112 protein-coding genes (2 of these 112 running past the window's edge) are annotated in these 109,746 nt (G+C 65.0%); 56 read left to right on the top strand and 56 right to left on the bottom strand.

All coding sequences use genetic code 11. From position 1 onward, the window contains the following. Both rdgB and hemW read left to right on the top strand, forming a co-directional pair. Nucleotides 1-181: the final stretch of an RdgB/HAM1 family non-canonical purine NTP pyrophosphatase gene (rdgB, locus tag AC13C7_RS17005; protein WP_482868176.1), read on the top strand. The gene continues 428 nt to the left of window position 1, outside the view; 181 of the gene's 609 nt are visible here — the last part of the coding sequence; the start codon falls outside the window, past its left edge; the stop codon is at nt 179-181. Nucleotide 182: 1 nt separating this feature from the next. Beyond that, a complete protein-coding gene (hemW, locus tag AC13C7_RS17000; RefSeq protein WP_482868443.1) occupies nt 183-1,331 on the top strand; it encodes a radical SAM family heme chaperone HemW in 1,149 nt (382 codons plus the stop codon). Here the strand turns inward: hemW and AC13C7_RS16995 are convergent. From AC13C7_RS16995 to hemJ, 7 genes are all read right to left on the bottom strand, one after another. Then, a complete protein-coding gene (locus AC13C7_RS16995) occupies nt 1,328-2,221 on the bottom strand; it encodes a ParB/RepB/Spo0J family partition protein (protein ID WP_482868175.1) in 894 nt (297 codons plus the stop codon). The genes hemW and AC13C7_RS16995 overlap by 4 nt on opposite strands. Nucleotides 2,222-2,233: 12 nt before the next feature. Next, nucleotides 2,234-3,013 carry a ParA family protein gene (locus tag AC13C7_RS16990; RefSeq protein WP_482868174.1) on the bottom strand — a complete coding sequence of 260 codons (780 nt, stop codon included), beginning with the start codon at nt 3,011-3,013 and terminating at the stop codon, nt 2,234-2,236. A gap of 4 nt (nt 3,014-3,017) precedes the next feature. Continuing rightward, nucleotides 3,018-3,635 carry a 16S rRNA (guanine(527)-N(7))-methyltransferase RsmG gene (gene rsmG / locus AC13C7_RS16985; protein WP_482868173.1) on the bottom strand — a complete coding sequence of 206 codons (618 nt, stop codon included), beginning with the start codon at nt 3,633-3,635 and terminating at the stop codon, nt 3,018-3,020. Next, nucleotides 3,632-5,506 carry a tRNA uridine-5-carboxymethylaminomethyl(34) synthesis enzyme MnmG gene (gene mnmG / locus AC13C7_RS16980; RefSeq protein ID WP_482868172.1) on the bottom strand — a complete coding sequence of 625 codons (1,875 nt, stop codon included), beginning with the start codon at nt 5,504-5,506 and terminating at the stop codon, nt 3,632-3,634. The genes rsmG and mnmG overlap by 4 nt, the downstream gene beginning before the upstream one ends. 1 nt (nt 5,507) lies before the next feature. Next, nucleotides 5,508-6,797, bottom strand: coding sequence for a tRNA uridine-5-carboxymethylaminomethyl(34) synthesis GTPase MnmE (mnmE, locus tag AC13C7_RS16975; RefSeq protein ID WP_172318330.1), 1,290 nt, complete (start codon nt 6,795-6,797; stop codon nt 5,508-5,510). Between the two features lie 23 nt (nt 6,798-6,820). Then, the gene (gene rho, locus AC13C7_RS16970; protein WP_172318332.1) at nt 6,821-8,110 is read right to left on the bottom strand and encodes a transcription termination factor Rho; all 1,290 of its coding nucleotides are present in this window, start codon (nt 8,108-8,110) and stop codon (nt 6,821-6,823) included. A gap of 136 nt (nt 8,111-8,246) precedes the next feature. Beyond that, nucleotides 8,247-8,705 carry a protoporphyrinogen oxidase HemJ gene (gene hemJ / locus AC13C7_RS16965; RefSeq protein ID WP_482868171.1) on the bottom strand — a complete coding sequence of 153 codons (459 nt, stop codon included), beginning with the start codon at nt 8,703-8,705 and terminating at the stop codon, nt 8,247-8,249. 416 nt (nt 8,706-9,121) lie between these two features. Here hemJ and AC13C7_RS16960 point away from each other — a divergent pair, with 416 nt between their 5' ends. Genes AC13C7_RS16960 through dnaQ form a run of 4 tightly spaced genes read left to right on the top strand, consistent with a single transcriptional unit; the run spans nt 9,122 to nt 11,824 of the window. Further along, nucleotides 9,122-9,718, top strand: coding sequence for a Maf family nucleotide pyrophosphatase (locus tag AC13C7_RS16960; RefSeq protein ID WP_482868170.1), 597 nt, complete (start codon nt 9,122-9,124; stop codon nt 9,716-9,718). After that, complete coding sequence (locus AC13C7_RS16955) at nt 9,715-10,551, top strand: shikimate dehydrogenase (protein WP_482868169.1); 837 nt, start codon at nt 9,715-9,717, stop codon at nt 10,549-10,551. Before AC13C7_RS16960 ends, AC13C7_RS16955 begins: the two co-directional genes overlap by 4 nt. Next, nucleotides 10,548-11,135 (top strand): dephospho-CoA kinase, encoded by a 588-nt coding sequence (gene coaE / locus AC13C7_RS16950; RefSeq protein ID WP_172318340.1) that lies wholly within the window; start codon nt 10,548-10,550, stop codon nt 11,133-11,135. The genes AC13C7_RS16955 and coaE overlap by 4 nt, the downstream gene beginning before the upstream one ends. Further along, nucleotides 11,135-11,824 carry a DNA polymerase III subunit epsilon gene (gene dnaQ, locus AC13C7_RS16945; protein ID WP_172318342.1) on the top strand — a complete coding sequence of 230 codons (690 nt, stop codon included), beginning with the start codon at nt 11,135-11,137 and terminating at the stop codon, nt 11,822-11,824. The genes coaE and dnaQ overlap by 1 nt, the downstream gene beginning before the upstream one ends. 52 nt (nt 11,825-11,876) lie before the next feature. Here the strand turns inward: dnaQ and secB are convergent, their stop codons facing one another. Both secB and AC13C7_RS16935 read right to left on the bottom strand, forming a co-directional pair. Continuing rightward, nucleotides 11,877-12,386 carry a protein-export chaperone SecB gene (gene secB, locus AC13C7_RS16940; protein ID WP_482868168.1) on the bottom strand — a complete coding sequence of 170 codons (510 nt, stop codon included), beginning with the start codon at nt 12,384-12,386 and terminating at the stop codon, nt 11,877-11,879. A 54-nt stretch (nt 12,387-12,440) separates the two neighbouring features. After that, nucleotides 12,441-12,908 (bottom strand): FxsA family protein, encoded by a 468-nt coding sequence (locus tag AC13C7_RS16935; protein WP_482868167.1) that lies wholly within the window; start codon nt 12,906-12,908, stop codon nt 12,441-12,443. Between the two features lie 131 nt (nt 12,909-13,039). Between AC13C7_RS16935 and AC13C7_RS16930 the strand changes: the two genes are divergently transcribed. The 3 genes from AC13C7_RS16930 to AC13C7_RS16920 are packed head-to-tail and all read left to right on the top strand — an operon-like array spanning nt 13,040 to nt 15,340. Further along, a complete protein-coding gene (locus tag AC13C7_RS16930; protein WP_446122284.1) occupies nt 13,040-13,702 on the top strand; it encodes a Tim44/TimA family putative adaptor protein in 663 nt (220 codons plus the stop codon). 3 nt (nt 13,703-13,705) lie between these two features. Then, complete coding sequence (gene mltA, locus AC13C7_RS16925) at nt 13,706-14,731, top strand: murein transglycosylase A (RefSeq protein WP_446122283.1); 1,026 nt, start codon at nt 13,706-13,708, stop codon at nt 14,729-14,731. 3 nt (nt 14,732-14,734) lie between these two features. Continuing rightward, nucleotides 14,735-15,340, top strand: a complete 606-nt coding sequence (locus AC13C7_RS16920) for a Smr/MutS family protein (RefSeq protein WP_482868166.1) — start codon at nt 14,735-14,737, stop codon at nt 15,338-15,340. Here AC13C7_RS16920 and AC13C7_RS16915 read toward each other — a convergent pair. The 5 genes from AC13C7_RS16915 to hslV are packed head-to-tail and all read right to left on the bottom strand — an operon-like array spanning nt 15,323 to nt 20,617. Beyond that, nucleotides 15,323-16,549: an MFS transporter gene (locus tag AC13C7_RS16915; protein ID WP_482868165.1), complete on the bottom strand. Its 1,227-nt coding sequence runs from the start codon at nt 16,547-16,549 to the stop codon at nt 15,323-15,325. The two genes, AC13C7_RS16920 and AC13C7_RS16915, sit on opposite strands and share 18 nt — an antisense overlap. After that, nucleotides 16,546-17,634 (bottom strand): alpha/beta hydrolase, encoded by a 1,089-nt coding sequence (locus AC13C7_RS16910; protein ID WP_482868164.1) that lies wholly within the window; start codon nt 17,632-17,634, stop codon nt 16,546-16,548. The genes AC13C7_RS16915 and AC13C7_RS16910 overlap by 4 nt, the downstream gene beginning before the upstream one ends. 39 nt (nt 17,635-17,673) lie before the next feature. After that, a complete protein-coding gene (gene hslU / locus AC13C7_RS16905) occupies nt 17,674-18,981 on the bottom strand; it encodes an ATP-dependent protease ATPase subunit HslU (RefSeq protein WP_482868163.1) in 1,308 nt (435 codons plus the stop codon). Then, entirely contained in the window at nt 18,978-20,063 is a 1,086-nt protein-coding gene (locus tag AC13C7_RS16900; protein WP_482868162.1) for a hypothetical protein, read from the bottom strand. The genes hslU and AC13C7_RS16900 overlap by 4 nt, the downstream gene beginning before the upstream one ends. Further along, the gene (hslV, locus tag AC13C7_RS16895; protein WP_172318364.1) at nt 20,060-20,617 is read right to left on the bottom strand and encodes an ATP-dependent protease subunit HslV; all 558 of its coding nucleotides are present in this window, start codon (nt 20,615-20,617) and stop codon (nt 20,060-20,062) included. The genes AC13C7_RS16900 and hslV overlap by 4 nt, the downstream gene beginning before the upstream one ends. A 185-nt stretch (nt 20,618-20,802) precedes the next feature. Here hslV and AC13C7_RS16890 point away from each other — a divergent pair, with 185 nt between their 5' ends. Then, nucleotides 20,803-21,300: a c-type cytochrome gene (locus AC13C7_RS16890; RefSeq protein ID WP_446122277.1), complete on the top strand. Its 498-nt coding sequence runs from the start codon at nt 20,803-20,805 to the stop codon at nt 21,298-21,300. Between the two features lie 78 nt (nt 21,301-21,378). Here the strand turns inward: AC13C7_RS16890 and infB are convergent, their stop codons facing one another. The 8 genes from infB to AC13C7_RS16850 form a co-directional block, all read right to left on the bottom strand. After that, a complete protein-coding gene (gene infB, locus AC13C7_RS16885; protein ID WP_482868161.1) occupies nt 21,379-23,856 on the bottom strand; it encodes a translation initiation factor IF-2 in 2,478 nt (825 codons plus the stop codon). Further along, nucleotides 23,853-24,482, bottom strand: coding sequence for an RNA-binding protein (locus AC13C7_RS16880; RefSeq protein ID WP_482868160.1), 630 nt, complete (start codon nt 24,480-24,482; stop codon nt 23,853-23,855). The genes infB and AC13C7_RS16880 overlap by 4 nt, the downstream gene beginning before the upstream one ends. Nucleotides 24,483-24,507: 25 nt before the next feature. Further along, nucleotides 24,508-26,130, bottom strand: coding sequence for a transcription termination factor NusA (nusA, locus tag AC13C7_RS16875; protein ID WP_482868159.1), 1,623 nt, complete (start codon nt 26,128-26,130; stop codon nt 24,508-24,510). A gap of 5 nt (nt 26,131-26,135) precedes the next feature. Next, the gene (gene rimP, locus AC13C7_RS16870) at nt 26,136-26,723 is read right to left on the bottom strand and encodes a ribosome maturation factor RimP (protein ID WP_172318374.1); all 588 of its coding nucleotides are present in this window, start codon (nt 26,721-26,723) and stop codon (nt 26,136-26,138) included. A 119-nt stretch (nt 26,724-26,842) separates the two neighbouring features. Continuing rightward, complete coding sequence (locus AC13C7_RS16865; protein ID WP_482868158.1) at nt 26,843-27,301, bottom strand: hypothetical protein; 459 nt, start codon at nt 27,299-27,301, stop codon at nt 26,843-26,845. A 21-nt stretch (nt 27,302-27,322) separates the two neighbouring features. Further along, on the bottom strand, nt 27,323-27,613 hold the full coding sequence (locus AC13C7_RS16860; protein ID WP_482868157.1) for a hypothetical protein: 291 nt from the start codon (nt 27,611-27,613) through the stop codon (nt 27,323-27,325). A gap of 27 nt (nt 27,614-27,640) precedes the next feature. Continuing rightward, complete coding sequence (locus tag AC13C7_RS16855) at nt 27,641-27,970, bottom strand: I78 family peptidase inhibitor (RefSeq protein WP_482868156.1); 330 nt, start codon at nt 27,968-27,970, stop codon at nt 27,641-27,643. A 20-nt stretch (nt 27,971-27,990) separates the two neighbouring features. Next, nucleotides 27,991-28,344: an I78 family peptidase inhibitor gene (locus AC13C7_RS16850; RefSeq protein ID WP_482868155.1), complete on the bottom strand. Its 354-nt coding sequence runs from the start codon at nt 28,342-28,344 to the stop codon at nt 27,991-27,993. A 134-nt stretch (nt 28,345-28,478) separates the two neighbouring features. Between AC13C7_RS16850 and AC13C7_RS16845 the strand changes: the two genes are divergently transcribed. Together AC13C7_RS16845 and AC13C7_RS16840 are read left to right on the top strand one after the other, a co-directional pair. Next, complete coding sequence (locus AC13C7_RS16845; protein WP_172318382.1) at nt 28,479-29,591, top strand: S-(hydroxymethyl)glutathione dehydrogenase/class III alcohol dehydrogenase; 1,113 nt, start codon at nt 28,479-28,481, stop codon at nt 29,589-29,591. Between the two features lie 61 nt (nt 29,592-29,652). Beyond that, nucleotides 29,653-30,045, top strand: coding sequence for a hypothetical protein (locus AC13C7_RS16840; protein ID WP_172318384.1), 393 nt, complete (start codon nt 29,653-29,655; stop codon nt 30,043-30,045). Here AC13C7_RS16840 and AC13C7_RS16835 read toward each other — a convergent pair whose 3' ends face one another. Then, entirely contained in the window at nt 30,046-30,660 is a 615-nt protein-coding gene (locus AC13C7_RS16835; RefSeq protein WP_446118130.1) for a TetR/AcrR family transcriptional regulator, read from the bottom strand. Nucleotides 30,661-30,769: 109 nt separating this feature from the next. Here AC13C7_RS16835 and AC13C7_RS16830 point away from each other — a divergent pair, with 109 nt between their 5' ends. From AC13C7_RS16830 to AC13C7_RS16795, 8 genes are all read left to right on the top strand, one after another. After that, entirely contained in the window at nt 30,770-31,702 is a 933-nt protein-coding gene (locus AC13C7_RS16830) for an AEC family transporter (RefSeq protein ID WP_482868154.1), read from the top strand. Between the two features lie 66 nt (nt 31,703-31,768). After that, on the top strand, nt 31,769-32,608 hold the full coding sequence (gene fghA / locus AC13C7_RS16825; protein ID WP_482868153.1) for an S-formylglutathione hydrolase: 840 nt from the start codon (nt 31,769-31,771) through the stop codon (nt 32,606-32,608). Further along, on the top strand, nt 32,605-33,228 hold the full coding sequence (locus tag AC13C7_RS16820) for an HAD family hydrolase (RefSeq protein ID WP_482868152.1): 624 nt from the start codon (nt 32,605-32,607) through the stop codon (nt 33,226-33,228). Before fghA ends, AC13C7_RS16820 begins: the two co-directional genes overlap by 4 nt. Next, complete coding sequence (locus AC13C7_RS16815; RefSeq protein WP_482868151.1) at nt 33,225-34,145, top strand: alpha/beta fold hydrolase; 921 nt, start codon at nt 33,225-33,227, stop codon at nt 34,143-34,145. The genes AC13C7_RS16820 and AC13C7_RS16815 overlap by 4 nt, the downstream gene beginning before the upstream one ends. Before the next feature lie 45 nt (nt 34,146-34,190). Further along, complete coding sequence (gene zapE, locus AC13C7_RS16810; RefSeq protein WP_482868150.1) at nt 34,191-35,279, top strand: cell division protein ZapE; 1,089 nt, start codon at nt 34,191-34,193, stop codon at nt 35,277-35,279. A gap of 191 nt (nt 35,280-35,470) precedes the next feature. Next, a complete protein-coding gene (locus tag AC13C7_RS16805) occupies nt 35,471-36,130 on the top strand; it encodes an ABC transporter ATP-binding protein (protein WP_482868149.1) in 660 nt (219 codons plus the stop codon). Nucleotide 36,131: 1 nt separating this feature from the next. Then, complete coding sequence (locus AC13C7_RS16800) at nt 36,132-38,528, top strand: FtsX-like permease family protein (protein WP_482868148.1); 2,397 nt, start codon at nt 36,132-36,134, stop codon at nt 38,526-38,528. Further along, nucleotides 38,518-39,558 (top strand): lipocalin-like domain-containing protein, encoded by a 1,041-nt coding sequence (locus AC13C7_RS16795; RefSeq protein WP_482868147.1) that lies wholly within the window; start codon nt 38,518-38,520, stop codon nt 39,556-39,558. Before AC13C7_RS16800 ends, AC13C7_RS16795 begins: the two co-directional genes overlap by 11 nt. A 211-nt stretch (nt 39,559-39,769) precedes the next feature. On the opposite strand, the gene AC13C7_RS16790 is transcribed toward AC13C7_RS16795, so the two are convergent. The 5 genes from AC13C7_RS16790 to AC13C7_RS16770 all read right to left on the bottom strand — a co-directional run bounded on the left by AC13C7_RS16790 (nt 39,770) and on the right by AC13C7_RS16770 (nt 45,022). Continuing rightward, nucleotides 39,770-41,008 (bottom strand): MFS transporter, encoded by a 1,239-nt coding sequence (locus AC13C7_RS16790; protein ID WP_172318404.1) that lies wholly within the window; start codon nt 41,006-41,008, stop codon nt 39,770-39,772. After that, the gene (locus AC13C7_RS16785; protein WP_482868146.1) at nt 41,005-41,673 is read right to left on the bottom strand and encodes an urease accessory protein UreH domain-containing protein; all 669 of its coding nucleotides are present in this window, start codon (nt 41,671-41,673) and stop codon (nt 41,005-41,007) included. The genes AC13C7_RS16790 and AC13C7_RS16785 overlap by 4 nt, the downstream gene beginning before the upstream one ends. A 182-nt stretch (nt 41,674-41,855) precedes the next feature. After that, the gene (locus tag AC13C7_RS16780) at nt 41,856-43,100 is read right to left on the bottom strand and encodes a bifunctional folylpolyglutamate synthase/dihydrofolate synthase (RefSeq protein ID WP_446122094.1); all 1,245 of its coding nucleotides are present in this window, start codon (nt 43,098-43,100) and stop codon (nt 41,856-41,858) included. 32 nt (nt 43,101-43,132) lie between these two features. Further along, nucleotides 43,133-44,065, bottom strand: coding sequence for an acetyl-CoA carboxylase, carboxyltransferase subunit beta (gene accD, locus AC13C7_RS16775; RefSeq protein ID WP_446122083.1), 933 nt, complete (start codon nt 44,063-44,065; stop codon nt 43,133-43,135). Nucleotides 44,066-44,134: 69 nt separating this feature from the next. Continuing rightward, nucleotides 44,135-45,022, bottom strand: coding sequence for a CPBP family intramembrane glutamic endopeptidase (locus AC13C7_RS16770; RefSeq protein ID WP_482868145.1), 888 nt, complete (start codon nt 45,020-45,022; stop codon nt 44,135-44,137). A 231-nt stretch (nt 45,023-45,253) separates the two neighbouring features. Between AC13C7_RS16770 and ilvD the strand changes: the two genes are divergently transcribed. The 4 genes from ilvD to AC13C7_RS16750 all read left to right on the top strand — a co-directional run bounded on the left by ilvD (nt 45,254) and on the right by AC13C7_RS16750 (nt 49,149). Next, the gene (gene ilvD / locus AC13C7_RS16765) at nt 45,254-47,017 is read left to right on the top strand and encodes a dihydroxy-acid dehydratase (protein WP_482868144.1); all 1,764 of its coding nucleotides are present in this window, start codon (nt 45,254-45,256) and stop codon (nt 47,015-47,017) included. 193 nt (nt 47,018-47,210) lie between these two features. Further along, nucleotides 47,211-47,945, top strand: coding sequence for a hypothetical protein (locus AC13C7_RS16760; protein WP_172318416.1), 735 nt, complete (start codon nt 47,211-47,213; stop codon nt 47,943-47,945). Between the two features lie 57 nt (nt 47,946-48,002). Continuing rightward, nucleotides 48,003-48,758, top strand: a complete 756-nt coding sequence (locus tag AC13C7_RS16755) for a DUF6478 family protein (RefSeq protein WP_172318418.1) — start codon at nt 48,003-48,005, stop codon at nt 48,756-48,758. A 13-nt stretch (nt 48,759-48,771) separates the two neighbouring features. Then, nucleotides 48,772-49,149 (top strand): hypothetical protein, encoded by a 378-nt coding sequence (locus AC13C7_RS16750; protein ID WP_172318420.1) that lies wholly within the window; start codon nt 48,772-48,774, stop codon nt 49,147-49,149. Between the two features lie 97 nt (nt 49,150-49,246). Here AC13C7_RS16750 and AC13C7_RS16745 read toward each other — a convergent pair whose 3' ends face one another. After that, entirely contained in the window at nt 49,247-50,164 is a 918-nt protein-coding gene (locus tag AC13C7_RS16745; RefSeq protein WP_172318422.1) for a LysR family transcriptional regulator, read from the bottom strand. A gap of 150 nt (nt 50,165-50,314) precedes the next feature. On the opposite strand from AC13C7_RS16745, the gene AC13C7_RS16740 reads away from it, so the two are divergent. The 3 genes from AC13C7_RS16740 to AC13C7_RS16730 all read left to right on the top strand — a co-directional run bounded on the left by AC13C7_RS16740 (nt 50,315) and on the right by AC13C7_RS16730 (nt 54,083). Continuing rightward, the gene (locus AC13C7_RS16740) at nt 50,315-50,590 is read left to right on the top strand and encodes a DUF4242 domain-containing protein (RefSeq protein WP_172318424.1); all 276 of its coding nucleotides are present in this window, start codon (nt 50,315-50,317) and stop codon (nt 50,588-50,590) included. 261 nt (nt 50,591-50,851) lie between these two features. After that, a complete protein-coding gene (locus AC13C7_RS16735; RefSeq protein WP_482868143.1) occupies nt 50,852-52,885 on the top strand; it encodes an FAD-dependent oxidoreductase in 2,034 nt (677 codons plus the stop codon). Nucleotides 52,886-53,177: 292 nt separating this feature from the next. Next, the gene (locus AC13C7_RS16730; protein WP_172318428.1) at nt 53,178-54,083 is read left to right on the top strand and encodes a LysR family transcriptional regulator; all 906 of its coding nucleotides are present in this window, start codon (nt 53,178-53,180) and stop codon (nt 54,081-54,083) included. Nucleotides 54,084-54,184: 101 nt separating this feature from the next. Here the strand turns inward: AC13C7_RS16730 and AC13C7_RS16725 are convergent, their stop codons facing one another. From AC13C7_RS16725 to AC13C7_RS16710, 4 genes are read right to left on the bottom strand one after another with little or no spacing between them, the layout of a single operon-like run. Further along, nucleotides 54,185-55,105: an OmpA family protein gene (locus AC13C7_RS16725; protein WP_482868142.1), complete on the bottom strand. Its 921-nt coding sequence runs from the start codon at nt 55,103-55,105 to the stop codon at nt 54,185-54,187. Beyond that, nucleotides 55,102-55,674, bottom strand: a complete 573-nt coding sequence (locus AC13C7_RS16720) for a peroxidase-related enzyme (RefSeq protein ID WP_172318432.1) — start codon at nt 55,672-55,674, stop codon at nt 55,102-55,104. The genes AC13C7_RS16725 and AC13C7_RS16720 overlap by 4 nt, the downstream gene beginning before the upstream one ends. A 1-nt stretch (nt 55,675) precedes the next feature. Continuing rightward, entirely contained in the window at nt 55,676-56,401 is a 726-nt protein-coding gene (locus AC13C7_RS16715; protein WP_482868141.1) for a GNAT family N-acetyltransferase, read from the bottom strand. Further along, nucleotides 56,398-57,126, bottom strand: a complete 729-nt coding sequence (locus tag AC13C7_RS16710; protein ID WP_172318435.1) for a competence/damage-inducible protein A — start codon at nt 57,124-57,126, stop codon at nt 56,398-56,400. Before AC13C7_RS16710 ends, AC13C7_RS16715 begins: the two co-directional genes overlap by 4 nt. Nucleotides 57,127-57,263: 137 nt before the next feature. Between AC13C7_RS16710 and map the strand changes: the two genes are divergently transcribed. The 3 genes from map to radC are packed head-to-tail and all read left to right on the top strand — an operon-like array spanning nt 57,264 to nt 59,554. Beyond that, nucleotides 57,264-58,076 (top strand): type I methionyl aminopeptidase, encoded by an 813-nt coding sequence (gene map, locus AC13C7_RS16705; RefSeq protein WP_172318437.1) that lies wholly within the window; start codon nt 57,264-57,266, stop codon nt 58,074-58,076. A 1-nt stretch (nt 58,077) separates the two neighbouring features. Next, a complete protein-coding gene (locus AC13C7_RS16700; RefSeq protein WP_482868140.1) occupies nt 58,078-58,749 on the top strand; it encodes a hypothetical protein in 672 nt (223 codons plus the stop codon). A gap of 34 nt (nt 58,750-58,783) precedes the next feature. Then, nucleotides 58,784-59,554, top strand: a complete 771-nt coding sequence (gene radC, locus AC13C7_RS16695; protein WP_482868139.1) for a RadC family protein — start codon at nt 58,784-58,786, stop codon at nt 59,552-59,554. Nucleotides 59,555-59,638: 84 nt separating this feature from the next. Here radC and AC13C7_RS16690 read toward each other — a convergent pair whose 3' ends face one another. The 3 genes from AC13C7_RS16690 to secA all read right to left on the bottom strand — a co-directional run bounded on the left by AC13C7_RS16690 (nt 59,639) and on the right by secA (nt 65,075). Beyond that, nucleotides 59,639-61,171: a phosphate ABC transporter substrate-binding/OmpA family protein gene (locus tag AC13C7_RS16690; protein ID WP_482868138.1), complete on the bottom strand. Its 1,533-nt coding sequence runs from the start codon at nt 61,169-61,171 to the stop codon at nt 59,639-59,641. A 51-nt stretch (nt 61,172-61,222) separates the two neighbouring features. Continuing rightward, on the bottom strand, nt 61,223-62,245 hold the full coding sequence (locus AC13C7_RS16685) for a hypothetical protein (protein ID WP_172318445.1): 1,023 nt from the start codon (nt 62,243-62,245) through the stop codon (nt 61,223-61,225). A gap of 130 nt (nt 62,246-62,375) precedes the next feature. Further along, entirely contained in the window at nt 62,376-65,075 is a 2,700-nt protein-coding gene (gene secA / locus AC13C7_RS16680) for a preprotein translocase subunit SecA (protein ID WP_482868137.1), read from the bottom strand. A 217-nt stretch (nt 65,076-65,292) separates the two neighbouring features. Between secA and AC13C7_RS16675 the strand changes: the two genes are divergently transcribed. From AC13C7_RS16675 to mutT, 3 genes are read left to right on the top strand one after another with little or no spacing between them, the layout of a single operon-like run. Beyond that, nucleotides 65,293-66,126: a peptidylprolyl isomerase gene (locus AC13C7_RS16675; RefSeq protein WP_482868136.1), complete on the top strand. Its 834-nt coding sequence runs from the start codon at nt 65,293-65,295 to the stop codon at nt 66,124-66,126. 22 nt (nt 66,127-66,148) lie between these two features. Continuing rightward, the gene (gene argJ, locus AC13C7_RS16670; RefSeq protein WP_482868135.1) at nt 66,149-67,507 is read left to right on the top strand and encodes a bifunctional glutamate N-acetyltransferase/amino-acid acetyltransferase ArgJ; all 1,359 of its coding nucleotides are present in this window, start codon (nt 66,149-66,151) and stop codon (nt 67,505-67,507) included. Further along, nucleotides 67,504-67,902 carry an 8-oxo-dGTP diphosphatase MutT gene (mutT, locus tag AC13C7_RS16665; RefSeq protein WP_172318453.1) on the top strand — a complete coding sequence of 133 codons (399 nt, stop codon included), beginning with the start codon at nt 67,504-67,506 and terminating at the stop codon, nt 67,900-67,902. Before argJ ends, mutT begins: the two co-directional genes overlap by 4 nt. Nucleotides 67,903-68,129: 227 nt before the next feature. Here the strand turns inward: mutT and hemH are convergent, their stop codons facing one another. Both hemH and AC13C7_RS16655 read right to left on the bottom strand, forming a co-directional pair. After that, nucleotides 68,130-69,167, bottom strand: a complete 1,038-nt coding sequence (hemH, locus tag AC13C7_RS16660; RefSeq protein ID WP_482868134.1) for a ferrochelatase — start codon at nt 69,165-69,167, stop codon at nt 68,130-68,132. Next, nucleotides 69,164-70,030, bottom strand: a complete 867-nt coding sequence (locus AC13C7_RS16655; RefSeq protein WP_172318457.1) for a methyltransferase domain-containing protein — start codon at nt 70,028-70,030, stop codon at nt 69,164-69,166. The genes hemH and AC13C7_RS16655 overlap by 4 nt, the downstream gene beginning before the upstream one ends. A 24-nt stretch (nt 70,031-70,054) precedes the next feature. Between AC13C7_RS16655 and AC13C7_RS16650 the strand changes: the two genes are divergently transcribed. From AC13C7_RS16650 to AC13C7_RS16635, 4 genes are read left to right on the top strand one after another with little or no spacing between them, the layout of a single operon-like run. Next, a complete protein-coding gene (locus AC13C7_RS16650; RefSeq protein WP_172318459.1) occupies nt 70,055-70,777 on the top strand; it encodes a ComF family protein in 723 nt (240 codons plus the stop codon). A gap of 39 nt (nt 70,778-70,816) precedes the next feature. Further along, nucleotides 70,817-71,074, top strand: coding sequence for a glutaredoxin 3 (gene grxC / locus AC13C7_RS16645; protein WP_172318461.1), 258 nt, complete (start codon nt 70,817-70,819; stop codon nt 71,072-71,074). A gap of 4 nt (nt 71,075-71,078) precedes the next feature. Continuing rightward, the gene (locus AC13C7_RS16640; protein WP_172318463.1) at nt 71,079-71,912 is read left to right on the top strand and encodes a carbon-nitrogen hydrolase family protein; all 834 of its coding nucleotides are present in this window, start codon (nt 71,079-71,081) and stop codon (nt 71,910-71,912) included. Then, nucleotides 71,909-72,358 (top strand): MarR family winged helix-turn-helix transcriptional regulator, encoded by a 450-nt coding sequence (locus tag AC13C7_RS16635; protein ID WP_172318465.1) that lies wholly within the window; start codon nt 71,909-71,911, stop codon nt 72,356-72,358. Before AC13C7_RS16640 ends, AC13C7_RS16635 begins: the two co-directional genes overlap by 4 nt. Before the next feature lie 3 nt (nt 72,359-72,361). Here AC13C7_RS16635 and ubiG read toward each other — a convergent pair whose 3' ends face one another. Further along, nucleotides 72,362-73,105, bottom strand: coding sequence for a bifunctional 2-polyprenyl-6-hydroxyphenol methylase/3-demethylubiquinol 3-O-methyltransferase UbiG (gene ubiG / locus AC13C7_RS16630; protein ID WP_482868133.1), 744 nt, complete (start codon nt 73,103-73,105; stop codon nt 72,362-72,364). A 71-nt stretch (nt 73,106-73,176) separates the two neighbouring features. On the opposite strand from ubiG, the gene pip reads away from it, so the two are divergent. Further along, complete coding sequence (pip, locus tag AC13C7_RS16625; RefSeq protein WP_482868132.1) at nt 73,177-74,163, top strand: prolyl aminopeptidase; 987 nt, start codon at nt 73,177-73,179, stop codon at nt 74,161-74,163. 20 nt (nt 74,164-74,183) lie between these two features. On the opposite strand, the gene AC13C7_RS16620 is transcribed toward pip, so the two are convergent. From AC13C7_RS16620 to AC13C7_RS16605, 4 genes are all read right to left on the bottom strand, one after another. Further along, nucleotides 74,184-74,549: a cupin domain-containing protein gene (locus AC13C7_RS16620; protein ID WP_482868131.1), complete on the bottom strand. Its 366-nt coding sequence runs from the start codon at nt 74,547-74,549 to the stop codon at nt 74,184-74,186. A 68-nt stretch (nt 74,550-74,617) separates the two neighbouring features. Beyond that, entirely contained in the window at nt 74,618-74,992 is a 375-nt protein-coding gene (locus tag AC13C7_RS16615; RefSeq protein WP_446119330.1) for a hypothetical protein, read from the bottom strand. A gap of 55 nt (nt 74,993-75,047) precedes the next feature. Beyond that, complete coding sequence (smc, locus tag AC13C7_RS16610; RefSeq protein ID WP_482868130.1) at nt 75,048-78,503, bottom strand: chromosome segregation protein SMC; 3,456 nt, start codon at nt 78,501-78,503, stop codon at nt 75,048-75,050. Between the two features lie 119 nt (nt 78,504-78,622). After that, the gene (locus AC13C7_RS16605) at nt 78,623-78,910 is read right to left on the bottom strand and encodes a hypothetical protein (RefSeq protein WP_172318479.1); all 288 of its coding nucleotides are present in this window, start codon (nt 78,908-78,910) and stop codon (nt 78,623-78,625) included. Nucleotides 78,911-79,142: 232 nt separating this feature from the next. On the opposite strand from AC13C7_RS16605, the gene rsfS reads away from it, so the two are divergent. The 9 genes from rsfS (at nt 79,143) to AC13C7_RS16560 (ending at nt 87,178) form a co-directional block, all read left to right on the top strand. Then, nucleotides 79,143-79,493 (top strand): ribosome silencing factor, encoded by a 351-nt coding sequence (rsfS, locus tag AC13C7_RS16600; RefSeq protein WP_474888348.1) that lies wholly within the window; start codon nt 79,143-79,145, stop codon nt 79,491-79,493. Between the two features lie 8 nt (nt 79,494-79,501). Further along, nucleotides 79,502-79,972 carry a 23S rRNA (pseudouridine(1915)-N(3))-methyltransferase RlmH gene (gene rlmH / locus AC13C7_RS16595; RefSeq protein WP_482868129.1) on the top strand — a complete coding sequence of 157 codons (471 nt, stop codon included), beginning with the start codon at nt 79,502-79,504 and terminating at the stop codon, nt 79,970-79,972. A gap of 95 nt (nt 79,973-80,067) precedes the next feature. Further along, nucleotides 80,068-80,997: an IS1595 family transposase gene (locus AC13C7_RS16590; protein ID WP_482868128.1), complete on the top strand. Its 930-nt coding sequence runs from the start codon at nt 80,068-80,070 to the stop codon at nt 80,995-80,997. Next, on the top strand, nt 80,990-81,991 hold the full coding sequence (locus AC13C7_RS16585; RefSeq protein WP_482868127.1) for a P63C domain-containing protein: 1,002 nt from the start codon (nt 80,990-80,992) through the stop codon (nt 81,989-81,991). Before AC13C7_RS16590 ends, AC13C7_RS16585 begins: the two co-directional genes overlap by 8 nt. Before the next feature lie 207 nt (nt 81,992-82,198). After that, on the top strand, nt 82,199-83,716 hold the full coding sequence (gene gpmI / locus AC13C7_RS16580; RefSeq protein ID WP_482868126.1) for a 2,3-bisphosphoglycerate-independent phosphoglycerate mutase: 1,518 nt from the start codon (nt 82,199-82,201) through the stop codon (nt 83,714-83,716). After that, the gene (locus AC13C7_RS16575) at nt 83,713-84,852 is read left to right on the top strand and encodes a murein hydrolase activator EnvC family protein (RefSeq protein ID WP_172318487.1); all 1,140 of its coding nucleotides are present in this window, start codon (nt 83,713-83,715) and stop codon (nt 84,850-84,852) included. Before gpmI ends, AC13C7_RS16575 begins: the two co-directional genes overlap by 4 nt. 13 nt (nt 84,853-84,865) lie before the next feature. Then, entirely contained in the window at nt 84,866-86,185 is a 1,320-nt protein-coding gene (locus AC13C7_RS16570) for a S41 family peptidase (protein WP_482868125.1), read from the top strand. A 1-nt stretch (nt 86,186) separates the two neighbouring features. Further along, nucleotides 86,187-86,651, top strand: a complete 465-nt coding sequence (locus tag AC13C7_RS16565) for an RNA pyrophosphohydrolase (RefSeq protein ID WP_172318491.1) — start codon at nt 86,187-86,189, stop codon at nt 86,649-86,651. 56 nt (nt 86,652-86,707) lie between these two features. Continuing rightward, complete coding sequence (locus AC13C7_RS16560; protein WP_172318493.1) at nt 86,708-87,178, top strand: hypothetical protein; 471 nt, start codon at nt 86,708-86,710, stop codon at nt 87,176-87,178. Here the strand turns inward: AC13C7_RS16560 and AC13C7_RS16555 are convergent. From AC13C7_RS16555 to AC13C7_RS16535, 5 genes are all read right to left on the bottom strand, one after another. Next, nucleotides 87,175-88,347, bottom strand: a complete 1,173-nt coding sequence (locus tag AC13C7_RS16555; RefSeq protein WP_172318495.1) for a lytic murein transglycosylase — start codon at nt 88,345-88,347, stop codon at nt 87,175-87,177. The genes AC13C7_RS16560 and AC13C7_RS16555 overlap by 4 nt on opposite strands. A 46-nt stretch (nt 88,348-88,393) precedes the next feature. Continuing rightward, nucleotides 88,394-89,299 (bottom strand): adenosylcobinamide-phosphate synthase CbiB, encoded by a 906-nt coding sequence (cbiB, locus tag AC13C7_RS16550; RefSeq protein WP_482868124.1) that lies wholly within the window; start codon nt 89,297-89,299, stop codon nt 88,394-88,396. Further along, nucleotides 89,296-90,231, bottom strand: a complete 936-nt coding sequence (locus AC13C7_RS16545) for a threonine-phosphate decarboxylase (protein ID WP_482868123.1) — start codon at nt 90,229-90,231, stop codon at nt 89,296-89,298. Before AC13C7_RS16545 ends, cbiB begins: the two co-directional genes overlap by 4 nt. Before the next feature lie 37 nt (nt 90,232-90,268). Further along, a complete protein-coding gene (locus AC13C7_RS16540) occupies nt 90,269-91,258 on the bottom strand; it encodes a glutathione S-transferase family protein (RefSeq protein WP_482868122.1) in 990 nt (329 codons plus the stop codon). 96 nt (nt 91,259-91,354) lie between these two features. Then, on the bottom strand, nt 91,355-91,915 hold the full coding sequence (locus AC13C7_RS16535) for a CGNR zinc finger domain-containing protein (protein WP_482868121.1): 561 nt from the start codon (nt 91,913-91,915) through the stop codon (nt 91,355-91,357). A 224-nt stretch (nt 91,916-92,139) separates the two neighbouring features. Between AC13C7_RS16535 and AC13C7_RS16530 the strand changes: the two genes are divergently transcribed. The 4 genes from AC13C7_RS16530 (at nt 92,140) to AC13C7_RS16515 (ending at nt 95,716) form a co-directional block, all read left to right on the top strand. Beyond that, the gene (locus AC13C7_RS16530) at nt 92,140-92,499 is read left to right on the top strand and encodes a hypothetical protein (RefSeq protein ID WP_172318503.1); all 360 of its coding nucleotides are present in this window, start codon (nt 92,140-92,142) and stop codon (nt 92,497-92,499) included. Nucleotides 92,500-92,596: 97 nt separating this feature from the next. Continuing rightward, nucleotides 92,597-93,598, top strand: coding sequence for an N-acetyltransferase DgcN (dgcN, locus tag AC13C7_RS16525; protein ID WP_482868120.1), 1,002 nt, complete (start codon nt 92,597-92,599; stop codon nt 93,596-93,598). After that, nucleotides 93,595-94,557 carry an N-acetyl-D-Glu racemase DgcA gene (gene dgcA / locus AC13C7_RS16520; protein ID WP_482868119.1) on the top strand — a complete coding sequence of 321 codons (963 nt, stop codon included), beginning with the start codon at nt 93,595-93,597 and terminating at the stop codon, nt 94,555-94,557. The genes dgcN and dgcA overlap by 4 nt, the downstream gene beginning before the upstream one ends. 295 nt (nt 94,558-94,852) lie before the next feature. Then, entirely contained in the window at nt 94,853-95,716 is an 864-nt protein-coding gene (locus AC13C7_RS16515; RefSeq protein WP_482868118.1) for a D-amino-acid transaminase, read from the top strand. Nucleotides 95,717-95,737: 21 nt separating this feature from the next. On the opposite strand, the gene AC13C7_RS16510 is transcribed toward AC13C7_RS16515, so the two are convergent. The 3 genes from AC13C7_RS16510 to AC13C7_RS16500 form a co-directional block, all read right to left on the bottom strand. Further along, nucleotides 95,738-97,246 carry a calcium-binding protein gene (locus AC13C7_RS16510; protein WP_482868117.1) on the bottom strand — a complete coding sequence of 503 codons (1,509 nt, stop codon included), beginning with the start codon at nt 97,244-97,246 and terminating at the stop codon, nt 95,738-95,740. Nucleotides 97,247-97,416: 170 nt separating this feature from the next. Then, nucleotides 97,417-98,676: a DEAD/DEAH box helicase gene (locus tag AC13C7_RS16505; protein WP_172318513.1), complete on the bottom strand. Its 1,260-nt coding sequence runs from the start codon at nt 98,674-98,676 to the stop codon at nt 97,417-97,419. A gap of 271 nt (nt 98,677-98,947) precedes the next feature. Continuing rightward, entirely contained in the window at nt 98,948-100,855 is a 1,908-nt protein-coding gene (locus AC13C7_RS16500) for a calcium-binding protein (protein WP_482868116.1), read from the bottom strand. A 213-nt stretch (nt 100,856-101,068) separates the two neighbouring features. On the opposite strand from AC13C7_RS16500, the gene AC13C7_RS16495 reads away from it, so the two are divergent. Together AC13C7_RS16495 and AC13C7_RS16490 are read left to right on the top strand one after the other, a co-directional pair. Then, nucleotides 101,069-102,091, top strand: a complete 1,023-nt coding sequence (locus AC13C7_RS16495) for an aspartate-semialdehyde dehydrogenase (protein WP_482868115.1) — start codon at nt 101,069-101,071, stop codon at nt 102,089-102,091. Nucleotides 102,092-102,264: 173 nt separating this feature from the next. Then, complete coding sequence (locus AC13C7_RS16490) at nt 102,265-103,938, top strand: DUF4139 domain-containing protein (protein WP_482868114.1); 1,674 nt, start codon at nt 102,265-102,267, stop codon at nt 103,936-103,938. A 13-nt stretch (nt 103,939-103,951) separates the two neighbouring features. Here AC13C7_RS16490 and AC13C7_RS16485 read toward each other — a convergent pair whose 3' ends face one another. The 5 genes from AC13C7_RS16485 to AC13C7_RS16465 all read right to left on the bottom strand — a co-directional run bounded on the left by AC13C7_RS16485 (nt 103,952) and on the right by AC13C7_RS16465 (nt 107,115). Further along, nucleotides 103,952-104,497, bottom strand: a complete 546-nt coding sequence (locus tag AC13C7_RS16485) for an SRPBCC family protein (protein WP_482868113.1) — start codon at nt 104,495-104,497, stop codon at nt 103,952-103,954. Nucleotides 104,498-104,569: 72 nt separating this feature from the next. Then, nucleotides 104,570-105,067 (bottom strand): hypothetical protein, encoded by a 498-nt coding sequence (locus tag AC13C7_RS16480; RefSeq protein ID WP_482868112.1) that lies wholly within the window; start codon nt 105,065-105,067, stop codon nt 104,570-104,572. A gap of 36 nt (nt 105,068-105,103) precedes the next feature. Beyond that, nucleotides 105,104-105,415, bottom strand: a complete 312-nt coding sequence (locus AC13C7_RS16475; protein ID WP_446170823.1) for a DUF3240 family protein — start codon at nt 105,413-105,415, stop codon at nt 105,104-105,106. 4 nt (nt 105,416-105,419) lie between these two features. Further along, nucleotides 105,420-106,397, bottom strand: a complete 978-nt coding sequence (locus AC13C7_RS16470; protein ID WP_482868111.1) for a sodium-dependent bicarbonate transport family permease — start codon at nt 106,395-106,397, stop codon at nt 105,420-105,422. A gap of 67 nt (nt 106,398-106,464) precedes the next feature. Continuing rightward, nucleotides 106,465-107,115: a carbonic anhydrase gene (locus AC13C7_RS16465; RefSeq protein ID WP_172318533.1), complete on the bottom strand. Its 651-nt coding sequence runs from the start codon at nt 107,113-107,115 to the stop codon at nt 106,465-106,467. A 107-nt stretch (nt 107,116-107,222) separates the two neighbouring features. Between AC13C7_RS16465 and AC13C7_RS16460 the strand changes: the two genes are divergently transcribed. The 3 genes from AC13C7_RS16460 to AC13C7_RS16450 all read left to right on the top strand — a co-directional run. Beyond that, the gene (locus AC13C7_RS16460) at nt 107,223-107,645 is read left to right on the top strand and encodes a hypothetical protein (protein WP_172318535.1); all 423 of its coding nucleotides are present in this window, start codon (nt 107,223-107,225) and stop codon (nt 107,643-107,645) included. A gap of 114 nt (nt 107,646-107,759) precedes the next feature. Then, on the top strand, nt 107,760-109,145 hold the full coding sequence (locus AC13C7_RS16455; RefSeq protein ID WP_482868110.1) for a leucyl aminopeptidase family protein: 1,386 nt from the start codon (nt 107,760-107,762) through the stop codon (nt 109,143-109,145). After that, nucleotides 109,142-109,746 carry the 5' portion of a C40 family peptidase gene (locus AC13C7_RS16450; RefSeq protein WP_172318539.1) on the top strand. It continues 229 nt past the right edge of the window, so only the first 605 of its 834 coding nucleotides appear in the window; the start codon lies at nt 109,142-109,144; the stop codon falls past the right edge of the window. The genes AC13C7_RS16455 and AC13C7_RS16450 overlap by 4 nt, the downstream gene beginning before the upstream one ends.

The following is a 109,746-nucleotide window of genomic DNA, read 5'->3' as shown; positions in this document are numbered from 1 at the left end:
CGGCGTGATGAAGGGCGAACTGGTCTGGCCCATGCGCGGCGATCAGGGTCATGGGTATGACCCGATTTTCCAACCAGAAGGCTATGTTACGACTTTCGGCGAGATGGACCGGGACGAGAAGAACCGGATCAGCCACCGCGCCGATGCCTTCCACAAACTGGTGGCGGCACTTGACCGCTGAAATGCAGCCCGAGGGCGGGTTCGGCCTCTACCTGCATTGGCCATTCTGCCAGTCGAAATGCCCCTATTGCGATTTCAACAGCCATGTCTCGGCCCATATAGACCAGGATCGGTGGCAACGCGCCTACCTGTCCGAAATCCGCCGCTATGGAGAGATCACCAGGGGCCGCCATCTCGATACGGTTTTTTTTGGAGGCGGCACCCCTTCCCTGATGAATCCCGATCTGGTTCACGCGATTTTTGAAGAGATTCGGCTAACCTGGCCCGTATCCAACAGTTTCGAGGTCACGCTTGAGGCCAATCCCGGGTCGGTCGAGGCAGGACGCTTTGCCGGGTATCGCGACGCGGGCGTCAATCGTATCTCGATGGGTATTCAGGCGCTGAACGATCCGGACCTCAAGCGGCTCGGTCGGCTGCACAGCGTGGCCGAGGCGCTGGCCGCCTATGACACCGCCCGTAACCTCTTTGACAGGGTCAGTTTTGACCTGATCTATGCCCGTCAGGATCAGGGGATCGAGGATTGGCGGCGGGAGTTGAAACAGGCTCTCGATATGGCGATAGATCACCTGTCGCTCTACCAGCTGACCATCGAGGACGGCACAGCCTTCGGGGATCGACACGCGCGCGGGGGGTTGCGCGGCCTGCCGCCCGATGATGATGCCGCGGCAATGTATTTCGCCACGCAGGAGCTGTGCGAGGCCGCCGGGATGCCGGGCTACGAAATCTCGAACCACGCCCGCGACATGGCCGAAAGCCGCCACAATCTGATCTATTGGCGCGGTGGAGATTACATCGGGATTGGTCCAGGCGCGCATGGGCGGCTCACGGATGCAAGCGGTCGTCTCGCCACCGAAACCGCCCTCGCCCCATTGACCTGGCTCATCCAGGTGGAGACGACCGGCACCGGAACGGCGTCAACAGAGGTGATTACACCCGCCGATCAGGCGGTCGAATACCTGATGATGAGCCTGCGCCTGCGCGAAGGCAGCTCCCGCAGCCGATTCGAGGCACTGAACGGCGCGGGATTGCCTGAGGGTGCGCTGGCCTGGCTTCATGAGGATGGCTTCCTGACCGTCACGAAGGATCGGATTGCGGCCACGGATAAGGGCCGCCCCGTATTGAACGCGATCTTGCGGGAACTTCTGGCCTAGCCGCGGTTCAGGATCTGGATGATATCGTCCAGCTGCGCCAGATCCATGTAGCGGATCCTCACATGACCGCTGCCGCTCTCCGCGTCATGGTCGATGGTCACGGGCTTGCCAATGGCGGCACTCAGATCGCTCTCCAACGCGACGGTATCGGCATCCTTTTCGGGCCGCGCACCAGACCGGCCACCACCGGTATCGGCTTTCTTCTTCTTGCGCGTCAAGGTCTCGACATCGCGAACCGACAGGCCCTTGCGCACAATCTCGCGCGCCAGGTCAACCGCATCTTCTCGACCGATCAAGGCCCGCGCATGGCCCGCCGAAAGCTGGCTGTTGCGCAGCATCGTCTGCACCTCGTCGGGCAGCGACAGGAGCCGCATCAGGTTGGCGATATGCGACCGGCTTTTGCCCATCGCGTTGGCCAGGTGTTCCTGGGTCTGGTCAAACCGCTCCATCAACTGGCGATAGCCCGTCGCTTCCTCGATCGGGTTCAGGTCGGCGCGCTGGATGTTCTCGATAATCGCGACTTCCAGGACTTCCGTATCGTCGAACTCCCGCACGATCACCGGGATTTCGTGCAGTTGCGCCATCTGGGCCGCCCGCCAGCGGCGTTCGCCCGCAACAATCTGGAAATGCCCCTCGGCGTCAGGATCGGGGCGCACGATCAGCGGTTGGATGATCCCCTTCTCGCGCACTGACGCGGCCAATTCCTCCAAGGCTTCCTGTGTGAAAGCGCGGCGCGGCTGATCGGGGTTCGGGCGCACGCGTTCGATCGGCACCTGCATATCCGCGCGACGCGGTGCATCCGGGGTCGGCGCTTCACTATCGCCCTGCGGAATATCCGCCATCAGCGCCGACAATCCCCGCCCAAGCCCGCGTCTGTCTCGATTTGCCATGGTCTTCTCCTGTCAGGCGGGTTGCAACTGCCGCGAAAGAACCTCTCGCGCCAGGTTTATGTAGGCTTCGCTGCCGCGCGAATTTGGATCGTATTGCAGGATCGGCATTGCGTAGGACGGCGCTTCGCTGAGCCGGACATTGCGCGGAATCCGCGTCTCGTAGACCAGCTCCCCCAGGTTTGCGCGCGCGTCTTCTTCGACCTGACGGCAGAGATTGTTGCGCATGTCGAACATGGTCAGCACGACGCCCTCGATGCGCAGCCGGGGATTGGCCGATTGCCGCACCTCGCGGATGGTCATCATCAGTTGCGACAGGCCTTCCAGCGCAAAGAACTCGGTCTGCAACGGAACCAGAACCGCATCGGCGGCGGCCATTGCGTTGACGGTGAGAAGGTTCAGCGACGGCGGGCAATCCATCAGGACGATGTCGAATCCGTGCAGGAACTCGGGTGCAAGCGCGTCCTTCAGCAGGAATACCCTGTTTTCATTGGCCACAAGCTCTACATCGGCGGAACTCAGATCGGTCGTCGCAGGCGCGATCCAGAGGTCTTCTACCTCGGTCGGCAGCACGATTTCCTGCAGGGCCATGCCCTCGATCAGCAGGTCATAGGTGGTATAGTTTCGCTGATCCGCGTCGATTCCCAAACCCGTGGAAGCGTTGCCCTGCGGGTCCAGGTCGATGATCAACACGCGCTGGCCTTCGGCAGCAAGGGCAGCGCCCAGGTTGATGGCTGTGGTCGTCTTGCCCACCCCGCCCTTCTGGTTGGCGATGGCAATGCAGCGCGGGCGCATGGGTTCAGGCACGGCTGATCTCTCCGATTTTCAGAATCACGGCCCCATCGGCCGTCCGACTGGGAAGACTGTCCATCTTCATCGTCCAGGCCTCAAGTGCTTCCTCGATTTCCTTCGCATGTGTTGCCCCCTTTAGGAAGAGCGCAACTCCGTCAGGGGCAAGATGTCGCTCCGCGAAGGCGCAAAGCCCGCTCAATGAGGTCAGGGCACGGGCGCTGAGGATGTCGGCGTTCTGTGGCGCGGCGTCTTCGATCCGTTGCGAGAGAACCCTTATCTTCACCCCCATCTTCGCCGCGGTGCTGTTCAGGAAGCTGCCCTTGCGCAGGTCGGATTCGATGAAGGTGAAGTGCATCTCGGGGCCTGCCATTGCGGCACAGACCAGGCCGGGGAAGCCGGCACCGGACCCGATATCGACCCAATGACCCGTTTTCCCATCGGCAAGGGCGAAAATCTGCGCCGAATCCAGGAAATGGCGCGTCCAGAGATCGGGCAAGGTGCTGGCTGAGACGAGATTGATCGCCTTTTGCCATTTCATCAACTCCTCGGCGTAGATCTGCAGGCGCTCCAGTGTTTCACGTGAAACATGGGCCGCGAACCACGCCTTCGCCGCGTCATCCGTCATGCGCGCCTGCGCTCCGCCTGGCGCAGTTTCATCAGCAACAAGGTCAGCGCCGCGGGGGTCATCCCGTCGATCCGCCCCGCCTGCCCCAGCGTTTGCGGTTGAATCCGTGCAAGTTTACCGCGCAATTCATTCGACAGCCCGTCAATCCCGTCATAAACGAACCCCTCCGGAATCCGGTGCGCCTCATCCCGCTTCAAGGCGGCGACATCGGATTTCTGGCGTTCGATATAACTGGCGTAGAGGGCCTCCCGCGAAAGCTGTGCCTTGGTTTCCACATCCAGCGCGTCCACCTCGGGCCAGATCGCCGCAAGGTCATCCATCTTGATATCCGGGAAGCCCAACAACTCCAATGCCGTGCGCCTCTGTCCATCCTGATTGACGTTCAGCCCGTGTTTGCGGGCCTCTGACGGCGTGACGCGCTGCCCGCGCATCACGTCATAGCCCTTGGCCAGCCGATCCATCTTGTCCTCGAACCGCGTAATTCGCTCCGGGCTGGCGAGCCCAAGTGCCATGGCCAGGGGCGTCAGACGCTGATCCGCATTGTCCGCGCGCAAGGTCAGACGAAATTCGGCGCGGGAAGTAAACATGCGGTAGGGTTCGGAAACCCCCCGCGTCACGAGATCGTCGATCATCACGCCAATATAACTTTCCGCGCGGCTGAACTGCACCGGGTCGCGCCCGAGCGCCTCGTGCGCGGCGTTCAAGCCCGCGACCAACCCCTGCGCGGCGGCCTCCTCATATCCGGTTGTCCCGTTGATTTGCCCCGCAAGATAGAGACCCGGCACATCCTTGACCTGCAATTCAGGCGTCAGGGCGCGGGGATCGACGTAATCGTATTCAATCGCATAACCCGGTTGCAGGATCTCGGCCGCTTCCAGACCAGTGATCGAGCGAACATAGGCCTCCTGAACATCAACGGGCAGCGACGTGGATATTCCGTTCGGATAGATCGTGTCATCATCCAGCCCTTCCGGTTCCAAGAAAATCTGGTGGGAATCCTTGTCGGCGAACCGCACGATCTTATCCTCGATCGAGGGGCAATAGCGCGGGCCGACACCGTCGATATGCCCACCATACATGGCCGAGCGCGCGAGGTTATCGCGGATGATCTCATGTGTTTGCGCGTTCGTGTGGGTGATGCCGCAGGCGATCTGGCGAACCTGCGGTCCGTTGGACAGGAACGAGAACATCACCGGATCATCATCGGCCGGCTGGCTGTCCAGCACGTCCCAGTTGATGCTGCGCCCGTTCAGTCGTGGCGGCGTCCCCGTTTTCAAACGCCCAAGCGGCAGGTCAAAACTGTCGATCCGCTCGGCCAGCAGGACCGAGGGCTTGTCGCCCATCCGGCCACCGGGCCGTTGTTCATCGCCGATATGGATGACACCGCGCAGGAAAGTCCCGGTGGTCAGAACCACGGCACCGGACCAAATTTCCGAGCCGTCGGCAAGCCGAACACCGCGAACGCGGTCCCCATCCATCAGGAAATCGGCGGCCTCTCCTTCGATCACCGTCAGGCCGTCGAGACCGGAAAGCTCGGCTTGCATCGCCTGTTTATAAAGCTTGCGATCCGATTGCGTCCGTGGCCCCTGCACTGCCGGACCCTTGCGACGATTGAGCAGCCGGAACTGGATACCAGACGCATCCGCCACCCGTCCCATGGCGCCGCCAAGCGCGTCAATCTCACGCACCAGATGGCCTTTGCCCAAGCCGCCAATGGCCGGATTGCAGGACATGACGCCAATCGCATCGGCGCGCAGCGTCAGCAAAGCAACCCGCGCACCGGCCCGCGCAGCAACATGCGCCGCGTCTGCACCGGCATGGCCGCCGCCGATCACCACAACATCGAAATCCGAATGTTTCACGTGAAACACCTCATTTCCCGAGACAGAAGCGCGAGAAGATCTCGCCCAACACCGTCTCAACATCCATTCGCCCGATCAGGGCATCCAGGCGCCGCACCGCGTGTCGTAACTGCTCCGCCGCCAACTCTGTCCGCTCCGACCCGGCCTGAACTTCAGCCTGCGCCGCCTCCAACGCAGTAACCGCCCCAATCATTGCCTGGGCATGGCGCAGGTGGGTCGCGGTTGCCGCACGCGCCGTCCGCGCCTCAAGTCTCGCCGCGAGCGTGTCGATCAGCCGGTCCACCCCCGCGCCTGTCAAACCGGAGATTCCATCCCCCAGATCGGGGTATTTATCAGCTTTGCCTTGCAGAACCAAATCCTCTTTCCGCAAGGGAATTGGCGGCACTTCATCTCGCTCGGACTTCAGGAAAACGCGGAGATCGGCCGCTTCGGCCCGGGCGCGGGCACGCTCGATCCCGATCCGTTCAACCACGTCGCTCGACTCGCGCAATCCGGCGGTATCCAGAAACGTCACGGGCAGGCCGCGCAAATCCATGCGCACCTCAATCACATCGCGCGTGGTGCCCGCGACATCCGAGGTAATGGCCGCCTCACGACCAGCTAACATATTGAGAAGTGTGGATTTTCCAGCGTTCGGTGCGCCAAGGATCGCAACCTCGAACCCATCTCTAATGCGCTCTGCCACCTCGACGCCTGCAATCTCGCGATGCAGTGACGCACCCACCCTGCCGATCAGTTCCAGCACCTCAGGGGCCACGTCGACCGGCACCTCTTCATCCGCGAAATCAATCGTCACTTCCAGCAAAGCCACCGCCTGCAGAAGGTCGGCGCGCCAGTCTTCTACAAGATCGCCCAAGGCCCCGGAGAGCACGCGCAAGGATTGCACCCGCTGCGCCTCGGTCTCGGCATCCAGCAGATCGGCGAGTCCCTCGACCTGCGCCAGGTCCATCCGGTCGTTCTCAAGCGCGCGACGGGTGAACTCTCCCGGTTCCGCCAGTCGCGCCAGACCCGTCGCCTCAATCGCTCCAAGAACCGCCTTGATCGTCGCCGGGCTGCCATGGGTCTGGAACTCGACCACATCCTCGCCAGTGAAGCTGTTCGGGGCCGCGAAGCGGATCACAAGCGCATCGTCCAGATGCCCGCCTGCCCCGTCCCGCAAGACGCGCAGCCGCGCGGCCCCGATGGCGCGCAGCGACCCGGCCAGGGCCTGCCCGATCCGGGTCGCCTGTTCACCTGAAATCCTGATCACCCCGACGCCAGCTTTGCCCGGCGCGGTGGCCAGGGCATAGATCGTGTCCATTGCGGGGGCCTCCGACCGTTCGGTCAGCTGTTCATCGAATCGAAGAAATCCGAGTTTGTCTTGGTCTGTTTGAGCTTCGAGATCAGGAACTCGATTGCATCCGTGGTGCCCATCGGGTTCAGGATACGGCGCAGCAGGAAGGTCTTTTGCAGGTCAGCCTTATCGACCAGCAGATCCTCTTTCCGCGTGCCGGATTTGAGAATGTCCATGGCCGGGAAAACACGCTTGTCGGCGACCTTGCGATCCAGCACGATCTCGCTGTTGCCGGTGCCCTTGAACTCTTCAAAGATCACCTCGTCCATGCGGCTGCCGGTATCAATGAGCGCGGTGGCGATGATGGTCAGCGATCCGCCCTCCTCGATATTCCGCGCGGCGCCGAAGAACCGCTTGGGCCGTTGCAACGCGTTGGCATCGACACCACCGGTCAAAACCTTGCCCGAGGACGGAACGACCGTGTTGAAGGCGCGCCCCAGGCGGGTGATCGAATCGAGCAGGATCACAACGTCGCGTTTGTGTTCGACCAGGCGTTTCGCCTTTTCGATCACCATCTCGGCCACGGCCACGTGGCGGGTCGCGGGCTCATCGAAGGTGGAAGAAACGACTTCACCCTTCACCGAGCGCTGCATGTCGGTGACTTCCTCGGGCCGTTCGTCGATCAGCAACACGATCAGGTAGCATTCCGGATGGTTCTGCTCAATCGAATGGGCGATGTTCTGCAACAGCACCGTCTTGCCCGTCCGCGGCGGCGCCACGATCAGGCAGCGCTGGCCCTTGCCGATGGGCGCGACCAAGTCGATGATCCGGGCCGAACGGTCCTTGGTGGTGGGGTCCGCCGTTTCCATCTGCAACCGCTCATCGGGGTAAAGCGGTGTCAGGTTGTCGAAGTTGATCTTGTGGCGCGCCTGCTCGGGATCCTGGAAGTTGATCTTGGTGGCCTTCACAAGCCCGAAATAGCGCTCATTCTCGCGCGGGGCGTTGATGACGCCATCAACCGTGTCACCGGTGCGCAAGCTGTGTTTGCGGATCATCTCGGGCGAGACATAGATGTCATCGGGACCGGGCAGGTAGTTCGCTTCTGGCGAGCGCAGGAAGCCGAACCCATCCTGCAAAACCTCAAGCACACCATCGCCCGAGATTTCCCAGCCATCCTCGGCCCGCTCCTTGAGGATCGAGAACATCATGTCGCCCTTGCGCATGGTCGAGGCGTTCTCGATCTCCAGCTCTTCGGCCATCGCCAGAAGATCCTTGGGAGACTTGGCTTTCAGGTCAGCCAGATTCAGTTGTTCGATGGGCTCAAGCTCGTCAATTGTCATGCGGATAATCTCGTCCCTCGCATGGCTCAGCCGGGTATCGGCGCGCCAATGGAGCAGGTTTCAATGGGAAACAACATGGGCCGGACGGCCCCGTTGACCCGCGAGTTAAGGCCGCTTGGGCGTAAAGTCAACCGTCTCAGGAGAAAGGCCGCGCGATGACCGAGACAACGATGACGATCAGCAACACGGTCGGCACCTCGTTCCAGATCCGGTAGCTGCGCCCGGAACGGGTGTTTTCCCCCTTGGCGAAGTCCTTGCGGCGCCAAGCCAGCCAATGGTGGAACCAGGTCATCACCAACACCGCCGCCGCCTTGGTCCAGGGCCAGACATCGCCCCAGTAGACAACACCGGGCGTGAAGACCAGGCCGAGGCCAAACACCCAGGTGGCGATCATCGCCGGGTTCATGATCGCGCGCAGCAGGCGGTATTCCATGGTCTGAAAGAGAGCGTCGGTTTCCGTGCCGGTCCCGACCTTCTCCGCATGATAGACGAAAAGACGCGGCAGGTAGAACAACCCGGCCATCCAGGCGATGACCGAGATGACATGCAAGCTCTTGGTCCAGGGGTAGGCCGCGGCCAGATATTCACCGATCATGTCACACTCCTTCACTGTCCCTCTTCAATAATAAATATTTAAGAAAGAAAAGATGTTGTTGTTGTTGGGCCTCTGGATAACAGGGATAACTCGGTTTGGCCGTATCGCTGCACAGACCTGTCCACAGGGCATCCGAGATCCAGGCAAATCTGATCAATCTTGGATCAATTCACTTATATGACTGATAACAATAAGAAATATCCAAGAACCATACCGGATCAATCTGTGGAAATCCTGTGGCCGACTCACGCGGGGCCCCGGTTTCTTCACCGGTTCCGGTGCGGCGATTGCCCCCAAGGGTAACTCCCGCGCAAAAGCGGCATAACCCGGCCAACTTCCGTGGATTTCGCTGAATCGCGCAGTTATACAGATCCCATCCAAGCGGTTTTCCCGTGACTTGTTCAGAGAGTTATCCAATGCCTGCGCTCATCCTCGCCACGGCGTCCGAGGTCCGTCAGTCGCTGCTCAAGCAATCGGGGATCCGGTTCAGGACGCAGGCCGCCCGGATCGACGAGGCGGCGATCAAGTCCTCGATGCTGCAAGACGGGGCCACGCCGCATGACATCGCCGATGCCCTGGCCGAATACAAAGCCCGCAAGGTCTCACAGAAACACGCCGACGCGATGGTGATCGGCTGCGATCAGGTGCTGGAATTTCGTGGCAAACTGCTTTCGAAACCCAAGAACGTGGAAGGCGCGATTTCGCAACTGATCGAGCTGCGCGGCCATAGCCACAAGCTGCACTCCGCCGTTGTGATCTACGAGAACGAACAACCTGTCTGGCGGCATGTCGGCCAGGTCCGGCTGGAAATGCGCAACCTCAGCGACGACTACATCGCCCAATACATGAGCCGCAACTGGCCCGGCATTGCCGATTCCGTCGGGGCCTACAAGCTGGAGCAGGAGGGCGTGCGCCTCTTCTCGCGGGTCGAGGGCGACTATTTCACCGTTCTGGGTTTGCCATTGCTGGAGCTGATCGGTTACCTGACCCAGAGGGGGGTGATCGAGGGATGAGTGACAAATTGCTGCTTGCCGGTGTGATCGGCGATCCGATCGCGCATAGCCGCTCGCCCCGGTTGCATGGCCATTGGCTGGATCGCTATGGCATAGACGGGCATTACGTGCCGCTGCATGTGACGCGCGACAATCTGCATGAAACGCTGCGCCTGTTGCCGGAACTTGGGTTTTCCGGCGTCAACGTCACCATCCCGCACAAGGAAACCGTGTTGCAGATCGCCGATGGCGTGACCGACCGCGCGGCGCTGATCGGGGCGGCGAACACGCTGACCTTCACGGCGAACGGGCGTTTGCAGGCGGATAATACCGACGGCGCGGGTTTTATCGAGAACGTGAAACAATACACCCCCGGCTGGCGCGCCGATGAGGGGGCCGCGCTGGTCCTGGGTGCCGGCGGCGCGGCGCGGGCGATTGTTTGCACCCTGCTGGCCGAGGGATGCCCGCATATCTTCCTGGTCAACCGCACCCGCAGCCGCGCCGACGCGCTGCACCAGCATTTCGGCGCGCGGGTGCAGGTCACGGACTGGACCCGCATTCCCGATGTGTTGCCCGACACGGCGTTTCTTGTGAATACCACCTCGCTTGGCATGGCGGGCGGCCAGCCGCTGCATTTCAACCTCGACAATCTCTACCCGCGCACGGTCGTGGCCGATATTGTCTATAACCCGCTGGAAACCGACCTCCTGCGCGATGCGGCCGCGATCGGCTGCCATGTTGTCGATGGCCTGGGAATGCTGCTGCATCAGGCGGCTCCCGGTTTCGAGCGCTGGTTCGGCAAGAAGCCCGAGGTTGACGACGAATTGCGCGCGGTGATGTTGGGGCAGGAATGAGCTTTGTCCTGGGTCTCACCGGCTCCATCGGGATGGGCAAGACGACCACGGCCAATTTCTTTCGCCGCGCCGGTGTGCCGGTCTGGGATGCCGACGCGGCGGTGCATCGCCTCTATCAGGCGGGTGGCGCGGCGGGTCCCGAAATCGCCGAAATCTGCCCCCAGGCGGTGACGGACGGTGCCGTGGATCGCGGGGCGCTCAAGGATTGGATGGCGCGCGACGACACGGCCCTGAAACAGATCGAGGCCATCGTGCATCCCCTCGTCGCGCAGGACCGCGCCGATTTCCTGGCGGCGCATTCCGATGCCCCGCTGGTGGTCCTCGATATCCCCTTGCTCTATGAAACCGGCGCGGCGGATGCGATGGACGCGGTTCTTGTGGTCTCGGTCGATGCCACGGAACAGCGCCGCCGCGTGCTGGAGCGGCCCGGCATGACCGAAAAGACATTCGCTTCGATCCTTGCGCGCCAGGTGCCGGATCGTGAAAAAAGGCAACGGGCAGACTATGTTATCGAAACCTACGACCGTGACGTGACGCGGCAGAAGGTGGATGCGTTGATCGACAACCTGACGAAAGGCATGTGATGCGGCAGATCGTTCTGGATACCGAAACCACGGGGTTCGAACCGGCGGAAGGCGACCGGATCGTCGAGATCGGGGGGGTTGAGTTGCTCAACCACATGCCCACGGGCCGGGTCTATCACCAATATATCAACCCCGAACGCGCGATGCCGGAATCGGCCTTCGCGGTCCATGGCTTGGGCGATGAATTCCTGCGCGATAAACCTGTCTTCCGCGCCATCGCGCAGGAGTTTCTGGATTTCGTCGGCGACGCGCAGCTGGTCATTCACAATGCGGGCTTCGACATGAAGTTCCTGAACGCCGAGCTGGAATGGGCGAAACTGCGCAAGCTGCCCGACACCCAGGCGCTGGACACGCTGGCCATCGCGCGCAAGAAATTCCCCGGCTCGCCCGCATCCCTCGATGCGCTCTGCCGTCGCTTCGGGATCGACAATTCCGCGCGTGAGAAGCACGGCGCACTGCTCGATTCCGAGATCCTGGCCGAGGTCTATCTGGAACTGATCGGCGGTCGGCAACCGGGTTTGGTGCTGAACACACGCAGCCGCGATCAGGGGCTAGGACAGGATACCGAGAGCTGGCGCCCCCGGCCCCGTCCGACCCCGCTGCCATCCCGTCTTACAGAAGAAGAAGCCGCCGCCCATGCCGCCTTTGTAGACGAGTTGGGCGACGGCGCTGTCTGGAACCGGTCTTAGAGTCGCATGTCCGAGAAGCTCAAAACCGGTTCCCACTTTTGAGCGACATGCTTCAGGCGTCGGCGTGCGGCTTGGCCTGCGCGCGGCGGGCCAGATCGTTGCGGTAAACCTGGATGAAATCGACATTGTCGAGGTTCAGCGCCGGGAAACCGCCATCGCGGGTCACGTCGGACACGATGCGCCGGACGTAAGGAAACAGCATCCGCGGACATTCGATATGCAGGAACGGGTGCAACTGCTCCTGCTTGATGTTCTCGATCTGGAAGATCCCGGCGTATTCCATCTCGATCAGGAAAATCTGCTGGTTGTCTTCCTTGGTCTTGCTGTCGATCTTCAGCTTGATCATCACGTCATACTGGTTCTCGGTCTGACGCTTGCGCCCCTCGACGCCGATCTGCATCTGCACCTCGGGCTGCGTATTGCCCTGCACGCCTTTCTGCGCGGCGATATTCTCGAAGGACAGATCGCGGACGAACTGGCCCAGGATCTGCATCTTCGGCATCACCGGCGCATCCTGCCCGGCGGTGGTTTCCGGGCTTTCGGCCCCGTTTTCTTCAGCCATCAGGCTCTCCCATCAAATGTTCATGGCGCGGTTTACCAGACCCGTCTGGGGGCCTCAATGCCTGGTCAGGTCCGTGGGGCTGCGCCGCTCGCTCCCCTCGACCTCGTAGTCGCCGTCGATCACATCGTCGTCGGGCCGCGCGCGCCAGCGCTCCTGCCCTGACACGACCGAGCGGACCTCGATCCGCTTGCCGATCTGGCGCATCACGAAACGGCGCACGCCCGGAAACAGCAGTGCAAAGCCAAGCGCATCGGTGAAAAACCCCGGCGTCAGCAGCAGAGCGCCGGAAAACAGGATCATCGCGCCATGGGCCAGCGGCTCGGTCGGGTCGGTCAGGTCATTGAAACTGCGCTGCAATTTCGCCAATGCCTGTGCGCCCTGCGACTTCACCATCATCGTGCCTGCAATCGCCGTGGCGACCACGATGGCCAGCGTCGGCCACAGGCCAAGCCAGCCGCCGACCTGGATGAACAGGGCGATCTCGAGGATCGGCACACCGACGAAAAGAAAAAACAGCCACATATGCGTTCCTTTCTGGCCAAAAGGGCGGAAACTCGCGGCTCTGCCACATGGACTTGCCCGGCCCCCGTGCCTACATATGTGTGATTGGTCCGAATATGTAAGGCCACAACCGAGACAAGAGGTGTCCCGCGATGAATTCTTCGCTTCTGCAATTGCTGGTGCTGGCCGGGATCGCGATATTCCTGATCCTCAAGCTGCGCAGCGTGTTGGGCACGCGGGAAGGCCACGAATCGGAGCCGATGCGCCCGGTGGAGCGCAGCCGCCCCGACCGTCGCCGCGATTTCGAGGTGATCGAGGGTGGCCCCGACCGCGACATCACCGACCATGTCGAGGATGGCAGCAATTCGGCCAAGGCGCTGGCCGCGATGAAGATGGCCGAACCCGGCTTCAGCGTCTCGGAATTCCTCGGCGGTGCGCGCGGCGCCTATGAGATGATCCTGATGGCGTTCGAGAATGGCGATGTCGATGGGCTGCGCCCCTTCCTGGCCGATGACGTGATGGAGACGTTCGAATCCGTCATCTCCGAGCGCGAGGCGCAGGGCCTGACAATCGACGCCAATTTCGTCGGTGTGCGCGAATTGACCCTGCAGGAGGCCGAATTTGACCGCGCCACCAGCGAGGCGCAGATCACCATCCGCTTCGTCGGCGAACTGACCTCGGTCGTGCGCAACGCCGAGGGCGAGATTGTCGAAGGCGACCCCAACGCCATCAAGCGGCAGCGCGATATCTGGACCTTTGCCCGCGAGATGGGCAGCGACAATCCGAACTGGGTCCTGGTTGCCACTGGCGGATGACCCATGCGCGGCGGGCTGATAGCACTGCTGGTATCGCTTTTCGCCAGCATCGGAACGCCCGCCATGCCCCAGGTTAGTGCCGAGATCCTCCGTTTCGACGATCTCGATGGTTGGGCCGAGGATGATCACGAGGCCGCGCTCGACGTGTTCCTGAACACCTGCCCCGACATGACGGATGGCGAGTGGCTCCGCCTCTGTGCACTTGCCCAACAACGCCCCGCCGCCCGCACGTTTTTCGAGCTGTTCTTCCGCCCCGTGATGTTCGGCGGCGAAGGTGACGCGCTCTTTACCGGCTATTTCGAGCCTGAGCTTGACGGCTCGCGCGTGCGCACGGGGCGCTTTCGCTACCCGGTCTATCGCCTGCCCCCCGAGGTCACCGGCCTCTGGCGAACGCGGCAGGAGATCGAGGAGAGCGGCGTGCTGGAGGGTCGCGGGCTGGAGATCGCCTGGGTCGACGATTCGGTCGAGCTGTTCTTTCTGCAAGTCCAGGGGTCGGGCCGCATCCGCCTGCGCGACGGATCGGTGATCCGGGTCGGCTATGGCGGGCGCAACGGGCATGAATACCGCTCGGTCGGGCAGGAACTGGTCCGGCGTGGCATCTACCAGCCGCATCAGGTCTCGGCGCAGGTGATCCGTAACTGGGTGCGGCGCAATCCCGTCGAGGGGCGCGCCCTGCTGTATCACAACCCCTCCTACGTCTTCTTCCGCGTCATCCGCACCCGCAGCCCGGAGGATGGCCCGCTTGGTGCGATGAACCGCTCCATCACCACCATGCGCAGCATTGCGGTCGATCCCGATTTCACGCCGCTCGGCGCGCCGGTCTGGATCGAGAAGGATGGCGAAGCCCCCCTGCGCCGCTTGATGATCGCGCAGGACACCGGGTCCGCCATTCAGGGGCCGCAACGCGCCGACATCTTCTACGGCACTGGCGACGCGGCGGGGCGCGAGGCGGGCCGCATCCGCGACCCTGGCCGGATGATCGTTCTCTTGCCGATCGAACTTGCCAATCTGGCCGTGCCGGAGGCTTGAGCCATGGCCCGACGCCCGCCCAGGACGCTCAGCAATGAGGACAGGAAACTGTGGTCCGCCGTCGCCAAGACCGTGACGCGCAATGCGCAGCCCAAGAAACCCGTTCTTGACCAATCGCGTCCAAGACCGAAACCGACACCGGCCAGGACGCCGGAGCCGGATTTCAAGGTGCAGGATTTCCGCATCGGCGAGACCGCCCCGCCCGCCCTGCCCGGCCACCGCCTGTCGCCGTCGATCTCGGACCGTCTGGCCGCAGCGCCCGTCCGCATGGATCACGCCACCCACAAGAAGATGAAACGCGGCAAGCTGAGCCCCGAGGGCCGGATCGACCTGCACGGCATGACGCTGGATCAGGCGCATCCCGCGCTGATCGGTTTCATCCAGCGCGCGCAGGCGCAGGGCAAGCGGTTGGTCCTGGTGATCACCGGCAAAGGCAAACATCGCGATGATCCCGGCCCGATCCCCGCGCGCCGCGGCGTGTTGAAACACCAGGTTCCCGCCTGGCTGCGTGCGGGCCCCCTGTCGGGGCTGGTCCTGGAAATCCGCGAGGCGCATCTGCGCCATGGTGGCTCTGGCGCCTATTACGTCTATCTACGCCGCTCGCGCTAGACTGGCGCGGGCGCGGATCACGCCAAAGGTCAGGAGCAGCGACGATGCGATGAACCAGATCGCAATCCCTGACATTTGCGTCGTGAACGGCATGCCCGCGTCGATCAACAGCCCCGTGATCGCCGGTCCGATGGCCGACCCGAGGACCATTGCCGCCGTCGCCACCGCCTTGATCCCGCCCAGGTTGCGGGTGCCGTAGAACTCGGCCCAGAAGGCGGCGGGCAGTGTGGCGTTCGCGCCCGAGGTTACACCCATCAGCGCAAAGGCCAGCGCCGCGCCAGGAAGGCTCTCGGCGCTGGCCATGACGAGGAAGCTGAGCGCGATGGGAACCTGATACCAGGGCATCAGCCGCGCGGTGCCGAACCGGTCGATGGCCCATCCCGACAGCAGCATGAACGCCGTCACCACGGTGGTGTAGAGAGGGAACAGCGCGACAAAGGACACATGGCTCCATCCCTTCATCTCGGACAGGTGAACCTGCTGGAAAAACAACGCGGTTACAAAGGCGGACGGGCCCATGATGGCGGGAAGCATGCACCAGAACAGCGGGTGGCGCAGCATTTGGCCGCGGGTCCAGTGCCGGTCCTGCATCCCCGTGACATTGTCCGATTCCGCCAGCGATTGCGGTGTACGCTCCTGCCTCAGCAGCCGGTGCATCAGCGGCACCACCATCAGCACGAACAGCCCCGCCGCCAGCCACAGAAGCCGCCAGTCGACAAAGGCCATGACCCAGACGAAGAGCAGCGGCAGCAGCGCCTCGCCCAGGGCGATCCCGGTTCCCGCCACGGCCAGCGCCCGACCCCGCGTCGCCACGAACCAGCGCGCCATGGCGACCGTGGCGATGTGGCTGGTCATGCCCTGCCCGGTCAGCCGCAACAGGAAGATCGACACCGGCAACAGCCAGCCCCAGGGGTTTCCGGCCATTACGACCGAGGCCCCGGCAAGGCCAAGCAGCACAACAACCCCCAGGTTCCTGACGCGAAACCGGTCGGTCAACGCACCCGACCACAACATCACCGCCGCCGATGCCGCGGTGCCGACGGAATAGATCACGCCCCACTGCCCATGGCTGAGCGAGAATTCCTCCATGATCTGACCCGCGAAGATCGAGATAAAGAAGGTCTGTCCAAAGCTGGAGGTGAAGGCCAGAAGCCCGCCCGCAAAAAGAAACGCCGCATTGTCGCGCAGGAAGGTCGTGAACGGCGTCATTGCAAGACGGGGCTGAGCAGGATCTGCGTCGCGTTCTGGATCGTCAGGACCGTTCCGGGCACGAGACCGATGGCGCTTTCTTCCTGTGCCGCGCCGAAGGTCGGGAAGCCCCCGAGCAGCCGGATCAGCGACGGCGAGGTGGCAAAGGTCGCGTGATTGGCCCAATCGCCCGCCCCGCCCTCGAAGGCCGAAAGGTCGAACAGCGTGATCTCGAATTCGGCCACATCCTCGGGCGTGCCGATGCTGCCAAGCCGGTTCTGCCGCCCGGTAATGCCCGCCGACAGCCGCAGCGCGCGGTCCTGGCGCGAAGTCATGATGACGAAGGGCTGCGGCAGGGGTTCCAGCGCGCGGGCCTGTGTCTGGAACACCTCGATGTCGATATCGGGCGAAATCAGGACAACGCCTGACAGATCGTCCAGCACCGCGTCATTGCCCGAAATCCGTATCTGGCGCAGGGTTTCCATCGCAAGGCTGGCCCCGACAGAATGCCCGATCAAGAGGATCCTTTCGGCCCCGGCGGCAGAGAGGTCGCGCAGGAACACCTCAAGCGCATCGCGCGAGAATGTCGCGCTTTCACGGTCGAAGACATAGCCAAGCGGGTTGCCCGCACTGGGCCATGAGAAATGCGCAACCACGCCGGCCGTGTCGTAATCATGCGCCATCTGCGCCACGCGAAAAAGGCCTGAGGCGAAGTTGTTGTAATAGCCGTGGATGAACACCACGACCTCGCGGTCGGCGACGGGTCGCGCCTGCAATTCGCGGCGGATCTGGCTGCGGAAGGCCCCGGCACTGCCGTAGCGGTCAGCCCGCACGACACCAAAATCGGTCTCCGGATCATAGCGGTATTCGGCCCAGGAGATCTCGCCGACCTCACGCACGGGCGGGATCGCGACCTCGAACCTCGTGTAATCCAGTTCGGACTCGCGTCCGGCGCTGTAGCTCTGGTTCTCGAAGGCGCGGTTCGTGGCGACGAAGACGGTGCGCGTCGCCGTCACCTGGGTTTCATCCGGCACCATTTCGATGCGCGGTTGCGGCCCGCAGGAGGCAACAAACACGGCCAGAACAAGGAAGAGGGGACGGATCATCTGAACGGCCCTAACCGATCGCGGGGAGACTCGCAGCCCCTATAGCACGTAGCGGCTGAGATCGGCGGATTTCATCAGCTCGCCCAGATTATCGTCGACGAACGTGGCATCCACGACAATCTCGTCCCCGGGGCGGTCGGGGGCGGTGAAGCTGAGCTCCTCGAACACCCGTTCCATCACGGTATAGAGCCTGCGTGCGCCGATATTCTCAACGCTCTGATTGACTTGCGCCGCGATCCCCGCCAGGGCCTTGATCCCGTCCTCGGTGAAGGTGACCTTCACCTCCTCCGTCGCCATCAAGGCGGTGTATTGCCGGGTCAGGGCGTTGTCGGTCTCGGTCAGGATGCGCACGAAATCCTCTTCCGTCAGCGCCCGCAACTCGACCCGGATCGGCAGGCGGCCCTGCAATTCGGGCAACAGGTCGGAGGGCTTGGCGATATGGAACGCGCCCGAGGCGATGAAAAGGATATGATCGGTCTGCACCGCCCCGTGCTTGGTCGAGACGGTCGTGCCTTCGATCAGCGGCAGCAGGTCGCGCTGCACGCCCTCGCGGGAGACATCCGCGCCGCGCGCATCCGACCGGGCGCAAACCTTGTCGATCTCGTCCAGGAACACGATGCCGTTCTGTTCCACCGCTTCCAGCGCGGCCTTGGTCACGGTCTCGTCGTCCAGCAGCTTGTCGGCCTCCTCGCCGATCAGCACGTCATAGCTGTCGCGCACCTTCATCTTGCGCCGCGTGGTGCGGCCCCCGAAGGCTTTCCCGAATACGTCGCCGAGGTTCATCATCCCCATGTTCTGCCCCGGCTGGCCGGGGATCTCGAACATGCTCATCGGGTTGGAGGTGTCGGCCACGTCCAGCTCGATCTCATGATCGTCCAGCAGGCCGTCGCGCAGCTTCTTTCGGAACATCTCGCGGGTCTGCTCGCGGGCGTCGGAGCCTGCGATGGCCTCGATCACGCGATCCTCGGCGGCGGCTTCGGCGCGGGCCTTGACCTCCTCGCGCATATGGGCGCGGGTCTGGATGATGGCGTTGTCGACCAGATCGCGGATGATCTGTTCCACGTCGCGACCGACATAGCCCACTTCGGTGAACTTGGTTGCCTCGACCTTCAGGAACGGCGCATGGGCCAGCTTGGCCAGGCGGCGGCTGATCTCGGTCTTGCCGACGCCGGTGGGGCCGATCATCAGGATGTTCTTGGGGTAGACCTCGTCGCGCAGGTCGTCGGACAGCTGCTTGCGCCGCCAGCGGTTGCGCAGGGCCACGGCCACGGCGCGCTTGGCGTCCTTCTGGCCGATCACGAAGCGGTCCAGCTCGCTGACGATTTCACGCGGGGTCATGTCGGTCATGGTGCGGGCTCCTCTTTGGGCAGCATCTGCCAGGGGGGAAGGCGGGTCTTGCCGGGAAAGCGGGGCAGGCTGTTCAGGACGGTGCGGCGGATCGCTTCCCATTTCGCGCCAAGCAGCACCAGGACAAGGCCGAGGCCAAGGATGACGAAGAAGGCGTTATCCTCGATCACCGTCATCGACAGGGCCACGATATAGCCGACCGCCGAGACAAGGAAAGACCGCCGGTCGATCACGATGGCAAAGATCGCCATGGCGGCGACGAAGGCGATCAGGCTGGCCTGCGCGGGCAGGGTGCCGATCTCGAACAGGGTCAGCGCCACGGTGTTGACGATGGCGGGTGCGGCGATGACATGCAGCCAGAACCCGCTTTGCGCGCGGCGGGTCAGGCGATGCGGATCGCTCATGTCGAACCAGAGCGCCACGATCAGGCCGACAAGCCCAAGCGCCATGGTCAGGATCGCGAAGGGGCCGTCATTGGTCAGCAGGAACATGTCACGCGGATCCTGGGGCAGGGTGCCGCCAAGCGAGACAAGCCCGAAGGCCGTCAGGAACACGCCGCCCGCGATCAGTGCCATGGTGAACGGCACCCGGAATATCGCGTAATAGCCGCCAAGAAGCACCGTCGCCGTGCCCGCCGCCATGGTCAGCCATTGCGGCAGGTTCGCCTGCATCATCCAGCCAAGCGCCGCCCCCAACTGGCCCGCCGCCTGCGCGAAGAAGATGGCGAGAACGATGGAGGGGCCGACCATCCGTCGTTTCAGGGTGAAATACCACGCCAGGAGGCCGATCACCGCGATGGCGATCAGCGCGTAGATCAAGGTCCAGGTGGAGCCGTTGGCGGTGAAGTTGGTCAGCGTGATGCCCGTGACGCCAAGCCAGCCCGAATAGAGGATGACAAGGCCCACGATGATGAAGACCTCGTTGAACCCACGGAAAAGCTCGAACGGCTCATCCAGCCCCGACATGTGCTGACGCACCCCGCTGCGGGTCTGCGAAAGCGCCACCAGCGAGGCCGCCTGCGCCTCGGTCATCATGCCCGCGCCGACGGCGGCGCGGATGTCGTCGCGGGTGATGTCGGTCATTTGCCGATCCGCTCGACCGTCAGATTTCCGTTGGTATAGACACAGATATCGGCTGCGATCTGCATGGCGCTGCGGGCGATCTCCTCGGCGTCCTTGTCGGTGTCGATCATCGCGCGGGCGGCCGCGAGGGCATAGTTGCCGCCCGATCCGATGGCGGCAATCCCGTGTTCGGGTTCCAGCACATCGCCCGCGCCGGTAATGACGTAGAGTTCCGACCCGTCGGTCACGATCAGCATCGCCTCCAGCTTTTGCAGGTACTTGTCGGTGCGCCAGTCCTTGGCCAGTTCGACACTGGCGCGCTGCAATTGACCCGGCGTGGCCTCCAGTTTGGCCTCCAGCCGCTCCAGCAGCGCAAAAGCATCGGCGGTAGAGCCTGCGAACCCGGCCACGACGTCATAGCCGCCGGGAGACAGGCGGCGCACCTTGCGGGCCGAGCCCTTGATCACGGTCTGACCCAGGCTGACCTGGCCATCACCCGCGACAACGACCTCATCGCCCTTGCGGATGCCGATGATCGTGGTGCCGTGCCAGCCGGGAAACTCCGAATTGCTCATGCCGATCTCCTTGGTTGCGTGGCCTATATGACCATCTGGCTGGGTGGCCGCAAGGGAGGGGGCCGCAAGGCACGGGCACGACCCGGCTCCCTGCCCCGCCCGTGACAATTCTTTCGGGTTTCCCCGCCGCGATGGCGCACTATATTCCCACTCACTGCGCGAATGTGATTATCAGGAGGACTAGAATGATCCGTACCCTTAGCTTTGCAGCCGCTGTGCTGGCCGCGCCGATGGCGTTTGCCGACAGCGATGAGGCCGCCCCGTCCGGTGATCCCCAAGCCGGTGAGGCGGCGTTCCGCCAATGTATCGCCTGCCACGTCGTGCGCGACCCCGAGGGCAACGTGCTGGCCGGCCGCAACGGGCGTACCGGGCCGAACCTCTACGGCATCTCCGGGCGTCCCGCCGCCAGCATCGAGGATTTCCGCTATGGTCCCGGCATCCTTGAGGCCGCCGAGGCCGGGCTGGTCTGGAATGAGGAGACCTTCAGCGAGTATGTCCCGAACGCCACCGAGTTCCTGCGCGAATACACCGGCAACAGCCGCCTGCGCAGCGCGATGTCCCCGCAGCGGGTGGATGAAGAGGATGTGGCCAACCTCTGGGCCTTCATTGTCTCGCTCGGTCCCGACGAGATGGAGGACGATGAAATGGAGGACGATGAAATGGAAGAGGACGCGTCCGAGTAGGCGATCCGTCACCGAGAACGAGAAAGGCGCGCCCCCGGACCCGGCGGCGCGCCTTTCTCTTGTTCCCGTAGCCCGGTGTCAGGTCAGGCTGCGCTCGACCTCTTCGCGCTCGAAGATTTCGATGACATCGCCTTTGCGGATATCGTCGTAATTCTCGAACGCCATGCCGCATTCCTGGCCGGACTGGACCTCTTTCACTTCGTCCTTGAAGCGCTTGAGCGTCTTCAGCGTGCCTTCGTGGATCACCACGTTGTCGCGCAAGAGGCGCACCCCGGCGGAGCGGCGGGCCACGCCTTCGGTCACCAGGCAGCCCGCGACATTGCCGACGCCGGTGACGCGGAACGTGTCCTTGATCTCGGCGTAACCGATGAAGTTCTCGCGCACCTCCGCCGAGAGCAAACCAGAGGCCGCCTTTTTCACGTCATCCACCAGATCGTAGATGATCGAGTAATAGCGGATCTCGACACCCTTCTGGTTGGCCGCGTTGCGTGCAGGCGCATTGGCCCGGACGTTGAAGCCGATCACCGGTGCGCCGGACGCTTCGGCCAGGGTGATGTCGCTTTCGGTGATGGCACCCACACCGGCATGAAGGATGCGCACACGCACTTCGTCGTTTCCGATCTTCTCCAGCGCTTGCGCGATCGCCTCGGCGGACCCCTGCACATCGGCTTTCATCAAGACCGGCAATTCGGCCACGCTCTCATCCGCCTTGGCCTTGGCCAGAAGCTGATCGAGCGTGGTCGCGGCACCGGCTGCGGCGCGCTTGTCCTTGGCGGCCTGGGTCCGGTAATCGGCGATTTCGCGGGCCTGTGCCTCGGTGTCGACGACGTTCAGGACGTCGCCCGCCTCGGGCGTGCCGTTGAGGCCGAGAACCTCGACCGGAACCGACGGACCGGCCTCTTTCACACGTTCGCCCTTGTCATCGACCAACGCGCGGACCTTGCCCCATTGTTCGCCGACGACGAAGATATCGCCCTGTTTCAGGGTGCCGTTCTGCACCAGAACCGTGGCGACGGGGCCGCGACCCACATCCAGCTGCGCCTCGATCACCGCGCCCGAGGCGGAGCGGTCGGGGTTGGCCTTCAGTTCCAGGATTTCGGCCTGCAACGCGATGGCGTCCAGCAGGTCGTCCAGGCCCTGGCCGGTCATGGCCGAAACCTCGACATCCTGCACGTCGCCCGACATGCCCTCGACCACGACTTCGTGCTGAAGCAGGTCGGTGCGGACCTTGTTGGGGTCGGCGGCGGGGCGGTCGATCTTGTTGATCGCGACGATCATCGGGACGCCTGCGGCCTTGGCGTGATTGATCGCCTCCACCGTCTGCGGCATCACCGCGTCATCGGCGGCCACGACCAAAACCACGATATCCGTGACCTGGGCACCGCGCGCGCGCATCGAGGTAAAGGCCGCGTGGCCCGGCGTATCGAGGAAGGACAGCACCGCACCCTTGTCGGTGGTGACCTGGTAGGCCCCGATATGCTGCGTGATGCCGCCCGCCTCACCGGCGACGACCTTGGCGTTGCGGATCGCGTCCAGAAGCGAGGTCTTGCCGTGGTCGACATGGCCCATGATGGTGATGACCGGCGGGCGCGAGACCAGATCCTCGGGCTTGTCCTCGACCGAGTCGATGACCTGTTCCACGTCGGAATCGGAGACCCGCACCATGTTGTGGCCGAATTCTTCGACGATCAGCTCGGCGGTATCTTGATCAACGGGCTGGTTCTGCGTGACCATCATGCCCATGTTCATCAGCGCCTTGACCACGTCGGCGACGCGTTCGGCCATGCGGTTGGCAAGCTCGGACACGATGATCGAATCCGGCACCTGCACGTCGCGCACGATTTTTTCACGCTCGACCTGGCCGCCCATGGCCTTCTGCCGGGCACGCTCCTGCTTGCGCTTCATCGCGGCCATCGACCGCTGGCGTCCGCCATCGCGGCCTGCAAGCGCCTGGTTCACGGTCAGCTTGCCGGTGCGGCGACCATCGCGCTCGGGGGCCTTGCCGCGCCCGCCCTTGTCGTCGCGATCCTTGTCGCGGCGGGGCGTTGGCGTACCGGGCTTGTTGACCGGCGCGCGCTGCGGATCGGCGGATTTCGCGGGGGCAGGGGCGTCGGTCGCGGCCTTTTCGGCGGTGCGGCGCGATTCCTCCTCGGCCAGGCGGCGCTGGTCGTCCTCTTCCTTGGCCTTCAGCGCCTCTTCGCGCTCACGCTCTTCGCGTTCCTTGGCCTCGATCTCTGCGCGGCGGCGTTCGCGTTCCTCCTCGCGCTCGCGCTCCTCGCGGGCGCGGTTCTCGGCCTCTTCGGCCTCGCGGGATTTCGCGGCCTGCAACGCCTTCAGGCGGCGCTCCATCTCGGCGTCGGACACGCCCGAGGGGCGCTTGACGGCTTCACCGCCAGCACCGCCACCCGAGGATCCGGGCTTGGGCACGACCACACGCTTGCGCTTGGTTTCCACCACAACGCTTTTCGTCCGCCCGCGCGAGAAGCTCTGGTTCACGCGGCCATTGCGCGCGCCACCGGAAAGCCCCAGGGTTTTTTTACCGTCTTGATCGCTCATACGTCTTTCGCATCCTTCTCGGCGAGGTTTTCGCCGTATGTGCCGCGCAGGCCCCGCAGCTTCGAGGCCTCCTCTACAACACGTCGTTCGAGTCCACCAGCCGCCAGCGCGCCATGTATCACACTTTGGCGGCCGAAAGCCAAACCCAATTCCTGGGACGTCAGACAGCCGAAATATCGGCCTCCCTCCGGCGTCCAGAGTTTCGTTTTTCCACGCTCCGAGCCATCGGCGGCCTGGAGCAATACCTTGGCCCGCCCCTCGGCGAGCCATATCTTCACCTTCTCGAACCCGGCAACCGCATGGCCCGATTTGCGCGCCAACGAGACAAGGTCCACCACCCGGCGCGCCAGCCCCGCCTCGACCTGGGCGATCAGGTCATCCGGCAGGGCCACCTTGCGTTTCGCGCCCCGGCTGAAGAGGTTCTTCTCCACCGCCTTCTTGAGCGCGTCCCGGTCGGCAGCGACCCAGATGCCGCGACCGGGCAGCTTTTCCAGCAGGTCCGGCACGATCGTCTCGTCCGGACCCACGACAAAGCGGATCAGCCCGGATTTGGGCTGGCTTTCGCCGGTCGCGATGCAGCGCCGTTCGGGCTCATCGCTGGTTCTGGTTTGGCCACCCCGGGTCATTCCGGTCAGGTTCCGAAGCCTGCGATCAGGCTCCGGCCTCCTCTTCTGCGGCGGCGGCTTCGGCTTCCGCCTCGGCTGCGGCGCGTTCTTCCAGTTCCTCGATGGTCACCCACCCCAGTTGCAGGCGCGCGGTCATCACCATGTTCTGCGCTTCTTCCAGGCTGACATCGAATTTCTCAAGCAGCCCGTCATCCTTGACGCGCTGCCCGTCCACCGTGGTCCAGCCGCCGGCCAGTTCCCAATCGGCGCAGGTGGCGAAATCGTCCAGCGTCTTGACGCCGTCCTCGCCCAATGCCTCCAACATCTGGGGGGTCAGCCCTTCGAAATCAATGAGGCTCTGCTCAACGCCCAACTCCTTGGCACGTTCCAAAGCCTTCTTGTTCTGCTCTTCCAGGTAGTCGCGGGCACGGGCCTGCAATTCCTGCGCGGTGTCCTCGTCGACACCGTCGATGACCAGCAACTCGTCCTGCTCGACATAGGCGACCTCCTCCAGCGAGGTGAAGCCCTCGGAAACCAGAAGCTGCGCGAAGAATTCGTCGAGGTCGAGGTTGTCCATGAAGATCTGCGTACGCTCGGCGAACTCGGCCTGGCGGCGGGCGCTTTCCTCGTCCTCGGTCAGGATGTCGATGTCGAGCCCGGTCAGCTGGCTGGCCAGGCGCACGTTCTGACCACGGCGGCCAATCGCAAGGCTCAGCTGGTCATCCGGCACGACCACTTCGATCTTGCCCGCATCCTCGTCCAGAACCACCTTGGAGACCTCGGCGGGCTGCAGCGCGTTCACAAGGAAGGTCGGCGCATCCTCGTTCCACGGGATGATGTCGATCTTTTCGCCCTGAAGCTCGTTGACCACGGCCTGCACACGGCTGCCGCGCATGCCCACACAGGCGCCGACGGGGTCGATGGCGTTGTCATAGGAGATCACGGCGATCTTGGCGCGGCTGCCGGGGTCGCGCGCGACGGCCTTGATCTCGATGATTCCGTCATAAATCTCGGGCACTTCCATCTTGAACAGCTCGGCCATGAATTCCGGCGCGGTGCGGCTGAGGAAGATCTGCGGTCCGCGCGGCTCGCGGCGCACATCCTTGATATAGACGCGGATGCGGTCATTGGGGCGATAGCTTTCGCGGCCGATCTTCTCGTTGCGGCGCAGCACGGCCTCGCCCCGGCCAATGTCGACGATGACATTGCCATATTCCTCGCGCTTGACCTGGCCGTTGATGATCGTGCCGGCGCGGTCCTTGAATTCCTCGTACTGGCGGTCACGCTCGGCCTCACGCACCTTTTGCAGGATCACCTGCTTGGCCGATTGCGCGGCGATCCGGCCCATTTCCACGGGAGGAACCTCGTCGACGATCTCATCGCCGACAACCGCGCCTTCCTTGAATTCCTGCGCTTCCTTCACGCTCAATTCGGTGAAGTGATTCTCCACCTCCTCGACCACGGTGCGCACGCGCGTAAAGGTGGCGCGACCAGTCTTGCGGTCGATATGGACGCGGATATCCAGCTCGGACCCGTAGCGCGACTTGGCGGCCCGCGCGAGGCTTTCCTCCATCGCCTCGACCACGAGGCCGGGGTCGATCATCTTCTCGCGGGCCACCGCCTCGGCGGTTTGCAGCAGTTCCAGCTGGTTTGCAGACGTGATTGCCATTGTCTTCAGTCCTCCGCCCGGTCAGGCATCTCTGTTTCGATCTCGTCGAATTGGGTTTCGTCAATAAGTCCCGCCGCCTTGCGTTGGCGCAGCATTTCACTGATCAGGTCCTCGGTCAGCACCAGCTTGGCATCGCTGAGCCAGTCGAATTGCAGCCCGACCGTCACTGTCTCGCCGCCCTCGGGCAGGTTGACCAGCACTTCATCGCCCTCGACGCCCGCCAGCTCGCCCTTGAAGCGGCGGCGCCCGTCAATCAGTTCGGTGGTTTCCAGCTTGGCCTCGTAGCCTTGCCAGGTATCGAAATCCTTGAGCCGGGTCAGGGGCCGGTCGATGCCGGGGCTGGAGACCTCAAGCGCGTAATTGTCCTCGATCGGGTCCTCGACATCCATCAGCGCCGAGACGGCGGTGGAAATCTGGCCGCAATCGTCGACGTCGATGCTGCCATCGGGGCGCTCGGCCATGATCTGCAATGTCTTGGTCTTGCCGCTCATCAGGCGCAGGCGCACCAGTTCGAACCCCAACCCTTCGATGACGGGGGTGACGATCTCGGCGAGGCGTTTGTCGATGGCGGTCTTGGCGATCAGGTCTGACATGGGTCCAACACAAAAAAACGGGCGCGCGGCCCGTTGATAGTTCCCGGTGGAGCGTCGGGGGTGGAGGCCGACGCGCCGCTGTTGAGGGGGATATAGGGGGAATCAGCGCCGGGCGCAAGTCATCCGCAACCGGCGGTGACAATCACCCCATCCGCATCGGTGGTCAGGTTGATCCGCCCGGGCCAGTAATCCGTCGTCCCGACCAAATGATCAGGGTCAAAGACGCGCACCCACAGGTCGGGATAGTCCGCGAGGATCGAGATTTCATGGCCAAGGAAGCTCTCAGGTTCAGACAGCGAACAGTCGTTACCAACCACAACCGGGGTGCCGAGGACCGGGTCGCAGCCTTCGGTGGCGGCACACACGGCGACCGAGTCGGCAATTGGGCTGACAGGGCCCAGTTCCCAACTTGGCCCGGCATCATTGGCGCTCAGGGCGGCATAGTACGGGTTTGCGGTGTTTTCCATCGCTGCCTGGCAGGCGCTGCCTTCGCCACAATAGGGTTGGATGATGCGATTGGCCTGTGCGGCCCCTGCTGTCAGCAGGGCCAGGGCGGTGAGGATGAGAAGATGTTTCATGTCTATGGTCTCTTTTTCGGGTCAGCCGCAGGTCACGCCGGTGATGATGCCGTTTTCATCGACACCGATGTTCCGGCGGCTTGGCAGATAATTCGTCGTGCCTATTGAGTGCGGGGACGAGACGCGGCCCATCTGTTCCAGCCCGTCGACATTCTCGGCGGGGACACCGATCAGATAGGCCAGCGCACCGGCATGGCAGGTATCGGCGGCGGGCTCGGCCGTCAGGAACATGGCAGGAGGCTGCGGGTCGCTATCGGCCAGGGCCGGGGCGGCGATCAGGGCAAGCGTGGCGGCAAGGGTGTGGCGTTTCATATCGGGGTCTCCTTGAATGGCGTGCGTTCAGCCGCAGGCGATGCGCGAAATCATATCGGCCTTATCGACATGGAAGTTCAGGCGATGCGGGATGTAGTCCATCGTCACGACCGCGTCGGGCCGCAAGATGCGGGCGTTCATCGCGGCATCGGTCGCATAGGCATAGGACAGGGGTTGACCAACCATTCCTTGCAGCCAGTTCGCCCCGCAGGGCTGGCTTGGATCGTTACCCCAACCGACCGGCTCAGAGGCGATTGCCGGTGGAAGCTCAGGGGCTATGGGCGTGATGAAGATTTCTGCACTGGCCATCGGCGCGGCGGTCAGGGCAAGGGCGGTGGCGAGCATATGGCGTTTCATGGCTGGAAGATCCTTCTGCCTTAGCCGCAGGCGATGCGGGTGATCGTGTCGCCTGAATCGACGTGGAAATTCAGCCGCTGCGCGTCATACATCATGTTGGTGATCATGCCGGGGCGCAGGATGCGGGCATTCATGGCGGCATCGGTCGCATAGGCATAGGACAGGGGCTGCCCGACATAGGACTGCATGGAACCGGCACCGCAACCATCGTTCCGGGGGGGCTGGGGGATGCCGGTCCAGCCACCGACGCCGATGACCGGGTGCGTGTTGGCATCGGGGGTGGGCATGAACTGACCCGGTGTGGCAATGAATTGTGCGCTGGCCATCGGGGCGGCGGTCAGGGCAAGGGCTGCGGCAAGAATAAGGCGTTTCATATTGGGTGTCTCCTCTAATTAGTGTTCAATATACACATATAGAGATTCGGTACAACCCTCACCATCACCACCATTGAAAAGCCACCGCTTTTGGCACAGGCTTGACCCAAGCAAGCATCAGGAAAGGGACAATCATGCGCACCCGTGCCGCCGTGGCTTTGGAAGCCGGAAAACCGCTGGAAATCATGGAAGTGAACCTCGAAGGCCCGAAGGAGGGCGAGGTTCTGGTCGAGATCAAGGCCACCGGCCTTTGCCACACCGATGAATTCACCCGCTCGGGCGCCGATCCCGAGGGCATATTCCCCGCCATTCTCGGCCACGAGGGCGCGGGCGTGGTGCTGGAGGTCGGGCCCGGCGTCACCTCTCTGAAACCGGGCGATCACGTGATTCCGCTCTACACGCCCGAATGTCGCGAATGCGAATACTGCCTGAACCCGAAAACCAACCTCTGCCAGTCGATCCGTGAAACGCAGGGCAAAGGGCTGATGCCCGATGGCACGACGCGATTCTCGATGCTGGATGGCACGCCGATCCACCACTATATGGGCTGCTCGACCTTCGCCAACCACACCGTGGTGCCCGAGATCGCGCTGGCCAAGGTCCGCGACGACGCGCCTTTCGACAAGATCTGCTATATCGGCTGCGGCGTGACCACCGGCATCGGCGCGGTGATCAACACCGCCAAGGTCGAGATCGGCAGCACCGCGATTGTCTTCGGTCTCGGCGGCATCGGTCTCAACGTCGTGCAGGGTCTGCGCATGGCGGGGGCCGATCAGATCGTCGGTGTCGACCTGAACGAGGACAAGCGCAAGATGGCCGAAGAATTCGGCATGACCGATTTCGTCAACCCCTCAGAGGTCGAGGGCGACCTGGTCGCGCATCTGGTGGAGCTGACCGGCGGCGGAGCCGATTACACCTTTGACGCGACCGGCAATGTGCAGGTGATGCGGGCCGCGCTTGAGGCCTGCCACAAGGGATGGGGCACATCGGTGATCATCGGGGTTGCCCCCGCCGGGGCCGAGATTTCCACCCGGCCCTTCCAGCTTGTCACCGGGCGCACCTGGAAAGGCACCGCATTCGGCGGCGCGCGCGGGCGCACCGAGGTGCCGGGGATCGTCGATTGGTACATGGACGGCAAGATCGAGATCGACCCGATGATCACCCATATCCTTAGCCTCGATGAGATCAACGAAGGCTTTGACCTGATGCACAAAGGCGAATCGATCCGCGCGGTTGTGGTATACTGACGGACGGTGCCGGGCCCGACCCGGTCCGGCACCCGATTCATTCCGGGGAGGGTAGTTTGAAATGAGAAAGCCGCTGATTTCCGCCGGGATTGCCCTGGCGCTTTCTGCCGGGGCGGCGGGGGCCGAGGGCTGGACCATTGCCGACCTGGGGTCGATGGAAGATCGCGACGAATGTATGCGAATGGCCGAAGCGACGGTGGATGCCTACCGCATGGCCTATGGCGGCGACGGTTTCACCGGGCGCAGCGAATGGACCATCGGCGGCTACGACATGCGCGGCGAGGTTGTCGATGCCCTGTTCATCTGTCCGATCGAGGCCGGGCTGGTCGCGCCCTTCCTTATCGTCTTCAACTCCGACAGCGACAATGACGCCCGCGAATCCGTGGCCGACCGGTTGGAGGAGCTTTGGGATCAGCAGATGGCCGGGGCACCGGCCGGTGATAGCGGCAAGTAGTCAGGGCCTGCGCTGGTATCGGGCCAGGAAGGTCGCGACCGCTTCGCGGCTGATGCGGTCGATCTCGTCCTCGGACGCGTCACCGACGACGCCGAAGAGCCGCTTCAGCAAGAGATCCGTCCGGCACATTTGCAGCAGCTGATCGGCGGCAACATAGCTGTCCTCGATCTCCAGCTCCGCCCGCGCCCGCGGGGTTTCCAGATAGGCGATGATCTGGTTCTGCGCGTTCTGCGGCCCGGTCTCATAGAAGGCGCGCCCGAGCTCAGGAAAGCGCATGGATTCCGCGACGCAAAGCCGGAACATCTGCAACGCAAACCCGGTCAGGAAGAACGACACGAAGGAATGGGCAATGGCATAGAGCGCCTCGGGCACCGGTTTCTGCACGATATCGGCGGACATCGCGCCGCGCGCCTGCATCTCGCAATCATGCGTGATGACGGCCAGGAAGAGGGACTGCTTGTCGGGGAAGTAACTGTAGAGAGTGGCCTTGGACACGTGGGCATCGCGGGCGATCTGGTCCACGCTGGCGCCTTCGAACCCCTCGCGCATGAAGACGGACCGGGCCCCTTCCAGAACCTGGTCGTATTTCCGGCCCTTGCGCACAGGTGCGTTCACGTCGTGACCCCCTCGTCTCGTCCAACCCGGATATTAAACCGATCGGTTCAGTTCGGCAAGCGATCTGGCCGCTGGACAGCCTCGCGCGGATGCCATAGCCCTTTGCCAAATGGTCGAGATCTTCCTGAAAACCCTTCCCTTCTTCGGATTGATCGCGCTCGGGTTTCAGGCCGGGCGCACGGGGTTCTTCACGCCCGAGGCGACGGCCTACCTGACAAAATTCGTCTTCTACTTCGCCCTTTCGGCGATGCTGTTCAACTTCTCCGCCAACCTGTCGATCTCGGAAATCTTCAACTGGTGGTTCGTGGCCGCCTATCTCTGGGGCTCCGGCGTGGTCTACCTGCTGGCCACCATGGTCGCGATGATCCGCCGGATCGGCATTGCCGAGGCCGCGGTCGAGGCGCAATGCGCGGTAATCGGCAATACCGGCTTTCTGGGCGTGCCGATGCTGGTCGTGCTGATGGGCGAGGCCGCGGCGGGCCCGGTCCTGATGGTGCTGGCGGTCGATCTTGTCGTGTTCTCCAGCCTCATCACGATCCTGATCACGGGGTCGCGCGACGGGCGGATGTCGCTGGCGATTTTCCGGACGGTGGGGCTTGGCCTGATCAGGAACCCGATGATCGTGGCGATCAGCCTCGGGCTGGCGTTCTCGGGCCTCTCGATCCCGATCCCCGATGTGGCGAATGAGTTCCTCACCATCCTGGGGGCCGCCGCCACGCCCGGCGCGCTTTTTGCCATCGGCGCGTCGCTGGCGGGCAAATCGGCGGAACGCATGTCGGTCGCGGGCTGGCTCAGCTTCTGCAAGCTGGTGCTGCACCCCGCCGCCGTCGCCTTTGCCGCGCTGATCCTGTTTCCCGTTCCGGCGTTCGACGCGGGCGTGATGATCGCGGCGGCCTCGCTGCCGGTGGCGGGCAATGTCTATATCCTGGCGCAGCATTACGGCGTCGCGCCGCAACGTGTCTCGGCCTCGATCCTGATCTCGACCATGGTCTCGATCCTGAGCGTGTCGCTGGTCATCGCCTGGGTCACCCCGCTTCTGTGACGGCTTGCCGGGGCGGCGCCTGCGGGTTAGGCCATTGGCTAAACCGCTATGAAGGAGGCCCATCCCATGGAAACCCTGTCCGAGAACCGCGCATTCGGCGGCACCCAGGGCGTCTATCGCCATGCCAGCAAGGCCACCGGGACCGACATGACCTTTGGCCTGTTCCTGCCGCAGGAGGCCGCGGACCTGCCCGTACCGGTCCTGTGGTTCCTGTCGGGCCTGACCTGCACGCATGAGAACGCCATGGTGAAGGCAGGCGCGCAACTTTGGGCCGCCGAACAGGGCATCGCGCTGGTCTTCCCCGATACCAGCCCGCGCGGCGACGGCGTGCCGGATGACGAGGCCTTTGATCTTGGGCAGGGCGCGGGCTTCTACATCAACGCCACGCAAGACCCCTGGGCCGAGCATTTCCAGATGTGGGACTACATCACCGAGGATCTGCCCGCCGCCGTCTTCGGGCATTTTGCGCTGGATGAGGGCCGCCAGGCCATCACCGGGCATTCCATGGGCGGGCATGGCGCGCTGACCATCGCCATGACGCTGCCCGACCGTTTTGCCAGCGTCTCGGCCTTCGCACCCATCTGCAACCCGACCGACAGCGATTGGGGCCGCAAGCAGTTCGCCGCCTATCTGGCGGGGGATGAGGCCGATTGGGCCGCCCATGACGCCACCCACCTGATGCGGCAGGCGGGCTTTCCCGGCCCCATCCTGATCGACACCGGCACGGCGGACCAGTTCGGCGACCTTCTCAAGACCGAGGCCCTGGCGCAAGCCATCGCCGCGCGCCGCCAACACGCCACGCTACGCCTGCAACCGGGCTACGATCACAGCTATTTCTTCATCTCGACCTTCATGGAAGATCACATCAACTTTCATGCCGAGGCGCTTTACGGGGTGGCCGAATGACCATCCGCGCGGTTGTCCTCGATATCGGCAACGTCCTGATCGAATGGCAGCCGGAGCGGTTCTACGATGCCGAAATCGGCGAGGATCGCCGCCGCGCCATGTTCGGGGCCGTCGATCTGCACGGCATGAATGACCGCGTCGACCTGGGCGAGAATTTCCGCGACGTGATCTACGAGACCGCCGAGGGCTACCCCGAGTATCGAGACGAAATCCGCATGTGGCACGACCGCTGGCTGGAGCTTGCCACGCCGGTCATTCCGCACTCGCTGCACCTGATGCGCGCGCTTCAGTCCAAGGACATCCCCGTCTTTGCCCTGTCGAATTTCGGAGTCGAGAGCTTTGCCCTGGCGCAGGAGCATTACCCGTTCCTGCGCGATTTCGACCGTCCCTATATCTCGGGCCACCTGCGCCTGTCCAAGCCGGACCCTGCGATCTACGCCCATGTCGAAACCGATAGCGGCCTTGCGCCCAAGCACCTGCTGTTCACTGATGATCGGGCCGAGAATATCGAGGCCGCCGAAACACGCGGCTGGCAGACACATCTTTTCGACGGACCGGAGGCATGGGCCGCGCGGCTGGTGTCCGAAGGGCTGCTGACCGAGGCGGAGGCGCGCGCATGACCGGGGTTTTGATTATCGTCATCCTCCTGCTGATCCTCTTTGGCGGCACCTACCTGTTGGCCAGGTTCCGTCGCCCCGGCGTGCAGGAATTCCGCGATCAGGTGCCGGGCGACCTGGTGCCGCTCAAGATGGGCACCACCCATGTCACCCGCCACGGGCCCGAGGATGGCCCGGTCATGGTCTGTATTCACGGCCTTTCGACCCCGTCCTATGTGTTCGATCCGCTCCTGCCCTACCTCACCGACATGGGCTACCGCGTCATCACCTATGACCATTTCGGGCGCGGTCATTCGGATCGTGTCATGGGCCGCCAGAACGCCGGGTTCTTCCTGCGCCATCTGGACCAGTTGCTTGAGGCCGAGGGGATCACCGGCAAGATTACCCTGATGGGCTACTCCATGGGCGGCGCCATTGCCTCGGCCTTTGCCGCGCGCAGCCCCGAAAGGGTCGAGGCGCTGGTACTGCTGGCCCCCGCAGGGTTGGAGTTCAACATCAGCCCGCTGGCCAATTTCACCCGCAAGGCCCCCCTATTGGGCGACTGGCTGCAAGAGGTGTTCGGCGCGCGCGTCTTCCTCTCGACCTATGCCGATCCGCCCTATACCGACCCTGCCGCGCGGGACATCGTGGCCAGGATGTGCCAGGAGGTCGGGAAATCCGGCACGCTGGCGGCCATGCTCTCCTCGGCCCGCGGTATCCTGGCCGAGGATCAATCCGCTACCCATCGCGCCATCGCCGCGGCGGGGCTGCCGGTGCTGGCGATCTGGGGGACCGAGGATGGCGCGATCCCGATCTCGGCCATGGGTCGTCTGGCGCAGGTCAACCGCAAGGCGATGCAGGTCGAGCTTGACGGGGCCGACCACGGGCTTCCCTACACGCATCCCGCCAGTGTCGCCGAGGCGATCGAGGACAATCTCTAGAATTCCGGTGGCGCGGCCCCCGCGCTTCGCGTTACCAAGACCGGCATGGGACAGCATCTTCAGGCAATCTACGACACCCGCGTGGCCGAGGGGCTTCTGCGCCCCGATCCCGGCCAGCGCGAGGTTCTGCTGGTGCTGGAAGAGCTGCGCGAGACGCTGGAGGACCGCCCCGTCGCGCCGCCCAAGGGCCTGCTTGGCCGCTTCTTCAAACCGACCATCCCCGAGGGTATTCGCGGCGTCTACCTGTGGGGCGGCGTCGGGCGCGGCAAGTCGATGCTGATGGACCTGTTCTATGCCCATGCCGGGATTGCCGAGAAACGCCGGGTGCATTTCCACGCTTTCATGCAGGAGATTCAGTCCGGCCTGCATGAGGCGCGCAAGACCGGGATGGATGATGCGCTGAAGCCTGTCGCCGATGCGGTGGCCAGGAACCTGCGCCTGCTGTGCTTCGACGAGATGCAGATCACCGACATCACCGACGCGATGATCGTCGGGCGCCTGTTCGAGATGCTGTTTCAGGCCGGGGTGGTCGTGGTTGCGACCTCGAACCGCCCGCCGGATGATCTTTACAAGGATGGTCTCAACCGGCAGCTTTTCCTGCCCTTCATCGAGCTCCTGAACGAGACGCTGACAGTGCATGAAATCGCGGCCCTGACCGACTACCGGCAGGATCGCCTTTCGGGTGCGCAGACCTATTTCCACCCCGCAGACGATGCCGCGAAGGCCGCGATTGACGAGATCTGGATGGATTTGACGGGCGGCAAGAGCGAGGAATTGGTGCTGGAGATCAAGAAACGCGAGGTGCATCTGCCGAATTACTGGGCCGGGATGGCACGGATCGGGTTCGACGATCTCTGTGGCCGTCCGCTCGGCCCCGCCGATTACCTCGCGCTGGCCGGTGCAGTAAAGCTGCTGGTGCTGGAAAACGTACCGAAACTGGACAAGTCCCGCTTCAACGAGGCCAAGCGTTTCGTCACCCTGATCGACGCGCTTTACGAGGCGAAGACGCAGCTTATCATCTCGGCCGAAGAGACGCCGGAACGGCTCTATGACGAGGGCACCGGCAGTTTCGAGTTCGAACGCACCGCATCGCGCCTGCGCGAGATGCAGAGCGCGGATTGGGCGAAAGACTAGGCGATCCTTCGCCGGGCAGATTATGGTCGGCTCAGGCTAGGCGCACGGGATTCGGTCAGCGCGGCGGGGATGATCGCCACGATGTCCGCCCTGATCCAACCTTGCATGTCGCGCCCCGTCGCGGTCAACTTGACACCGAGGCGGATCGACCGACCTTACACGCATATCCGCAAAGGCGAGCATCCCCCCCCGTGCTGGACATCACATCCCTCGAAAAAAGCTTCGACACCGCCGACGGCCCGGTCCCGGTCTTGCGTGGCGTGTCCTTGAGCGTGAAGGAAGGCGACACCCTCGCCCTGACCGGCGAAAGCGGCTCGGGCAAATCGACCCTTCTGCACCTGATGGCGGGGCTGGATGATGCGCAGGGCGGAAAGATCACCTTTGAGGGGCGGGATCTCTTGTCCCTTTCCGACGCCGATCGGGCCAAGGTCCGCCGCAGCCGCATCGGGCTGGTGTTCCAGCAATTCAACCTGGTTCCGTCCCTGACCGTGGCGCAGAACCTGGCGCTTCAGGCGCGGCTGGCGGGCAGGCACGACCCGGAGCGCGTGGCGCGCCTGACCGACCGGCTTGGCCTGGCCGGGTTGGAGCATCGCTATCCCGAACAGCTGTCGGGTGGCCAGCAACAGCGCGTCGCCATCGGGCGCACCCTGGTTGCCGGTCCCCGCCTTGTGCTGGCCGATGAGCCGACCGGAAACCTGGATGAGGCAACCGGCGATGCGGTCATGGCCTTGATGCACGAACTGGTCACCGAAACGGGCGCGGCGCTGGTCATGGCGACCCATTCGCGGCGGTTGGCGGAAGGGTTCGCGCGCCGCGTCCACCTGCGTCACGGCCTGTTGGAAATCCGCTGATATGCCCGTGTTAGAGACGCTTTTCTCGCACTGGCGCCGCCACCCCGGCCAATTGGCAACGCTTGTTCTGGGTCTCGCGCTGGCCACCGCGCTCTGGTCCGGGGTGCAGGCGATCAACGAGGAGGCGCGGCAGAGCTACGCCCGCGCCGCCAGCACGCTCGGGGCCGGACAGGGCGAACGGCTGGTCTCTCCCGACGGGGCCGAAATCCCTGTTGCAGACTATGTTTCCCTGCGCCGCGCGGGCTGGCTGGTGTCTCCGGTGATGGAGGGCGAGCTTGCCCTCTCCGGCACCACATGGCGGGTCATCGGGGTCGATCCCCTGACCGCGCCAACGGGTGCGATACCCCAAGGCGCGTTTGAAACCACCGCTGATGCGCCCGCCTTCCTCGGGCGCCCCGGTCTGGTCTTCGTCGCCCCTGATAGCGCCCCGGCGGCGCCCCCCGATTTCCCCGCTATCATCACCTCTGACGCCATTGCCCCCGGCCTGATGCTGACCGATATCGGCACCGCCGCGCGGCTGCTGGAGCGGAACACCCTCTCCTTCCTCACCCTGGTGCCCACGCAACCCGACGGTCTGCCGCCCCTCTCGACTCTCACCGATCTCCGGCGGGAAGCCCCGGCTGGCGAGCAGGATCTCTCGCGCCTGACCGACAGTTTTCACCTCAACCTGACCGCCTTCGGGTTTCTCTCATTCGCGGTCGGCCTCTTCATCGTTCACGCCTCCATAGGGCTTGCGTTCGAGCAGCGGCGGGCCGTGTTCCGCACCCTGCGCGCCATCGGCGTGCCGCTCAGCCGCCTGATTACCGCACTCGCCTTCGAGGTCACGCTGATCGCGCTGGTCGCAGGCAGCGCGGGCGTGATCCTTGGCTATGTGATCGCGGCGGCGTTGCTGCCGGATGTCGCGGGAACGCTGCATAATCTCTACGGCGCACAGATCAGCGGCACACTGGCCTTCCGACCGGTCTGGGCCCTCCTCGGGCTTGCCATCGCGGTGCTTGGCACCTGGGTCTCGTCGGCGCAATCCTTCTGGCACCTCATCACCATGCCGCTTCTGGCCCCGGCGCAACCGCGAGCGTGGTCGATGCGCTCGGCCCGCGCGACGCGGCGGCAGGCCGGGGTGGGCGCGGTCCTGCTGGTGATCAGCGCGGCCCTGGCGGGGATCGGCGGATCGCTGGCCATCGGGTTCCTCAGCCTCGGGGCGCTGCTGATCGGGGCGGCGTTGCTTCTGCCCGGTGTGGTCGTCGTGGTCCTGCGCTTTGCAGAACGCCCGATCCGCTCCGCCTATGGCGAATGGGTGCTGGCCGATACGCGGCAATTGCTGCCCGGCCTGTCATTGGCATTGATGGCGCTGCTGCTGGCGCTGGCCGCCAATATCGGCGTCTCCACAATGGTCGGCTCGTTCCGGCTGACCTTCACGGGCTGGCTGGATCAGAGGCTTGTGTCGGAGCTCTACATCGCTGCGCAGGACGAGGATCAGGCCGACGCAATCCGCGACTTCCTCGCGCCCCAGGTGGCTTCCGTCCTGCCGATTGCCATGGCTGAGACCCGGATCGACGGGCTACCCGCAACCGTCTTCGGCATCGTGGACGATGACACCTATCACGAGTATTGGCCTTTGTTAGAGACTGTTTCCGACCCATGGGATAGGCTCGCGGACGGCACCGGACTGCTGATCAACGAGCAACTCGCGCGCCGGTCGGGGCTGGATCTGGGCGACCGCGTGACGCTGCATCGTGATCTGACACTCCCGGTTGCTGCGATCTACTCCGATTACGGCAACCCGAACGGGCAGGCGATGATTTCGCTGGACCTGCTGGAGCAGACCTTTCCCGACACGGACCAGACCCGATCCGCCTTTCGCACCGGGGATGCGGATGTGGAGGCGCTGCGGCAATCGGTGTTGGCGCGCTTTGATCTGCCGCAGGGCCATATCCGTGACCAGGCCAGCCAGAAGGCGGTGGCTCTGCGTGTCTTCGACCAGACCTTCCGCGTGACCGGCGCGCTCAATGTCCTGACCCTTGCGGTGGCCGGCTTTGCCCTGTTGGCGAGCCTTCTGACCCTTGCAAACATGCGCCTGCCGCAGGTCGCGCCGATCTGGGCGCTTGGGCAGACGCGGGCGCGGCTGGCGCGGACCGAGTTGATCCGCACGCTTGGCATCGTCGCCGTCACCTGGGTCATCGCGCTGCCGGTGGGGCTGGCGCTGGCCTGGGTGCTGCTCGCCATCGTCAACGTGGAGGCGTTCGGCTGGCGGTTGCCAATGATGTTGTTCCCCGCCGACTACGCGCGGCTTCTGGGCTATGCGATGCTGTCCTCGACCATCGCGGCGGCATTGCCTGCATTGCGGTTGCTGCGGCTTCCGCCAGCGCAATTGCTAAAGGTGTTCTCCAATGAACGTTAGGGTCTTTCTGCTGGCAATCTTCTGGGCAAATCAGGCTCTAACACAGGGGTTTGCGGGCCTGGGCACCGAGGCGCAGGGGTTTTCAATCCCCGACCCGGATTATGACATCACCTTCCCGCAGGATCACGGCGCACACCCCGATTTCCGCATCGAATGGTGGTATCTGACCGCGACGCTGGAGGCCGAGGATGGGCGCGCGTTCGGCGTGCAATGGACGCTGTTCCGGTCCGCCCTGCGCCCGGAGGAGGCTGAGGGATGGGACGGGGGCCAGGTTTATCTGGGCCATGCGGGGCTGACGACAGCGGAGACGCATTACCGTTCCGAGCGCTTCGCGCGGGGCGGAATCGGGCAGGCGGGGGTGGTGGCGGAGCCCTTCACGGCCTTCATCGACGATTGGGTGATGCGGGGGGAAGGGCTTGATTTGCAACAGCTTTCCCTCTTCGCGCGGGGGATGGATTTTTCCTATGACCTCGACCTGACCGCCGACGGGCCGATCATCTTTCATGGGCAGGACGGCTATTCGGTGAAATCGCCGCAGGGGCAGGCGAGCCATTACTACTCGCAGCCCTTCTACCGCGTGACCGGAACCCTGACCTTGCCGGAGGGGGATGTGGAGGTCACCGGCAATGGCTGGCTGGACCGGGAATGGTCGTCGCAGCCCTTGGCGGCGGACCAGGAAGGTTGGGACTGGTTCTCGCTGCAATTCGCCGATGGCGCGCGGCTGATGGGGTTCGGTTTGCGCGGTTTAGAGACTGTTTTCACCTCTGCCACATGGATAGACCCCGATGGCACGGTGACGCCTTATGGCGATGGGGAACTGCGGATGGAGGCGCTGGACTGGGCCGAGGTTGCGGGGCGCGAGGTGCCGGTTTCCTGGCGCGTTGAACTGCCGGAGAGGGGGGTGGATATCGTGACCACGCCGCTCAACCCCGGGGCCTGGATGGACCTGAGTTTCGCCTATTGGGAGGGGCCGATTTCCTTCAGCGGCAGCCACGAGGGGCGGGGCTATCTGGAGATGACGGGCTACTGAAAAGCGCCGTGCACCCTGCGTACACCCCTCGATGCACCCCCCGTTCATACCGATTTGCGCACAGAGATGAGGGCAAGGGGCGGGAGTTGTGCGCTGGGCGTGACGGGAGAAGCTCGCGGATCGCCTCGCCTGTTTGCTGCCCCGGAATTTCCAGAAACTGGCCGTGGGCCCGCTTTTCATCCCGATAGCCGAGCGGCCCTGTCGATCTTCTTCATTCCCCGACGTCGATGCGCAGAAGGAACGCGATCTGACCGAGCGCGGCAGCGAGCGCGGCTGCGAATACGATCCATGTCCCCAGGGCGGCGACGGCGAAACCCCCGACAAGCGGCAGAACGAACGCAGGTGCCGTCAGCGCGTTGAAATACCCGCTATAGGCGGGGCGCCGGTCGTCCGGCGATATTTCCATCAGCAATCCGATGACCGCAATCGTCAGGCCGTTCGCCAATGCGCCGAGACCGAAGAATACGGCCAGCAGGATCGGCATGGCTGCCTCCGGCGGCACGGGCAGCAGCAGAAGAGCGAGAAGCGCGATCGGCGGGGCCGTGCGGGCAATGGCGATCCCGCGCATCAGGCTCAACTTGCCCCGGCTGTCGCCCCACCAGCCCCATAGCGGATTTCCCGCAAGCGCGCCTGCGGTCTGGGCACCGAGCAGAAGCGCCACGTTCTCCAGACCCACCCCAAGCCCGTTGGCCGCGACGATGAAGAACGGAGCGGCAATGAGAACCGCGCCGCCGCACCATTGCGCAAAGACGAAGCGGCGGAACACCGGATCGTCCCGAAACGTCACGGCCCCCTCTCGCAGATAGGCGGTGAAGCTTGCCGCCGCTTTGGCGGGCGTCGTTTGTGCGGGCTCACCCATCGCGGTGAAGATGAAGGACGAGAGCAACATCAGGCACGCCGCAATCCCAAGCACCGCGGCATAGGAGATCGGGAAATCGAGCGTCCGGAGCAGATTATCCGCCAGCGCGGCGACAAGAAGGGCAACGACCCCTCCCCCGAAGAAGCGGATTGAAAGCATCCGGCTCCGCCGGTCAGACGGAACCGACCGGGCGACGATGTCGTTGTAGGGAACGCCGACGATCCCGCTGAGGAACGCATAAAGCACCCACAGCACAAGTGTCACCGCACCGAGCGCGGCGTAGCTCCAGCCGAGATTTGCGCCGACCCAGAGGGCGATCGCGAGCAGGGCAATGGCCGCCGTTCGTCCAAACGCGCCCAGGACATAGAACGGCATGGAGGACGCACCGCGACCGGCAAAATAGCCGACGAAGAGTTGCGGCAAGAGCCAGCCGAGGCGCAGGATCGTGGAAACGGCCCCCACGGCGACAGCGCTGCCGGTCAGTTGGAAGACCAGCGCCGACATGACCGTTGCACTGTCCACCGCCGCCGAACCGGCCTGGAATGCGGTGCCCGCGCCCGCGACGTGCCAGAAGCGGCGGCGGGGGGTCACGTCCCGCTCCAGTCCAGGGGGTCCACGAAGAGGCCAAACCAGACCGACCAGACACCCAGCCCGACAAAGATCATGCCCAGCAGCCAGCGACGTGGCCGCAACCAGTCCGCAAGCCGGTCAAGGGGCCGGGCAAGGCCGGGCGCGATGGAGAGCGGCAGGAGTGGAAGCGACAGTGCCAGGGCAAAGACCGCCATCATCAGGAAACCGGTCGTGGCCGAGCCGCTGACGGTCGCGGTGCCGATAAGCCCGAAAAGGACCGGCGCGGCGCAGGCGGGAATGTTCAGGCCGAAGGCCAACCCCTGAAGCAGCGGGTTGGAGGCGACCTTCCATCTTTCGGGCGCCAACCCGATGCGGTGGCGCATCATCTTGTCCCACCCCGCGAGGATCGCAAACCCGAGGCCCAGATAAATCGCGCCAAACGCCAGCCACGCGCCGGTTTGAACGTCGATGAGGCGCTGGCCCAGCACGACGATCAAGCCGCCAAACCCGCCCATCACGACGAGTCGCGCCAGTAGAAAGATCAAAGCCGCGCTGATCCGTTGACCCATCGGGCGGGTTCTCTGGCCGCCCAGAAACAGCATATGCGCGCCGATGGTGCAGGGTTCGACAAAACCGAGTAGCCCGAGGCCGAATGCAAGCAGCAGCGTCTGATAGGTGATCTCCATAGGCGCCTTGAAATTCGTTGAACTCGGAGCGCGATGCTAGACCTTCCGTCCGCAGGAAGGTCAAGCAACTCTTCCGTGAACTGACCTTGGCTGCATCGAAGAGTTTTTTCGATTCGGACGCAAACCGGCCCGTGGCGGTTGCCCGTCCATGTGACAGCCGTATCGCAGGGAGCGCCGCCGCCCTACCGGTTGGATTGCAGGACGACGCCCGCGAGGTAGAGCGAGCCGCAGATCAGCACCCGTGCGCCGGGGGATTTGGACAGGATCGCGCGCAGGGCGCTGGCGACATCCTCGGCGGGTTCGGCGTCAAGCCCCGCGGCGCGGGCATGGGCGACGGTTTCCTCCGCCGTGAGCGTCGCGGAGATACCGGGGATCGAGACGGCGTGCAGGCTTTCGGCCACCCCGGCCAGGGGGCGCATGAAACCGCCCGTGTCCTTGGTGTTCAGCATCCCGCAGATCATATGCGTCGGGCGCGGCGGCAGGCGCGAGAGCGATTCGACGACCGCCGCCGCCGCCGCCGGGTTGTGACCGCCATCGAGCCAGAGCTCGGACCCCGCCGCCTCGGCCAGGTCGACCAGCGGCCCGGCCTTGAGGCGCTGCATCCGGGCGGGCCAGACCGCGTTGGTGAGCGCCGCCTCGCAGGCCGCCTCGTCCTTGCCCAGGTGGCGCAGGGCGGCGATGGCGGTGCCCGCGTTCTGGACCTGGTGCGCGCCGACAAGGATCGGCATCGGCAGGTCAAGCAGCCCGGTTTCGTCCTGGTAGACCAGCCGCCCGCGTTCCTCCCAGACATGCCAGTGCTGGCCTTGCGCGATCAGGGGCACGCCAAGGCGGGCCGCCTGCGCCTCGATCACCTGCATCGCGTCGTCATGCTGCGGACCGACCACGCAGGGCACGCCGCGCTTGAGGATCCCGGCCTTCTCGAAGGCGATGCGGGCGATGGTGTCGCCCAGGTATTGCTCATGGTCCAGGTCGATGCGGGTGATCACCGTCAGGCGCGGTTGATCGACCACGTTGGTGGCGTCCAGCCGACCGCCCAAACCAGTCTCCAGCAAGGTGAAATCGGCCTTGATGCGGGCGAAGGCCAGAAACGCGGCGCAGGTCGTGATCTCGAAATAGGTGATACTGTCGGGCCCGTTCGCGGCCAGACATTCATCGAGGAAATCGCTGAGCACCTCCTCGTCGATCAGCTCCCCGGCCAGCCGGATGCGTTCGTGAAACCGGGCCAGGTGCGGCGAGGTGTAGACATGGGTGCTGTGGCCCGCGCCCTCCAGCCCGGCGCGGATCATGGCGAGCGTCGAGCCCTTGCCATTGGTCCCGGCGGCATGGATGACCGGCGGCAGGCGGCGTTCGGGATGATCCAGCTGGGCCAGAAGCCGGTGCATCCGGTCCAGCGTCAGGTCGATGATCTTGGGGTGAAGCGTCATCATCCGGTCAAGGAGGATGTCGGAGCGCGCCTCGGTCACGGGTTCTCAGCCGCGTCTTTCGGAGGGACAATCGCCGCCGCCTCATCCTCGGGCGCGGGCAGGTCGCCGCGCACCGGGGGCGGTTGATGGGTCAGCATCCGCAGGATCGAGACAAGCTCGTCCTTCATGTCCTTGCGGTGAGTCACCCGGTCCAGCATGCCGTGATCCAGCAGGTATTCGGAGCGCTGGAAGCCCTCGGGCAGGGTCTCGCGGATGGTCTGTTCGATGACGCGGGGACCGGCGAAGCAGATCAGCGCATTGGGTTCGGCGATCTGCACATCGCCGAGCATCGCGTAGGAGGCGGTGACGCCGCCCGTGGTCGGGTGGGTCAGCACGACGATGTATGGCAGGCCCGCCTCGCGCAGCATCTGGATCGCAACCGTGGCGCGGGGCATCTGCATCAGCGACAGGATCCCCTCCTGCATCCGGGCGCCACCGGCGGCGGAAAAAAGAACCAGCGGCAGCTTTCGCTCCACCGCGCGCTCGGCGGCGGCGATGATGGCGTTGCCGACGAACATCCCCATGGAGCCGCCCATGAAGCTGAAATCCTGCGCCGCGGCGACAATGCGGGTGCGCCCGACCTCACCCTCTGCGACCAGCATGGCCTCGGCCTCGCCGGTGTTGCGCTGGGCGGCGCGCATCCGGTCGGGATATTTCTTCTGGTCGCGGAAATGCAGCGGGTCGGCGACGGGGACGGGAACCTGCACCTCGGAGAAGACACCATTGTCGAAAAGCGCGGTGAACCGGTCGCGCGGGGTCAGGGCCATGTGGTGGTCGCAATTGGTGCAGACGTTCAGGTTCTCGGACAGTTCCCGGTGGAACAGCATCGAGCCGCATTCGTCGCATTTGGTCCACAGGTTCTCGGGCACCTCGCGGCGCGAGAACAGCGAGTTGATCCGGGGGCGGACGTAATTGGTGATCCAGTTCATGGTCTGCCTGACGCTTCCTTTGGTCGTTTGGTCCAGATAAGGCGCGATGCCGGGAAATGCAATTGACGCTTAGGCAGCGCGGCGCGAAAGGGCCATCCTGATCGCGGCGTAGATCACCACGGTCGTGGCGATGTCGCGCAGGATCAGCGGTTGCAGGATCTCGGCGTCCTGCGGCCCGAAGGGCGTCACATAGAGCGCCAAGCCGGAGAGGTTGCCATTCAGCGCCACGATCAGGATCGCCGCGACATTGTTGGCGAAGTGAAAGCCCCAGGCGGCCCCGATGGAGCCGGTGCGCGCCGTCAGGTCGGCGGCGCAGAGGCCGAAGACGCCCGCCGCCGCCACAATCATCCAGGCCAGGACCGGCGGATTGTTGGGGTCGAAATGGGCCGCCCCGAAGAGGAGCGAGGGGATCAGCATCCAGACCAGGGGGCTGTTGAACCGGGCGGCAAGCTGCTGCTGGATGTAGCCCCGGAAGAGGAGTTCCTCGGCCCCGGACTGGAACAGGATCGCGACCAGGGCGAGGGGCAGGAAGGACAACCACAGGTTGAGGTCTAGGCCGGGAAGGGGCTGGTAGCCATAGGGGATGAGGGTCGAGACGATGAGGACGGCGGCGCAGACCCCGGTGGCCCAGGCGAAATGGCGGATCACCCGGCGGCGGCGGCCAAGAAGCGTGTCGGGGCCGCGCCCGTGCAGGAGCCGCGCCGCCAGCATCGCGCCGAGACCGAGCCCGAAAAGCATCGACAGCACCAGCAGCGTCGATGTGGGCGTATCGGCGCGAGCCATCCGCGCCACCCATTCCGGGCCGCCGCTGCCCGACACAAGGTAGATCACCCCCACCACGGTGAAGAACCAGGCGATGGACGTGACCCCGACAAGGATCAGCCCGACGATCAGCCGCCAAAGCTGAGGCCGCGCCCGCGCCGGGGCGATGAATGCGTCATGCGCTTTTGTGGTCATCAGCTCGAATGCCTGTTCTTTTTTGTCAGCCTAAAGCACTTTGCGTTTGAATTGAATCGAAATGCGCTGCCTCTGCCTACGGTCGAACGCGCATTGCGATATGTCTGTTTTCAGATGAAACGCAAAGTGCTGTAACCTGCCCGCGCCGGGGCGGCAATCGCGCTTGTGCGGGTTTCCCTCGCGTTCTATTCCTCGACCGAGCCACGAAATGCGACCCGAGGAGCCACACCGATGCTGAAGAACAAGACCGACAAGTCCCGCCTGCCGAGCCGCCATGTCACCGAGGGTCCGGAACGCGCACCGCACCGGTCGTATTTCTACGCGATGGATTTGACCGAGGAACAGATCGACCAGCCCTTTGTCGGCGTCGCCACCTGCTGGAACGAAGCCGCGCCCTGCAACATCGCGCTCAACTGGCAGGCGCAATCGGTCAAGACCGGCGTGCTGGGCGCAGGCGGCACCCCGCGCGAGTTCACCACCATCACCGTCACCGACGGCATCGCCATGGGGCATGAGGGGATGCGGTCGTCCCTGGCCAGCCGCGAGGCGATCGCCGACACGGTCGAGCTGACCATGCGCGGCCATTGCTATGACGCGCTGGTGGGGCTTGCGGGCTGCGACAAGTCCCTGCCGGGGATGATGATGGCGATGATCCGGCTGAACACGCCCTCGGTGTTCCTCTATGGCGGCTCGATCCTGCCGGGCAAGGTGCCCGAGGGCGCGGATGTGCCGGAAGATTTCGCCACCCGCGACCTGACCGTGCAGGACATGTTCGAGGCGGTGGGCCGCTACCAGGCGGGTGATGTCTCGGAAGCGCAGTTGGCGGTTCTGGAGCGGGTCGCCTGCCCCTCCGCCGGGGCCTGTGGCGGGCAGTTCACCGCCAACACCATGGCCTGCGTCTCCGAGGCGATCGGGCTGGCGCTGTTCAACTCTTCCGGCATGCCCGCGCCGTTTGAATCGCGCGCCGAATACGGGGCGGCGTCGGGGGCCGCCGTCATGAACCTCATCGAGCGCAACATCCGCGCCCGCGACATCTGCACCCGCAAGGCGTTCGAGAACGCGGCGCGCGTCGTGGCCTGCACCGGTGGCTCGACCAATGCCGGTCTGCACCTGCCCGCGATGGCGCATGAGGCGGGGATCGACTTTTTCCTCGAGGATGTCTGCGACATCTTCCGAGACACGCCCTATTTCGTCGATCTGAAACCGGGCGGACAATATGTGGCGAAAGACCTCTACGAGGCGGGCGGCGTGCCGGTCGTGATGAAGGAATTGCGCAAGGCGGGGCTGATGCACGAGGATTGCATGACTGCGAGCGGCAGAGAAATGGGCGAGGAACTGGACCGGGTCGAGCGTGAGGCCGATGGCCGCGTGATCTATCCCATTGCGACACCGCTGACCAGGACCGGCGGGGTTGTCGGCCTGAAAGGCAATCTTGCGCCCGACGGGGCCATCGTCAAGGTCGCGGGCATGAGCGCCGAACAGCAGGTCTTTACCGGCCCCGCACGGGTTTTTGAAAGCGAAGAGGAGGCCTTTGCCGCCGTCAAGGCGCGCACCTATGAGGAGGGCGAGGTCATCGTCATCCGCAACGAGGGCCCGGCAGGTGGCCCCGGCATGCGCGAGATGCTGGCGACCACGGCGGCGCTGTCCGGTCAGGGCATGGGCAAGAAGGTGGCGCTGATCACCGATGGGCGGTTCTCGGGTGCCACGCGCGGCTTCTGCGTCGGCCATGTCGGGCCGGAAGCGGCGCATGGCGGGCCGATCGCGCTGCTGCGAAACGGCGACGTGATCACGATCAACGCGCAGACGGGCGAGCTGTCGGTCGATTTGACGGCCGAGGAGCTTGAGGCCCGCAAGGCGGAGTGGACCGGGCCGAAAGAGACCAACTATGCCTCGGGCGCATTGTGGAAATACGCGCAGCTTGTGGGGTCGGCGCGCTATGGGGCGGTCACCCATCCCGGCGCCAAAGAGGAGCGGCATGTCTATATGGACCTCTAGAAGCGGTTCATTGGTGCCGCGGCGCGGAATAAGGCCGCAGGCCGCCGCGCCATCGCCGACCCGCCCGCACGGGGCGGCGATACTGGGAGGTTTGCCCTGCGCTCCGAGGAGGTTCGGACTTGGCAGGCATAAATTGGTCAATACCACCGGCGGATCGCCACCCCGCGGGTCGCCGATGGCACGGATTGCGCTTGTGTCCACTCTGCTTCTCACGGCCTGCGGCGGCGCGGGGCCTCTGCGTGGCCTGCGCCCCGATCCGGGCCCGCCGCCCGCGCGCGAGGTAGCCGTCACAACCGACCAGGTCATCATCACCGGGCCGCAGGGCTTCTGTGTCGACCCAAGCTCGACCAATGACCGGGGTGCCACGGCCTTTGTCCTGCTTGGCAATTGCGCCGTCATTGCCAACCGCCGGTCCGAAGCGCAACCGGAGGTTCCGGCGGTTCTGACGGCCTCGGTCTCGCAACCCGACCCGCCGCAGAGCTTGCGCGAGACGATCCCCGAACTGGACCAGTTCTTTCAGTCCGAGGAGGGCCGCGAATTGCTGAGCCGCAACGGCGATGCCGGGACGGTCGAGATCCTCGACAGCTTTCACCAGGGTGACATCTATTTCCTGCGCGCACGCGACAGCAGCGCCGGGGAGGTCGAGGATGTGAGCGCGGAATACTGGCGCTCCTACCTCGATGTTGGCAACCGGATCGCCACGCTGACGGTGCTCGAAACCATCGAGACGCCGATCGAAAGCGAGGCGGCGCTGGCCACGTTGCAGGACTATACGAACGCGGTGATTGACGCGAATTCCGTGGCCGTCGCCGACCCGGTCGAGGCCCTGCCCGCAGCAGCGGAAGTGGCGGAGCCTCCGGCCCCACGGCAGCGCGGCGCCGGAACACTCTGGAATGTCGGATTGTTTCGGAGAATAATGGGGCGTTAACGAAAGGGCGGGATAAACCCGGCCAGGGTACGGGGCCGTAACGGGGGCATGACGGGAATGAGCGGGTTCATCGAAAAGCGGATGCTGCGCAGGTCGATCCGGAAATGGACCGCGCTGGCCGATAGGGTGCCTGGGATGAACGCCGAGGAACTGGTCGACCTGACCGCCACGGCGCGGGCCTTGCGGGTGCGGCTGGACAAGCTGACCAATGCTGCCGAGGCGGCGCTGATCCCCGATCCGCAAAGCGGCATCCTGCGCCCCGACCAATGCGATTGGGCCTGGCGGCCCGCACCCTGGTGCGAGCCTTGCGGGACCGTCGGCACCGTGGCGGCGGACAGCCCCCACAAGCTGTCGGACAATGTGACGCTGTTTCACGATTGCGCGCAGTCCGAGATCTGCCTGCGCCAGATCCGCAACGCCCGGCCCGAGGATGCGGCGGGCTATGCCACGCAGGTGGATGTCTACCGCTTCGACGGCTCGTTCCTGTCGCTGGTGCTGACCTTGCCCGATCCGGCGATCCGGCAGTTGACCCGCAACCATTTCATCACCCTGCGCTGCGACATGGCGCGGGAAAACCCGATCGAGGTCTATGCGCGGCTCAACGTGCAGCACGGGCCGAATACGGAACAGATCGTGCGGCAGGTGGAGTTCGTCGAGACCCGCGGGCTGGCCGAGTTCGACCTGGCCTATTCCAACATCAACGAAAAGCGGGTCGAGAAGATCTGGATCGACCTGATCTTTGACAATCCCGGCATGAACCAGGTCCTTCTGCGCGACCTGACCCTGACCCGCGCCCCGCGCGCCGATATCTGAAGGAGGGCACGAGATGGCCGAGATCACCCTGACCCGCACCCGCCTGACCGCTGGCCGCTACGAGGGCGTGCTGGCCTGTTCCGGCACGCCGCCGGTGATCGAGGCGGTGCATCTGGACCGCGTCTTGGGCGGCGTCGAGGTCAGCGAGATGGAGAGCCATCCGGGCCATCACCTGGTGGGGCTCGACCTGCCCACCTCGGTCCTGTCGGACGGGGTGCAGACGGTGAACTTGCGCAGCGCCGCTGACAACGAGGTGCTGGACCGCATCACGATCCTGGCCGGTGAGCCGCTGGAACACGACATCCGCGCCGAGATCGTGCAATTGCGGGAGGAGCTGGAGCTGTTGAAGCGCGCGTTCCGGCGGCATTGCGTGGAGACGGGGGCGGATTGACGGATCGGTGATGGGGGAGGTCCTGTGTAGGCTCCGACCTTGCCGAGAAGGGGCATAATGCAGTCCGGACCAATATCTGTTGATGGCCCTGTCTGACCTACAGGCTACCCAATCGCTGGATTTCACTGCGTGTCTCGCTGGCCATGCTGCGTAGCCATGCGGCAAACCTTTGTACCTGGGGTCTCTTTGCAGCATCAGGACGAAGCTTGAGCCTGTAGGGATGCGGCGCTGCAAGGTGTTGGGACACCGGGAACGGGTGGACGATGGTTCCGTCTTCCAGATCGTTCAAGACCAGAGACAAGCCGCACACCAGAAATCCCACGTTCTGGCGCACCGCCTCCAACGCGACCCGGGCATTTGGATAATGGACCCCGCGATCCGGGCCACGTTCGCGATGGCCAAACCTCTGAAACCACTCGACCCATCCAGGGTGATTAATGCTATCCCGCTGTCCTTTGAGGTGCAGTAGCGGCATCCCCTCCATCTGCAGGACCGGGTCCCAATCTGCAATACGGCGCGGATTGTCGGGGCCGGTTACGGGCAACAAGACGTCGGTAAACAGGGGCTCGCCAGCGCCTTCTCCGTAGTCGATACGTATATCGGGCGCACCCAACCTCAAAGGGACATCTCCAGCCCCGTTTATGCAGAACAGGATGTTTGGATGTTCGGCACGGAAGGCGCCGATACGCGGTGCCAGCCAGAGTTCGGCCCAATCCGGGTCTGCGACCATCTGTATTTCGCTGACACGTTGGAAGTCGAGCGCATCTGTCACCCGTTCGAGTGCGGCAAACGCCATCTGCAAGTCAGCAAGAGCGTGTTCAAGCTGCGGCGTCGGTTGCAATCCCGAACGCCCTCTCAACAAGAGATCGGACCCCAGGTAGTCTTCAAGCGTTCTGACACGCTGCCCGACGGCTGCAGGTGTGATACCAAGCGTGTCCGCCGCAGCCTTCAACGACCCCTTTCGGATGGCGAGCTCGACGGCCTGTAAGGATCTGAGATGCGTTAAGGCGACCATAAGTAAAGAATACCTTTAGCTCGCAAAATATCAAAGCTGATTATTGTAAAAAACCTTTACCGGTATAAAGAAAATTGAGTTTTGAGATTGGCCGATGGCCATGCAGAGTCATGGAACGACAGCATTTGAAGCATCAAAGGAAATCAGTAAATGGACCGTTATATCATCGAACGCGACATCCCTGGCATCGGCGAGTTTTCCCTGACCGAACTTTGCGGTGCCGCCCGGGCGTCAAACCAGGCACTGGAGACCATCGGCCCTGGCATTCAGTGGCAGCACTCCTATGTCGCAGGAGAAAAAACCTTCTGCGTCTACCTTGCCAAGAGTGAGGAAGAAATCAGCAGGCATGCGGAGCTGAGCGGAATCCCCGTATCCAAGGTCACCAAGATTTCTCAGATCATTGATCCGTTGACCGCCAACAACTGAATCTCAGTTGGCATCAAGAATACCGGCGACCGTTTATCAATGGTCGTCGGGATTTCTCGGCACGACCTGAAGTCCTGCAGGCAGGTAGTTCACCATTCCTACCGGCTGTCGCTGGTCTGCGAGGGTTCGGGCGGTTTTCCTTGATCGCTTTGGACCCGCTATCCCCACGACATCACACCAACACCCCACCCCTCTGACGCCGCGTTCTGCGTGACAAGCCGCGCCCCTCGCGTCATCTTGGCGCGAAATTGGGAGACCGCCATGTCACATAGCCTCTATCCGCATCTTCTGGCCCCGCTCGATCTCGGCTTCACCACGCTCAGGAACCGGGTTCTGATGGGCTCGATGCACACGGGCCTGGAGGAAACCAAGGACTGGCCCCGCGTGGCCGAGTTCTATGCCGAGCGTGCGCGCGGGGGTGTGGCGCTGATCGTGACGGGCGGCATGGCCCCCAATGCCGAGGGTGGTGTGTTTCCGGGGGCGGCGGGGCTGTACACCCCGCAGGATATCGAGAACCACCGGGTGATCACGGATGCGGTGCATGAAGCGGGCGGCAAGATCGCGATGCAGATCCTGCATGCGGGGCGCTATGCCTATTCGCCCGATTGCGTCGCGCCCTCGCCGGTGAAATCCCCGATCTCGCCCTTTCCGCCGAAGGAGTTGGACGAGGAGGGGATCGAGAAGCAGATCGCCGATATTGTCACCGCGGCCACCCGTGCGCAGGAGGCAGGCTATGACGGGGTCGAGGTGATGGGGTCGGAGGGCTATTTCCTCAACCAGTTCATCGTGACGCATACCAACAAGCGCACCGACCGGTGGGGCGGCAGCTATGAGAACCGCATCCGCCTGCCCATCGAGGTCGTGCGGCGCGTGCGCGAGGCGGTGGGGCCGGAGTTCATCCTGATCTATCGGCTCAGCATGATCGACCTGATCCCCGATGGCTCGACGCATGAGGAAGTGGTGCAATTGGCCCAGGAGGTGGAGAAGGCTGGGGCCACGATCATCAATACCGGCATCGGCTGGCACGAGGCGCGGGTGCCGACCATCGCCACATCCGTTCCGCGCAAGGCCTTTGCCTGGGTCACGAAAAAGCTGATGGGCAAGGTGGGGATTCCGGTCATCACCTCGAACCGGATCAACATGCCCGATGTGGCCGAGGAGGTTCTGGCGGACGGCTGCGCCGACATGGTCTCGATGGCCCGGCCCTTCCTGGCGGATGCGGATTTCGTCAACAAGGCCGCCGAGGGGCGGGCCGATCAGATCGCGCCCTGTATCGCCTGCAACCAGGCCTGCCTGGATCACACATTCAGCGGCAAGCTGACCTCGTGCCTGGTCAATCCGCGCGCCTGCCATGAAACGGTGCTGACCTATGCGCCGACCGAAACCCCCAAATCCATCGCCATTATCGGCGCAGGCGCGGCGGGGCTGTCGACCGGCATCATCGCGGCGGAGCGCGGGCATCGGGTGACGATCTTCGACAAGGCCGACCGGATCGGCGGGCAGCTCAACATGGCCAAGGCCATTCCCGGCAAGGAGGAGTTCATCGGCCTCGTCGATTGGTATGCGCGCATGGTCGAGACGGCGGGGATCACCTTGAAGCTTGGCACCGCGCCCGGGGTCGAGGATCTGCGCGGTTTCGACGAGGTGGTGATCGCCACCGGCGTCACCCCGCGCGATCCGCAGATTCCGGGGCAGGACGGGCCGAACGTCCTGTCTTACGTCGATGTCCTGCTGCACAAGGCCCCGGTGGGCAAGCGCGTGGCCGTGATCGGCGCGGGCGGGATCGGCTTCGATGTCGCCGAGTTCCTGGTGCATGAGGGCGAGAGCCCGACCGAGGACTTGACCTTGTGGAAGACCGAATGGGGCGTCAGCGACCCGGCCCGGGATCGCGGCGGCGTCGCGCCCGAAGGCCCGCGGCCCGAAGCGCCCGCACGGCAAGTGACGTTGTTGCAAAGGAAGAACGAGAAGCCCGGCAAGCGGTTGGGCAAGACCACGGGCTGGATCCATCGCGCAGCGTTGAAGATGAAACAGGTCGAGATGGCCGCCGGTGTGAATTACGAGCGCATCGACGAAAAGGGCCTGCATATCAGCTTTGGCGAGGCGCGCGAGAACCCGACGCTGATCGAGGCCGATACCATCGTGCTCTGTGCCGGGCAGGTCTCGAACCGCAGCCTGGCGGACGAGTTGGAGGCGGCGGGGATCGAGGCCCAGGTGATTGGCGGCGCGGACGTGGCGGCGGAACTGGATGCCAAGCGGGCGATCAACCAGGGCGCGCATCTGGCGGCGGTTCTGTAACCTCTGGCCGGTGCGCGGCTTTCGGGTTCGAATTGCTGCGCAATCCGACCGATGCGAGGGGCGTTGCCCCTCGCGCTCCCCAGGATATTTTCAGAACAAAGAAGATGGGCAGAGCTCTTTGTGGACAATCCTGCCGTGGCGGTCGGACTGTATCGGGTTTCGCCACAATCATGGTGTCCCCGCCATTAACGATCCGCCGTAATACCCGTGTTTGGCCCGCCGCGCTCCGTAATCGCGCCGCATTTGGAAACGATACCTGTTCCTGAAGTTACTCAAGTGAACAGGTGAACGAATGGACCGTCTGACAGAAATGGAAGCCTTCGCCACGGTTGTGGACCAGGGCGGCTTCACGGACGCGGCCAGAAAGATGGGCATCTCCAAGTCGGCGGTGTCCAAGCATGTCTCGAGCCTTGAAACCCGGCTTGGGGCGCGCCTGCTCAACCGCACCACGCGCCGCGTCAGCCCGACCGAGATCGGGCTTGCCTATTACGACCGCGCCCGCCGGGTGCTGAACGATGCGGGCGAGGCCGACGCGCTGGTCACCGCCATGCAAAGCGCGCCCTCGGGGATGCTGCGGGTGTCCGTCGCGACCGATTTCGGCGTCAATCACCTGTCGCCCATCCTGGGCGGGTTCCTGCATGAATATCCCGATATCACTGTCAACATGGTGCTGAACAACCGCTACGTGGAGTTGATTTCCGAAGGCTTCGACATGGCCATCCGGGTGGGTGAGCTGGAGGACAGTTCCCTGCGCGCCCGCAAGCTGACCGAGACCACCAAGCGGATGATCGCGAGCCCGGATTATTTCAAGAAATTCGGCCGACCCCAGAAGATCGACGACCTGAACGATCACAAGCTGCTGCACTATTCCAACCAGGCCGCGGGCAATGTGTGGAAGATCACGGCGCCCTCGGGCGAGAAGCGCCAGGTGCGCACCGCCGGGTCGCTGACCGTGAATGACGGGCAATCGTTGCTCAACGCCGCCGTGGGCGGGCTTGGCATCGCCTATCTGCCGTCCTTCCTCTACGCCGATTATGTGCGCAACGGGCTGCTGGAGGATGCGATCCCCGATCTGCCGATGGAGACGCAGGGCATCTATGCCGTCTATCCGCCGGGGCGCTACACGCAACCGAAAGTGCGTGCCTTCATTGATTTCCTCGTCGACAAGTTCCGCGAAAAGGGCCCCGACGAGTGGTAACATCCGAGACCTGAGTTCATGCCAACCCCGCGCGCGTCCGTCCCGCGGGGCACCTTGAAGCGCCGCTCATATCCTGGGCGGCGCTTTTTTCGTCAAGGGGATCATCGCGCGACGATGACAACCTCGACCCGGCGGTTGCGCTGGCGGCCCTCGTCGCTGGCGTTGTTGGCGCGCGGGGCCAGGTATCCCACGCCCTCGGCGGCCAGTTGGGCGGGTTCCGTCCCCAGGCTGTCGATCAGGTGTTCGCGCACCGCGACGGCGCGCGCGCGGCTGAGGGCGATATTGCCTTCCAGAGACCCCTCGGCATCGGTATGGCCGACCAGAACCACGCGGGTGTCGGGGTGGTCGGCGAGATAGGCGGCAAGGTCTTCCAGCGACGGATAGTCACGATCCGAGAGGGTGGCCGATCCGGTGTCGAATTGCAGATCCGCCAGCGTCGCGGCACCGACCCGGTCGAGGCGGTCATGCAGGCCCACGATCTCATCCCCGGCGGGCGAGCGGGTCGAGACGCCGACGTCGAGATCGGCCATGTCGGCGGGGCTGATCCGCACCATGTGGACATAGCCACGGTTCCCCCCGCGTGAGGTCAGCAGGCCGATATACTCGGTGCCCTCGCCGATCCTGGCCTCGGCCACGAGGTAGGAATATTCGCCCAGATCGACATGCATCGCGGGTTCCGGCGTCACGTCCATCGCGAAGCGGAAATCGAACCCGCCACAGAGCACCGTGTCGCAGGCGAAGATGGCCTCATACCCCTGCGCCTCCAACTGGTCCCGCAGAAGCGCCATGAGCCGTGCCGCACTGCCCGCGTAATCCTGCACCTGCCAGACCGAGCGGGACAGCGCACCTTCGACCACCAGCATATCGGCGCTGGAGCCGAGCCAGGGCGAGACCGGCAGGCTATAGGTGGTCGCGGTCTCCACCTCCTCATGCGCCAACTCGGCAGCGCCGGGAAGCTCCAGCTCCAGCGCGGCGGCGGGCGTGGCGAGCGCCAGCAGCGATATGAGGGCGGCGCGGATCACCGGTTCTGGCCGTGGTATTCCGCATTGGGGCGCATATCGACGGCCGAGGCCATGCGGTTGGTCATGTTGAAGAACGAGGCCACGGCGGCAATGTCCCAGATGTCGCGGTCGGAAAACCCGTGATCGCGCAGGCGCTGGCGGTCGGGTTCCTCGATGCGGTAGCTGGCCTCCGTCATCTGCACCGCGAAATCCAGCATGGCGCGCTGGCGCGCATCGAGCGGCGCGACGCGGTAATTCATCACCAGCGCCTCGCCCAGGGCCGGGTCGCCGGACAATTCGCGCACCGCCTGGCCGTGGGCGACAAGGCAGTAGAAGCAGCGATTGACCGAGGAGACCGCGACCGCGATCATCTCGCGTTCCAGCTTGGTCAGGTTGCTGTCACCCAACATCAGGTCGTTATAGATGCCCGTAAAGGCGTTCAGCTTGGCCTCGTCGAAGGCATAGGCGGCCAGCACGTTGGGGATGAGGCCCAGTTTCTCGGCGCAGATGTCGAAGTATTTCTGCGTCCGCTCGGGCAGCGGGTCCATCGGCGGCAGGTCCAGCGCGGTGGCGTTGGGGTCGGGTTTCATATCAGGCGTGGCCTTTCTTGATGCGGTAGAAATAGTGGCTTTCGGGCGACATTCCCAGAGACCTGTAGAGCGATTGCGCCGCCTCGTTGGTCCGAACGACCAGAACGGCAATTTCCCGCGCATTCTGACGCGCGGCCCAGTTGGCGGCACCCTGCATCATCTTGCGGGCGATGCCTTGGCGGCGGGCCTCGGGCACGACCTCCAGCGCGTGCAGCATGGCGATGGGGCCGTGACAGGCGATGAAACCGGTTGCGATGGGGCGGTCGCGGTGGCGGCCCATCAGCGCGGTCTTGGGGCCGGTGGCGCGCTCCATCACCGCAAGTCGCGCGGGGCCGATGCCGCCCGACGCCCAGATCTCGGCCTGCACCGCAAGCGGCGGCCAGGAGGGGATGGTGTCGAGCCGCCCCAGATCGGCGGTGAGAGTGGAGACCGGGCAAGTGAGCACATCGACCGGGTCGATCACGTCGTAGCCGCGCGCGGCAAGCTCGGCGTCCAGTGCAGCCTCGCCATGGCGCAGTTGAAAGAGCGGCTCCTGCCCCAGTTTGGCCAGCGCGGCCTCGGCCAGGGGGATGTCATCCGGCTCCCAATCCCGCACGGCACTGACAGAAGACACCCGCTTGCCCCCGCCACGCCCCTCGCGCACCAGCCAGGGACCGTGACTGTGCAGCGCGGGGGCGGGCCAGGTGGCCTCGATGGCGTCGAAAAGGGCGGTTTCGCGCAGGCTCATCTGCGGACGTGGAAAAGCCGCGCAAGCTCGGTGATCACGGCATCGACCGCCGCGCCATCGGTCGAGCGCACCACGATGTTGGAGCCGAAAACCCCGTCGCGGGTGAAGGGATACGATCCGATGGAGACTTCGGGATGTGCCTTTGCCACTTCGCCCAACGGCCCCGCGATGTCACCCTCGCCGCGCAGGACGCGCAGGCTCTGGCTGAGCACCTGTTCGCCGCTGGCCAGCGTCGGCACGATGGAGGCGACCATCGCCTCGAACACGGCAGGCACCCCGGCCATGACATGCACGTTTTCAACCGTGAAGCCCGGCGCGACGGAAACCGGGTTCTCGATCAGCGTCGCCCCGTCGGGAATACGGGCCATGCGCATCCGGGCTGCGTTGAACTCCATCCCCGCGCGGTCGTAATGCGCCTGCATCAATTCGCGGGCATCGTCGCGCACGTCGAGGCCCACGCCGAACGCCTCGGCGATCGCATCGGCTGTGATGTCGTCATGCGTCGGGCCGATCCCGCCCGAGGTGAAGACATGGTCATAGGCGGTGCTGAGGGCGCGAACGGCGTCGATGATGACGGCGATATTGTCGGGGACCATGCGCACCTCGGCCAAAGTGATGCCGTGGCTGGTCAACTCCTGCGCCAGGTGGTTGGTGTTGCTGTCCCTGGTGCGGCCCGAAAGGATCTCGTCCCCGATCACCAGCATCGCCGCGGTTGGATTTGCCATGCGCCTCTGTCCCTCTGTTTCGCGGGAATCCTAGCTTGCCGCGCGGCGCAGGGCCAGAGACACGCGCGATTTCCATCACTGGAAACTGACCGCCGCTTGGCCTATCTAGGGGCCGACCCCCGAGGTGGAGAAGATCATTGGACGATTTCAAAGGCCGGCTCACCCGCGACGGCATCCGCATTCATGGACCCGAGGATTTCGCAGGCATGCACAAGGCAGGGGCCTTGGCCGCCCGCATCCTTGACGATATCGCGGGCCATGTCGTGCCCGGTGCCACCACCGGCGCGATAGATGCCGAGATCGAGCGGCTGGTGACCGAGGCCGGGGCCAAATCGGCCACGATCGGCTACAAGGGCTATCAGCACGCCAGTTGCATCAGCGTGAACCATGTCGTCTGCCACGGGATACCGGGCGACAAGGTACTGAAGGAGGGCGATATCCTGAATATCGACGTGACCGTGATCGTCGATGGCTGGTTCGGCGATACATCCCGCATGTATGTCGCGGGCCGGATCCCGCGCAAGGCCGAACGGCTGGTGCAGATCACCCATGACGCGCTGATGAAGGGGATCGAGGCGGTCAAGCCCGGCAACACCTTCGGCGATATCGGCCACGCGATCCAGAGCTTCGTGGAAAGCCAGCGCATGTCGGTGGTGCGCGATTTCTGCGGGCATGGGTTGGGGCAGGTGTTTCACGCCCCGCCCAACGTGCTGCATTACGGGCGGCCGGGGCAGGGGCCGAAGCTGGAGGAAGGCATGTTCTTCACCATCGAGCCGATGGTCAACCTGGGCCGGGCCGAGACCAAGGTGCTGGCCGATGACTGGACCGCCGTGACCCGCGACAAGAGCCTGAGCGCGCAGTTCGAGCATTCCATCGGCGTGACGGCGGAGGGGTACGAGATCTTCACCCTGTCGCCGGGCGGCAAATTCCACCCGACATATGAGGTTTGACATGATCCTGCGATCCATCCTGACCGCCGGCGCGCTAGCGCTGGCCGGGGCCGCATCCGCGCAAGAGGCAAGCGTCGAGTTCAACCTGTTCGAGTTCGAAGGCGCCTACCGCGCGCAGGATTTCCATTTCGACGCCCGCTATACCGAGCGCTTCGGCATCGAGGTGCCGGTGCCGTTCTCGGTCTCGGTGCCCGAGCGCGGCGATGTGGCGCTGATCGCCGATGGTCAGCCCGATGGCGGGGCTTTCGTGAAATTCACCTTCGCCACCGACACCGAGCCGCGCCAGTTCCTGGAGAACATCCAGGTCGTGACCGTCTCCATCCCGATGGCCGAGGAGGCGGAGGATCCCCCGCGCACCCGCGTCGCCATCGCCGCGCAGGTCTTGCAGGAGCAGCTTTACCCGCGCGCCGTGGAGGGGTTCGAGGAGCCGCGGATGCTGGCCGTCGAGCAGATCGACTTTGGCGACGTGACGGGCGTGCATCTGATCGCAACCTATACCGACCCCGCGATCGGCCCGATGCTGCTGCGCCTGACCGCGATGCTGCACCCCGATCAGCCGGAAAGCTACGTCACCATATCGAACATCAACCTGGACCTCGTGCCGGTCGAGGATGGCGTCACTCTGGCGGCCTCGCTGACGGGTCGGCTGCTGAACTCCTGGGACTATCCCTAACCGGGCGTTAACCTTTGGATGGCTAGGGTCGGGTATGACCCGATTGACCGACCGATTCAGCGAAGCGCCCCTGCCGGGATTCGACCTTGCCACGCCCGTGTCGCGACCGCACGATCCCGGCGCGGCCCTGGTCGAGGATCACCGCAAGAACCACCGCGTCCGGCTGCGCCAGCGCTTTACCGAGGGCGGCGCGCAGGCGGTGCCGGATTACGAATTGCTGGAAATGGTTCTGTATCGGGCGATCCGGCGCGGCGATACCAAGCCGCTGGCGAAACGGTTGCTCAAGCGCTTCGGCGACCTCAACCATGTCCTTGCCGCCCCGCCCGCGCGGCTGCGCGATGTCGAGGGCGTCGGCGATGCCGTGGTGTTCGAGCTGAAACTGATGGAGGCCGTGGGCCACCGCATGGCCCGCGCCAAGATCATCCGGAAACCGGTCCTGTCCTCCTGGGACAGCCTGCTGGAATATTGCCAGACCGCCATGGCGCATGGCGATATCGAGCAGTTCCGGGTGCTGTTCCTGGATCGCAAGAACGTGCTGATCGCGGATGAGCAGCAAAGCCGGGGCACGGTCGATCACGTCCCGGTCTATCCGCGCGAGGTGGTGAAACGGGCGCTGGAGTTGAACGCCTCGGCGATCATCCTGATCCACAACCACCCGTCGGGTGACCCGACGCCGTCGGAAAGCGACATCTCGATGACCTACGCGATCCGCGACGCGGCGGAGGTGTTGGGGATCGTGATCCATGACCACCTGATCATCGGCAAGGCGAGCGAGTTAAGTTTCCGAAGCGCGGGCTATCTGTAAGGGGGATGAGGCCCGCCCTCGGGCCGCGAACGCGCTCGGTCGACCGAGCGCGGTGCCGCCCGGCCAAACCCATCGAGACGCCGATCACCGCAGCCAGACCTCCACCCGGCGGTTCACCGCGCGCCCCGCGGCGGTGTCGTCACAGGCCATCGGCAGCGCCTCGCCGAAAGCCTCGACGCGCAGCCGGATGCGGTTGAGATCGCCATCCGAGGCCGCCGCCATCACCGCCAGCCGCACCGCCTCGGCGCGTCCGCGCGCCAGCCGCAGGTTCGCACCCGCGTTGCCCTGGCTGTCGGAAAACCCCACGAAGACCAGGTCTCGCCCGTCATAGGCCCCACGTTCGATGGCGCGGGACAGCCGTGCGACGGCGCTGAGCGATTGGGCGTCCAGCTCGGTCGTGCCATCGCCGAAGCGGAAGGTGGGCGACAGGCGCTCGGCCCCGGCCATGGCGGCGACCATCTCCTGCAAATCCTCAAGATCGACCTCCTCGCCCGCCGCTGCCACCGCGTTGGCCAGCCTCTCGCCTTGTTCCCGCAGGGGTTGTGCGGTGATCGCCTGGTTGACGAAGCCAAGGCGGCGGATCACCCGGTCGGCGTCCTGGCTTTCGAAAAAGGCCAGGAACTCGCGGCCAAGCTGCGGCATCCGGCGGACGGGCAGGTAGACGAACAAGGGCGCCGTCAGGGGGTAATCCTCGGATTTCAGGCTGTCGGGCGTGGCGTGCTGGATGAAACCGCAGACCCCGCGCAGGGGCACAAGGCGCGCATTGCCGATCTCGGAATAGCTGCCGATCCCGATGGCGAAGGGGTCGGCGGCGACCGCATCGGCAAGCGCCGCCGTGCTGGCATGGCGGATGATCGTGGCCGCGGGCTGGCGGTCGAACGGGGCGAGGATGCGGGTCTCCACATCCTGCGCGTGGCCGGTCGAGGGCTCCAGAAGGTGCAGCGCGATGGGCGCGTCGGGGCCGTCCATGTCCTGCCAATTGGTCACCTCGCCCGCGAAGATCCCCGCCAGATCCTCCAGCGACAGCGCGTCCACCGGGTTGCCGGGTGCCACCAGCGGCACCAGCGCGTCCAGCCCGATGATCCGGCTGCGCGCGACCATCGAGATGTCGCCCTGATCGGCGGCGCGGGCGGCGGCGGCCTCGGTTTCGTCGGGCTGGCGCGTGGCCAGCGCGATGTCGGTCTCGCGCGCCAGAAGGGCCGCCAGCCCCTCATCGGTGCTGGTCCCGGTGACATGGAACCGCGCCGCGACCTGCGCATCCTCGCGGATCAGCGAGAACACCGAGCGGTCGGCATCCAGCACCTGCCGCCGCAGGGTCAGGTCGCGGCTGGCTGCAAAGCGGGCGACGAGGGCCGGGAACAGCTGATCGGTGATCGCGGAGGCTCCGGCAAAGCGGATCTCGGCGACGTAGTTTTCCAGGTCGGGGCAGCCGGGGCCACGGCAGGTCACACCCTGGGCGCTGACGGTCAGCGGCCCGTAGATGCTGTCGACGCGGTAATATTCCCCGTCGAACCCGATCAGCGTGCCGGAGAGTTCGACGCTTCCGTCATGGCTGCGCAGGGCCACATCCTGTGCGGAGGCGGGCAGGGCGGTGCTCAACATCAAAAGGGCGGCCATGACAGCCGCCCCCAGGTAAGAGTGCATGGGAGTGTCAGCGCCGATCAGGTCTCAGTTGGTGGCGACTCTCAAGTCCTGCAACAGATTTTGCAACACCAGATAATCGCCCACGGCGTCGCATCCGGGCACGGTGAAGGTCAGTTCGATCACCGCGACCGCGCCTTCCTCGTCCGATTCAAGCGTGCGCGCGAGGGTGTCCTGGCCGCAATTGGCCTCGGTCACTTCGGCCTCGATCGAGAGGCGCACGGTGCCGTCGCCGTTCAGCGTATCGCGCGGGAAAGTGTAGATCTCGGCCAGCATTGGCGCGTCCACATCGGTGGTGCCGAGGCGGGTCAGGAAGCCGCCTTCGCCCGCCTCCGCGCGGGCGGGTGTGCCGGGGTTCTCGCGCCAGATATGGCCGGGATCGCCATAGGTCGCGCCGAACTCCATCGCGTGAAGCTCCAGCGCGCGATCCTCGTTCCATTGCAGGCCGACGCGGGTGTAATCGCCGATATCGGGCAGGCCCGCCAGCGCCGAGGCCGAGGCCCCGTCGGGCATGCGCACGGTAAAGAAGGCGGGGCTTTCAAAGGCCGGGATGTCCATCGTGAGGATGCCCATCACGTCGGTCTGGCCGGTCAGGTTCAGGCCGGAATGTTCCACCACGACACGGGCATTGCCCTGGCACGGGTCCATGATGTCGAGGGCCACCATGGCGCCGGGGCGGGCCTCGGTGGTGACGGTCAGGCCGCAGGGCAGGCCGAAGGGGCTGAGCGCCTGATCGGTCACGATCTCGGGCGCGTCGGCCTGGGCCAGACGCTCGGGCCGGGCGGCACCGGGCATCGGCAGGGTGGGCGCGACGGGCGCGTTCATCGGCGCGATGATCGGGACCGGCGTGGGGGCTGTCTCCGTGGTCACGGCCTCGGCGTCCAGCGCCACCGGCATGGGCTCGGGCGCGGCAGGGGCGACGGGCGTGATCGCGGCAACCCGGGGCGCGGGCGTCTCGGCAGAGCCCCCGGCCTGCATGTAGAGCGCGGCGCTGCCGACAATGCCGAGGCCCACGGTGAGGGCAATCGCTGCTTTGGGTTTGCTGATCATGGACATGCCTCCGGGCGGGTCGATTTCCCGGAAACAATCGCGTTCAATTGGGGCGAGAATACGGAGCCTTGGTGGTAATCCGGGGGAAATGCGCGCAGGCTGTGGCCCCCGCGCATCGCCCGATCCGGTGTCAGGCCAGCCGCCCGTGGCAATGCTTGAACTTCTTGCCCGAGCCGCAGGGGCAGGGGTCGTTGCGGCCCGGATTGCCCCAGGTCGCGGGGTCGTTCTCGTCGAACCCGGCGGCCTGGTCATCGGGGGCGGAACCCGGTGTCGGGGTCGCTTGCGCTGCGGCCTGGGCGGCGGCCTGGCGTTCCTTCATCTGGCGCATGACCTCGGCCTGTTGTTCCGGCGTCATCGGCTGGATGCGGGAAAGTTTCTCGGTCACATCGGCGCGCAGGCTGTCCAGCATCCCCTCGAAGAGCTGGAAGCTCTCGGTCTTGTATTCGTTCAGCGGATCGCGCTGCGCATAGCCCCGGAAGCCCACGACCGAGCGCAGGTGTTCCAGCGTCACCAGATGTTCGCGCCATTTCGCGTCGATGGTCTGCAAGAGAAGCTGCTTTTCGATCTGGCGCATGTTCTCGGGCCCGAAATCCACCGCCTTCTTGGCCATGAACGCATCCGACGCCTTGATGATGCGTTCGCGGATATCGTCATCGTCGACGCCTTCCTCCTCGGCCCATTCGCCGATGGGCAGGTCCAGCGACAGGGCCTGCTTGACCGCCTCGTGCAGCCCGTCCGTGTCCCACTGATCGGCGTAGGAGCGGGGCGGCATGTAGGTTTCGATCATGTCATCGACGACCTGGTGGCGCATGTCCTCGGCCACGTCGTTGATATCCTCGGCGGCCATGATCTCCAGCCGCTGGCCGAAGATCACCTTGCGCTGGTCGTTCATCACGTCGTCGAACTTGAGCAGTTGTTTGCGGATGTCGAAGTTGCGCCCCTCGACCTTGGCCTGGGCGCGTTCCAGCGATTTGTTGACCCAGGGGTGAACGATGGCCTCGCCTTCCTCCATGCCCAGGGTCGACAGCATCTTGTCCAGCCGCTCAGAGCCGAAAATGCGCATCAGGTCATCTTCGAGGCTGAGGAAGAAGGAGGAACGGCCGGGGTCGCCCTGACGGCCCGACCGGCCGCGCAACTGGTTGTCGATGCGGCGGCTTTCGTGGCGTTCGGTGGCCAGAACGTAGAGACCGCCCGCCTCCTTCACCGCCTGTTCATCGGCGGCGTGTTCCTCGATGATCCGCGCGCGAATCTCGTCGGGGTTGGCGTCGGGGTCTGCGGCGATGGCCTCCATGATCTGGAAATCGACATTGCCGCCCAGTTTGATGTCGGTGCCGCGCCCGGCCATGTTGGTGGCGATGGTCACCGCGCCCAGTTTGCCGGCATCGGCGATGATCTGCGCCTCCTGCTCATGCTGGCGCGCGTTCAGCACGTTATGCTTGAGCTTGGCCTTGGTCAGCAATTGGCTGAGCATCTCGGATTTCTCGATCGAGGTGGTGCCGACCAGGACCGGCTGGCCCTTTTCGTGGGCTTCGCGGATTTCCTCGACAATGGCGGCGTATTTCTCGGTGCCGGTGCGGTAGACGCGGTCATCCTCGTCTACCCGCGCAATCGGCTGGTTGGTGGGGATCTCGACCACGCCAAGCCCGTAGATCGAGGCGAATTCCTCGGCCTCGGTGGCGGCGGTGCCGGTCATGCCGGACAGCTTGTCATAGAGGCGGAAATAGTTCTGGAAGGTCACAGAGGCCAGCGTCACGTTTTCGGGCTGGATATTCGCGCCTTCCTTGGCCTCGATCGCCTGGTGCAGACCGTCGCTGAGGCGGCGGCCCGGCATCATCCGGCCGGTGAATTCGTCGATCAGCACGACTTCGCCATCGCGCACGATGTAATCCTTGTCGCGGGTAAAGACCTTGTGCGCGCGCAGCGCGTTGGTGGCGTGGTGGACGATTGTGGTCGACTCGGGGTCATAGAGGCTCTGCTCCTCGGGCAGGATGCCGACCTCGTGCAGCTTTTCCTCCATGAACTCGTTGCCCTCGTCGGTGAAGGTCACCGCGCGGGTCTTTTCGTCCAGGGTAAAATGGCCTTCCTGCACATGCGGGATGACCTCGTTCATCGAGATATAGAGGTCCGAGCGGTCATCGGCGGGGCCCGAGATGATCAGCGGCGTGCGCGCCTCGTCGATCAGGATCGAGTCGACCTCATCGACAATCGCGAAATTATGTCCGCGCTGCGCCATGTCTTTCAGCGTGGGCCGCATGTTGTCGCGCAGATAATCAAACCCAAGCTCGTTATTGGTGGCATAGGTGATGTCGGCGGCGTAGGCGTCGCGTTTCTCGGCATCGGGCTGGCGCGGATAGACGACGCCGGTGGACAGGCCAAGCGCGGTGTAGACCTTGCTCATCCATTCGGCGTCACGCTTGGCCAGGTAGTCGTTGACGGTCACGACATGCACGCCCTTGCCGGACAGCGCGTTGAGATAGGCGGGGAAGGTGGCGACAAGGGTCTTGCCCTCGCCGGTCTTCATCTCGGCGATATTGCCCTGGTGCATGAAGACCCCGCCCATCAACTGCACGTCGAAGGCGCGCAGGCCCAAAGCACGCCGCGCGGCCTCGCGGCAATTGGCAAAGGCTTCGGGCAGGAGATCGTCCAGCGCTTCGCCATTCTGGGCGCGCAGGCGCAGGTCGGCGGTCTTGGCGACGATCTCGGTATCCGAGAGCTTCTCGAACTCGGGCTCCAGCGCGTTGATCTTTTCGATGATCGGACGGGCGGCTTTGACCTTGCGGTCATTCGGTGTGCCGAAGACCTTTTTCGTGAGTGTTCCTAACCCAAGCATTTTTTCTATCGCCTTCCGCTGAATTGCGCCCCGGATGCGGGCGCATGGGACCGTTCCTGTTGGCATCGGGTTGTTCGGCCGGTTGCGGCAGTCTAAAACGACCCCCAAGTAAGGCTAAGCCCGATGCCGAACCCGAAAGGGACATAAGGGGCTGCCGGAAATGTGTCAACGCAGCCGGGGGACCGCCCCGGCCCAACCAACGAAGGATGTTCCATCGATGACCAGAAAGTTTCTCGCCGGTGTGGCGCTTGCCACCCTGATGATCACGCCCGCCATGGCCCAGGATGCCGATACGGTGCTGGCCACCGTGAATGGCAGCGACATCACGCTGGGCCATGTCATCGTGGCGCGGTCGCAACTGCCCGAGCAGTACCAGGCCCTGCCCGATGACGTGCTGCTTGACGCGATCCTGGAACAGCTTGTCCAGCAGGAGGTCGTCGCGTCCGCCGTTGCCGAGGACATGAGCCAGGCGATGCAGATCGGGCTTGAGAACGAACGCCGCGCCTATCTGGCCGCGATGGCGCTGGACGCGGTCGGCAATGCCGATGTGGCCGAGGAAGACGTGCAGGCCGAATACGACGCGCAATATGGCGACGCCGCGCCCGCGACCGAATACAACGCCTCGCATATCCTGGTCGAAACCGAGGAAGAGGCGCTGTCGCTGATCGAGGAACTCGAAGGCGGTGCCGATTTCGCCGAACTGGCGCAGCAGAATTCCACCGGCCCCTCGGGCCCCAATGGCGGTCAGCTTGGCTGGTTCAGCCCCGGCATGATGGTACCGAGCTTCGAGGAAGCCGTGTTCGAACTGGAGGTCGGCGAGATTTCCGCCCCGGTCGAGACGCAATTTGGCTGGCATGTCGTGAAGCTGAACGAAACCCGTGAACAGGACGCCCCTGCGCTTGACCAAGTGCGCGCCGACCTGGTCGAGGGCCTGCGCGTGGCGCGCGTCGATGCCTATATCGAGGATCTCTCCGAGAATGCCGAGATCGACCGCCCCGAGCTGGAGATCGACGCCGCGCTGATCCGTGATTCCGCGCTGATCGGCAACTGATCGTCACATATAGGGGGCCAATATGGCACAGTCGGACGATCTGGCGGCTGAGAACGCCAAGCTGAAAAAGCGCCTGCGGAAGCTGAAGAAAAAGCTGAAACAGGCGCGCAACACGGCCCCCGCCAAGACATCGGGACCAGCGGTATCGCCGCTGGCCCCCAGGGATGGCTTCCCGGTCATCCCGCCGCTTGACGGCTTGCGCCTGTCTTCCTTCGCGGCGGGCGTGAAATACAAGGACCGCCCGGATGTGATGCTGGCCGAACTGGCGCCGGGATCGGTGATCGCGGGGGTGTTCACCCGCTCCTCGACCCGCTCCGCGCCGGTGCTGGATTGCGAGGCCAAGCTGGCCGCGCTGGCATCCGTGCCGGACGAGGGCTTTGCCATCATCGTCAACGCGGGCAATTCCAACGCCTTCACCGGCCATGCGGGCCAGGCGACGGTCGATGCCGTCACGGGCGGGCTGGCGACGCTGATGGACCTGCCCAAGGGGCACGTGTTCTCCGCCTCGACCGGGGTGATCGGCCAGCCGCTGGCGCCCGAGAAGATCACCGACGCGATGGCCGCGCTCAAGGACGGGTTGGCCCCCGATGGCTGGCCCGGTGCCGCGCGCGCGATCATGACGACGGATACGTTTGCCAAGGGGGCATGGGCCGAGGTCGATCTGGACGGCACACCCGTGCGCATCGGCGGCTTTGCCAAGGGCTCGGGCATGATCGCGCCGGATATGGCCACGATGCTGGCCTATATCTTCACCGACGCCGCGATTGCGCAGCCGGTCTTGCAGGACATGCTGCGCGCGGGCGTCAGGACCAGCTTCAACGCGGTCACGGTCGATAGCGATACCTCCACATCCGACACGGTGATGGTCGGTGCCACGGGGCGCGCGGGCAATGACCCGATCATCTCGGCCTCCGGCGATACCGGCGTGGCCTTCGCCGAGGCGCTGCATGGCGTCCTGAAAGACCTCGCCCTGCAGATCGTGCGCGATGGGGAAGGGGCGACGAAACTGGTCGAGGTGCGCGTGACCGGGGCCGCGCATGACGCGGATGCCGAGAAGGTCGCCCGCGCCATTGCCGACAGCCCGCTGGTCAAGACCGCCATTGCCGGTGAAGACCCGAACTGGGGCCGGATCGTCATGGCCGTTGGCAAATCGGGTGCCGCGGCTGACCGCGACCTGCTGAATATCCGCTTCGGCAACATCCTGGTCGCGGAAAAGGGATGGGTCGCCGAAAGCTACACCGAGGAAGCGGGGGCGGAGTACATGCGCCGCGAGGAGCTTCTGATCGCGGTCGATATGGGCCTCGGTCACGGGCAAGCCACGGTCTGGACTTGTGACCTGACGCATCAATACATCACCATCAACGCGGATTACCGGTCGTGAAAACCATTCTGGTGTCGGCGGCGGCACTGATCGACCCCGATGGCCGCGTCCTGCTGGCGCAGCGGCCCGAGGGCAAATCCATGGCCGGCCTGTGGGAATTTCCGGGCGGCAAGGTCGAACCGGGTGAAACGCCCGAGGCCGCCTTGATCCGGGAACTGCACGAGGAACTGGGGATCGAGACCTGGGAAAGCTGCCTGGCGCCCCTGACCTTCGCCAGCCACAGCTACGAGGATTTCCACCTGCTGATGCCGCTCTTCGCCTGCCGCAAGTGGCAAGGCATCGTGACGGGCCGGGAGGGGCAGACCCTCGCATGGGCGCGTCCGAACCGCTTGCGCGACTACCCGATGCCGCCTGCCGACCTGCCGCTGATCCCGATCCTGCGCGACTGGCTGTAGAGGTTTTTCGAGGAATTTAACCCTTTCTTGGAGATTTTTCGGAAAACTCGTCTAACTATTTTCGCAAGCCAAAGAATTCGGGGGATTTCTACGTGCTCAAGACCATACTTCTCGGCTCATGCGTGTCCGTTCAGGGCATCTTTGTCCGCAAGCTGGCCAATGGCCATATCGTCGTGCGGGTTGGCGAACGCCAGTTTCAGGGCCGCCCGGTCGCGGCCTGAACAGCCCTAGACCCACCCACCAAGGTTCTCGTCGATCACCTGCGCCAGCGCGGCGATATGGGCGTCGTCATCATTGAGGCAGGGGATATAGGTGAAACCCTCGCCGCCCGCCTCGATGAAGGCATCGCGGATCTCCTCGTTGATCTCTTCCAGCGTCTCGATGCAATCGGCGGAAAACGCGGGCGCAATCACGGCGATGCGTTTCTTGCCCGCCTCGGCCAGCCGCGCGACCTCCTCGACCGTGTAGGGTTTCAGCCATTCCTCCGGCCCGAATTTCGACTGGAAACTGGTGACGATGCTGTTCTTGTCCCATCCCAGTTTCTCGCGCAGCAGCCGTGTTACCTTCTGGCATTGGCAGTGATAGGGATCGCCCTGCATCAGGTAGCGTTCCGGCATCCCGTGATACGAGGCGACCAGCACATCCGGGCGCGTCTCCATCCCCGCATAGGCACGCTCGACTGTACCCGCCAGCGCGTCGATATAGGCGGGGTGGTCGTAATAGGCGGGCAGGGTGCGCGCGGCGGGTTGCCACGCCTCCGCCATCAACGCGCGAAAGAACTGGTCATTCGCCGTGGCCGAGGTCGCGCCCGCATATTGCGGATAGAGGGGCACAAAAAGGATGCGGTCACAGCCCGCCGCGACCATCGCGCGGACCTTCGAGTCCGTCGACGGGTTGCCATAGCGCATGCAGAAATCGACCATCACCTTGTCGCCATGGCGGGCCTGCATCACCTCGGCCAACTTCGCGGTCTGATCCCTTGTGATCGTCATCAGCGGGCTTTCGCCCTTGTCGTGGTTCCAGATCGACTTGTAGGCCGCGCCCGAGGTGAAGGGCCGCTTCGACAGGATGATCAGCTGCAACAGCGGCTGCCATTTCCATTTCGGATAGTCGATGACGCGCTGATCCGAGAGGAACTCGTTCAGGTAGCGGCGCATCGGCCAGTAGCTGTAATGGTCCGGCGTGCCGAGATTGGCCAGAAGGATGCCGATCTTGCCGAACTTGACGGGCGGATGATCGGCGGGGGCGTGGGGCAGGGCTGTCATGTGTCGTCTTTCCTCGGCGGGACGGGCTTCGCGGCCTCGTTGAATTCGGTGGTCTCAAGCGCCTCGGCCAGACGGGCGGCGGCCGATCCGGGGCGCAACGGCTTCTGCTGGCTGTCATGCGGCGCCCATCCGGTCAGGAAGACCAGCTCGAACCTGGCCTTGATGCGGCCCTCGCCCGTGCCATGATTGTCGGCATAGATCTGCGCCGCACGGGGGAAGAAGGCACGCGGCGGTATCGCCCGGTGGCGCGCGGTCAGGGCATTGGTCTCGCCCATGTCGCGCAGGTCGCGAATGAGGTGAAACATCGTCTGGTAACTCACGTCGCGCGGCAGCCGGTCGGCCACGGGCAGCGACAGACCGGCACGACCGAGCAGCCCGCCAAGATCGCGGATCTCGCCCATCGGGGCGACGCGGGGCGAGAGGCCGCCCATCACCTCGGCCTCGGCCTGCGCCAGCGACAGGCGCAGCTCCTGCAAGCTGTCACCGCCGAGCATGACGCCGATGAACAACCCGTCAGGTTGCAGCGCCCGGCGGCATTGCACGATCTGGCCCACCGGGTCGTCGGCCCAATGCAGCCCCATCGTGTGGATAACCAGGTCATGCGCGCCGGGGTCGAGATCCAGCACCGCTGCATCCGGCACCACGCGCGCATCTGGCAGAAAATCCGCCCACGTATCGCAAAAAGGTGTCACGATGGCGGGATGTGTAAACGATCTGTTAACGTCGAGCAGTCTTTCCTGAAGTTCAAGGCGCGCCTCGTCATGCAGGAACCCGGCCCGGTCCAGCCGCGCGCGGGTGCGCTGGCGGGTCAGGGCGGCCTGGTCCACGAAGGAGGGGCGGTCTTTGGCGGGATCGTCTTGCATCGCGCTGCAACCTAGGGGGACGCAATGAAAATGCAAACGGCTGTTGATGCGATTTATCCGCCGGATTGCATTTCCTGCGGTGCGGCGGTCGAAACCGGCTTTGGCCTCTGCGCCACCTGTTGGGCCGATACCCCCTTTGTCACCGGGGCCGCCTGCGATGCCTGCGGCACCCCCTTGCCCGGCACCGACCCCGAGGAGGGGTTGCGTTGCGACGATTGCATGACCATCGCGCGCCCCTGGTCCAGGGGACGCGCGGTTATGGTTTACGCGGGCAACGGGCGCAGGCTGGTGCTGGCGCTGAAGCACGGCGACCGGGCGGATGTCGCGCGCGCCGCCGGTCCCTGGCTCGCCCGTGCCGCGGCCCCCCTCATCACCGAGGATACCGTGATCGTGCCGGTGCCGCTGCATTGGTGGCGTCTCTTTCGGCGGCGCTTCAATCAGTCTGCGCTGCTGGCGCAGGCGCTGGCCAACCAGACGCAGGGCTTCTTTGCGCCCGACGCGCTGAAACGGGTGCGCGCCACCGGCAGCCAGGATGGCAGGGACCGTGAGGCCCGCTTTGCCAATATCCGCGACGCGATCCAGCCCAACCCCAGGCGGGCGCATATCCTGGCCGGGCGCAATGTGCTGCTGGTCGATGACGTGATGACCTCGGGCGCGACCTTCGCCGCCGCGACGCAGGCCGCCTTTGACGCGGGCGCGGAAAACGTTGACGTGATAGCACTGGCGCGCGTGGCCAAGGATGCCTAATTAGGACCCATTGTAAGACAGGACCGGGACCGACCTCACATGCCATCCGTTGAAATCTATACCTCGCCGCTTTGCGGATATTGCCACGCCGCCAAGCGTCTTCTGACCGACAAGGGCGTCAGCTTCGCCGAGTATGACGTGGCCCGCACGCCCGACAAGCGGCAGGAGATGCTCGCCCGCGCCAATGGCCGCCACACCGTGCCGCAAATCTTCGTCGGCGACTCGCATGTCGGCGGCTATGACGACCTCGCCGCGCTGGACCGCGCCGGCAAGCTGGACCCGATGTTGCAGGCGTGACCTGATGCGCGCCGCGATCCTGCAAATGACCTCCTCCGACCGGCCCGAGGAGAACCTGGCCACGGTGCTTGCCGCCATGACCAATGCCCGCGCGGCGGGGGCGGATATGCTGCTGACGCCCGAAGTGACAAACTGCCTCTCGACCAGCCGCAGCCACCAGCGCGAGGTGCTGCACCTGCAAGACGATGACCCGACGCTTGCCGCGCTCAGGCAGGCGGCGGCGGATCGGGGGCTGTGGCTGCTGATCGGGTCGCTGGCGTTGAAGACCGAGGATGCGGACGGGCGCTTTGCCAACCGGTCCTTCGTCATTTCCGACACCGGCGAGATCAAAGCCTGGTATGACAAGATCCACATGTTCGACGTCAACGTGGATGAGGGCGAGACCTACCGCGAGTCCGAAGGCTACCGCCCGGGTGATCGCGCCGTCATTGCCGACACACCCTTTGCCAAACTCGGCCTGACCGTCTGCTATGACATGCGGTTCGCCTATCTCTACCGCGACCTCGCGCAGGCCGGCGCGCAGATTCTGACCGCGCCTGCCGCGTTTTCCCCCGTCACCGGGGCGGCGCATTGGGAAAGCCTCCTGCGTGCCCGCGCCATCGAAACCGGATGCTTCGTCCTGGCCCCGGCTCAGACCGGCCAGCACAGCGCGCGGAAGGGCAAGGCGCGCGAAACCCATGGCCACAGCCTTGCCGTGGCCCCGTGGGGCGAAGTGCTGCTGGATGCGGGCAAGGAGCCCGGCCTGCACATCGTCGACCTGGACATGGGAGAGGTGGAGAAAGCGCGCGCGCGTGTCCCTTCCCTTACCCACGATCGCGGCTATAGTCTGGCCCCATGACAAACGCCGATGACCCGCTCGCGGTCGCCCTCTTCTCCGAGATGTTCATGGCCGATCAACTGGCCCGCGCGCGGCTGAGCAAGGCCCTGCCCAAGGGGATGGAGCTGAGCCATTTCTCGGTCCTGAACCATCTCGCGCGCAGCAGTGCCGAACGCAGTCCGGCGCAACTGGCGCAGGTGTTTCACGTCACCCGCGGCGCGATGAGCAATACGCTGGCCAAGCTGGAGCTTGCAGGCCATGTCCATATCCGCCCCGACTGGGACGATGCCCGGCGCAAATTCGTCGCGATCAGCCCCTCGGGCCGGTCCGCGCGCGATGCCGCCTTGCAATCCATTGCCCCGATCCTCAGCCGCGTGGTGCAGGAGATCGGCGCCGACCGTGTTCGTTCGGCCCTGCCGGTGATCCGCGAATTGCGGCGTGAGCTTGAGGCCGCGAACGAGGGTTGAGCCCTACCGCTTCACCGACGCCGTCACGTAATTCACGCTCAGATCCCGGTCCGAGACCCGCCAGCTCCACGCGATCGGGTTGAAGACGAAGCCCTTGCGGTCCACCGGGTCCAGCCCCGCCCCCTCGATCAGCTTGAACAACTCCTCGGGCGTGATGAATTTCTGCCAGTCATGCGTGCCCTTGGGCAGCCAGCGCATGACATATTCCGCCCCGACAATGGCCATGGCAAAGCTCTTGGCGTTGCGGTTGATGGTCGAGCAGATCATCAGCCCGCCGGGTTTCAGAAGCTGGCGACAGGCGGTCAGATAGGCCAGCGGGTCGGCCACATGCTCTACCACTTCCATGTTCAGCACCACGTCGAACTGCTCGCCTGCCTCGGCCATGGCTTCGGCGGTGGTGTGGCGATAGTCGATCTCCAGCCCCGATTGCTCGGCATGGACCTGCGCCACCGGAATATTGCGCGCGGCCGCGTCGGCCCCCACCACGCGCGCCCCAAGCCGCGCCATCGGTTCCGACAAGAGCCCGCCGCCGCAGCCGATATCGAGGATGCGCAGCCCCGCAAACGGGGCCTCGCCGGTCAGGTCGCGCCCGTATTCGGCGGCGATCTGCGCCGTGATGTAATCCAGTCGCACCGGGTTCATCATGTGCAGCGGCGCAAACTTGCCTTTCGGATCCCACCATTCGGCGGCCATCGCCTCGAATTTGGCGATCTCGGCGTCATCCACGGTATTGGTGGCGCTGTTCATGGACATTCCTCCGGCGTCTTGGCACTGTGACGGGCATGGGCCTGCCGTCACAAGGTCTATATAGGATCGTCATGGACAAATTCTCCGGCCAAAAGCGCGCAGGCGCCTATCTGTTTCCGCCGACGGAGCCGTTTGACGCCCGGATGCTGGACGTGGGCGACGGCCACCAGATCTATGTCGAGCAATGCGGCAACCCCGAAGGCGCACCGGTCGTGATCTTGCATGGCGGCCCCGGCGGCGGGTGCAGCCCCGCGATGCGGCGCTATTTCGACCCCGCCCAGTGGCGCGTGATCCTGTTCGATCAGCGCGGCTGCGGACGCTCGCGCCCCCATGCCGAGATCGAGAACAACACCACCTGGCACCTGGTTGCCGATATCGAGCGTATTCGCGCCGCGTTGGACATCGAAAAATGGGCCGTCTTCGGCGGCTCCTGGGGCGCCACCCTGTCGCTGATCTATGCCGAGACGCATCCGGGCGCGGTCGCCTTCCTTGCCCTGCGCGGCGTCTTCCTGTCGATGCAGCGCGAGCTTGACTGGTTCTATGGCGGCGGGGCGGGGCATTTCTGGCCCGAACAATGGCAGCGCTTCAAATCGCTGGTCCCCGAGGCCGAGCATGGCGACCTGATCGCGGCCTATAACCGGCGGCTCTTTTCCGGTGACAAGATGCTCGAGGCCCGGTTCGCCCGCGCCTGGGCCGCCTGGGAAAACGCGCTGGCCTCGGTCTCCAGCGATGGCCGCGCGGGTGAGGCCCCGGCAGATTACGCCCGCGCCTTCGCCCGGTTGGAGAACCATTATTTCACCAACAAGGGCTTCGTCGAGGAAGGCCAGATCCTGCGTGACCTGCCCCGCATCGCCCATATCCCCGGCGTCATCGTGCAGGGCCGCTACGACATGATCTGCCCGCCGCGCTCGGCCTATGAGCTGTCGCAGGGCTGGACCGCGGGCAAACTGCACATCGTTCGCGCGGCGGGCCACGCCCTGTCCGAACCCGGCATCAGCGCCGAACTGGTCCGCGTGATGAAGGATGTGGGCGCCGCGCGGGGGCGGTACGGGATCTGATCGCTCCGTGCCGGATGCTATCACCCCAACTGCACCACCGCCGCCTCGAAATCCTCGGCGCTGATCACGGCGGTGTGGTGGCCATTGCCGGTTGTGTCGTCCATGCGCCAGATACTGCCGGGGCCGATCTCACGCGCTTCGCCGTCGCTGGCGGTGACGCGCACCGCACCGGCGAGGCAGAGCAGCGTCTGTGACCGCGGAGTCGGGTGGATCGGCTCATCCCACCCCGCGTTCAGCCGCAGGAACACCAGCCCGGTAGCGGGCAGAAGCGCCGAGATATGGATGTCGCGGGCGGGCGGGGCAAAGCTGCGTTCTTGTAACTTGACCTCTTCATCGCGCCAGTGGCTTTCGCCGTTTGCATCCGCATAGAGATGATTGATCTTCATGGCGCGCCCTCCCGCTGTCCGGTCGCGCATGGTTGCATGGGGCGGGGGTATGGCCAAGGAAATCTTCGCTAATCGGACACCCCCGGCGTCACGTCCCGGATCGGGAACCGCACGCCATCCTCGGTCGCCATCACCAGCCGCTCACCGTTCAGCACGTAGAGATCGCAGCGCGAGAACCCGTTGGCAAAGTCGATGCAGACCGTGCTGTCATCATTCACCTTGTATTGCCCCTGGGCCGTGCCGCCGCCATTGGCATAGGTGTAGCTGTAGCTCTCATCCTCGAAGAACCGTGCCTCGCCGCCGTCATGGAAAGTGATCGTGTTGCCCCGCAGCCGGTCCGAAAGCTCCACCTCCGAGAACAGCACATCGCCCGCGCGCATGAACCATTCCTGCGCGACTGCAGGGCTGGCGAGGAGGAGGAAGAGGACAAGGGCAAGGCGCATGAACCGACCCTAGCGCGGATTGTCCGGCCCGCGGGACACGATCGCGCGAGTCCCGTCAGGCCACCATCTGCTCGGCCTTCTTCAGGTCCACCGAGACCAGTTGAGAAACCCCCTGCTCGGCCATCGTGACCCCGAACAACCGGTCCATCCGGCTCATCGTGACCGCGTGATGCGTGATGATCAGGAACCGCGTGTCGGTCTGGCGGGTCATCTCGTCCAGAAGGTCGCAGAACCGGGTCACGTTGGCGTCGTCCAGCGGCGCGTCGACCTCGTCCAGCACGCAGATCGGCGCGGGGTTGGCCAGGAAGACGGCGAAGATCAGCGCCAGCGCGGTCAGGGTCTGTTCGCCGCCCGACAGAAGCGACAGCGTCGAGAGCTTCTTGCCCGGCGGCTGGCACATGATCTCCAGCCCCGCCTCCAGCGGATCGTCGCTTTCGACCAGAACCAGCTTGGCCTCGCCGCCGCCGAAGAGATGGGCGAAGAGCATCCCGAAATTGCGGTTCACCTCGTCGAAGGCGGCAAGCAGGCGCTCCCGCCCCTCGCGGTTCAGGCTGGCAATGCCGCCGCGCAGCTTGCGGATGGCCTCCTCCAGGTCCTCCTTCTCGGTCTTCAGAGTGTCATGTTCCTCGCTGACCTCGCGGGCGTCCTCCTCGGCGCGCAGGTTCACCGCCCCAAGCGCGTCGCGCTGGCGGCGCAGGCGGGTGACATCGGCCTCGATCGCCTCGGCGGAGGGCATCCTGGCGGGATCGGCATCCAGGGTGTCCAAGAGCGCCTGGGGCGTCGTCTCCAGCTCCTCCTCGATGCGGGTCGCGGCGGCTTGCAGCACCTCTTGCGCCCCGTCGCGCCTGGCCTCGGCACGCGCGCGGTATTCGCGGGCCAGCGAGGCCTCCTTTTCGGCCTCCCGCTCCACGGCCACGGCCCCGCGCAGGGCGGTTTCGCCCGCCGCAAGCGCGTCACCGGCGGCCTTTCGGCGGGTCTCGGCCTCGTCGATGGCGGCTTGCAGCTTGTCCTTGCGGGCGGCGATTTCCTCGGGCGCGGCCTGGGCGCGGGCCAGCTCCTCCTCGGACTCGGCGCGGCGCGTTTCCAACTCCTCTATCCGGGTCGTGGCCGTGTCCAGCCGCTTGCGCCAGGTTGCCAATTCCTGCGCGATCTGGGCCTGGCGCTTGTCGCGGGCCTCGCCTGCGCGCTTGACCTCCTCATGCGCGGCGCGCGCCGACAGCAGCGCGCTGCGCGCCGTCTCGACGGTTGCCTTTGACGCCTCGACCCGTGCCCGAGCATCGTCGAGGCTGTCCAACTCGGCCTGCGCGCGACGGGCCTCCTCCAGCGTTTCGCGGGCGGCTTCGGCCTCGTCGCCATGGCGCGCGGCGGCGGCGCGCAGGGTTTCCAGCCGTCCGGCCAGGATATTGCGGTCGGCCTCGGCTCGGGAAAACGCGCGGCTGGCCTCGGCCATCTGCTGATCGGCGGCGCGGCGGGCGGCGCGCGCCTGCTTGTCGGCCTCCGTCAACTCGGCCAGACGCGCGGCATTGGCCGAATGGGTGGCGCGGGCGCGGTCGGCGGCCAGTTCCGCGCGTTCAAGCTCTGCCGCCAGTTCATTCAGCTGGTTGGCCTGCTGCAACCGCCGCGCAGCGGTCGAGGAGCCATCGGCGGCAGCCAGCGCATAGCCATCCCACCGGTAGAGATCGCCCGCCCGGTTCACCAGCCGCTGACCCGGCAGAAGCTGCGCCTGCAACCCCGGCCCGTCGCCATTCTGGATCACGCCCACCTGCCGCAACCGCCGCGCCAGCGCGGGCGGCGCATCGACATAATCCGACAACGACGGCACCCCGGCGGGCAGGGCTTGCGGCATCTCGTATTGCTTCAGCGTGGTCCAGCCCGTCGCACCGGCCTCATCCGTTTCGGGGGCTTTCAGATCGTCGGCCAACGCGGCACCGACGGCGGCCTCGTATCCCGGCGCGACGCGCACCCGGTCGAGCAGTTGATTGCCCTGACCGGCCTCGCGTTCCAAGAGCTTCGACAGCGCCCGCACCTCGGCATCGAGCGTGTTGAACTCGCCCTCCGCCTCGGCCCGCGCGGTGCGCGCCTCGCCCTCTCGGGCCTGCGCGGCGGCGCGGGCGGATTCGGTCTCGGTCAGGGTGTCCTCGGCACGGGCGGCCAGGTCGGTGGCCTCAGAGAGCGCGGTTTCCGCCGCCGCGTGATCCTGCGCCAGCGTGGCCAGCCGGGTTTCCGCCGCCTCGGCCTCGGCCAGCGCCTTCTGCGCCTCGCCCGCGTGACGCTCCGCCGCGCGGCTGGTTTCATCGACGGCGCGCTGCGCGGACTGGTGGCGCGCGGCAAGCCGCGCGGCATCCTCGGTCAGGCGTGAATGCACCGCCTCTTCATCGGTCATCGAGATCGTGGCGGCGCGCACCGCCTCCTCGGCCTCGGTCAGCGCCGCGCCATGGCCCTCGCCCGCGGCGCGTGAGGCCTCGGCCTCGGCCTCCAGCGTCTCGATAGTGCCACCGGCATCGGTGTTGAGGCTGGTCTCGCGCGTCAGGTCACGGGTCAGTTGGGCGATGCGGGCCGTCAGCGTCTCGATAGCCTTGCGCGCGCGGACCTCCTCGGCGCTGACGCTGTCGCGTTCGACCGTGACACGCTGCAACAGCGCCGCGGCAATCGCTTCCTCCTCGCGCAGGGGCGGCACGGCGGTTTCGGCGTCTTCGCGCGCCCGTGTCGCCGCGGTGGCGGATCCTTCGGCCCTGACGGCGGCGGTCAACGCCTCGCGCAGCGCGGCCTCGGCCTGGGCCCGCGCCTCGTCAGCCTCCTTCCAGCGGCGATAAAGGAGCAGCCCCTCCGCCTGCCGCAACTCTCCCCCGATTTCACGATAGCGCGCCGCCTGACGCGCCTGCCTTGCCAGCTGCGCCAGTTGACCGGCCAGTTGGTCCAGAACGTCATCGACGCGGGCCAGGTTGGTCTCGGCCCCCTTCAGCTTCAACTCGGCCTCGTGGCGCCGCTGGTAGAGGCCGGAAATCCCGGCGGCTTCCTCAAGGATCCGCCGCCGCGCTTTGGGCTTGGAGTTGATCAGCTCCGAGATCTGCCCCTGCCGCACCAGCGCGGGCGAATGCGCGCCGGTGGAGGCATCGGCGAACAACATCTGCACATCGCGGGCCCGCACGTCGCGCCCGTTGGTCTTGAAGGCCGAGCCCGCGTCGCGGGTAATCCGCCGGATCACGTCCAGCGTGTCCGATTCGTTGAAACTGGCCGGGGCGAGACGTTCGGTGTTGTCGATGGTCAGCGCGACCTCGGCGAAATTGCGCGCAGGGCGGGACGACGCGCCGGCAAAGATCACGTCCTCCATGCCTGCGCCGCGCATCGCGGTGGGGCGGTTTTCGCCCATCACCCAACGCAGCGCCTCCAGCAGGTTGGACTTGCCACAGCCATTGGGCCCGACCACGCCGGTCAGACCATCGGCGATGATCAGATCGGTCGGATCGACAAAGCTCTTGAAGCCATTCAGCCTGAGACGTGAAAACCGCACGCGCTGCCCTGTTGTTCTTGGGGTCGTTGGGGCCACTTTCTGGCAGGGCGGCGCAGGCTGTCAACGGCTTTGCCCCGCATATGGCGGTAAATCGCCGGGTTATCCACAATATATAGGGGCTAACAGGCCAGATCGGCCCGCATCACCGCCTGGTCGCCGCGCAATGTATCCTCGATCACCGTGCAGCCGCTGGCCTGTTCCATCGCGGCCAGGGCGTTCGGATAGACCTCACCGATGGTGGGAAACGCCATGGTGTTCAGGCGGATCGCCTCGGCCCTGTTGCCGCGCACGCGGACGGTGAAGGAGGTGTTGTCGATCGAGACCTGCGTTGCCTCTGCGCCCATCATCGCGGGGGCGGGCGAATCGCAGGCGGCCAGAAGGAGGGGGAGGAGCAGGAGACGTTTCATGGCCCTTACGCTGACGCGGGCAGGGTTAAGGCGGGGTTAATGCGACCGATGCAATCGCGCCACTGGGGCGGGGGCCACGCGCATGGCCCGGTGTTGAAGCGGGCCTTTCGCACGGCTATATTGGCCCCATCCCGGCGCCGGGGATTGTGACAGGCGCGCAATGTAGGAGGACGACGTCCTGACTGGACCAGTTCAAGCGGCCGCTTCCCCGGCTGCATCCGGCGCGCAAGTGCTGCGCCAAACCCGAGACCTGACCAGCGACACGCTGCTGGAGCAGGTGATAGACTCCCTCACCCAGGACAAGGCGGAAGAGGTCGTGCAGATCGACCTGCGCGGCAAGACCCAGATGGCCGATCACATGGTCATCGCGTCGGGCCGGTCATCGCGTCAGGTCACGGCGATGGCGGAAAAGCTGACCGACCGGCTCAAGCAGGTCTTCGGTCTCTCCGCGCGTGTCGAGGGGCGCGATACCGGCGATTGGGTGCTGATCGATGCGGGCGACGTGATCGTCCATATCTTCCGCCCCGAGGTACGCGAGTTCTATCAGCTTGAAAAGATGTGGTTGCCCGCCGGGCAGGCCTGACACTTTTCATGCGGGTGCATCTTTGCGTTGTGGGTCGCCTGCGCGGCGGCCCCGAGAATGATCTTGTCTCGGACTACCTGACACGGTTCGACCGCACCGGGCGGGCGCTTGGCCTGGGCCCGGCCCGCGTGGTGGAGGTCGAGGACAAGAAGGGCGGCGGCAAGGGGGCAGAGGCGGCGCTGTTGCGCAAGGCCGTGCCCGACGGCGCGCTGATCTGTGCGCTGGATGAACGCGGGACGGCCATGACTTCACCCGACTTCGCGGGGCTTCTGGCCGACAAGCGCGACCAGGGGCGTGGCGACATCGCGTTCGTAATCGGCGGCGCGGACGGGCTCGACCCCGGCCTGGTTGACCAGGCCGACCTCACGCTCTCCCTTGGGGCGATGGTCTGGCCGCATATGCTGGCGCGCGTGATGCTGGCCGAGCAGCTCTACCGCGCGGCGTCCATTCTGGCGGGCAGCCCCTATCACCGGGCGTGAGAGCCTTCGAAGGGGGACTATATACTTAACTAGCCAATAAGACCTTGCGCCGGTTGGCTAGTTAGGTTACACAGGCTTCATAAGGAGCCTGACCCATGACGCAGCCGAAGCCCGACACTCTCTCTACCTTCGAGTTCTTCGCCAAGTTCCCCGACGAGGAAGCAGCGCGTAAGTTCTTCGAAGCGAAGCGTTGGAGCAATGAGCCGGTTTGCGGACACTGCGGTTCGGTCAATGTTGCCGAGTGCAAAGACCACAAGCCCATGCCTTACCGCTGCAAGGATTGCCGGAAGCATTTCAGCGTCCGCACCGGCACGGTTCTGGCTGAAAGCCGCCTTCCCCTGCAAAAGTGGTTGCTGGCGATTTTCATGCTCACCAGCGCGCGCAAGGGTATTCCTAGCACCCAGATGGCCCGCGAGTTGGGCGTGACCCAGAAAACCGCATGGTTTCTGGCGCAGCGAATCCGCGAGACTTGGCTGAAAGATCGCAATGACGACATGGACGGGCAGGTCCAAGTTGATGAAACCTATGTTGGTGGCAAGGCTGCTAACCGCCACGCGAACCAAAAGGACGGCAAGCGCGGCATGTCGGGTAAGGTCGCGGTGATGGGGATGCGCGATCAGGAGGGCCGTGTCGTCGCACACCCCGTGAAGAGCACGAAGCGCGCAACGGTTCATGGGTTTGTCGTCAACAATGTCATGCCGGGAAGCACGGTTGTGACTGACCAGTTCCCCGCCTACCTTGGCCTTGAAACGATGGGCTATCGCCACGTTCGCATCAACCACTCGGCAGGTGAGTTCGTCAAGGACATGGCGCACACCAACGGTATTGAGAGCTTCTGGTCGCTTCTCAAGCGCGGCTACGTTGGCATCTACCACTACATGAGCGTGAAGCATCTGCATCGCTACGTGAAGGAATACCAATTCCGCCACAACACGGCACAGATCGGAACGCTGGACTTCATCGGAATGACAATCGAGCGAATGGCCGACAAGCGGCTGACATACAAGGGGCTGATAAATGGCTAGAAAACCTGACAAGATCGAACCGATTGAGACTGACTTTGATAGTCTCGTCGAGACAGTCGTAGAGGCGCATAAATCACCGTCTACAGATGGTCCAATCCCTAAAGCTATCGCTGACGGGTTCCTTGAGATCGGCGATAAGAGCTTGCCCTGCGCCGTCTTGGATGACGTTCACAATACTCGCGTTCTCACACAAGAGGGTTTTCTTACCTCGATTGGTCGGGCTGGAAAGGCAAAGGGGGGCGAAGGATCGACGGTCGACGGGATGCCCCCATTCCTCCGGGCGAAGAACCTTATTCCCTTTATTGACAGCAACTTAGTTCGGTCGACAGAACCGATAGTTTACGAGACCATGAGGGGGCAACGAGCGTTTGGCTATCGTGCAACGCTTTTGCCTTCAGTGTGCTGGGTCTATCAAGATGCTCTTCTTTCCGAAAAGCTATTGCCTAGCCAAGAGCATATCGCGAAGGCCTGCACCAAACTCCTTAGAGGACTAACGGATCGTGCGATCAATGACATGGTCGACGAGGCAACGGGGTTCCGCAGCCTGCAACGCCGTAAAGTGTTGGAAGAAGTTCTTCGGGAATACGTGGCCCCCGAGGCTCTTCCTTGGGCGCTTACGTTCGACGATGAACTCTACATGAACATTTTCCGATTGAACGGATGGGAATTTACCGAGAGTTCAATCAAAAAACGACCCGGCGTTGTAGGCAGGTGGACGAACGACTTTTATGAACGCCTCGCTCCTGGGGTGTTGGCCGAAATCCAGCGGACAGTGCCGCGCGACACCAAGGGTAGGCCGAAAGTTCGCTATCACCAGATGTTAACGGAGCATGTAGGCCACCCAAAACTCCGAGAGTTCTTGGAGGGCGTTAAAGCCTTGATGAGAATTTCGCCGGATTGGGAGACGTTCCAAGGACACTTGAGCCGCGCATACCCTCACTATGACGAGCAACTACAACTCACTTTCTTGGATAAGCTGCGCATCACTGGATAACCAAATCGGCTGGTATAGTTGCCAGCCGATCCTCCCGTGCGGCTAGTTAAGTATATAGGCCCCCTTCGAAGGCTCTCATGAGCGATTTCGAAATCGCTCCTCCGGCTCGCGTCGATGCAGCTTTCCGCCGTCAATCCGACCGCTCACCTTGCGTCGTATCGGCCCCGCCCCTAAAACCGCGGGAGCAACTTGAACAAGGCCGCTTCCATGACCGTTCCCAAGCCTGTCGTCCTGTGCATTCTCGATGGGTGGGGCCTGGCCGAGCCCGGCCCCGGCAACGCGCCCTATCTCGCCGATACGCCCAATTTCGACCGGCTGATGACGACCTGCCCCAATGCTACGCTGGTCACCTTCGGCCCCGATGCCGGGTTGCCGCGCGGCCAGATGGGCAATTCCGAGGTCGGCCATACCAATATCGGCGCGGGCCGCGTCGTGGCGATGGACCTGGGCCAGATCGACCTGGCGATCGAGGAGGGCAGTTTTGCCACCCGCCCCGCGCTGGCGACTTTTGCCTCCAAGATGAAGGCCGCGGGCGGCGTGGCGCATCTGACCGGGCTGGTCTCGGCGGGCGGCGTTCACAGCCATGAGGCGCATCTGCTGGAAACCGCCCGCGTGCTGGTGGGGCAGGGTATCCCCGTCCTGATCCACGCCATCACCGACGGGCGTGACGTCGGCCCGCGCTCGGCCCTCGCCACCCTGCCGGCCTTCGAGGCGCAATTGCCCGAAGGCGCGCGGATCGGGTCCGTGGTGGGGCGCTATTTCGCCATGGACCGCGACAACCGATGGGACCGGGTGCAGAAAGCCGCCGATCTGATCCTGACTGGAAAAGGCGAAGAAGCGAGCACCGCCGAGGAGGCGCTCAAGGCCGCCTATGCGCGCGAGGAGGGGGATGAGTTCGTCAGCCCCACCCGCCTTGCCGCCTACACCGCACCGAAAGACGGCGACGGGCTGCTCTTCGTCAATTTTCGCGCCGACCGCGCGCGCGAGATCCTCTCGGCCCTCGCGGACCCCGAGTTTGACGAGTTCGACACCTCCGCCCGTCCCGATTGGGCCGCGACCTGCGGCATGGTCGGCTACTCGGACCGGCATGACACCTTCCTGGACGTGGTCTTCCCCAAGCAGGAGATCGTCAACACGCTGGCCGAATGGGTCGCGGCCAAGGGGCTGACGCAGTTCCACCTGGCCGAGACCGAGAAATACCCGCATGTCACCTTCTTCCTCAACGGCGGCAAGGAAGCGCCCGTCGAGGGCGAGGATCGCTACATGCCGAAATCGCCCAAGGTCGCGACCTATGACCTGCAACCCGAGATGTCCGCGCCGGAGGTGACCGCAAAGCTCAAAGAGGCCATCGAAGCGCGTTATGACCTGATCGTGGTCAATTATGCCAACCCCGACATGGTCGGCCATACCGGCGTGATCGAGGCCGCCGCGCGCGCCTGCGAAGCGGTGGATGAGGGTCTTGGCCAGGCGATGGCGGCGCTGGAGAAGGTGGGCGGCGCGATGATCGTCACCGCCGATCACGGCAATTGCGACATGATGATCGACCCCGAGACCGGCGGCCCGCACACGGCGCATACGCTGAACCCGGTGCCGGTGATCCTTTTCGGCGGGCCGGATGGCGCGACGATGCGGGACGGGCGGTTGGCCGACCTGGCCCCGACGCTGTTGCAGTTGATGGGGCTGGACAAACCGGCGGAAATGACGGGCGAAAGCCTGATCGCATGACGTGGCGGCTCCTCCCTGCGGTCCTCGCCCTTGTCGCGTGGCCCCTCGCGGTGGTCGCGCAGGACGACCCCGCACTGACCGCACAGCGCGCGTCGGCGATGCTGGAACGCGCGGCCCTCGGCATGGCCGAGGCCGAGGAGGCGCGCGACCGGGTCGAGGCGCTGACCGAAACCATCCGCGCCTATGAGGAAGGGCTGGCCGCGCTCCGCGAAGGCATGCGCCGCGCCGCGATCCGCGAGCAGTCGATCGAGATCGTCTTCGAGGCCGAACAGGACCGCCTCGGGCGCCTCCTGGGCGTGTTGCAATCCATGCAATCCGCCCCCGCGCCGCTTCTGATGATCCACCCCTCCGGCCCCGTGGGCACCGCGCGCTCGGGCATGATCCTGTCCGATGTCACCCCCGCCGTTGCCGCCGAGGCCACCGCCCTGCGCGACCAGTTGCAGGAGCTGGCCGTCCTGCGCGCCCTGCAAGGCGAGGCCGAAGCGCAACTGGCCCGTGGCCTGACCGGCGTGCAGGAGGCGCGCGTTGCCCTCAGCCAGTCCATGGCCGAACGCCGCACCCTGCCGCCGCGCTTCACGCAAGACGCGCAGGCGCTGCAAGACCTGCTTGGCGATGCCGAGACGCTGGACAGCTTCGCCATCGCCCTGCGCAGTGTCGACCTGGTCGGCGGAGCGATGCCCGACATGCCCGCCTTCAGCGCTGCCGAGGGCAGCCTGCCGATGCCCGTGCGGGGCCGCGTCCTGCGTGGCTTCAACACGGCGGACGCGGCGGGGATCACCCGGCCCGGCCTGATTCTCGCGACCGAACCGCGCGCCATCGTCACCGCGCCCTGGGCCATGACCGTGCGCTATGCCGGGCCGCTGTTGAATTACGGCAACGTCGCCATCCTGGAGCCGGAGGGCGACTACATGCTGATTCTGGCAGGCATGGGGCAGCTTTACGTGCGCGCGGGCGACCTGTTGACGGCGGGCGCGCCGGTGGGCTTGATGGGCGGCACCGCCCCTGACCGCGAAGAATTGATCACCCCGGAGGCGCTATCGTCTGGTGAAGACCTGTCAGAAACGCTTTATATGGAACTAAGAGAGGCCGCAGAGCCGGTGGACCCGACGCCGTGGTTCGCATCCACAGATCAGTGAGGATAACGACGCTATGAAACGATTTCTTTTCGCGGCCCTTGGCGGCACCGCTGCCGGGATACTCCTGACCACCCAGGTGGCCGGACCGCTGATCGCGCAGGAAAACGCGCGCAACACTACCGTCTACGAACAGCTCGACCTGTTCGGCGATGTGTTCGAACGCATCCGCACCTATTATGTCGAGGATGTCGACGAGGCGGAATTGATCGAGGCCGCGATCAACGGGATGCTGACCTCGCTCGATCCGCATTCCTCCTACCTGCCGCCGCAGGACTACGATTCGATGCAGGAACAGACCCGCGGCGAATTCGGCGGCCTCGGCATCGAGGTCACGCAGGAGGAGGGGTTCGTCAAGGTCATCACGCCGATGGACGGCACCCCCGCCGACGAGGCGGGCGTAGAGGCGGGCGATTTCATCACCCATGTCGACGGCACCAGCCTGCTTGGCCTGACGCTCAGCGAGGCGGTCGAACTGATGCGCGGCGAAATCGGTTCCGAGATCGTGATCACCGTGGTGCGCGAGGGCGAAGATGAGCCCTTCGACATCACCATCGTGCGCGACGTGATCCGCATGACTGCCGTGCGTCACCGGCTGGAGGGCAACACCGCCGTCCTGCGCGTCGCCACCTTCTCGGAGCAGACCTATACCAACCTGCGCGACGGGCTGGAGCAGATGATCGAGGAAGTCGGCGGGATCGAGAATCTCGAAGGCGTCGTCCTCGACCTGCGCAACAACCCCGGCGGGCTGCTGACCCAGGCGATCCGTGTCGCCGATGCGTTCATGGAACAGGGCGAGATCGTCTCGACCCGTGGCCGCGACCCCGCCGATGGCGAACGCTACAACGCCACGCCGGGCGACCTGATCGACGGGCTGCCGCTGGTGGTGCTGATCAATGGCGGCTCGGCCTCGGCCTCCGAGATCGTGGCCGGCGCGCTGCAGGATCACAGCCGCGCCGTGGTCGTCGGCACCAACAGCTTCGGCAAGGGCTCGGTCCAGTCGGTGATGCCGGTGCAGGGCGACGGGGCGATGCGCCTGACGACCTCGCTCTACTACACGCCCTCGGGCCGGTCGATCCAGGCGCTTGGCGTGTCGCCCGACATCCTGGTCGAACAGCGCGATATCGGCGAGATCGAGACCAATGGGCGCCCGCAGCGCACCGAGGCCACCTTGCGCGGGGCGCTCTCCAACTCGACCCTGACCGATGACGAGCGGGAGCAACTGGAACAGGAACAGGCCGAGGCGCAGGCCGCGCTTGAGCTGCGCGCCGAGGACTACCAGTTGGCCTATGCCATCGACATCCTGCACGGGCTGAACGCGCTGCGCCCGCGCTGAGGTGGTTGAAAAGCTCTACCGTCCCTGTGTCGGCGTGGTTCTGATGAACCGCGCCGGCAAGCTTTTCGCCGGTCAGCGCGCCGATATGGACATTCCCGCCTGGCAGATGCCGCAAGGCGGGGTGGACGAGGGCGAAGACGCGCGAAACGCCGCCCTGCGTGAATTGCACGAGGAAACCGGGATAGGGCCGGATCAGGTGACGGTGCTGGCCGAGACCACGGACTGGCTGCCCTATGACTTCCCGGCGGAGGTCGCGGGCAAGCGGTGGGGCGGCAAGTATCACGGGCAAAAGCAGAAATGGTTCCTGGTGCGCCTTGAGGCCGAGGACGATGTCATCGACCTCGCCTACAAGGACGTGGAGTTCTCGGACTGGCGCTGGATGGAGCCCGCCGATCTGCTGGAGGCCATCGTCGCGTTCAAACGCCCGATCTACACGCGGGTGCTGGAGGAATTCGGACTCGGCTGACGGGCAGCGCCGGGTCTGCTATTCTGCGCCCATCCGTCAAGGAGGCCCCGCCCCGCATGATCCGTTCCCTCACATCCGCCCTTCTGTGCCTGACGCTGCCGACCCAGGCCCTCGCCCTATCCTGCGCGCCCTGGAACGCGGTCAGCACCTACCGTGCGGCGGCCGAGGCCGAGGAGCGGTATGTCATCGCCCTGGGCAGTTTCTTCCGCACCGGCCCCGACCAGGTCACGGAACAGAACGCGGCCGGATCCGATCCCTACAGCTATACCGCCTATTTCGCGGGCGACATGGCCTCGCGCGTCGGCTTTCGCACCCCGATCGAGTTTCCCGTTCAGGTCAATGTCACTTGTGTCGCCAGCTGGTGTGGCACCCCGCCGGGCGACGGCGAGACCGTGCTGGCCTTCATGCAGGTCGATGACAACCGCGACTACAGCCTGCAAATCGGCGCCTGCCCGTTCTGGGCCGTCACCTATCCCGATCAGGCCGATCTGGACCAGATCACCACCTGCATGCGGTCGGGCTGTTAGAGCCTTCGCAGCAGTTCCGGCGTTGGCCAGGCATCGGCGGGCATCCCCAACCGCTCCTGTTCGGCCCTGACAGCGGCCCGTGTGCGTGCCCCCAGGATACCGTCGATCCCGCCGACGTCATGGCCAAGCTGCGTCAGCCGCGTCTGCAAGGCGCGCATCTGGTTGCCATCCAGCCCCGGATCGGGATTGCCTGCGTTATAGACCGGCGCGCCCTCCAGCCGCGTGGCGAAATAGGCGGCTGTGGTGACGTACACGAAGCTCTGGTTCCATTCGAACAGGACCGAGTAATTCGGATAGGCCATGAAGGCGGGGCCGTTGCGCCCCTGTGGCAACAGGATCGAGGCGCGCAGGTTCGTCGCGGGCAAGGCCCCGTTGCGCCCCCGCACCCCCATGCTCTGCCACTCTGACACCCGGCGCGCCGTCTCCAACCCGGTTTCGGACCAATTGAAATTGGCGGGCATATCCACCTCGACCAGCCAGGGCTGGTTCGGCTGCCAGCCCAACTCGCTCAGCAGGTTGGCGCCGGACAGCAGCGCATCGGGCGCCGAGTTCTGAAGATCCACCTGCCCGTCGCCATCGCCATCGACGCCGCGTTCCAGGATATCCTCGGGCAGCATCTGCACCATGCCAATCTCGCCGGCCCATGCGCCCGTGGTGCGGCGCGGGTCCAGGTTTCCGTTCTCATAGAGGCGAAGGGCCGCAAAGACCTGCGGGCGGAACAGCTCGGGCCTGCGGCAATCATGCGCCAGCGTGACCAGCGAATTGACCGTGTTGTAATCGCCCTGGAAGGCCCCGAAATCGGTCTCGAACGCCCAGAAGGCCAGCAGTACGCCGCGGCTGACGCCATATTCCCGCTCCATCCGGTCAAAGACGTTGCGATAGCGTTCCGCATTGCGGCGGCCATTATCCATGCGGTTCTGGCTGATCAGGCGGCGCGAGAACTCCACGAAGGGCGTGGCGAAGATGCCCTGCCGCCGGTCGGCCTGCAACGTCGCCTGATCCTGCTGCACGCCGCTGAAGAAGGCGTCGATGGCCTGCGCCGAATGGCCCCGTTGCGCCGCCTCCTGCCGCAATCCGTCGACAAAGCCGGAGAAACTGCCGCCGCATTGCTGTGCGTTGGCTGTGGTGGTCAGGGCAAGGCTGAAAAGCGCGGCAGAGATCAATCGCATGGGTCAAATCCTCAGGGTGTGAATCGCGGATCAGAGTAGCAGGCGGTCAGAACAGCACAACCACCCCCGTGAGGCCCAGGATCACCCACCAGACCCGCCACAACACGGCAATGGCCGCCTCGATCTCGGCGACCCCGATCTCGCGCTCACCGCCCGCGTTCACGAACGGAAACTCCCGCATCTCGCCGTGGTAGCTGCGCGGACCGGACAGCGCCACGTCCAGCACCCCGGCCATGGCCGCCTCGGGCCATCCGGCATTGGGCGAGCGATGCAGCCGCGCATCCTGAAGCGTCACGTCGACCGCGCGCGCCGACCAGAAGGCCAGCGCGATCAGCCCCGCCGTCAGCCGCGCGGGGATGTAGTTCAGCACATCGTCCAGCCTTGCCGCCGCCCAACCGAAGGCCTCATGCCGGGGCGTGCGATAGCCGATCATGCTGTCGGCGGTGTTGACGAGCTTGTAGATCAGGATCCCCGGCAGGCCCGCGACGAGAAACCAGAAGGCGGGCGCGACCACGCCATCGCCGAAGTTTTCCGCCGCGCTCTCGATTGCCGCCCGCGCCACGCCCGATTCGTCCAGCGCCGAGGTATCGCGCCCCACGATCATCGTCACCGCCCGCCGTCCAGGGTTCACGCCATAACGCAAGCCGTCGGCCACGGCCCGCACATGCGTTACCAGCGAGCGCTGCGCCAGGAGGATCGCCGCCAGCAGCATCGACCAGAGCCAGCCAAGCGGCAGCGCCGCGATCAGCCAGCCCGCCAGTCCCGCAGCCAGCACCAGCGCGGCCAGCACCAGCGCACCCCGCGCCCGCGTCCCGTCATTGAACCTGGTGTCACACCAGCCAATCAGCCGCCCCATCAGAACCGCCGGATGTGGCACACGCGACCAGAGCCATTTCGGCTCGCCCATCACCCCATCGAGCAGCAGTGCCGCGATCAGCAGCGCGGCGCTCATGTCAGCGCGCTTTCCAGGCGGGTCCAATCGCCGGGGCCGGGCAGCCCAAGCCGCAGATACGTCTCTGAATAAGGGAAAATGCGGCTCCAGATATGGGCGCGGGCGAGGCGCACCTGCCAGGCGACCGCGCTCTCGACATCATAAAGCCGGAACAGATCGGTGCCCCCGATCACCCGTGCCCCGGCCCGCGTCATCAGCCCGTCGAGCCGCAGCGCATCCCCCGCCAGCCGCGCCCGCGTCGCCTCGGCCCACGCGGTATCGCGCAAAGCCGCGGCGCCCGTGGCCAAGGCAGGCCCCGACACCGCCCATGGCCCGATCATCTCGGAAAGCCGCGCAATCGTCTCGGGCGCCGCAATCGCAAAGCCAAGCCGCAGCCCCGCCAGCCCCCAGAACTTGCCGAAGCTCTTCAGCACGACCACACCGGGCCGCGCCGCCAGATGCACGAGGCTCGCCCCCGGCATCACGTCGCAGAAACTCTCGTCGATCACCGTCAGGGGATTGTCGCCAAGATCGCCCTCATCCCAGACCCGCCCATCGGGGTTGTTGGGATGCACGATGACCCGCGCGCCGCCGGTGCCCTCGCTCCAGCCCGCCGCGCGAAAGGCGGCGAGATGCTCGTTATAGGTGGGTGCGGTGATCTCGACCTTGCCCGGTGCCATCAGTGACGGAATCCGCGCGATCAGGGCCGAGGCACCGGGGGCGGCAAGCACCTCCGCCCCGGCAGGCACGCGCCAGAAGTCCCTTGCGGCCGCGTTCAATCCATTGAACGCGGCCGCATCGGGCAGCGCGGTCCAGGCATCCTCAGGCAGGCCAGGGACCGGATAGGCCACCGGGTTGATCCCCGTCGACAGGTCCAGCCAGTTGGCCCGGACGCCGCCATAGGCCGCCACTGCCGCATCGATCCCGCCGCCATGATCGCGTGTCATTGTCATCGGCCCCCTGTCACCCGCCGACAGGGAAAGCCCATTTTCAGGCCGCCTGCAATGCCTCTCGGTCATGCGGCGCGGTCCAGTCGATCAGCGGGTTGATCGGGATGATCCGGTGCGGATTGATGCTGTCATGGCTGTAATGATAGTGCCGCACGATATGGTCGAAATGGATCGTGTCCGCGACACCGGGCCATTGATAGAGCTCCCGCGCATAGCCCCAGAGGCTTGGATAGTCGATCAGCCGCCGCCGGTTGCACTTGAAATGCAGGTGATAGACCGCGTCGAACCGGGCCAACGTGGTGAACAGCCGCCAATCCGCCTCGGTGATCCGCGCGCCGGTCAGGTAGCGGTATTCCGACAGGATGCTTTCGACCCAGTCCAGCGCGTCGAAAAGCGCATGGACCGCCGTGTCATAGGCCGCCTGCGTGGTGGCGAAGCCCGCCTTGTAGACGCCATTGTTGATGTCGTCATAGACGCGGGCGTTGACCCGTCCGATCCGGGGGCGCAGGGCCTCGGGGTGGAAATCCTGGGTGTCGCCGGTGATGTCGTTGAAGGCCGAGTTGAACATGCGGATGATCTCGGCGCTCTCGTTCGACACGATGGTGCCGCGCGCCTTGTCCCACAGCACCGGCACCGTCACCCTCGTCGTCACATCCGGGTCGGCCTTCAGGTAGACCTCGCGCAGGTAGCGCGCACCAAAGAGGTCATCGCCCGTCGCACCGGGGAAATCCTCGTCAAAGGTCCAGCCCTCGCCCAACATATCCGGGTGAACGACCGAGACGCCGATATGATCCTTGAGCCCCTTGAGGGCGCGGAAGATCATGGTGCGGTTCGCCCAGGGGCAGGCATGGCTGACATAGAGGTGATAGCGCCCGCTCTCGGCCTTGAACCCGCCTTCGCCGGAAGGCCCCGCGCTGCCATCGGCGGTCACCCAGTTTCGGAACTGGGACTCCTGCCGCTTGAACGCGCCGTCGGTCGCATCCGTATCATACCATTGATCCTGCCAGGTGCCGTCTACCAGTAATCCCATCTCATACGCTCCCTTATCTGTTGCCAAACAGATAGGCGCTGCGCGGGCGCGTTCAAACGCCTTTCATCGCAGGGATGCCGTGCACATTCGCGCAGGTCAGGCCGCGTCGCGGTGGCGGGCGCGGAATTTCTCGGCCTTGGCGCGGTTGCCGCAGCGCGCCATCGAACACCAGCGCCGCCCGACACCGCGCCCCTGGTCCAGGAAAAGATGCGTGCAGCGGCGGCATTCGCGCAGCCGTGTGAACTGGTCCGAGCGCATCAGGTCGTCCATCGACAGCACCAGCCGGTCCAGCGGCGTGGCCTCGGGCCCGGGCGCGGTAATCAACCCCTCGCGGGTGATGCGCAGCTCTGCCTCGCCGATCACGCGGCGCAGTTCCGCGTCCAGGAACAGATGCTCCTCGCGCCCCGGATCGCGCCCTGCGGCAAGCGCGGAAAACACGGCATAGGCCGATTCGCGCAAGCGCAGCATCGCATCCAGTTGTCGTGCCGAGATATCGGCCGGCATGTCGATGCCCGACGCGACCAGCACCTCCCGCAATTCCTGCGCATCGGCAAAACTGTCCTCGCCACGCGATTTGCCGTCATCGCCGACCGTGTTCAGAAATTCGAGAAACGGATGCCCGGCACCCGGTTCAGCGCGCGACGCTGCTCTTGTCATGGAAAGCTGCCCTTGGTGGTCTTCTTGCTCTTCACATATCTGTAACCAACCGGGATCAGAATCACGAGGGTGACGCGACAAAAAAACCCCTGACAGGCGGCGCTTCGCCGATGTCATGACCTGTGGCCCATATGCCGCGTGCTGCATTGCGGCGGGGCGGCCCGAGTTGACCGAATCCGCCACCGCCCCATCTTTCCTCTTAATGACTGCCAAGGATGCCCCCGATGTCCGAAGAATACCTGCCCAAGGAGGTCCTCGACGGCCTGCACGCCGCCCGCCGCAAGGCCGAGCGCAAGCGCAGCCGCCGGTCCGTGCATATCGGCGACGATGTCTACCCGATCCTGACCTTTGCCAATGACGGCTTTGCGCTGGATGCCGAACACGCGCCGCAACTGCGCGGGCTGGTCGATATCTACGAAGGGCCGCGCCACCTCTACCAGGCCCTGATCGTCGCGTCCGAGCTGCATGGCGACGTGATGCGCTATGAATTCAAGCGCAACACCGCCGCCGCCGACCGCGCGGCGCTGGATTTCTACCAGGAAACCGAGGCGCCCATCGCACTTCTGGACAGCTCGAAACACTGAAATTGGCCTTTGCATTCCGGTGCGGCTAGGGTCTATCAGCGCCAAAAGCGCGTCCCACGACCGGGGCGCGCGTTGTCATGTCTTGCGAGGTGCCGCCATGATCCAGACCCCCTATCTGCTGTTCCTGGGCGATGCGCCCGACCAACTGGCCGCCAAGGTGGCGCAAGGCATCCGCGACTGGCGCCCCGACAACGCGGTCGGCCAGTTCCGGATGGAGGGCTGCAAGGCCAGCGTCGGGCTTGACGACATGGACCTCACCCAGGCGAAGGCCGCCGGTGCGAAAACCCTGGTGATCGGCGTCGCCAACCGGGGCGGCAAGATCTCGCAGGCGTGGAAGAAGGTGCTGGTGCAGGCGCTGGAGGAGGGGTTCGACCTCGCCAGCGGTTTGCACAACCTGTTGCGCAACGAACCCGACCTTGTCGCCGTGGCCGAGGCCTGCGGGCGCGCGTTGCATGACGTGCGGGTGCCGGAGGTGGAGTACCCCATCGCGGGTGGCGTCAAACGCACCGGCAAGCGCTGCCTCGCCGTGGGCACCGATTGTTCGGTCGGCAAGATGTATACCAGCCTCGCCGTGGACAAGGTGATGAAGGAACGCGGCCTGAAATCGACCTTCCGCGCCACCGGCCAGACGGGTATCCTGATCACCGGCAACGGCGTGCCGCTGGATGCCGTCGTCGCCGATTTCATGGCCGGGGCCGTCGAATGGCTGACGCCTGACAACGACTCCGATCACTGGGACCATATCGAAGGGCAGGGCAGCCTGTTCCACGTTTCCTATTCCGGCGTGACCATGGCCCTGATCCATGGCGGTCAGCCCGATGCGCTGATCCTCAGCCATGAGCCGACCCGCCCCCATATGCGCGGCCTGCCCGATTACGCCCTGCCCTCGCTGGAAACCCTGCGCGACACCGCCCTGCCGCTGGCGCGCATCGCCAACCCGGCCTGCCAGGTGGTCGGCATCTCGGTCAACACCGCCGCGATGGATGAGGAGGAGGCGCTGGCCTGCCTCGCCGAGATCGAGGGGCGCATGGGCCTGCCCACCGTCGATCCGTTCCGGCAAGGCGCCGAACGTCTGGCCGACGCGCTGGAGGTGCTATGATCTCGGTCACCCGCGACACGTTCCGGCTGGCCGAGGTCTTCACCATCGCGCGCGGATCGCGGACCGAGGCGCAGGTGCTGACCGTGCGCGCCTTCCAGGATGGCGTGATGGGATGGGCCGAATGTGTTCCTTACGCGCGCTATGGCGAGACCCTGGACAGCGTCACCGCCCAGATCGAGGGGCTGGCGCAGGGCATCCACCGTCAGGATCTGCAAGACGCCCTGCCCGCAGGCGCGGCCCGCAACGCGGTGGATTGCGCTTTGTGGGATCTGGCGGGCAAGCTGACGGGGGCGCCGGTCTGGCAACTGGCGGGCCTTGCGAAACCGCGCCCGCAGATCACCGCCTTTACACTGTCGCTGGACAGCCCCGAAAACATGCGCGCGGCGGCGGCGAAACACGCGTACCGGCCCCTTCTGAAGATCAAGCTCGGGACGCCCGACGACATGCCCCGGCTTGAGGCCGTGCGCGATGGTGCCCCCGACGCGCGCATAATCGTCGATGCGAACGAGGGCTGGACGGCGGATGTCTATTCCGACCTCGCGCCGCACCTCCTGCGCCTCGGGGTGCAGATGGTCGAACAACCCCTTCCCGCCGGGGACGATGCCATGCTGGCCGAGATCGAGCGTCCGCTGCCCGTTTGCGCCGACGAATCCTGCCACGACCGCGCCAGCCTGCCCGACCTCAAGGGCAAATATGACATGGTGAACATCAAGCTCGACAAGACCGGCGGGCTGACCGAGGCGCTGGCGCTCCGCGACGCCGCGCGGGCAGCGGGCTATCAGGTCATGGTCGGCTGCATGGTCGGATCAAGCCTCGCGATGGCCCCGGCGGTCCTGGTGGCGCAAGGGGCCGAGGTGACGGATCTGGACGGGCCGCTTCTGCTGGCCGAGGATCGGGACCATCCGCTGACGTTCGACGCGGGCGGTGTGCATCCGGCAAGCTCGGAACTGTGGGGCTGAGTGGCGCGGGCGCTCGGTCGACCGAGCGCACAAGCGGCCCGTCGACGGGCCGCACCACCGCACATCCGGTCCCGTCACCGTCCCAACTGCACCAGCAAACGTGCGGCATCCAGCAGGCCCGCGCGGGTGCGCCTGCCACTCGGAGTCAGATCTCGCGGATCGGGGCCGACCGGCGGCTTGATTTCTGACATTGTTGTCAGGAATACCGGACAAACCTGTCAAAAACGTAAACGCTTGACCCCGTCCGCGCCCTGTCCGATGACAGGCCGAGCCGAAGCGAAAAGGAGCCCGCGCCATGCCCCGCACCGTCTACGTGAACGGAGAGTATCTGCCCGAGACCGAGGCCAGGGTCTCGATCTTCGACCGCGGCTTTCTCTTTGCCGATGGCGTCTATGAAGTGACCTCGGTTCTGGACGGAAAACTGATTGATTTCAACGGCCATGCGGCGCGGTTGCAGCGGTCCCTGGGTGAACTTCAGATGGCCAATCCGACCACCAGGGAGGCGCTTCTGGAAATCCACCGGGAACTGGTGCGCAGGAATGACATCACCGACGGCTTGATCTACCTTCAGGTCACGCGCGGCTCGGATGGCGACCGCGATTTCGTCTTTCCGGCCGAGGATACCCCCCCCACTATCGTCTTGTTTACGCAAGACAAACCGGGGCTGGCGGACAATCCCGCGGCAAGGACCGGCATCAAGATCATCTCGATCGAAGATCAACGTTGGGCCCGGCGCGATATCAAGACGGTGCAGCTTCTCTACCCCTCGATGGGCAAGATGATGGCCAAGGCGGCGGGCTGTGACGATGCCTGGATGGTCGAGGACGGGTTCGTCACGGAAGGAACCTCGAACAACGCCTATATCGTGACACAGGACGGCACCATCGTGACCCGGCAGCTCTCCAACGACATCCTGCACGGCATCACCCGCGCCGCCGTGTTGCGCTTTGCCCGCGAGGCGCAGATCAGGGTCGAGGAACGGCCCTTCACCATTGAAGAGGCGCAAGCCGCGCGGGAGGCGTTCATCACCTCCGCCTCGGCCTTCGTCATGCCCGTGGTCGAGATCGACGGCAAACCCGTAAGTGACGGGAATGTCGGGAAAATGGCCACGCGCATCCGCGAGATTTACCTTGAGGAAATGCGCAAGGCGGCGGTCTGAGCGCCACCTTGCCGCGTTGATTCAAACCCCGAAGGCGACCGTATTCCATTGCGCGTCGATGGTGAGATCGGGGATATCCGCCGCCGTCAGTGAGGCCAGCTCGGCCACGACAATGCCATCCACTGCAACCGCAAGAGATTGATCGGCCGTGCCGGTGCCGCGTTCTTCGAAGGTGATTTCGGGGGGCACGGACGGATCACCGCCGCCCCGAACCCGGACCGCCAGAACATCGTTGTCCGGGTCGAAGGCCGAGACCTGGACCGGGTCGAACGGCGCAATGCCCGGGCCGATACGCAGTTCGTCCATCGCCTGGCTGGACTCACTCAGGTCGACGATGTCTCCTTCGCTTGTATAGATGATGTCACTGCCTTCGCCGCCGATCAGGGTGTCCGGGGCGGCTGTGGAGCCTGTCGACAGGTCCTCATCCCCCCTTAGGGTGTCATTGCCCGCACCACCGTCGATGACGTCTGCACCGCGGCCGCCATCGAGCCGGTCATTGCCGTCACCGCCATTGAGCGTGTCGTCGCCACCCTGGCCGCGCATCAGGTCGTTACCATCGCCGCCGCTCAGCGTGTCTTCGCCGCCCGAGCCGTTCATGATGTCGTTACCGTCGCCACCCTCCAGCACGTTATTGCCGTTGCGACCCTGCAAGAAATCATCGCCGCCATTTCCGACGAGGCTGTCATCGCCGCGCCCGCCATCCAGGTAATCGTCGCCATTGTCGCCGATCAGCGTGTCATTGCCGCCGAACACATCGCGCACATAGTCGCCGTCATCGGTGGAGAGCCCGTCCTGCGTCCCGGCATAAAGCAGGTCGTCGCCGTCGCCGCCCAGGACACTGTCGATGCCCGTTCCGCCAACCAGCGTGTCGGTGCCGGCCCCGGCGTAAAGCGTGTCATTCTGCCCACCGCCGTGCAGGCTGTCATCGCCGTCATTGCCCGCCAGCAGGTCATTGTTGCCTTGCCCGTTCAGCGTGTCATCGCCGTCTCCGCCGCGCATATCGTCATTACCGCCCGAGCCGTCCATCAGGTCGTCGCCCGCGCCGCCCTCGATCCGGTCGGAATCGGGCCCGCCCCAGAGGTAGTCATCACCCTCGCCGCCAACGAGCGTGTCCTTGCCGCCCGCGCCGCGGATGTCGTCATTGCCGAACCCACCATCCAGCAGGTCATCGCCATCCATGCCGCGCAGATTGTCGAAGCCGCGCTGGCCGCTGAGGGTGTCGTTGCCATCCTGGCCGGTCAGGTAGTCGGCCCCGTCGCCGCCATTCACGATATCATCCAGCAGAGATCCGGTGACCGTGTCATTGCCGTCGCCGGCGAAGACGGTGCCTTCCCCGCCTTGGAGAGTGACCGAGTCGTCGCTGTCGGTCAGGAAAAAACCGGTTGAATTGCCGCCGCCTGAGCCGCCGCCGCCCCCTTCGGAGCCGTCACCGGACGGGGCCGGTTCCTCGGAATCGGAGCCTCCGTCATCGAAGAGAAACGCCAGGCCCAGAAGCGCCAGAATCGGCAACAGGACAAGTTCACCACCCATCACGAAAAACCCCAAAGAAAACTCAAGCAATCTGAGGAGGTTAACAGAGCATTAACGGTTTGCCATATCGAAACGGGAAACAATTGTCGTGGACTGTTTCCCGTAACGACGGGGTTGCGCTCGATCGACCGAGCGCTTGCGCGGCCCGTCGACGGGCCGCGCCCCCCTTATCAGGCCGCCGGTTTGCGGCTTCTGCGGCGGCGATTGCCGGACGGCGCGCCCACCCCTGCGGGTTTGCCCTGGGGCCGCCCGCCGCGACGGCCACCGCCCCCGCGCGTGGGCTTGTCAACCTTGACCTCTTCCGGCTTGCGGCCCGAGGCGACCGGAATGTCCTTCTTCATGACCTTCTCGATCTGGTTCAGCAGGCCGACCTCCTCGGCGCAGCAGAACGCGATCGCCTCTCCGTCCTTGCCCGCCCGCGCGGTGCGACCGATGCGGTGGACGTAGTTGTCGGGCACTTCCGGCAGGTCGTAATTATAGACCGTGCGCACATCCGGGATGTCGATGCCGCGCGCGGCCACATCCGTTGCGACCAGGATCTTGACCGCCCCCTCGCGGAACCCCTTGATGGCGCGGTCGCGCTGGTTCTGGCTCTTGTTGCCGTGGATCGAGGCGGCGTTGTAGCCATCCTTGACCAGCCCCTTCATCAGCTTTTCCGCCCCGTGCTTGGTGCGCGAAAAGACGAGGGACAGCGTGTCGGGGTGACGGTTCAGAAGCTCGCGCAGCTTGACGGGTTTTTCGGTCTTGGGAACGAAATGCAGGCTCTGCGTCACCTTGTCGGCAGGCTTGCCCGGAGGGGCGACCTGCACCCGGCGCGGGTTGGTCAGGTAGGCGGCGCTCAACTCCTCCATCTGTTTCGGCATGGTGGCCGAGAACAGCATGGTCTGGCGCGGCGTGCCCAGTTCCGGCGCGATCCGGCGCAGCGCGTGGATAAAGCCCATGTCGAGCATCTGGTCGGCCTCGTCCAGCACCAGGAATTTCGCCTGGTCCAACCGCACGGCGCGGCGGTCCATCAGGTCGATCAGGCGCCCCGGCGTGGCGACGAGGATGTCGATGCCACGGGCCAGGAACCGGATCTGGTTGTTGATGGACTGCCCGCCCACCACCGTGCCGACCTTGAGCCGGGAGCCCTTGACGTAAAGCTTCAGGTTCTCGGCGATCTGGTTCACCAGTTCACGCGTGGGGGCCAGGATCAGCGCCTTGACGCATTTCGGGTCGGGGCGGCCAGGATCGTTCAGCAGCATCTCGGCCAGCGGCAGGCCAAAGGCCGCGGTCTTGCCGGTGCCGGTCTGGGCCAGGCCCATGACGTCATGACCGTCCAGCGCCAGCGGGATGGCCTGGTTCTGGATCGGGGTGGGTTGGTCGTAACCGGCCTGCTTGATGGCGGTCAGAAGGGTCGGCGAGAGGCCGAGCATGTCGAAGTCGAACAAATCTATTCCTTTCCGGCGCGGGGTCGCGCGCGGGGTGTGTAACTGCATCGCCCCGGCAGGTGCCGGAGCCGCGAAGGGTGCGGCCAGGGTCTCGACAAACGGGCGTATCCCGCTGGTCCGTCCGGGCCGTCAGACCCTGCGTGAGGGGGACTGGGGGGTTTTTCGGGGCCTGGCTGCGCCGATCAACGGCGCGCATGCTCACGCGGCAGGGCAGGCTTGGCGCAACACATGTGTGCAAACGCAGCATAAGTCAAGCACTGTGACCAATTGGTTATACGGCAAATGCCGAAATGCGCATGTCAATCGTGGCTGTTGGCGGCACGCCCTCCAGCACCACGGGCGAAACGGTGGTTCCGTCAGGCATGGTCAGCACGACCGTGCTACCCCCATTGCCATTATCGACCAGCGCGGACGTGATGGGCCCTAGATCGATCACCGACTGCGGAAGCTCGATGGGGAATTCGAGCCTGTCCGCCGCCGGATCGAAATCGGTGATGGTGGCATTGCCGTCCTGCGTTTGGCGGAAATAGAAACGGTCAGCCCCTTCACCGCCGGTCAGGACATGGCCGCCATCGCTCTCGCCGATCACGATGAGGTCGTCGCCTGCGCCCCCATCGACCGTGTCCGCGCCGGTGTCTCCGCCCAGTTCGACGATATTGCCGGTGAAGATGGCGTCATTTCCCGTGCCGCCGTTGATGATGTCATTTCCGTAGAAGCCGACCAGTTCGTCATCGCCCGCGCCGCCGTTCAACAGATCGTCGCCATTGCCGCCTCTGAGCGTGTCTTCATCGGCGCCACCGTCCAGCGTGTCGTCATCCTCGCCACCGCTCAGGAAGTCGCGGCCCGCCCCGCCGTCAAGGGTGTCATTGCCGCCACTTCCGATCAGCCGGTCATTCCCGCCGCCGCCGCTGGCGATATCATCGCCATCGCCCATCGACAGGGTGTCGTTCCCGCCCCGCCCGTCGAGGGAATCGCCATCCAGCCCGCTATACGCGTTGATGTGGTCATCTTCCTCTGACCCGATCACCGTGTCGTTCCCGCCGCTCAGTGTGACGGTGTTCTCCTGACCGGACAGGATAAAGCTGGAGTCGCGATCTCCCTCGACGCCATTTTCCACGAAGGTGTCGCTGATCAGCAGGTCATAGGTCACATCGTCACTTGTCGTCAGACCTTCCAGTCGGGCAACCACATGGTCGCCGCTGACGATTTCCAGCGCGGTGCCATCGGCACTGTCACGGGTGGTGAAACTAGTCGGATCCGTGGCCGTGCCGCCGGTGTTTTCCAGAACCAGTTGCAGGGTTTCGGTCGCGGGGTCGAAATCGGTGATCGTCACGGTTCCGGTGCCATCGCCGAAGACGGTGAAACTGTCGGTGCCGCCATCGCCGGACAGGGTGTCGTTGCGATCACCATCTATGCTGTCGTCGCCATCGCCGCCCGAGACCGTGTCATCGGCATCGCCCACTTCGCCATTGGTGCGGTCGGTGGATATGATCCGGTCATCGCCGTCGCCGCCCAAAAACAGGTCGCCCCCGCCAGCGCCGGAAAGCGTATCGTTTCCGGCCCCGCCATTCAGGGTATCGCTGCTGGCAGTCAGACCGTCGGAATCGGTGAGCCTGTCGTTCCCGGCCCCGCCAAGCAGGGTGTCGCTGCCCGCGTGGCCGGACAGCAGATCATCGCCGAAGCCACCCTCCACCCGGTCGTCGCCCTCTTGGCCGTTCACCGTGTCATCGCCGGTGCTGCCGAAAAGGCTGTCATCCCCGGTGCCGCCATAGACAAAATCGTCGTCCGCGCCGCCGTTGATGGTGTCGTCCCCCGCGTCGCCGTCAATCAGGTCGTCGTCGTCACCACCGAAGAGCGCATCTAGGCCCCGGCCGCCCAGAACGGTATCATCTCCCGGCCCGCCACGGACCGTGTCGTCGCCCTCGTTGCCATCCAGCCGGTCATTGCCGTCATAGCCCCAGAGCAGGTCATTCCCGGCAAGGCCCGAAATATCGTCATCGCCCGGCCCGCCGAAGAGAATATCGTCGCCATCAGTGGCCCCAATGGGGCCGGTTGGCCCGGTGGGGTCATCCGGTCCGACCGGGCCTGCGGACTCCTCCGCGTCGTCATTGCCGTCATCGAACAGGAACGCCATTCCAAGAACCGCCAGCAAAAGCGGAATTGCCAGTTCAAACCCCATCGAAAAACCCCCCGATACCCGATACATGCGACTCAGTCGGTTACAATCTTAACGAAATTTACCACCCCCGCCATTTCCATCGCGGAAACAATCGCACGTACTGTTTCCACCGACATCGTCGCCCGGTCCTCCGCCACATCCGCCACCGACCCTTTCCCTTTGCCGCGCACTGGCATATGTGGCGCCTAATCCCTGACGAGAAGGAGCAGGACCATGGGTTACAAAGTTGTCGTCGTCGGCGCCACGGGCAATGTGGGCCGCGAAATGCTGAACATTCTGGCCGAACGCCAGTTCCCGGTCGATGAGATCGCGGCGCTGGCCTCGCGCAGGTCTCTGGGCACCGAGGTGTCCTTTGGCGATCAGACGCTCAAGACCAAGGACCTGGACCAGTTCGACTTCACCGGGTGGGATATCGCGCTCTTCGCCATCGGCTCGGACGCGACCAAGCAATACGCGCCCAAGGCGGCCAAGGCGGGCTGCATCGTGATCGACAACTCGTCGCTCTACCGCTACGACCCCGACGTGCCGCTGGTGGTTCCGGAAGTGAACCCCGAGGCAGTCGATGACTATGCCAAGAAGAACATCATCGCGAACCCCAATTGCTCGACCGCGCAGATGGTCGTGGCGCTGAAGCCCTTGCATGACCGGGCGAAGATCAAGCGGGTGGTGGTTTCGACCTACCAGTCGGTTTCCGGCTCGGGGAAAGAGGCGATTGACGAGCTGTGGGACCAGACCAAGGGCATGTATGTGCCGGGCCAAGAGAGGGCCCCCAAGGTCTACCCCAAGCAGATCGCCTTCAACGTGATTCCGCATATCGACGTGTTCATGGAGGACGGCCAGACCAAGGAAGAATGGAAGATGGTGGTCGAGACGAAGAAGATCGTCGATCCCTCCATCAAGGTGACGGCCACCTGCGTGCGAGTGCCGGTCTTTGTCGGTCATGCCGAGGCGATCAATATCGAATTCGAGGAGTTCCTGGACGAGGAAGAGGCCCGCGACATCCTGCGCACGGCCCCCGGTATCCTGGTGGTCGATAAGCGCGAGGATGGCGGCTATGTCACGCCCGTGGAATGCGTCGGCGATTTCGCCACTTTCATCAGCCGCATCCGCCAGGATTCGACCATCGAGAACGGGCTGAATATCTGGTGCGTCAGCGACAACCTGCGCAAGGGCGCGGCCCTGAACGCGGTGCAGATCGCCGAGACGCTTGGCAACCGGGTGCTGAAGAAGGGCTGACCGTTTCGGGACGATTGCTGCGTCCGTCGAAAAAAAAGACCGCCCGGCCAAGGATCGGGCGGTCCTGTCCGTCATATGCTATAGTCGACACCGGACACCCGGACCTTCGCCCTTATTTTGGGCGCAAGTCGGGGCTGATGCTGTCTGAACCCATATGAAGGATATTTATTGCAATGAAACGACTTCTCTTGACCACGGCGATTTGCGCCACCCTCCCCTTCGCCGCGCAGGCGGATGAATTCCTTGTCCGCGCCGACGTGACCGAAGCGACCGTGTTTCTCGGCGGCGTGACCGAGATTGTGCGCGAGGTCAGCCTGACCGTTCCGCAAGGCGACCATGATGTGTTGCTGGCGCTGCCCTCGGGCGTGCAGTTGCAGCGCGCGGATATCGCGGGCACTGGCCCCGTGACCCTGGGCAGCTACAGCGTCGAGACCGCGCATCCTATCGAGGAAGGCGCGCTGGACGGGCCGGACGTTGCCGCGGCCCGCGCGCGGGTCGAAGACCTTGAGGCCCGGGTCGACGCGGTGAATGCCCGCATTGCCGAGGCCGGTGCCGCCGTCCAGGCCGCCGCCCTGCAACGCGCCTATCTGCAAAGCGTGACCGCGGGTGGCGACAACGCGGCGCCGTTTCCGACCGAACCCGAGCTGTTGGGCCAGATGCTGACCACGCTCGGCACCCAGATGGCCAATGTCGCCGAGGCCGCGCGACTGGCCGAAGAGGAACAGACCGCGCTGCGCGAAGAGCTTGCCGAGGTGAATACCGACCTCAATGCCGCGCGCACCGCGCTGAACGAGCTCTACCCGTTCGGCACCTCGGTGACGGTCATGCGCGTGCCCGTCAGCGCCGAGGCCGAGGCCGATGTGACCCTGACGCTCAGCCATTTCTCGACCGCCGCCACTTGGTCGCCGGTCTATACGCTGCGCCTGGACAGCACGGCGGAGGAGCTGGCCGTGGAACGCGCCGTCACGCTGCAACTCACCGGCAATGAACGCTGGCACGATGTGGGGGTCTCGGTCTCGACCGCCGATCCGGGGCGTGAGCGCGCGCCGAGCGATCTGAGCGCGCAACCGGCCCGCATCCACCCGCCCGAGACGGAGGAAAGCCGGGGCGTCGGTTTCGGCATCGTCCAGCTCGGCAATGGCAATGCGGGTGGTTTCAACACCACGCTGGCAAGGCCCTCTCCGGCCCCGGCGGCCGATATGGCCCCGGTGGAGGTGCAGGCCGTGGGGGCCTCGCTGACCTACAGGCTGCCCGGTGCGGTGACGATCACGCCGCGCGACAGCAGCCGCCAGCCGCTGGATACGCTGAGCTTCGATGTCGACCTGACCAACCGCGCCGTGCCACGCCATGACGCCACCGCCTTCCTGGTGGCCGAAGTCGAGAATGACAGCGGCGAGGCGCTGCTTTCGGGCAACGCGGCCTTCTACCGGGATGGTGAGCTGTTGGGCGAGGCACAGCTTGGCTTTCTGGCCGACGGGGCCGAGACCGACCTGGCCTTCGGTGCGCTGGATCACCTGCAACTGGACTGGCGCGATCTGTCCCGCGACGAGGGGCAGACCGGGATTTTCACCAGTGCCGACACGCAGATGCGCGCGGTCGAGTTCTCGGTCGAGAATACGTCCGACGAGGCCGAGGAGGTGCGCCTGCTCTATGCCGTGCCCTTCGCCGAGCAGGAGGAGCTGGAGCTTGACCTCGACCTGAGCGTCACGCCGGACGCGCGCGATGTGGACGGCCAGCGCGGAGTGCATGCCTGGGAGCTGACGCTGGAGCCCGGCGAGACCCGGACGATCCGCATGGATGTGGAGTTCTCCTGGCCCGAGGGCGAGGTGCTGGACTGGCGGCCCTGATCCGGGGTGAGGGTCAGGTGTCGCCCTGGCCCTCCTCCACGATATCCTGAAGGTTCATCAGACCGGCCTCGTAATCGGGGCCGACCAGCCGATCCATCATCAGCCCCATCCAGCGCCCGATCGGGTTCATCCCCATATCGACATCAAGGCCCCAGGTAACCTGCGTGCCGCCCCCGACATCCTCCAGGTCGATCCAGGCATCGGCGGTGCCCATATCGCCGAAATCGAGCAGCGTCTCGACGCGTTCATTCTCGATGCTTTCGACGATCTCCTGGCGGCCATTGCCGACCGTATCGACATCAGAGCGCCAGACCATGGTGTTGCCGACGCCTTCCTCGGGCCCCTCGAACGTGACCTCCATATCCGGGTCGCGCACCGTCCAGGGCGACCATTCGGTGCCGCTTTGCAGCGAGTTCACGAAAGGAAACACCTCCTCGGGCGGGGCGTCGATGGTGACCTGGCGTTCGACGATGACATGGCGCGGCAGCAGGTAGGAGACGGCGACGAAGACCGCGATCACGATGAGCAGGCCGAGGGCAATCCGTTTGAACATACGCATGGGGGACACCTTTCGCGGGTTCCGGTGGTCCGAACGTAGCACGGTTCGCGGGTTTGCAGGAACAGCGGCGGGTCAGAACGGTTCGATCAGGTCGAAATCGTCATCGTCGGGCGGCAGTGGGCATCGGGCCACGCGCATGGGGTCGAGGATGCGGGCAGCCAGCTTGTGCTGGCTGTGGCCGGGGAAGGGGCGGCCAAAGCGGCGCATCAGGTCGCTATAGGCAAAGCCAAGCTCGGATGCCTTGCATATCCGTTTGCCGCCCGGTGAGGTGGCCAGGACCAGCCCGCCGCCCGCCTCGCGCAGGCGATAGCCGTGGACGGCCAGGCGCGTCTGCAAATCCTCCCACCCCGTGGCGGCGGCAAGATCGCGGGCGAGGAGCGCCCGCAAGGGGGCGAGGAGCCGCTCCTCCGCCCTGACGGGCGTCCTCGCCCTTGCCCGGGTCCGGGCGATTTCGGCCTTGAGGGCGCGGGTCATGATCGACGCCAGGTCGCAGCCTTCGGCATCGGCCAGCGCAAGGAGATCGGCCAGCAATGGCTGGTCAAGCCTGAGTTTCACGTCACCACTGATCATGGCGGGAACTCTGTCGCGCAGCCGGTTAAGGCGCGGTTAAAACCGCTCCGCCCGCAGCACGTCGCAATCTGTCACGCTGACCACGCCGATATGGCGCTCGACCACCTTGAAGGCGGCTTCCAGCAGCGGGTCGAGCTTTTCGGGGCGGATCAGGCAGACGACGCAGGACATGCCGCCCGCGCGGCTGACCTGTCCGGCGCGGCTCCAGGCCCCCGACCGGCCCGATCCGCCGCGCACCGGCAGGACGGTGAACCCGGTCACACCCGCGCCTTCCAGCGCGTCGGTCAGCCGCTTCTCCATCACCGCCTCGATGATGATCTCCACCCGTTTTGCCTTGTGGGTCTGCATGGGGTCAGCCTCCGGTCGCGAAGCGGGCAATGGCCAGGTAGATCGGTATGCCCAAGGTCAGGTTGAAGGGGAATGTCACGCCAAGCGAGAGCGTCAGGTAGATCGACGGGTTCGCCTCGGGCAGCGCCACGCGCATCGCCGCCGGAACCGCGATATAGGAGGCCGAGGCCGCCAATATCATGAACAGTGACACGCCGCCCGCCGACAGCCCGATCAGCATGCCAGCCGCAAGGCCCGCGAGACTGCCGATCAGCGGCATGACCACGCCGAACAGTAACAGCCCCGGCGTCAGCAGGCGCGCCGATTGCCGCAAGCCCCGCCCCGCGACCAGCCCCATATCCAGCAGGAACAGGCACAACACGCCCAGAAACGGCGCCACGATGAAGCTTTCGATTTGCGCCAGCCCGTCGGCCCCCGTGATCCAGCCGATGAGGAACGCGCCCACCAGGAGGACGATGGAGCCATTGAGCATCACCTCGCGCATCAGCTCGCCATCCATCGCGCGGCTCGCGCCGCTGCGCGCGATCAGCCAGAGCGCCGAGAGGATCGCGGGGGCCTCCATCACGGCGGCGACGGCGACCATGTAGCCCTCGCCCTCCAGCCCCGCCGAAGTCAGCACCGACGACCCGGCCACGAAGGTCACGATCGAGATCGAGCCGTAATGCGCCGCCACCGCCGCCGCATCGACCGTGTCCAGCCCGGACATCACCCGCAACAGCCCGAAGGCGACGACCGGGATGGAGAAGGACAGCACCAGCCCCGCGACCAGCGACAGGATCAGCGTCTGGTCGATGCCATGCGCCGCCACGCTGGCCCCGCCCTTGAAGCCGATGGCGAAGAGCAGGTAGAGCGACAGGCCCTTCGCCACGGCCTCGGGCACACTGAGGTCCGAGCGCGCATAGGCCGCGGCAAGCCCCAATACGAATGACAGGATGATCGGCGACAGCAGGTTATCCGCCGCCAACGACAGGATCGCGTCCATTCCCTCCCTTTCCAGCCCAGGTCGGACCGGTCCCCCCGGACCCCGACGGCTGCGGGACGGAAATACCTTACACTTTCACGAAGGAATTAGCGTCGGGATCATACATTTCCAAGGCCCCGCTGGAAATTTCCTTCCACAGCCCATGCAGGCTGAGACGGTCTTCCTTCACCGCCTCGGCGACGAAGGGAAAGCTCATCAGGTTGTCCAGTGACACCAGCACGCCCTTCTTCTCCAGCGCGGTCTGGCGTTCGGCCTTGTCGGTGATCTCGGCGGTGCCCTCGCAGGCGGGGCGCAGGATATCCATCCAGCGGCCCACGAAGCTCTCCTTTTCCTCAAGCTCGGGCGCGTTGCCCGACACCATGTCGATGCAGCCCTGCACCCCGCCGCAGCGGGAATGACCGAGCACCAGGATATTGGAGACCTTCAGCGCCTTGACGGCGTATTCCACCGCAGCCGAGGTGCCGTGGTGGTCGCCATCGGGCTCATAGGGCGGGACCAGGTTGGCGATGTTGCGGTGGATGAAGAACTCACCCGTTTCCGCGCCGAAGATCGAGGTGACATGCACCCGGCTGTCGCAGCAGGAAATCACCATTGCGCGCGGGCGCTGGCCTTCCTCGGCCAGGCGCTGGAACCAGGCGTGGTTCTCGGCATAGGTGGTGGCCTTCCATGCCTGGTAGCGGCGAATGAGGTAGGCGGGCAGCGGCGAGACATGCGACATCGGGGGACCTCTTCCCTGTTGACTGAACCCTTCGGATACTAGGCATTCCATGTAATTTCGAGCCTTTTCTTGGCGCGGCCTCAACGCTTTCTTCAACATGCGCGGCGATGGTGGCGGCATCCGTGGGGGCGGAAGTGGAGTGGATGATGAAGCGGCCCGTAACTGTATTGAAACCGGAGGAACCCGCGCGGTTCAATCCCGACCGGCTGGAACGCCTTTGCGATGAGATCGGAGAGCTGCGCGCCGAACATGAGGTTGCGCGCGCCTTGGAGGACCTGACCGCGCAGCTGGACAAGGTCGCGCAGATCGACCCGATATCGGATGCCGACCGATTGGCCCGCGTGCTGCGGGCGCTGGTCGCGACCTCGGACCATATCGGCATGGCGACGCTGGCCCGCGTGGGGCGCGATGTGCTGGCCTGTCTGCACCGGGCCGATGTCGTGGCCCTCATGTCCACCCATGCAAGGCTGATGCGGGTGGGCGACCGGTCGATCCGCGCGATCTGGGATCTGGAGGATCTGTCGGGCTGAGGGTCGGGGGCCCACCCGGTGTTGGAGGATCACACGCAGTAGCGCGCCGATCCGGCTTGCAGTGGCCGCTCGTGTCGTTAGGCTGTCGCCGAATTCCCAACCTGACGGACCGTGATGAGCCCCCGATTTTCCCCCGCCACCTCCGATGCCATTCCCGTAACCCCGCTTGCGCCCGACGCGCTGGCCCCGCATCTGGACAGGCTGTCCGATGCCGCGCGCGCCTGGGTCGGGGCGCAGGGGTTTGCCGCCGATCTTGGTCAGACCTGCGCCTATCCCGGCCCCGAGGGGGGCATTGCGGGCGTTCTGGCGGGACGCGGGACCGAGGATGCGCGCGCCCGCAAGCGCTTCGCCCTGGGGGCCGCGATCGCCGGATTGCCGGAGGGGCTCTACCAACTGGAACAGGGTCTTCCACAGGCCGAGGCCGAGGAAGCCGCCCTTGGCTACCTGCTGGCCTGCTACCGCTTCGACCGCTACAAGTCCAACCCCGCGGCGAAAGCCGCGCTGGTCGGCCCCGACGGGGTCGATACCGCGCTGCTGGAGCACATGGCGGCGGGCGAATACCTGACCCGCGACCTGATCAACACGCCGACCTCGGATATGGGGCCGGACCAGCTTGAGGCCGCGGCGCGTGCGCTGGCAAAGGATCACGGCGCGACGGTCTCGGTGATCGCGGGCGACGATCTGCTCGACCAGAACTTTCCGATGATCCACGCCGTTGGCCGCGCCTCGGCCTCGGCCCCGCGTCTCATTGACATGGCCTGGGGCAGCGAGGGGCCGGCGCTGGTGCTGGTCGGCAAGGGGGTCTGTTTCGACACCGGCGGTCTGAACCTCAAGCCGGGGTCGTCGATGGGGCTGATGAAGAAGGACATGGGCGGCTCGGCCACTGTCCTCGGCCTCGCGCGGATGATCATGGGGGCGGGCCTGCCGCTACGCCTGCGGGTGCTGATCCCGGCGGTGGAGAACAGCGTTGCGGGCAATGCTTTCCGCCCCGGCGATATTCTGACCGCGCGCAACGGGCTGACGGTCGAGATCAACAATACCGACGCGGAAGGCCGTCTGGTGCTGGCCGACGCGCTGGCGCTGGCGGCGGAAACCCCGCCTGATCTGATGATCTGCATGGCGACGCTGACCGGCGCCGCAAGGGTGGCGGTCGGGCCGGACCTCGCCCCGTTCTACACCGATGACGATGCGCTGGCCGAGGCGTTGATGACGGCAGGGCGGGCGCAGTCCGATCCGCTCTGGCGGATGCCGTTCCACGCGCCCTACGAGGCGATGATCGAACCGGGGATCGCCGACCTGGACAATGCGCCCAAGGGGGGATTCGCGGGCTCCATCACGGCGGCGCTGTTCCTGCGGCGCTTCGCGCAAGGCACCCCGCGTTTCGCGCATTTCGACATCTACGGCTGGCAGCCCGACGCGGCCCCCGCCCGGCCCAAGGGTGGCGCCGGGCAGGCGGCGCGCGCCATTTTCGCGGCATTGCGCCAGGGTATCGTGTCATGAGCGACCCGCGCGTCACCCCGTCGAATGGCCGTGTCGCCCATGTCTCGCTGAAAGGCGAGGTCGAGGCCGAGCGCTTTGTCGAAGGCCGCCGCCTGATGGTGCAGCAGCCGATGGCCAACATCACCGACGCGCCGCGCGGGCGGCGGGTCAGCCAGCTTCTGTTCGGCGAGGTGTTCCGCGAGTTGGAGACCTATGACGGCTTCAGCTTCGGCCAGGCCGAACGCGACGGGCAGGTGGGCTATGTTCTGACCGGCGCGCTGGCCAGCCCCGAGGCCCCCACGCATTGGGTTACGGCCCCCGCGACCCATCTCTATCCCAAGGCGCATCTGAAGGTGCCGCCCGAGGTCTCGATCTTCTTCGGTTCACCGGTCAAGGTGGTGGCCGAGCGCGAGGCGCATCTGCGCATCCATACCGGCCATTTCATCCCGCGCCCGCATCTGCAGCCGATCAAGGCGCGCTTTGCCGATCCGGTCGGGGTCGCGGACCTGTTCCTCGGCACGCCCTACCTCTGGGGCGGCAACAGCCGGTGGGGGATCGACTGTTCCGGGCTGGTGCAGATGGCGCTCATGGCCTGCGGCATCGACTGCCCGCGCGACAGCGA

It is taken from the genome of Alterinioella sp. B-7, assembly GCF_056857775.1.
This window is presented reverse-complemented; position numbering and strand designations above follow the sequence as displayed.

What these genes read in the sequence shown, in the direction of transcription:
- hemW (WP_482868443.1), top strand. Translation starts at nt 183, where the DNA reads ATGCAGCCCGAGGGCGGGTTCGGCCTCTACCTGCATTGGCCATTCTGC.
- AC13C7_RS16995 (WP_482868175.1), bottom strand. Translation starts at nt 2,221, where the DNA reads ATGGCAAATCGAGACAGACGCGGGCTTGGGCGGGGATTGTCGGCGCTG.
- AC13C7_RS16990 (WP_482868174.1), bottom strand. Translation starts at nt 3,013, where the DNA reads ATGCGCCCGCGCTGCATTGCCATCGCCAACCAGAAGGGCGGGGTGGGC.
- rsmG (WP_482868173.1), bottom strand. Translation starts at nt 3,635, where the DNA reads ATGACGGATGACGCGGCGAAGGCGTGGTTCGCGGCCCATGTTTCACGT.
- mnmE (WP_172318330.1), bottom strand. Translation starts at nt 6,797, where the DNA reads ATGGACACGATCTATGCCCTGGCCACCGCGCCGGGCAAAGCTGGCGTC.
- rho (WP_172318332.1), bottom strand. Translation starts at nt 8,110, where the DNA reads ATGACAATTGACGAGCTTGAGCCCATCGAACAACTGAATCTGGCTGAC.
- hemJ (WP_482868171.1), bottom strand. Translation starts at nt 8,705, where the DNA reads ATGATCGGTGAATATCTGGCCGCGGCCTACCCCTGGACCAAGAGCTTG.
- AC13C7_RS16960 (WP_482868170.1), top strand. Translation starts at nt 9,122, where the DNA reads ATGCCTGCGCTCATCCTCGCCACGGCGTCCGAGGTCCGTCAGTCGCTG.
- AC13C7_RS16955 (WP_482868169.1), top strand. Translation starts at nt 9,715, where the DNA reads ATGAGTGACAAATTGCTGCTTGCCGGTGTGATCGGCGATCCGATCGCG.
- coaE (WP_172318340.1), top strand. Translation starts at nt 10,548, where the DNA reads ATGAGCTTTGTCCTGGGTCTCACCGGCTCCATCGGGATGGGCAAGACG.
- dnaQ (WP_172318342.1), top strand. Translation starts at nt 11,135, where the DNA reads ATGCGGCAGATCGTTCTGGATACCGAAACCACGGGGTTCGAACCGGCG.
- secB (WP_482868168.1), bottom strand. Translation starts at nt 12,386, where the DNA reads ATGGCTGAAGAAAACGGGGCCGAAAGCCCGGAAACCACCGCCGGGCAG.
- AC13C7_RS16935 (WP_482868167.1), bottom strand. Translation starts at nt 12,908, where the DNA reads ATGTGGCTGTTTTTTCTTTTCGTCGGTGTGCCGATCCTCGAGATCGCC.
- AC13C7_RS16930 (WP_446122284.1), top strand. Translation starts at nt 13,040, where the DNA reads ATGAATTCTTCGCTTCTGCAATTGCTGGTGCTGGCCGGGATCGCGATA.
- mltA (WP_446122283.1), top strand. Translation starts at nt 13,706, where the DNA reads ATGCGCGGCGGGCTGATAGCACTGCTGGTATCGCTTTTCGCCAGCATC.
- AC13C7_RS16920 (WP_482868166.1), top strand. Translation starts at nt 14,735, where the DNA reads ATGGCCCGACGCCCGCCCAGGACGCTCAGCAATGAGGACAGGAAACTG.
- AC13C7_RS16915 (WP_482868165.1), bottom strand. Translation starts at nt 16,549, where the DNA reads ATGACGCCGTTCACGACCTTCCTGCGCGACAATGCGGCGTTTCTTTTT.
- AC13C7_RS16910 (WP_482868164.1), bottom strand. Translation starts at nt 17,634, where the DNA reads ATGATCCGTCCCCTCTTCCTTGTTCTGGCCGTGTTTGTTGCCTCCTGC.
- hslU (WP_482868163.1), bottom strand. Translation starts at nt 18,981, where the DNA reads ATGACCGACATGACCCCGCGTGAAATCGTCAGCGAGCTGGACCGCTTC.
- AC13C7_RS16900 (WP_482868162.1), bottom strand. Translation starts at nt 20,063, where the DNA reads ATGACCGACATCACCCGCGACGACATCCGCGCCGCCGTCGGCGCGGGC.
- hslV (WP_172318364.1), bottom strand. Translation starts at nt 20,617, where the DNA reads ATGAGCAATTCGGAGTTTCCCGGCTGGCACGGCACCACGATCATCGGC.
- AC13C7_RS16890 (WP_446122277.1), top strand. Translation starts at nt 20,803, where the DNA reads ATGATCCGTACCCTTAGCTTTGCAGCCGCTGTGCTGGCCGCGCCGATG.
- infB (WP_482868161.1), bottom strand. Translation starts at nt 23,856, where the DNA reads ATGAGCGATCAAGACGGTAAAAAAACCCTGGGGCTTTCCGGTGGCGCG.
- AC13C7_RS16880 (WP_482868160.1), bottom strand. Translation starts at nt 24,482, where the DNA reads ATGACCCGGGGTGGCCAAACCAGAACCAGCGATGAGCCCGAACGGCGC.
- nusA (WP_482868159.1), bottom strand. Translation starts at nt 26,130, where the DNA reads ATGGCAATCACGTCTGCAAACCAGCTGGAACTGCTGCAAACCGCCGAG.
- rimP (WP_172318374.1), bottom strand. Translation starts at nt 26,723, where the DNA reads ATGTCAGACCTGATCGCCAAGACCGCCATCGACAAACGCCTCGCCGAG.
- AC13C7_RS16865 (WP_482868158.1), bottom strand. Translation starts at nt 27,301, where the DNA reads ATGAAACATCTTCTCATCCTCACCGCCCTGGCCCTGCTGACAGCAGGG.
- AC13C7_RS16860 (WP_482868157.1), bottom strand. Translation starts at nt 27,613, where the DNA reads ATGAAACGCCACACCCTTGCCGCCACGCTTGCCCTGATCGCCGCCCCG.
- AC13C7_RS16855 (WP_482868156.1), bottom strand. Translation starts at nt 27,970, where the DNA reads ATGAAACGCCATATGCTCGCCACCGCCCTTGCCCTGACCGCCGCGCCG.
- AC13C7_RS16850 (WP_482868155.1), bottom strand. Translation starts at nt 28,344, where the DNA reads ATGAAACGCCTTATTCTTGCCGCAGCCCTTGCCCTGACCGCCGCCCCG.
- AC13C7_RS16845 (WP_172318382.1), top strand. Translation starts at nt 28,479, where the DNA reads ATGCGCACCCGTGCCGCCGTGGCTTTGGAAGCCGGAAAACCGCTGGAA.
- AC13C7_RS16840 (WP_172318384.1), top strand. Translation starts at nt 29,653, where the DNA reads ATGAGAAAGCCGCTGATTTCCGCCGGGATTGCCCTGGCGCTTTCTGCC.
- AC13C7_RS16830 (WP_482868154.1), top strand. Translation starts at nt 30,770, where the DNA reads ATGGTCGAGATCTTCCTGAAAACCCTTCCCTTCTTCGGATTGATCGCG.
- fghA (WP_482868153.1), top strand. Translation starts at nt 31,769, where the DNA reads ATGGAAACCCTGTCCGAGAACCGCGCATTCGGCGGCACCCAGGGCGTC.
- AC13C7_RS16820 (WP_482868152.1), top strand. Translation starts at nt 32,605, where the DNA reads ATGACCATCCGCGCGGTTGTCCTCGATATCGGCAACGTCCTGATCGAA.
- AC13C7_RS16815 (WP_482868151.1), top strand. Translation starts at nt 33,225, where the DNA reads ATGACCGGGGTTTTGATTATCGTCATCCTCCTGCTGATCCTCTTTGGC.
- zapE (WP_482868150.1), top strand. Translation starts at nt 34,191, where the DNA reads ATGGGACAGCATCTTCAGGCAATCTACGACACCCGCGTGGCCGAGGGG.
- AC13C7_RS16800 (WP_482868148.1), top strand. Translation starts at nt 36,132, where the DNA reads ATGCCCGTGTTAGAGACGCTTTTCTCGCACTGGCGCCGCCACCCCGGC.
- AC13C7_RS16795 (WP_482868147.1), top strand. Translation starts at nt 38,518, where the DNA reads ATGAACGTTAGGGTCTTTCTGCTGGCAATCTTCTGGGCAAATCAGGCT.
- AC13C7_RS16785 (WP_482868146.1), bottom strand. Translation starts at nt 41,673, where the DNA reads ATGGAGATCACCTATCAGACGCTGCTGCTTGCATTCGGCCTCGGGCTA.
- AC13C7_RS16780 (WP_446122094.1), bottom strand. Translation starts at nt 43,100, where the DNA reads ATGATGACGCTTCACCCCAAGATCATCGACCTGACGCTGGACCGGATG.
- accD (WP_446122083.1), bottom strand. Translation starts at nt 44,065, where the DNA reads ATGAACTGGATCACCAATTACGTCCGCCCCCGGATCAACTCGCTGTTC.
- AC13C7_RS16770 (WP_482868145.1), bottom strand. Translation starts at nt 45,022, where the DNA reads ATGACCACAAAAGCGCATGACGCATTCATCGCCCCGGCGCGGGCGCGG.
- ilvD (WP_482868144.1), top strand. Translation starts at nt 45,254, where the DNA reads ATGCTGAAGAACAAGACCGACAAGTCCCGCCTGCCGAGCCGCCATGTC.
- AC13C7_RS16755 (WP_172318418.1), top strand. Translation starts at nt 48,003, where the DNA reads ATGAGCGGGTTCATCGAAAAGCGGATGCTGCGCAGGTCGATCCGGAAA.
- AC13C7_RS16750 (WP_172318420.1), top strand. Translation starts at nt 48,772, where the DNA reads ATGGCCGAGATCACCCTGACCCGCACCCGCCTGACCGCTGGCCGCTAC.
- AC13C7_RS16745 (WP_172318422.1), bottom strand. Translation starts at nt 50,164, where the DNA reads ATGGTCGCCTTAACGCATCTCAGATCCTTACAGGCCGTCGAGCTCGCC.
- AC13C7_RS16740 (WP_172318424.1), top strand. Translation starts at nt 50,315, where the DNA reads ATGGACCGTTATATCATCGAACGCGACATCCCTGGCATCGGCGAGTTT.
- AC13C7_RS16735 (WP_482868143.1), top strand. Translation starts at nt 50,852, where the DNA reads ATGTCACATAGCCTCTATCCGCATCTTCTGGCCCCGCTCGATCTCGGC.
- AC13C7_RS16730 (WP_172318428.1), top strand. Translation starts at nt 53,178, where the DNA reads ATGGACCGTCTGACAGAAATGGAAGCCTTCGCCACGGTTGTGGACCAG.
- AC13C7_RS16720 (WP_172318432.1), bottom strand. Translation starts at nt 55,674, where the DNA reads ATGAAACCCGACCCCAACGCCACCGCGCTGGACCTGCCGCCGATGGAC.
- AC13C7_RS16715 (WP_482868141.1), bottom strand. Translation starts at nt 56,401, where the DNA reads ATGAGCCTGCGCGAAACCGCCCTTTTCGACGCCATCGAGGCCACCTGG.
- AC13C7_RS16710 (WP_172318435.1), bottom strand. Translation starts at nt 57,126, where the DNA reads ATGGCAAATCCAACCGCGGCGATGCTGGTGATCGGGGACGAGATCCTT.
- AC13C7_RS16700 (WP_482868140.1), top strand. Translation starts at nt 58,078, where the DNA reads ATGATCCTGCGATCCATCCTGACCGCCGGCGCGCTAGCGCTGGCCGGG.
- radC (WP_482868139.1), top strand. Translation starts at nt 58,784, where the DNA reads ATGACCCGATTGACCGACCGATTCAGCGAAGCGCCCCTGCCGGGATTC.
- AC13C7_RS16690 (WP_482868138.1), bottom strand. Translation starts at nt 61,171, where the DNA reads ATGGCCGCCCTTTTGATGTTGAGCACCGCCCTGCCCGCCTCCGCACAG.
- AC13C7_RS16685 (WP_172318445.1), bottom strand. Translation starts at nt 62,245, where the DNA reads ATGATCAGCAAACCCAAAGCAGCGATTGCCCTCACCGTGGGCCTCGGC.
- secA (WP_482868137.1), bottom strand. Translation starts at nt 65,075, where the DNA reads ATGCTTGGGTTAGGAACACTCACGAAAAAGGTCTTCGGCACACCGAAT.
- AC13C7_RS16675 (WP_482868136.1), top strand. Translation starts at nt 65,293, where the DNA reads ATGACCAGAAAGTTTCTCGCCGGTGTGGCGCTTGCCACCCTGATGATC.
- argJ (WP_482868135.1), top strand. Translation starts at nt 66,149, where the DNA reads ATGGCACAGTCGGACGATCTGGCGGCTGAGAACGCCAAGCTGAAAAAG.
- hemH (WP_482868134.1), bottom strand. Translation starts at nt 69,167, where the DNA reads ATGACAGCCCTGCCCCACGCCCCCGCCGATCATCCGCCCGTCAAGTTC.
- AC13C7_RS16655 (WP_172318457.1), bottom strand. Translation starts at nt 70,030, where the DNA reads ATGCAAGACGATCCCGCCAAAGACCGCCCCTCCTTCGTGGACCAGGCC.
- AC13C7_RS16650 (WP_172318459.1), top strand. Translation starts at nt 70,055, where the DNA reads ATGAAAATGCAAACGGCTGTTGATGCGATTTATCCGCCGGATTGCATT.
- grxC (WP_172318461.1), top strand. Translation starts at nt 70,817, where the DNA reads ATGCCATCCGTTGAAATCTATACCTCGCCGCTTTGCGGATATTGCCAC.
- AC13C7_RS16640 (WP_172318463.1), top strand. Translation starts at nt 71,079, where the DNA reads ATGCGCGCCGCGATCCTGCAAATGACCTCCTCCGACCGGCCCGAGGAG.
- AC13C7_RS16635 (WP_172318465.1), top strand. Translation starts at nt 71,909, where the DNA reads ATGACAAACGCCGATGACCCGCTCGCGGTCGCCCTCTTCTCCGAGATG.
- ubiG (WP_482868133.1), bottom strand. Translation starts at nt 73,105, where the DNA reads ATGAACAGCGCCACCAATACCGTGGATGACGCCGAGATCGCCAAATTC.
- pip (WP_482868132.1), top strand. Translation starts at nt 73,177, where the DNA reads ATGGACAAATTCTCCGGCCAAAAGCGCGCAGGCGCCTATCTGTTTCCG.
- AC13C7_RS16620 (WP_482868131.1), bottom strand. Translation starts at nt 74,549, where the DNA reads ATGAAGATCAATCATCTCTATGCGGATGCAAACGGCGAAAGCCACTGG.
- AC13C7_RS16615 (WP_446119330.1), bottom strand. Translation starts at nt 74,992, where the DNA reads ATGCGCCTTGCCCTTGTCCTCTTCCTCCTCCTCGCCAGCCCTGCAGTC.
- AC13C7_RS16605 (WP_172318479.1), bottom strand. Translation starts at nt 78,910, where the DNA reads ATGAAACGTCTCCTGCTCCTCCCCCTCCTTCTGGCCGCCTGCGATTCG.
- rlmH (WP_482868129.1), top strand. Translation starts at nt 79,502, where the DNA reads ATGCGGGTGCATCTTTGCGTTGTGGGTCGCCTGCGCGGCGGCCCCGAG.
- AC13C7_RS16590 (WP_482868128.1), top strand. Translation starts at nt 80,068, where the DNA reads ATGACGCAGCCGAAGCCCGACACTCTCTCTACCTTCGAGTTCTTCGCC.
- AC13C7_RS16585 (WP_482868127.1), top strand. Translation starts at nt 80,990, where the DNA reads ATGGCTAGAAAACCTGACAAGATCGAACCGATTGAGACTGACTTTGAT.
- gpmI (WP_482868126.1), top strand. Translation starts at nt 82,199, where the DNA reads ATGACCGTTCCCAAGCCTGTCGTCCTGTGCATTCTCGATGGGTGGGGC.
- AC13C7_RS16575 (WP_172318487.1), top strand. Translation starts at nt 83,713, where the DNA reads ATGACGTGGCGGCTCCTCCCTGCGGTCCTCGCCCTTGTCGCGTGGCCC.
- AC13C7_RS16570 (WP_482868125.1), top strand. Translation starts at nt 84,866, where the DNA reads ATGAAACGATTTCTTTTCGCGGCCCTTGGCGGCACCGCTGCCGGGATA.
- AC13C7_RS16560 (WP_172318493.1), top strand. Translation starts at nt 86,708, where the DNA reads ATGATCCGTTCCCTCACATCCGCCCTTCTGTGCCTGACGCTGCCGACC.
- AC13C7_RS16555 (WP_172318495.1), bottom strand. Translation starts at nt 88,347, where the DNA reads ATGCGATTGATCTCTGCCGCGCTTTTCAGCCTTGCCCTGACCACCACA.
- cbiB (WP_482868124.1), bottom strand. Translation starts at nt 89,299, where the DNA reads ATGAGCGCCGCGCTGCTGATCGCGGCACTGCTGCTCGATGGGGTGATG.
- AC13C7_RS16545 (WP_482868123.1), bottom strand. Translation starts at nt 90,231, where the DNA reads ATGACAATGACACGCGATCATGGCGGCGGGATCGATGCGGCAGTGGCG.
- AC13C7_RS16540 (WP_482868122.1), bottom strand. Translation starts at nt 91,258, where the DNA reads ATGGGATTACTGGTAGACGGCACCTGGCAGGATCAATGGTATGATACG.
- AC13C7_RS16535 (WP_482868121.1), bottom strand. Translation starts at nt 91,915, where the DNA reads ATGACAAGAGCAGCGTCGCGCGCTGAACCGGGTGCCGGGCATCCGTTT.
- AC13C7_RS16530 (WP_172318503.1), top strand. Translation starts at nt 92,140, where the DNA reads ATGTCCGAAGAATACCTGCCCAAGGAGGTCCTCGACGGCCTGCACGCC.
- dgcN (WP_482868120.1), top strand. Translation starts at nt 92,597, where the DNA reads ATGATCCAGACCCCCTATCTGCTGTTCCTGGGCGATGCGCCCGACCAA.
- dgcA (WP_482868119.1), top strand. Translation starts at nt 93,595, where the DNA reads ATGATCTCGGTCACCCGCGACACGTTCCGGCTGGCCGAGGTCTTCACC.
- AC13C7_RS16515 (WP_482868118.1), top strand. Translation starts at nt 94,853, where the DNA reads ATGCCCCGCACCGTCTACGTGAACGGAGAGTATCTGCCCGAGACCGAG.
- AC13C7_RS16510 (WP_482868117.1), bottom strand. Translation starts at nt 97,246, where the DNA reads ATGGGTGGTGAACTTGTCCTGTTGCCGATTCTGGCGCTTCTGGGCCTG.
- AC13C7_RS16500 (WP_482868116.1), bottom strand. Translation starts at nt 100,855, where the DNA reads ATGGGGTTTGAACTGGCAATTCCGCTTTTGCTGGCGGTTCTTGGAATG.
- AC13C7_RS16495 (WP_482868115.1), top strand. Translation starts at nt 101,069, where the DNA reads ATGGGTTACAAAGTTGTCGTCGTCGGCGCCACGGGCAATGTGGGCCGC.
- AC13C7_RS16490 (WP_482868114.1), top strand. Translation starts at nt 102,265, where the DNA reads ATGAAACGACTTCTCTTGACCACGGCGATTTGCGCCACCCTCCCCTTC.
- AC13C7_RS16485 (WP_482868113.1), bottom strand. Translation starts at nt 104,497, where the DNA reads ATGCGTATGTTCAAACGGATTGCCCTCGGCCTGCTCATCGTGATCGCG.
- AC13C7_RS16480 (WP_482868112.1), bottom strand. Translation starts at nt 105,067, where the DNA reads ATGATCAGTGGTGACGTGAAACTCAGGCTTGACCAGCCATTGCTGGCC.
- AC13C7_RS16475 (WP_446170823.1), bottom strand. Translation starts at nt 105,415, where the DNA reads ATGCAGACCCACAAGGCAAAACGGGTGGAGATCATCATCGAGGCGGTG.
- AC13C7_RS16470 (WP_482868111.1), bottom strand. Translation starts at nt 106,397, where the DNA reads ATGGACGCGATCCTGTCGTTGGCGGCGGATAACCTGCTGTCGCCGATC.
- AC13C7_RS16465 (WP_172318533.1), bottom strand. Translation starts at nt 107,115, where the DNA reads ATGTCGCATGTCTCGCCGCTGCCCGCCTACCTCATTCGCCGCTACCAG.
- AC13C7_RS16460 (WP_172318535.1), top strand. Translation starts at nt 107,223, where the DNA reads ATGGTGGCGGCATCCGTGGGGGCGGAAGTGGAGTGGATGATGAAGCGG.
- AC13C7_RS16455 (WP_482868110.1), top strand. Translation starts at nt 107,760, where the DNA reads ATGAGCCCCCGATTTTCCCCCGCCACCTCCGATGCCATTCCCGTAACC.